General features: G+C 70.8%; 107 protein-coding genes and 1 pseudogene (2 of these 108 running past the window's edge). 69 read left to right on the top strand and 39 right to left on the bottom strand.

What is annotated here, in order from left to right; translation table 11 throughout:
* The 6 genes from eccB to AMA02S_RS44715 all read left to right on the top strand — a co-directional run.
* Positions 1-1122: the 3' portion of a type VII secretion protein EccB gene (gene eccB, locus AMA02S_RS17465; protein WP_067459560.1), read on the top strand. The gene continues 288 nt to the left of window position 1, outside the view; only the last 1122 of its 1410 coding nucleotides appear in the window; the start codon falls outside the window, past its left edge; the stop codon is at positions 1120-1122.
* 242 nt (positions 1123-1364) lie between these two features.
* Positions 1365-1685 carry a WXG100 family type VII secretion target gene (locus tag AMA02S_RS17460; RefSeq protein ID WP_084265256.1) on the top strand — a complete coding sequence of 107 codons (321 nt, stop codon included), beginning with the start codon at positions 1365-1367 and terminating at the stop codon, positions 1683-1685.
* A gap of 43 nt (positions 1686-1728) precedes the next feature.
* The gene (locus AMA02S_RS17455) at positions 1729-2016 is read left to right on the top strand and encodes a WXG100 family type VII secretion target (protein WP_067459554.1); all 288 of its coding nucleotides are present in this window, start codon (positions 1729-1731) and stop codon (positions 2014-2016) included.
* A gap of 160 nt (positions 2017-2176) precedes the next feature.
* Positions 2177-2548: a hypothetical protein gene (locus AMA02S_RS17450; protein WP_067459551.1), complete on the top strand. Its 372-nt coding sequence runs from the start codon at positions 2177-2179 to the stop codon at positions 2546-2548.
* A gap of 106 nt (positions 2549-2654) precedes the next feature.
* Complete coding sequence (locus tag AMA02S_RS41845; RefSeq protein ID WP_157430649.1) at positions 2655-3824, top strand: WXG100 family type VII secretion target; 1170 nt, start codon at positions 2655-2657, stop codon at positions 3822-3824.
* Positions 3825-3927: 103 nt separating this feature from the next.
* On the top strand, positions 3928-5316 hold the full coding sequence (locus AMA02S_RS44715) for a S8 family serine peptidase (protein ID WP_084265255.1): 1389 nt from the start codon (positions 3928-3930) through the stop codon (positions 5314-5316).
* A gap of 70 nt (positions 5317-5386) precedes the next feature.
* Here the strand turns inward: AMA02S_RS44715 and AMA02S_RS17435 are convergent, their stop codons facing one another.
* The gene (locus AMA02S_RS17435; protein WP_157430648.1) at positions 5387-6232 is read right to left on the bottom strand and encodes a hypothetical protein; all 846 of its coding nucleotides are present in this window, start codon (positions 6230-6232) and stop codon (positions 5387-5389) included.
* 212 nt (positions 6233-6444) lie between these two features.
* On the opposite strand from AMA02S_RS17435, the gene AMA02S_RS17430 reads away from it, so the two are divergent.
* The 3 genes from AMA02S_RS17430 to AMA02S_RS17420 all read left to right on the top strand — a co-directional run bounded on the left by AMA02S_RS17430 (position 6445) and on the right by AMA02S_RS17420 (position 9271).
* Positions 6445-8274, top strand: a complete 1830-nt coding sequence (locus tag AMA02S_RS17430) for a MinD/ParA family protein (protein ID WP_067459539.1) — start codon at positions 6445-6447, stop codon at positions 8272-8274.
* The gene (locus tag AMA02S_RS17425; protein ID WP_169806838.1) at positions 8271-8753 is read left to right on the top strand and encodes a hypothetical protein; all 483 of its coding nucleotides are present in this window, start codon (positions 8271-8273) and stop codon (positions 8751-8753) included. The genes AMA02S_RS17430 and AMA02S_RS17425 overlap by 4 nt, the downstream gene beginning before the upstream one ends.
* 122 nt (positions 8754-8875) lie before the next feature.
* Positions 8876-9271 carry a hypothetical protein gene (locus AMA02S_RS17420; RefSeq protein ID WP_067459536.1) on the top strand — a complete coding sequence of 132 codons (396 nt, stop codon included), beginning with the start codon at positions 8876-8878 and terminating at the stop codon, positions 9269-9271.
* 188 nt (positions 9272-9459) lie between these two features.
* Here AMA02S_RS17420 and AMA02S_RS17415 read toward each other — a convergent pair whose 3' ends face one another.
* Entirely contained in the window at positions 9460-10884 is a 1425-nt protein-coding gene (locus AMA02S_RS17415; protein WP_067459533.1) for a DUF1266 domain-containing protein, read from the bottom strand.
* An 81-nt stretch (positions 10885-10965) separates the two neighbouring features.
* On the bottom strand, positions 10966-11907 hold the full coding sequence (locus AMA02S_RS17410) for a DUF6177 family protein (protein WP_245667621.1): 942 nt from the start codon (positions 11905-11907) through the stop codon (positions 10966-10968).
* A gap of 131 nt (positions 11908-12038) precedes the next feature.
* Between AMA02S_RS17410 and AMA02S_RS17405 the strand changes: the two genes are divergently transcribed.
* Positions 12039-13478 carry an LCP family protein gene (locus AMA02S_RS17405; protein ID WP_245667620.1) on the top strand — a complete coding sequence of 480 codons (1440 nt, stop codon included), beginning with the start codon at positions 12039-12041 and terminating at the stop codon, positions 13476-13478.
* 238 nt (positions 13479-13716) lie between these two features.
* Entirely contained in the window at positions 13717-14676 is a 960-nt protein-coding gene (locus AMA02S_RS17400; RefSeq protein WP_245667619.1) for a glycosyltransferase, read from the top strand.
* Between the two features lie 6 nt (positions 14677-14682).
* On the opposite strand, the gene AMA02S_RS17395 is transcribed toward AMA02S_RS17400, so the two are convergent.
* On the bottom strand, positions 14683-18000 hold the full coding sequence (locus tag AMA02S_RS17395) for a hypothetical protein (RefSeq protein ID WP_067459524.1): 3318 nt from the start codon (positions 17998-18000) through the stop codon (positions 14683-14685).
* Positions 18001-18129: 129 nt separating this feature from the next.
* On the bottom strand, positions 18130-19674 hold the full coding sequence (locus AMA02S_RS17390; RefSeq protein ID WP_218005005.1) for a sulfatase family protein: 1545 nt from the start codon (positions 19672-19674) through the stop codon (positions 18130-18132).
* Between the two features lie 122 nt (positions 19675-19796).
* Between AMA02S_RS17390 and AMA02S_RS17385 the strand changes: the two genes are divergently transcribed.
* Positions 19797-21293, top strand: coding sequence for a family 43 glycosylhydrolase (locus AMA02S_RS17385; RefSeq protein ID WP_084265253.1), 1497 nt, complete (start codon positions 19797-19799; stop codon positions 21291-21293).
* On the opposite strand, the gene AMA02S_RS44215 is transcribed toward AMA02S_RS17385, so the two are convergent.
* From AMA02S_RS44215 to AMA02S_RS44205, 3 genes are read right to left on the bottom strand one after another with little or no spacing between them, the layout of a single operon-like run.
* Entirely contained in the window at positions 21275-22255 is a 981-nt protein-coding gene (locus AMA02S_RS44215) for a glycosyltransferase (RefSeq protein ID WP_245667618.1), read from the bottom strand. The two genes, AMA02S_RS17385 and AMA02S_RS44215, sit on opposite strands and share 19 nt — an antisense overlap.
* Positions 22252-23448, bottom strand: a complete 1197-nt coding sequence (locus tag AMA02S_RS44210; RefSeq protein ID WP_067459518.1) for a hypothetical protein — start codon at positions 23446-23448, stop codon at positions 22252-22254. Before AMA02S_RS44210 ends, AMA02S_RS44215 begins: the two co-directional genes overlap by 4 nt.
* A gap of 8 nt (positions 23449-23456) precedes the next feature.
* Complete coding sequence (locus tag AMA02S_RS44205) at positions 23457-24782, bottom strand: hypothetical protein (protein WP_067459515.1); 1326 nt, start codon at positions 24780-24782, stop codon at positions 23457-23459.
* Positions 24783-24915: 133 nt separating this feature from the next.
* Between AMA02S_RS44205 and glf the strand changes: the two genes are divergently transcribed.
* The 8 genes from glf to AMA02S_RS17330 all read left to right on the top strand — a co-directional run bounded on the left by glf (position 24916) and on the right by AMA02S_RS17330 (position 40076).
* Positions 24916-26100, top strand: coding sequence for a UDP-galactopyranose mutase (glf, locus tag AMA02S_RS17365; RefSeq protein ID WP_067459512.1), 1185 nt, complete (start codon positions 24916-24918; stop codon positions 26098-26100).
* The gene (locus AMA02S_RS17360) at positions 26097-28157 is read left to right on the top strand and encodes a glycosyltransferase (protein ID WP_245667617.1); all 2061 of its coding nucleotides are present in this window, start codon (positions 26097-26099) and stop codon (positions 28155-28157) included. Before glf ends, AMA02S_RS17360 begins: the two co-directional genes overlap by 4 nt.
* Complete coding sequence (locus AMA02S_RS17355; protein ID WP_067459509.1) at positions 28154-29023, top strand: ABC transporter permease; 870 nt, start codon at positions 28154-28156, stop codon at positions 29021-29023. The genes AMA02S_RS17360 and AMA02S_RS17355 overlap by 4 nt, the downstream gene beginning before the upstream one ends.
* 3 nt (positions 29024-29026) lie before the next feature.
* A complete protein-coding gene (locus AMA02S_RS17350; RefSeq protein ID WP_067459506.1) occupies positions 29027-29800 on the top strand; it encodes an ABC transporter ATP-binding protein in 774 nt (257 codons plus the stop codon).
* A 148-nt stretch (positions 29801-29948) separates the two neighbouring features.
* Positions 29949-32636, top strand: a complete 2688-nt coding sequence (locus tag AMA02S_RS17345) for an HAD family hydrolase (RefSeq protein ID WP_067459503.1) — start codon at positions 29949-29951, stop codon at positions 32634-32636.
* A gap of 19 nt (positions 32637-32655) precedes the next feature.
* Positions 32656-34578 carry a class I SAM-dependent methyltransferase gene (locus AMA02S_RS40355; RefSeq protein ID WP_157430647.1) on the top strand — a complete coding sequence of 641 codons (1923 nt, stop codon included), beginning with the start codon at positions 32656-32658 and terminating at the stop codon, positions 34576-34578.
* A 226-nt stretch (positions 34579-34804) separates the two neighbouring features.
* On the top strand, positions 34805-36862 hold the full coding sequence (locus AMA02S_RS17335; RefSeq protein WP_067459500.1) for a coiled-coil domain-containing protein: 2058 nt from the start codon (positions 34805-34807) through the stop codon (positions 36860-36862).
* A 94-nt stretch (positions 36863-36956) separates the two neighbouring features.
* Positions 36957-40076 carry an ATP-binding protein gene (locus tag AMA02S_RS17330; RefSeq protein WP_245667616.1) on the top strand — a complete coding sequence of 1040 codons (3120 nt, stop codon included), beginning with the start codon at positions 36957-36959 and terminating at the stop codon, positions 40074-40076.
* Positions 40077-40094: 18 nt separating this feature from the next.
* On the opposite strand, the gene AMA02S_RS17325 is transcribed toward AMA02S_RS17330, so the two are convergent.
* Entirely contained in the window at positions 40095-40694 is a 600-nt protein-coding gene (locus AMA02S_RS17325; RefSeq protein ID WP_067459497.1) for a hypothetical protein, read from the bottom strand.
* A gap of 669 nt (positions 40695-41363) precedes the next feature.
* Complete coding sequence (locus AMA02S_RS17320; protein WP_067459493.1) at positions 41364-42848, bottom strand: hypothetical protein; 1485 nt, start codon at positions 42846-42848, stop codon at positions 41364-41366.
* A 521-nt stretch (positions 42849-43369) separates the two neighbouring features.
* Between AMA02S_RS17320 and AMA02S_RS17315 the strand changes: the two genes are divergently transcribed.
* The 3 genes from AMA02S_RS17315 (at position 43370) to AMA02S_RS17305 (ending at position 45658) form a co-directional block, all read left to right on the top strand.
* Entirely contained in the window at positions 43370-44620 is a 1251-nt protein-coding gene (locus AMA02S_RS17315; RefSeq protein WP_067459490.1) for a Mur ligase family protein, read from the top strand.
* Entirely contained in the window at positions 44610-45326 is a 717-nt protein-coding gene (locus AMA02S_RS17310) for a type 1 glutamine amidotransferase (RefSeq protein WP_067459487.1), read from the top strand. Before AMA02S_RS17315 ends, AMA02S_RS17310 begins: the two co-directional genes overlap by 11 nt.
* 158 nt (positions 45327-45484) lie before the next feature.
* Positions 45485-45658 (top strand): hydrophobic protein, encoded by a 174-nt coding sequence (locus AMA02S_RS17305; RefSeq protein WP_245667615.1) that lies wholly within the window; start codon positions 45485-45487, stop codon positions 45656-45658.
* A gap of 73 nt (positions 45659-45731) precedes the next feature.
* Here AMA02S_RS17305 and AMA02S_RS17300 read toward each other — a convergent pair whose 3' ends face one another.
* Both AMA02S_RS17300 and AMA02S_RS17295 read right to left on the bottom strand, forming a co-directional pair.
* Positions 45732-46112 (bottom strand): hypothetical protein, encoded by a 381-nt coding sequence (locus AMA02S_RS17300; protein WP_067459485.1) that lies wholly within the window; start codon positions 46110-46112, stop codon positions 45732-45734.
* Positions 46109-46402, bottom strand: coding sequence for an ATP-binding protein (locus tag AMA02S_RS17295; RefSeq protein ID WP_084265252.1), 294 nt, complete (start codon positions 46400-46402; stop codon positions 46109-46111). The genes AMA02S_RS17300 and AMA02S_RS17295 overlap by 4 nt, the downstream gene beginning before the upstream one ends.
* A 258-nt stretch (positions 46403-46660) precedes the next feature.
* On the opposite strand from AMA02S_RS17295, the pseudogene AMA02S_RS45285 reads away from it, so the two are divergent.
* The 5 genes and pseudogenes from AMA02S_RS45285 to AMA02S_RS17285 all read left to right on the top strand — a co-directional run.
* A pseudogene (locus tag AMA02S_RS45285) lies at positions 46661-46843 on the top strand (helix-turn-helix domain-containing protein); the annotation flags it as partial.
* A 6-nt stretch (positions 46844-46849) separates the two neighbouring features.
* Positions 46850-47470: a DUF5753 domain-containing protein gene (locus tag AMA02S_RS17290; RefSeq protein WP_067459481.1), complete on the top strand. Its 621-nt coding sequence runs from the start codon at positions 46850-46852 to the stop codon at positions 47468-47470.
* On the top strand, positions 47461-47646 hold the full coding sequence (locus AMA02S_RS40350) for a DUF397 domain-containing protein (RefSeq protein WP_084265251.1): 186 nt from the start codon (positions 47461-47463) through the stop codon (positions 47644-47646). The genes AMA02S_RS17290 and AMA02S_RS40350 overlap by 10 nt, the downstream gene beginning before the upstream one ends.
* A 103-nt stretch (positions 47647-47749) precedes the next feature.
* Positions 47750-47854 (top strand): DUF397 domain-containing protein, encoded by a 105-nt coding sequence (locus tag AMA02S_RS44195; RefSeq protein ID WP_245667613.1) that lies wholly within the window; start codon positions 47750-47752, stop codon positions 47852-47854.
* Between the two features lie 461 nt (positions 47855-48315).
* A complete protein-coding gene (locus AMA02S_RS17285; RefSeq protein ID WP_067459476.1) occupies positions 48316-49647 on the top strand; it encodes an HNH endonuclease signature motif containing protein in 1332 nt (443 codons plus the stop codon).
* A gap of 347 nt (positions 49648-49994) precedes the next feature.
* Here the strand turns inward: AMA02S_RS17285 and AMA02S_RS17280 are convergent, their stop codons facing one another.
* The 3 genes from AMA02S_RS17280 to AMA02S_RS17270 form a co-directional block, all read right to left on the bottom strand.
* Entirely contained in the window at positions 49995-50417 is a 423-nt protein-coding gene (locus AMA02S_RS17280) for a hypothetical protein (protein WP_157430646.1), read from the bottom strand.
* A 147-nt stretch (positions 50418-50564) separates the two neighbouring features.
* Positions 50565-50936 carry a hypothetical protein gene (locus AMA02S_RS17275; protein ID WP_067459470.1) on the bottom strand — a complete coding sequence of 124 codons (372 nt, stop codon included), beginning with the start codon at positions 50934-50936 and terminating at the stop codon, positions 50565-50567.
* 422 nt (positions 50937-51358) lie between these two features.
* On the bottom strand, positions 51359-51625 hold the full coding sequence (locus AMA02S_RS17270; RefSeq protein ID WP_067459467.1) for an ATP-binding protein: 267 nt from the start codon (positions 51623-51625) through the stop codon (positions 51359-51361).
* 472 nt (positions 51626-52097) lie between these two features.
* On the opposite strand from AMA02S_RS17270, the gene AMA02S_RS17265 reads away from it, so the two are divergent.
* The 4 genes from AMA02S_RS17265 (at position 52098) to AMA02S_RS17250 (ending at position 55951) form a co-directional block, all read left to right on the top strand.
* Complete coding sequence (locus tag AMA02S_RS17265; RefSeq protein WP_067459464.1) at positions 52098-53519, top strand: serine/threonine-protein kinase; 1422 nt, start codon at positions 52098-52100, stop codon at positions 53517-53519.
* Between the two features lie 264 nt (positions 53520-53783).
* Positions 53784-54674 carry a lipase family protein gene (locus tag AMA02S_RS17260; protein WP_084265249.1) on the top strand — a complete coding sequence of 297 codons (891 nt, stop codon included), beginning with the start codon at positions 53784-53786 and terminating at the stop codon, positions 54672-54674.
* 327 nt (positions 54675-55001) lie between these two features.
* Positions 55002-55409, top strand: a complete 408-nt coding sequence (locus AMA02S_RS17255; RefSeq protein WP_067459458.1) for a VOC family protein — start codon at positions 55002-55004, stop codon at positions 55407-55409.
* Positions 55409-55951 carry a YdeI/OmpD-associated family protein gene (locus AMA02S_RS17250; protein ID WP_067459455.1) on the top strand — a complete coding sequence of 181 codons (543 nt, stop codon included), beginning with the start codon at positions 55409-55411 and terminating at the stop codon, positions 55949-55951. Before AMA02S_RS17255 ends, AMA02S_RS17250 begins: the two co-directional genes overlap by 1 nt.
* A gap of 28 nt (positions 55952-55979) precedes the next feature.
* Here AMA02S_RS17250 and AMA02S_RS17245 read toward each other — a convergent pair whose 3' ends face one another.
* A complete protein-coding gene (locus tag AMA02S_RS17245; RefSeq protein WP_067459452.1) occupies positions 55980-56999 on the bottom strand; it encodes a TerC family protein in 1020 nt (339 codons plus the stop codon).
* 82 nt (positions 57000-57081) lie between these two features.
* Complete coding sequence (locus tag AMA02S_RS17240; protein WP_067459447.1) at positions 57082-57444, bottom strand: DsrE family protein; 363 nt, start codon at positions 57442-57444, stop codon at positions 57082-57084.
* A gap of 205 nt (positions 57445-57649) precedes the next feature.
* Between AMA02S_RS17240 and AMA02S_RS17235 the strand changes: the two genes are divergently transcribed.
* The 4 genes from AMA02S_RS17235 (at position 57650) to AMA02S_RS17220 (ending at position 60638) form a co-directional block, all read left to right on the top strand.
* A complete protein-coding gene (locus tag AMA02S_RS17235) occupies positions 57650-58135 on the top strand; it encodes a heme-binding beta-barrel domain-containing protein (protein ID WP_067459444.1) in 486 nt (161 codons plus the stop codon).
* 467 nt (positions 58136-58602) lie between these two features.
* A complete protein-coding gene (locus AMA02S_RS17230) occupies positions 58603-59019 on the top strand; it encodes a Fur family transcriptional regulator (RefSeq protein ID WP_067459442.1) in 417 nt (138 codons plus the stop codon).
* A gap of 10 nt (positions 59020-59029) precedes the next feature.
* The gene (ygfZ, locus tag AMA02S_RS17225) at positions 59030-60019 is read left to right on the top strand and encodes a CAF17-like 4Fe-4S cluster assembly/insertion protein YgfZ (RefSeq protein ID WP_067459437.1); all 990 of its coding nucleotides are present in this window, start codon (positions 59030-59032) and stop codon (positions 60017-60019) included.
* 130 nt (positions 60020-60149) lie between these two features.
* Positions 60150-60638 (top strand): hypothetical protein, encoded by a 489-nt coding sequence (locus AMA02S_RS17220; protein WP_067459436.1) that lies wholly within the window; start codon positions 60150-60152, stop codon positions 60636-60638.
* Between the two features lies 1 nt (position 60639).
* On the opposite strand, the gene dtd is transcribed toward AMA02S_RS17220, so the two are convergent.
* A complete protein-coding gene (gene dtd / locus AMA02S_RS17215; RefSeq protein WP_067460801.1) occupies positions 60640-61065 on the bottom strand; it encodes a D-aminoacyl-tRNA deacylase in 426 nt (141 codons plus the stop codon).
* Positions 61066-61085: 20 nt separating this feature from the next.
* On the opposite strand from dtd, the gene AMA02S_RS17210 reads away from it, so the two are divergent.
* Both AMA02S_RS17210 and AMA02S_RS17205 read left to right on the top strand, forming a co-directional pair.
* Complete coding sequence (locus AMA02S_RS17210) at positions 61086-61913, top strand: beta-keto acid cleavage family enzyme (RefSeq protein ID WP_067459433.1); 828 nt, start codon at positions 61086-61088, stop codon at positions 61911-61913.
* Positions 61914-62003: 90 nt separating this feature from the next.
* On the top strand, positions 62004-62984 hold the full coding sequence (locus AMA02S_RS17205; RefSeq protein ID WP_067459430.1) for an asparaginase: 981 nt from the start codon (positions 62004-62006) through the stop codon (positions 62982-62984).
* A gap of 31 nt (positions 62985-63015) precedes the next feature.
* Here the strand turns inward: AMA02S_RS17205 and AMA02S_RS17200 are convergent, their stop codons facing one another.
* The 5 genes from AMA02S_RS17200 to AMA02S_RS17180 form a co-directional block, all read right to left on the bottom strand.
* Positions 63016-63297 (bottom strand): hypothetical protein, encoded by a 282-nt coding sequence (locus AMA02S_RS17200; protein WP_067459427.1) that lies wholly within the window; start codon positions 63295-63297, stop codon positions 63016-63018.
* Positions 63298-63422: 125 nt separating this feature from the next.
* The gene (locus AMA02S_RS17195; RefSeq protein ID WP_245667611.1) at positions 63423-64691 is read right to left on the bottom strand and encodes a CynX/NimT family MFS transporter; all 1269 of its coding nucleotides are present in this window, start codon (positions 64689-64691) and stop codon (positions 63423-63425) included.
* Complete coding sequence (locus tag AMA02S_RS17190) at positions 64688-65509, bottom strand: FadR/GntR family transcriptional regulator (RefSeq protein ID WP_218005003.1); 822 nt, start codon at positions 65507-65509, stop codon at positions 64688-64690. The genes AMA02S_RS17195 and AMA02S_RS17190 overlap by 4 nt, the downstream gene beginning before the upstream one ends.
* Positions 65510-65722: 213 nt before the next feature.
* Positions 65723-66103 (bottom strand): hypothetical protein, encoded by a 381-nt coding sequence (locus AMA02S_RS17185; RefSeq protein ID WP_067459421.1) that lies wholly within the window; start codon positions 66101-66103, stop codon positions 65723-65725.
* A 72-nt stretch (positions 66104-66175) separates the two neighbouring features.
* Positions 66176-67924: a DUF2207 domain-containing protein gene (locus AMA02S_RS17180; RefSeq protein ID WP_245667609.1), complete on the bottom strand. Its 1749-nt coding sequence runs from the start codon at positions 67922-67924 to the stop codon at positions 66176-66178.
* 78 nt (positions 67925-68002) lie between these two features.
* Here AMA02S_RS17180 and AMA02S_RS17175 point away from each other — a divergent pair, with 78 nt between their 5' ends.
* The 5 genes from AMA02S_RS17175 (at position 68003) to AMA02S_RS17155 (ending at position 71368) form a co-directional block, all read left to right on the top strand.
* On the top strand, positions 68003-68953 hold the full coding sequence (locus AMA02S_RS17175) for a neutral zinc metallopeptidase (protein WP_067459418.1): 951 nt from the start codon (positions 68003-68005) through the stop codon (positions 68951-68953).
* 105 nt (positions 68954-69058) lie between these two features.
* Positions 69059-69562 (top strand): helix-turn-helix domain-containing protein, encoded by a 504-nt coding sequence (locus tag AMA02S_RS17170; RefSeq protein ID WP_084265248.1) that lies wholly within the window; start codon positions 69059-69061, stop codon positions 69560-69562.
* Positions 69559-70023: a hypothetical protein gene (locus AMA02S_RS17165; RefSeq protein WP_067459415.1), complete on the top strand. Its 465-nt coding sequence runs from the start codon at positions 69559-69561 to the stop codon at positions 70021-70023. Before AMA02S_RS17170 ends, AMA02S_RS17165 begins: the two co-directional genes overlap by 4 nt.
* 257 nt (positions 70024-70280) lie before the next feature.
* Positions 70281-70646, top strand: coding sequence for a DUF2516 family protein (locus AMA02S_RS17160; protein ID WP_245667607.1), 366 nt, complete (start codon positions 70281-70283; stop codon positions 70644-70646).
* 5 nt (positions 70647-70651) lie between these two features.
* Complete coding sequence (locus AMA02S_RS17155; RefSeq protein WP_067459413.1) at positions 70652-71368, top strand: alanyl-tRNA editing protein; 717 nt, start codon at positions 70652-70654, stop codon at positions 71366-71368.
* A 101-nt stretch (positions 71369-71469) separates the two neighbouring features.
* On the opposite strand, the gene AMA02S_RS17150 is transcribed toward AMA02S_RS17155, so the two are convergent.
* Positions 71470-72390 (bottom strand): cytochrome d ubiquinol oxidase subunit II, encoded by a 921-nt coding sequence (locus AMA02S_RS17150; RefSeq protein ID WP_067459410.1) that lies wholly within the window; start codon positions 72388-72390, stop codon positions 71470-71472.
* Positions 72387-73757: a cytochrome ubiquinol oxidase subunit I gene (locus tag AMA02S_RS17145; protein WP_067459407.1), complete on the bottom strand. Its 1371-nt coding sequence runs from the start codon at positions 73755-73757 to the stop codon at positions 72387-72389. Before AMA02S_RS17145 ends, AMA02S_RS17150 begins: the two co-directional genes overlap by 4 nt.
* 92 nt (positions 73758-73849) lie before the next feature.
* Between AMA02S_RS17145 and AMA02S_RS17140 the strand changes: the two genes are divergently transcribed.
* Both AMA02S_RS17140 and AMA02S_RS17135 read left to right on the top strand, forming a co-directional pair.
* On the top strand, positions 73850-74233 hold the full coding sequence (locus AMA02S_RS17140; protein ID WP_157430644.1) for a BlaI/MecI/CopY family transcriptional regulator: 384 nt from the start codon (positions 73850-73852) through the stop codon (positions 74231-74233).
* The gene (locus AMA02S_RS17135; RefSeq protein WP_067459401.1) at positions 74230-75138 is read left to right on the top strand and encodes a M56 family metallopeptidase; all 909 of its coding nucleotides are present in this window, start codon (positions 74230-74232) and stop codon (positions 75136-75138) included. The genes AMA02S_RS17140 and AMA02S_RS17135 overlap by 4 nt, the downstream gene beginning before the upstream one ends.
* A gap of 23 nt (positions 75139-75161) precedes the next feature.
* Here the strand turns inward: AMA02S_RS17135 and AMA02S_RS17130 are convergent, their stop codons facing one another.
* From AMA02S_RS17130 to AMA02S_RS17120, 3 genes are all read right to left on the bottom strand, one after another.
* Positions 75162-75629, bottom strand: coding sequence for a TIGR03618 family F420-dependent PPOX class oxidoreductase (locus tag AMA02S_RS17130; RefSeq protein WP_067459398.1), 468 nt, complete (start codon positions 75627-75629; stop codon positions 75162-75164).
* Positions 75630-75641: 12 nt separating this feature from the next.
* Positions 75642-77030 (bottom strand): DHA2 family efflux MFS transporter permease subunit, encoded by a 1389-nt coding sequence (locus tag AMA02S_RS17125; RefSeq protein WP_281181899.1) that lies wholly within the window; start codon positions 77028-77030, stop codon positions 75642-75644.
* Positions 77031-77234: 204 nt separating this feature from the next.
* Positions 77235-77723: a MarR family winged helix-turn-helix transcriptional regulator gene (locus tag AMA02S_RS17120; RefSeq protein ID WP_067459395.1), complete on the bottom strand. Its 489-nt coding sequence runs from the start codon at positions 77721-77723 to the stop codon at positions 77235-77237.
* A 219-nt stretch (positions 77724-77942) separates the two neighbouring features.
* On the opposite strand from AMA02S_RS17120, the gene trpS reads away from it, so the two are divergent.
* Positions 77943-79091: a tryptophan--tRNA ligase gene (trpS, locus tag AMA02S_RS17115; RefSeq protein ID WP_084265245.1), complete on the top strand. Its 1149-nt coding sequence runs from the start codon at positions 77943-77945 to the stop codon at positions 79089-79091.
* Between the two features lie 4 nt (positions 79092-79095).
* On the opposite strand, the gene AMA02S_RS17110 is transcribed toward trpS, so the two are convergent.
* Entirely contained in the window at positions 79096-79620 is a 525-nt protein-coding gene (locus tag AMA02S_RS17110) for a MarR family winged helix-turn-helix transcriptional regulator (protein ID WP_245667604.1), read from the bottom strand.
* Between the two features lie 93 nt (positions 79621-79713).
* On the opposite strand from AMA02S_RS17110, the gene AMA02S_RS17105 reads away from it, so the two are divergent.
* Both AMA02S_RS17105 and AMA02S_RS17100 read left to right on the top strand, forming a co-directional pair.
* Entirely contained in the window at positions 79714-80352 is a 639-nt protein-coding gene (locus AMA02S_RS17105) for a TetR/AcrR family transcriptional regulator (RefSeq protein WP_067459392.1), read from the top strand.
* Positions 80342-81463 (top strand): winged helix DNA-binding domain-containing protein, encoded by a 1122-nt coding sequence (locus tag AMA02S_RS17100; protein ID WP_067459389.1) that lies wholly within the window; start codon positions 80342-80344, stop codon positions 81461-81463. The genes AMA02S_RS17105 and AMA02S_RS17100 overlap by 11 nt, the downstream gene beginning before the upstream one ends.
* 13 nt (positions 81464-81476) lie before the next feature.
* On the opposite strand, the gene AMA02S_RS17095 is transcribed toward AMA02S_RS17100, so the two are convergent.
* On the bottom strand, positions 81477-81965 hold the full coding sequence (locus AMA02S_RS17095; RefSeq protein ID WP_067459386.1) for a MarR family winged helix-turn-helix transcriptional regulator: 489 nt from the start codon (positions 81963-81965) through the stop codon (positions 81477-81479).
* Positions 81966-82037: 72 nt separating this feature from the next.
* Between AMA02S_RS17095 and AMA02S_RS17090 the strand changes: the two genes are divergently transcribed.
* Entirely contained in the window at positions 82038-82811 is a 774-nt protein-coding gene (locus AMA02S_RS17090; RefSeq protein WP_369688394.1) for a dioxygenase family protein, read from the top strand.
* A 29-nt stretch (positions 82812-82840) separates the two neighbouring features.
* On the opposite strand, the gene AMA02S_RS17085 is transcribed toward AMA02S_RS17090, so the two are convergent.
* Positions 82841-83674, bottom strand: a complete 834-nt coding sequence (locus tag AMA02S_RS17085; protein ID WP_067459380.1) for an NAD-dependent epimerase/dehydratase family protein — start codon at positions 83672-83674, stop codon at positions 82841-82843.
* Positions 83675-83935: 261 nt separating this feature from the next.
* On the opposite strand from AMA02S_RS17085, the gene AMA02S_RS17080 reads away from it, so the two are divergent.
* Positions 83936-84448 carry an O-acetyl-ADP-ribose deacetylase gene (locus AMA02S_RS17080; RefSeq protein ID WP_067459377.1) on the top strand — a complete coding sequence of 171 codons (513 nt, stop codon included), beginning with the start codon at positions 83936-83938 and terminating at the stop codon, positions 84446-84448.
* A 24-nt stretch (positions 84449-84472) separates the two neighbouring features.
* Here the strand turns inward: AMA02S_RS17080 and AMA02S_RS17075 are convergent, their stop codons facing one another.
* Complete coding sequence (locus AMA02S_RS17075; RefSeq protein WP_067459374.1) at positions 84473-84937, bottom strand: universal stress protein; 465 nt, start codon at positions 84935-84937, stop codon at positions 84473-84475.
* A gap of 126 nt (positions 84938-85063) precedes the next feature.
* Between AMA02S_RS17075 and AMA02S_RS17070 the strand changes: the two genes are divergently transcribed.
* Complete coding sequence (locus AMA02S_RS17070; protein ID WP_174550970.1) at positions 85064-85876, top strand: class I SAM-dependent methyltransferase; 813 nt, start codon at positions 85064-85066, stop codon at positions 85874-85876.
* 2 nt (positions 85877-85878) lie between these two features.
* On the opposite strand, the gene AMA02S_RS17065 is transcribed toward AMA02S_RS17070, so the two are convergent.
* Positions 85879-86640: an SDR family NAD(P)-dependent oxidoreductase gene (locus AMA02S_RS17065; protein WP_067459371.1), complete on the bottom strand. Its 762-nt coding sequence runs from the start codon at positions 86638-86640 to the stop codon at positions 85879-85881.
* Between the two features lie 216 nt (positions 86641-86856).
* Between AMA02S_RS17065 and mshA the strand changes: the two genes are divergently transcribed.
* From mshA to AMA02S_RS17050, 3 genes are read left to right on the top strand one after another with little or no spacing between them, the layout of a single operon-like run.
* Positions 86857-88215, top strand: coding sequence for a D-inositol-3-phosphate glycosyltransferase (gene mshA, locus AMA02S_RS17060; protein WP_067459370.1), 1359 nt, complete (start codon positions 86857-86859; stop codon positions 88213-88215).
* Positions 88212-88721 (top strand): type III secretion system chaperone family protein, encoded by a 510-nt coding sequence (locus AMA02S_RS17055; protein WP_067459367.1) that lies wholly within the window; start codon positions 88212-88214, stop codon positions 88719-88721. The genes mshA and AMA02S_RS17055 overlap by 4 nt, the downstream gene beginning before the upstream one ends.
* Before the next feature lie 11 nt (positions 88722-88732).
* Entirely contained in the window at positions 88733-89485 is a 753-nt protein-coding gene (locus AMA02S_RS17050) for a phosphoglyceromutase (RefSeq protein WP_067459365.1), read from the top strand.
* Positions 89486-89500: 15 nt separating this feature from the next.
* Here AMA02S_RS17050 and AMA02S_RS17045 read toward each other — a convergent pair whose 3' ends face one another.
* Entirely contained in the window at positions 89501-90379 is an 879-nt protein-coding gene (locus AMA02S_RS17045; RefSeq protein ID WP_067459362.1) for an alpha/beta fold hydrolase, read from the bottom strand.
* 92 nt (positions 90380-90471) lie between these two features.
* On the opposite strand from AMA02S_RS17045, the gene AMA02S_RS17040 reads away from it, so the two are divergent.
* From AMA02S_RS17040 to AMA02S_RS17030, 3 genes are all read left to right on the top strand, one after another.
* Positions 90472-92427, top strand: a complete 1956-nt coding sequence (locus tag AMA02S_RS17040; RefSeq protein ID WP_067459359.1) for an AfsR/SARP family transcriptional regulator — start codon at positions 90472-90474, stop codon at positions 92425-92427.
* Between the two features lie 141 nt (positions 92428-92568).
* Positions 92569-93429, top strand: a complete 861-nt coding sequence (locus tag AMA02S_RS17035; RefSeq protein WP_067459356.1) for a helix-turn-helix domain-containing protein — start codon at positions 92569-92571, stop codon at positions 93427-93429.
* Between the two features lie 27 nt (positions 93430-93456).
* Positions 93457-93732, top strand: coding sequence for a DUF397 domain-containing protein (locus tag AMA02S_RS17030; protein WP_067459354.1), 276 nt, complete (start codon positions 93457-93459; stop codon positions 93730-93732).
* A 100-nt stretch (positions 93733-93832) separates the two neighbouring features.
* On the opposite strand, the gene phoU is transcribed toward AMA02S_RS17030, so the two are convergent.
* Entirely contained in the window at positions 93833-94495 is a 663-nt protein-coding gene (gene phoU / locus AMA02S_RS17025; RefSeq protein WP_067459351.1) for a phosphate signaling complex protein PhoU, read from the bottom strand.
* 208 nt (positions 94496-94703) lie between these two features.
* Between phoU and AMA02S_RS17020 the strand changes: the two genes are divergently transcribed.
* Together AMA02S_RS17020 and AMA02S_RS17015 are read left to right on the top strand one after the other, a co-directional pair.
* Positions 94704-95945 (top strand): sensor histidine kinase, encoded by a 1242-nt coding sequence (locus AMA02S_RS17020; protein ID WP_067459348.1) that lies wholly within the window; start codon positions 94704-94706, stop codon positions 95943-95945.
* A 94-nt stretch (positions 95946-96039) separates the two neighbouring features.
* Positions 96040-96711, top strand: a complete 672-nt coding sequence (locus AMA02S_RS17015; protein WP_501162062.1) for a winged helix-turn-helix domain-containing protein — start codon at positions 96040-96042, stop codon at positions 96709-96711.
* 87 nt (positions 96712-96798) lie between these two features.
* Here AMA02S_RS17015 and AMA02S_RS17010 read toward each other — a convergent pair whose 3' ends face one another.
* Together AMA02S_RS17010 and AMA02S_RS17005 are read right to left on the bottom strand one after the other, a co-directional pair.
* Positions 96799-97848, bottom strand: coding sequence for a hypothetical protein (locus AMA02S_RS17010; RefSeq protein ID WP_157430642.1), 1050 nt, complete (start codon positions 97846-97848; stop codon positions 96799-96801).
* 123 nt (positions 97849-97971) lie between these two features.
* Positions 97972-98889 (bottom strand): RAD23 family protein, encoded by a 918-nt coding sequence (locus AMA02S_RS17005; protein ID WP_067459340.1) that lies wholly within the window; start codon positions 98887-98889, stop codon positions 97972-97974.
* 366 nt (positions 98890-99255) lie between these two features.
* Between AMA02S_RS17005 and AMA02S_RS17000 the strand changes: the two genes are divergently transcribed.
* Positions 99256-99738: a CarD family transcriptional regulator gene (locus AMA02S_RS17000; protein ID WP_067459337.1), complete on the top strand. Its 483-nt coding sequence runs from the start codon at positions 99256-99258 to the stop codon at positions 99736-99738.
* A 22-nt stretch (positions 99739-99760) separates the two neighbouring features.
* Positions 99761-100234, top strand: coding sequence for a 2-C-methyl-D-erythritol 2,4-cyclodiphosphate synthase (gene ispF / locus AMA02S_RS16995; RefSeq protein WP_067459334.1), 474 nt, complete (start codon positions 99761-99763; stop codon positions 100232-100234).
* A gap of 22 nt (positions 100235-100256) precedes the next feature.
* On the opposite strand, the gene AMA02S_RS16990 is transcribed toward ispF, so the two are convergent.
* Entirely contained in the window at positions 100257-101381 is a 1125-nt protein-coding gene (locus AMA02S_RS16990; protein WP_067459331.1) for a DUF2637 domain-containing protein, read from the bottom strand.
* A gap of 205 nt (positions 101382-101586) precedes the next feature.
* On the opposite strand from AMA02S_RS16990, the gene AMA02S_RS16985 reads away from it, so the two are divergent.
* The 8 genes from AMA02S_RS16985 (at position 101587) to AMA02S_RS16950 (ending at position 110729) form a co-directional block, all read left to right on the top strand.
* Positions 101587-102774, top strand: a complete 1188-nt coding sequence (locus AMA02S_RS16985) for a homogentisate 1,2-dioxygenase (RefSeq protein WP_067459328.1) — start codon at positions 101587-101589, stop codon at positions 102772-102774.
* A 227-nt stretch (positions 102775-103001) separates the two neighbouring features.
* Entirely contained in the window at positions 103002-103907 is a 906-nt protein-coding gene (locus AMA02S_RS16980) for a DUF6585 family protein (protein WP_067459325.1), read from the top strand.
* Positions 103908-103999: 92 nt separating this feature from the next.
* Positions 104000-104365: a YciI family protein gene (locus AMA02S_RS16975; protein WP_067459322.1), complete on the top strand. Its 366-nt coding sequence runs from the start codon at positions 104000-104002 to the stop codon at positions 104363-104365.
* Positions 104362-106458, top strand: coding sequence for an alpha/beta fold hydrolase (locus AMA02S_RS45015; RefSeq protein WP_084265243.1), 2097 nt, complete (start codon positions 104362-104364; stop codon positions 106456-106458). The genes AMA02S_RS16975 and AMA02S_RS45015 overlap by 4 nt, the downstream gene beginning before the upstream one ends.
* 107 nt (positions 106459-106565) lie before the next feature.
* Complete coding sequence (gene cysS, locus AMA02S_RS16965; RefSeq protein WP_067459319.1) at positions 106566-107963, top strand: cysteine--tRNA ligase; 1398 nt, start codon at positions 106566-106568, stop codon at positions 107961-107963.
* A 161-nt stretch (positions 107964-108124) separates the two neighbouring features.
* Complete coding sequence (rlmB, locus tag AMA02S_RS16960) at positions 108125-109042, top strand: 23S rRNA (guanosine(2251)-2'-O)-methyltransferase RlmB (RefSeq protein ID WP_067459316.1); 918 nt, start codon at positions 108125-108127, stop codon at positions 109040-109042.
* A 140-nt stretch (positions 109043-109182) separates the two neighbouring features.
* On the top strand, positions 109183-110067 hold the full coding sequence (locus AMA02S_RS16955; protein ID WP_067459312.1) for an EamA family transporter: 885 nt from the start codon (positions 109183-109185) through the stop codon (positions 110065-110067).
* 11 nt (positions 110068-110078) lie between these two features.
* The gene (locus tag AMA02S_RS16950; RefSeq protein WP_067459309.1) at positions 110079-110729 is read left to right on the top strand and encodes an NAD(P)-dependent oxidoreductase; all 651 of its coding nucleotides are present in this window, start codon (positions 110079-110081) and stop codon (positions 110727-110729) included.
* Here the strand turns inward: AMA02S_RS16950 and AMA02S_RS16945 are convergent.
* Positions 110698-111786, bottom strand: the 3' portion of a protein-coding gene (locus AMA02S_RS16945) for an RNA polymerase sigma factor (RefSeq protein WP_067459306.1). Its footprint extends 93 nt past the window's final position; only the last 1089 of its 1182 coding nucleotides appear in the window; the start codon falls outside the window, past its right edge; it ends in the stop codon at positions 110698-110700. The two genes, AMA02S_RS16950 and AMA02S_RS16945, sit on opposite strands and share 32 nt — an antisense overlap.

The raw sequence follows: 111786 nt of genomic DNA, 5'->3' as shown, positions 1-111786 counted from the left end.
AGCAACTACGTATCCGCGCGGCTCGTCGCCGGCGCCGACGCCAAGAGCCGCCGGACGGTGTCCAGCAATTCTCTCACCAAATACGAACGCGGCCCGACGATCGGTATTGCCGGTGCCCCGAACACCCTCCCCGACTCCAAGAAGCTGACCCGGGCGCCGTGGGCGGTGTGCGTGCGGGCGGTCGAGAGCACCTCCCTCGGACGCCGGTCGATGGTGACGCTCACCGCGGGCCGCCGGGTCGGCGGCACGGAACTGCGCTCCGACCAGGCGATGGTCGTCGCCGCGGACGGGCAGAACTGGCTGATCTGGCGCAACACCCGGATGCGGATGCCGCAGTACGCGCTGACCACGCTCGGCGCCGGCGCGACCCAGATCGCCGGCAAGTGGCTCAACTCCGTCACGCAGGGCCCCGACTTCGCCGCCCCCCAGCTCCCGGCCCTCGGCCAGCCCGCTCAGGGTCCGCTCGGCAACGGCAGGGTCGGCCAGATCTTCAGTGTGCACACGGCTTCCGGCGCGACGTCCTCGTACGTCCTGGTGAGCGACGGCCTCGCGCAGGTCACCCCGTTGCAGCGGGATCTCCTGGTCGCCGACCCGCAGATCCGGAAGGCGTACGGGAACCAGCCCGTCCGTCCCATCGAGGTCGACGCGGGCCGGGTCAATACGACGCCGCAGTCCGCGCGTCCGCTGCGCGACCGTCAGCTGGAGGGCAAGGCGCCGAGCATCGTCCCGTTCAAGGAGACGAGCCCGCTGTGCGCGGTGTACTCCGACCCGAGCGGCAACTCCGACGCCACGCTCACCCTCGGCGGCGACCTGCCGGCCCCGCCCGACACCGCCCAGCCGACCGGTGCCGACCAGCTGGTGTTCCCGCCCGGCAGCGCGGCACTGGCCGGCCGCGTCCCGAGTCCGGGAAAGGCGAATGAGGTCAACACCTATTACCTGGTGGCCGAGGGAAAACGTTTCCCCATCAAGGACAATGAGACGGCCGAGAAGCTCGGATACGCACTGCCCGGCAACGCCTCAAAGGTGCCCGCGGGTGTCCTCGACCTCATCGCCCAGGGCCCGGTCCTCGACCCGGCCGCCGTCACGGCACCAGTCGGTGCCACGACGCCGCCGGGGAACTGATTGTGAAGACTTCGGCAACGATGCGAAACCACTAGAGGGCTGATTGCGTCTAATCGTCATGTGAAACGGATGGACAGCATGAGGTACGACACCTAAAGTGTGGGTTACTCTGCGGTGCGACCCCCCGCCATCACCGGCCTCAGGGTCCTTTGCGCTGCCGAAACGGGGGCTTAAGGCGTTGACCCGGCGTCTATGCCCAGCTCACGACCGCGGGTCACGGTACAAGTCACTGGAGGTGACTGATGGGGCAGCAGTCTGCCGTCAACAGAGCATCCATGAAGCAGGCCGCGGACGACATTGACGCGTCCGCGAACATCATCAAGGGGTTGCAGACCCAGCTTGAGGGCCACAAGCAGCAGGTGCGTGGCGCCTGGGAGGGCAACGCCTCGATGGCCTTCGAGACGGTGTTCAACCGTTTCAACGAGGACTTCGGCAAGGTGCTGCGGGCCCTGGAGGGTATGCACCAGAGCCTCGTCCAGACCAAGATCACCTACGAGTCCAAGGAAGAGATGTCGGAGCAGGCCGTGAACAAGGTTCAGGCCCTGCTCAACGGCTCTACCTGAGCAACTCTCACATTTAGGTGACGACGGCTGGAGAAGGGGAAACATGAGCTACACGAGGGCCAATTTCGGTGGCCTGACCGAGGGCGAGGCACAGTTCAGCAAGGCCGCGCGCGCTCTGATGGACGAGCTGAACGACCTGGAGGGCAAGCTCCGGACGAAGCTCAACGAGTGGGAGGGCTCCGCGCAGGAGGCCTACTGGGTGTTCCAGAAGCAGTGGGACGGCGCCGCCAAGGACATGCAGAACGTCGTTGCACAGCTTGGTCTCGCCATCCGCGACGCGCACGACAACTACCAGCAGGCGGAGCGTTCCAACTCGGGCATCTGGGGCTGACCGCAGGTTCGACCCCGTCCGCTGGACGCCGGCGTGAGGTGGCCCTGGCCGTGTTTACGGCCGGGGCTCGCTTCACCCCAAACGAAGACCAGAGCTGTGCCGTCTTGTCTCCCAGACACAGCCGCTCAGGGGGCAAGAGGCTGACAGGAGGTAAGCGAAGATGGCACCCCCCCACCCGAACAGCCTGCCGTCGACGGGCGGCAAGGAGATCGGTGTCCACCACGACACCCTCAAGGACATCGCGGACAAGCTTGAGAAGGATCTGCGCGCGCTGAAGAGTCTGCGCTATGACGACAAGCTAGAGGACGACTCACCGAGCGAGGCATCGCTCGGAAACTACACCGCGGGCCGCAGCCTTTACGGCACCGTTTCCGCCGCGAAGATGCAGATCGGCAACACCTACACCCAGTTCATCACCGCGTACGAGAGCGTGATCCAGGCGATCCGCAATTCGGAGAAGACCCACCGTAACGCGGACGACAATTCCAAGCACGGTGTCCAGAACGCGGGGTCTCCCGGCAACTACACGTGACCGGCACAGACGTGATGACGAGGGGTGAGCGCTGGTGACCAAGCAGAACCAGAAGATCAGGCAGGACAACATCCAGACCGGTGGCGAGGGCACCGGCGGCTGGGGGATGCTGAAGGTCTGGGAAGACCAGTTCGACAAGGTCAAGCAGATCGTCGACAGCATGCATCCGGAGAAGCTCGACACCGGGGCGACCACGTACAACGGGCTGTCGAAGCGGATGAACGAGTCGGTCGACCTCATCTACAACCAGTCGAAGCGCATGGTCGAGGCCTGGGGCGGCGATGACGCCGAGAAGGCCATGAACCAGATGAACAAGGCCTACCGGCAGGCCCAGGAGATCGAGACCAAGGCCTCGAACACGGGCACCGCGTTGACGACGCACGCGAAGCAGCAGCGGCAGTGGAAGCAGTCCTACGGCTCCGGCAGCGCGAACGACAGCTGGGTCAAGGACGTCGCGAACTGGGGCGCGCGCGCGATGGCGATCAACCCCGTCACCGCTCCCACCGCGATCGCGGGCCTGATCGGCAACAACTGGGCCGCCGACGACGTGATGGACGCCATCAACAACGGCACCAAGAACTCGAACAACAACTTCCCGGCGGACATCCGCCAGGACATGCCCGACCCCAGCGTCATGGACAAGGATCTGCCGCAAACGCCAGAAAAGCCGGGTGGCGGTCCGAAGAATCCGAAGATGCCCGGTGGTGGTGGCCCCGGTGGCGGCGACCTGCCGAAGGGACCCGGCGGCGGACCCGACATCCCCAAGGGCCCGGACAACCCCAACGGGCCTAACGGCCCCAATGGTCCGGGTGGTCCCGGAGGCGGGCCTGACCTGCCGAACGGCCCCGGCGGTCCGGGCGGGCCCAACGGTCCCGGTGGCGGACCCAACCTGCCCGGCGGTCCCGGTAGCGGCTCTGGCGGTCCGGGCACGGACCTGGCCAGTCTGCCACCCGGCCCCGGCGGTGGCGGCGGTGGGCTCGGTCCCGGCGCGGGCGGCGGCGGACTTGGCGGCGGCCCCGGTGGCGGTCTCGGCGCAGGCGGCCTGGGCGGCGGTCCCGGCGGTGGCCTCGGCGGTGGCCTCGGTGGGCCCGGCGGCCTGATGGGCGGCGCCGCCGGCCTCGGCAAGGGCGGTGGGATGTCCGGCATGGGCATGCCCATGGGTGCCGGCGGCCACGGTGGTGGTGACGGCGAGGAGCGCGAGCGCAGCACGTGGCTGACCGAGGACGAGGATGTCTGGGGCGGTAACGACGACACCGCGCCACCCGTCATCGGCTGACGTTGAGCTGTGGTGATAGCTGGGCTGACGGCATAGGCAGGACAGGCTGGACCTGTCCTGCCTATGCTTTTGTGGAACCGAACGCTTGCGACGAGGAGTGCCGATGCGGCAGCGACGGCAAAAACTGGTTAGCGCGAGCCTTGCCTTGCTCTTTCTAGGAGGGCTTGCCGCACCTGGAGCGGCCGCGGCGTCGGCCCGTCCCCTGCCTCAGGAATGGTGGTTCACATCGTGGGGAGTAGACAATCTCCTTTGGCCTGCCACCAAAGGCAAGGGCGTTACCGTCGCGGTAATTGACACCGGCATCCAGGCGAATGTGCCTGATCTGGGTGACGTGGTGCTCTCCGGGATGGACGCGGAGAACGGTGGCGGGGACGGCCGGACCGACTCTGACACCGGCGAGTTGGAAGGCCACGGCACCGCCATGGCATCGCTGATCGCCTCACAGGGAAGCAGGACGGGCTTCCTCGGTGTCGCGCCCGACGCCAAGATCCTTCCGATCGTGGCCCAGAGTACTACCGCCTATGCAAAGGGAATTCGTTTTGCGGCGGACCGTGGAGCCAAGGTCATCAACTTGTCCCAGGCGGTACCCGGTACCTGTCCTGATGATTTGCAGCAATCTGTCGCTTACGCACTGGACAAGGACGCGATCGTGGTCGCGGGCGCAGGCAATGACGGAGCCGGCGCCAACGCCTCCAACTCTCCGGCCAACTGCAAGGGTGTCCTGGCGGTAGGGGCCATTAGTGCACAGAGCAGGGCGTGGGAGAAGACACAACGTCAACCGTATGTGATGGTATCGGCGCCCGGTGAGAGAATCGCCGTGGTCGTCAGGAACGGGCAATTGTCCAGCGGTAGCGGTACAAGCGCAGCGTCCGCGCTGACATCCGGGGCGATCGCGTTGCTGCGGGCCAGGTTTCCCGACATGTCGAACCGTGAGATGGTGCGGCAGCTCATCGCGTCCGCGCTCGACCTTGACGCCAAGGGCAAGGACAACCGGACTGGCTACGGAGTGATCCGGCCCAACCGGGTGCTCACTGGGCGGGTTCCGAAGGGGACGGCGAATCCCGTCTTCGAGGACTACGACCGGTGGGCGAAGAGGAACAAGAAGGCCAGTGCTTCACCGGTGGCGAAGCCGAAGTCGGACAGCCTGGGCACCGGCGACATCATCGGCTACGCGGCCATCGCGGCCGTCGGGATCGGGATCTGCGTCTTCGCGTTCTTCTTCACCCGGCGTAAGAGGGGCGGCCCGCCCGGACCGCCTCCGCCCGGGTCCGGGTTCGGGCCCGGTGTGCCGCCGGGGTTCGGGCAGGCTCAGCCGCCGATGCAGCCGTCCGGTGGGCGGCCCGACTTCCCGCCGCCGATGCAGCCGGGCAGACCTGGGCCGTACGGCCAGCCGGGTCAGCCTCAGGGACCGCCGCAGTACCAGCCGCAGGCACCCGCGCAGCCGTGGCAGCCGCCACGTGACGGCGGGCCTCCACAGGCGCCTCGGGGGTAGGTCCACAGAACGCGATACGGGCACGGGCGGAAGACCGCCCGTGCCCGTGGTGGTAAGCGGGCGCCGAGTGTCAGCTGCTCCAGAGGAGCGTGTTGGTGATCTCCACGCCGATCTCACCGGCGGTGGTGAACACCGATCCGGTGCGGCCGCCGGTCGGGCCGCCGCTGGACCAGTACGACTGGGCGTAGATCACGTTCGAGCCGCGGGTCCAGGTGCGCGTCCAGTAGGCCGGGTTCGCACGGGGTTGCGGGAGTCCGCTGGCGTCGGACGGGGTGAGCAGCTTCGGCCACCCCTGCTGGTTGGTGGCGTTGCCGACGCTGCTCGCCGCGGACGGGCTGGCGAACTTCGCGATCGAGATGGCCGTGATGATGGTCTTGGACGGGTTGGCGTAGACCGCCGAGTACATGCTGCCGATGCACGGGTTGGTGCTCAACTCCGACAGCATCTTGCTGTTGGCGCGGGTGATGCACGATTCGGTGCGGGTCCCCGCGCGGGTGAAGGTGTTGCCCTGCGCGGTCCGGACGGTCACCGAGAGCACGCTGGACGGGTCGGACGTCGTTCCGCCGCTGGACGTCGTCGGGCTCGGCTCGACGGACGGCGCGGTGAACAGGGGCGTGGTGGGCGAGGGGAGCGTCACGGCCGGACGGTTGTCGTCGCCGTCGTCCTTCAGCAGAACGAAGGCACCCACGCCGACCAGGGACAGCACGACGACCGCACCGATGATGAGCAGCGGCACCGCGGCACCGCCGCCGCCTCGGCGCGGCGGGGGCGGCGGGAAGCCACCGGGCATGGGAGGACCGGGCATCGGGGGGCCGGGCAGCGGCGCGCCGATGGGCGCCCGCGGGGGCGCGGGCGGCGGTGCGGCAGGGAATCCCGGCTGGCCAGGTTGCTGACCGGGCCATTCAGGGGGGTTCATGAGCGCTCCGGGCTGAATCACGTGCGGGGGGCCGATTGAGGTCCGGCAAGACTAGCGGGATGGTCATGGTGATTTCACCGGATATCCCACGTCTTTGCCGGTGGGAACGTTCGCAAGACCGGCGCACCCCCCTGCGGGACGGGCCTGACGGACCAACGGCGGTGCGTGAGGTGACGAGTGTCTCGTAGGCTTGCGAAGGAGAGGGGAGGCAGGTGTCCGACTCGAGTTGGCAGCAGGCCGTCCTGCGCGAGATCGGCGTTCCGCACCAGGGATTCCAGGTGTTCGAGACGTCGTTCGCTCCGCCCCGGGCCGCCTGGGGTGCCGAGGCGCCGCCGCGGTCCGTCCCTGACCAGCCGCCCGCCGCGTCGAACGCGGCGGCGGCCGTTTCGCAGTCCCCGGCGGAGCAGCCGACGGCACCTCCGCAGACACCGTCCTTCCCGCTGTCACAGGAGGGCGCGGAGCTCCCGCCGCCGCCCGCCCCGCCGCCGCCCGCTCCGGTCGCCTCCCTGGCCTCGCCCCCTCCGGCGGTTCAGGAAGCGGGTGAGGAGCTTCCGCCCCCACCGCAGGCGCCTTCCTTCCCGGCGGTCGAAAGCGGCGGCGACGAGATCCCGCCTCCTCCGCCGTCGCCCGCGCTGCCTCCACCGCCAGCCGCACCGCAGCTGCCCGCCCGACCGGAGCCAGAGCAGTCAGTGCCAGAGCAGTCAGTGCCAGAGCAGTCAGTGCCAGAGCAGCCGGTGTACGAGCAGTCAGTGCAGGAGCAGCCGGCGCCAGAGCAGCCGGTGTCAGATCAACGGGTCTATCAGCAGCCGGTGTATGAGCAGCCGGTGTCAGAACAACGGGTCTACGAGCAGCCCGCGCCAGAGCAGCCGGTTTATGAGCAGCCGGCGCCACAGCAATCGGTGCACGAGCCTTTGTCGGCCGCGCCGCCTGCGAACGAGCAGTCGCCCGCCGAGCCGCTCGTCCATCCCGACTTCGACTGGGCGGCGGCGGTCAGCCCGATGCCCGGTGTGGGGACGGCGGAGTCGCCCGGGGTGCAGAACGTTCCCGACGCCGCGTCTGCCCGCGCCGCGCAATCCGTCCAGCCTCAGGCACCTGGTCCCGGCCAGGGGCCGGCGGCCGGCCCGCACGATCCTCAGGCGCAGATCCCGGCCGAGCAACTCGTCCGCAAGAACCAGCACGGCGACCCGCTGGGGCGCCGGGTGCGGCAGGGCGTCTTCAAGGCGGTGGGCGGCGGGTCAGGGAACGTCCGGGGGATGGCGGCGTTCGCCGAGCTGATGCAGCATCCGGTACCGAGCGCGCGGCAGATCGCGGTCGCCAGCGTGCGCGGTGGCGCGGGCAAGACGACGATGGCCGCGCTGCTGGCGACCGAGCTGGCGCGGCACCGCGGCGACCGGGTGCTGGCCGCCGACGCCGATGCCGAACTCGGCTCGCTGCCGCTGCGTCTCGGTGTCCGGTCGGACCTGTCCTTGTTCGACCTGGCCGGGCAGAACCCGCGTTCGTTCGAGGAGGCCGCGCGGTTCCTGTCGCGGACCGCCGACGGGCTGTTCGTGCTGTCGTCGACCCGGGGTGGACGGATCGCGGGCGAGTTCACCTTGGAGACGTTCCAGCACGCGCTCAACCTGGTCACCAGGTACCTGTCCGCCACGGTGATCGACTGCGGCGCGGGCATCCTCACCGAGCTGAACCGTGGTGTGATCGCCGGTTCGCACGGCCTCGTCCTGGTGACGCCGGGAACGGTCGACGGGGCGTTGAGCGCGCGCGGCGCGCTGGAGTGGTTCGCGGGCAACGACCAGCAGGCGCTGCTGGCCCGCACCGTCATCGCGATGGTGTCGCACGCCCCGCAGGTGGGCGCCGACCTGGAGCGGGCCCACCAGATGCTCAGCGCGTGGGGGCTGCCCGTCGTGTTCATCCCCTACGACCGGCACCTTGCCACCGGCGGCTCCGTGGACATGTCGAGGATCTCCGCCGCCGCGCGCACCGCCGTGATCCGGGTCGTGCACGAGGTCTTCTCGCGTTCGCTCACCGCGGGGGTGTCCCGATGAGCAGTGACCTGGTCGCCCTGGTGCGGCGCCGCCCCGACGTGCACGCCGTCGCCGACGGCATGATCGCCATGGGGGAGCGGCTGGAACTGCGCGGCGGCGAGCCGCAGCCGACCCGGCTGTACGACGCGGGCGGCCGGCTGCTGGTCTCGATCGAGGACGCGGTGCAGGTGTCGGTGCCGGGCGAGATCGGGCGGCTGCTGGGCGCGGAGTTCGCGGCCCGGGTCGTCGCGCCCGTCTGGTGGGTGGACGTGCGAGCCGTCGCCGACGTGCCCGAGGCGATGCGGGTGGCGCGCAGGTTCGCCGACTCCCTCGTCCACTGGCTCGGCGGGACGGTCTATCCGGACGGGCCGATCGAGGCCCCGGCCCGCAGCTGGAAGGCGAGCGACCACGACGCCCCGGCGGAGGGCGCCGGACCCGGCGACGCGTCCGCGGGTGCCCCGGGCGGCGCCGCGTACCACGACGGGGTCATCGGCGGCTGACTGCCGCTTCGCGACGAATCCGGCACCGTCATGACCGGCATCCCCTAGGGTCTTTTCTCGACATGTCAAGATCACGAAGTGTGCCCACCGGCGCATGCTCCGCAGCCGGCAGGAAGGTCGTCATGATGAAGCGTTGCGCGGTTCCGGTGATCGCTGTGGCCCTGGTGCTGGGCGCCGCCGGCTGCGGGTCGGACTCCAAGGACTCCGCCGGCTCGAAGGGCTCCGGCGGTTCCGGGAACTCCACGGGGTCCGGTGAACTGCCCCCGCCTCCGACCGCACCGACCCTGAACCCGGGCGCGCCGGGCGGCATCCCGAGCGGCGCCCCGTCCCAGGGGGCCCGGAGACTGACGCCGGCGCAGCTGAAGGCGATCGAACGGACGATCGCGTGCATGGAGAGGAAGGGGTACGACATGCCCGAGCCGAACCCCAGCCTGCCGGTCCTCATCCCGAAGAACATCGAGGGCAAGGACCAGGACAAGGTGAACAAGGACTCCCAGGAGTGCGCCCTGCCGAACTAGGCCGGCCTTGAGTGGCCTCAGCCGCCGCGCGAGCGCGCTACCTGAGCGGTGGGGCGAAGCCGGAGGCAAGCCCCACCGGGAAGATCGCGAAGCGATGTCGCGCTCGCCCAAGCACGGTCAAGGGGCGAGCCGCCAGGCGAGTCCCCTTGGGCCGGGATTGTCATCAATACAGCCGGGATTGCGAATGACTACGGCCAGTCGCGGGTCAGGTCGTGGGCCCAGGGGACGAGGTTCCAGGGGCTGCGCTGGTCGGTGGACAGTTCGGCGACCAGGCGCTCGTACTCGGCCTGGGCCTCGCCTCCGCCACCGGACCACAGCAGGCGGCCCTGGAGATAGCAGGTCGCCATGTCCTGCCAGGACGTGTAGCGGCGCTGAATGTCGAGCGCGAGTGGGAGCATGCGCTCCCAGCAGTACTCTTCGGTGAGCCAGCCGACCATGTGGCCGAAGCGGTAGAGCACTAAGGCACGGCCGTAGTCCCAGATGAGGAACCGGCCGACGTTGGCGCGGACCGCCGGGTCCTCCAGGGTCTTCAGACGGTGCAGTTCTTCGGCGGCGTGCCGGCGGTCGTTGAAGAGCCGGTGCAGGAACCGGCCCAGCTCGGCGCCTTCCGCTCCGGCGTCGGCGCCGGGCTCGTCGCGCAGCAGGGGCGGGACGAGACGGGTGTACGCGGCGCCCTGCGTCCCGTAGCGGATGCGGACGAGTTCGATCAGCCGTTCCACGAACGGTGGTTCGAGGATGTCGCGGGCGATGAGTTCGTCGACCTCCTGGAGGAGCGTCGCGTACTCCTCGCGTTCGGCGGGGGTGCGGGCGGCGAGGGCGGCGTCCTGGGTGAAGTCGGCGCGGTGGCCGTCCTGGACGAGCCAGTTGACGGCGCCGAGGAGCTGTTCGAGGTCGTGGGCGCCCCACGGCTCGTAGAGCAACTCCTGGGCGGTGCGGCGGTCGGCGGCTCCGGCGGACTCGCCGGGGGCGGTGCCGAGCCGGTCGAGGCGGAACCCGTTGATCGCGCCGTACAGGGCGCCCGCACCGATGATCCAGCGTTGGACGGGTGTGAGGGCGCCGTGGGCGAGGGCGTTGCGGGTGTCCGGGGCGTGGATCAGTTCCCAGAGCTTGTCCTGAAACTCGGCGGCCTGCCTTTGCTCGCTCTCGAAGAACCCGGCGAGCTGCTTGCGGAGGGCGGGGTGACGGACGTACAGGCGCCGGAAGAAGCGGCCGTTCTTCCACACCAGGTGTTCGGGGCGCAGGTCGCTGAACGGGACGCGGGTGCGGCGGTGGACCATCGCGCGTTCGGCGAAGCGCAGTTCCAGCCGGGGCCACAGCGCGGTCAGGGGCGTGAAGCGCAGCAGCAGGACCAGGCCGAGAACGAAGGTGAGCAGCGCCGCGCCGGGGGCGAGGGCCCAGCGCGCCTCGTCCTGGAAACCGGTGAGCGACAGGACGGCGCCGAGCAGGAGCAGGACGACGCCGCCGGCGCCGAGGGAGGCGAACCAGCCGTTCGTCAGGACGAGCGATCCCTCGATTCGCAGGACGGCCCTGTCCCCGTCGAATCCGAACGACCTTTCGGCGAGGGTCCCGGCGACGGCCCGCTCGAGTGCATCGAGGCGGCGGGCCTGTTCCATGGGCAGGACCGTACCTCATCCGTTACCTGATGATCATCCCAGTGATGTCGCGGATGTGGCGAGGTGGCCGGGTTCTGCTGGCTAGGCGGACTGGAGGTGCTGCATCAGCAGGCTGTGCCGCTGCCAGCCGTCCTGGGAGCGGCCGTCCCCGAGCGGGAAGAGGGTCATCGGCGCGCGGGTGGGCCCGACCTGCTGGCCGGGGATGCCGTTCGGGCCGCCGACGGTGCCGGTGACGGCGAGCGCGACCGGGGCGGCCGCGCCCGTCCAGCGGGGTTCGGTGGTGAGGTCGGCGCGGCCGGGGGTGAGCTGGACGAACAGCGACGCCACCGGTTGGTCGGCGGCCAGCGCGCCGACCAGGGAGGACAGGTGCTGGAGGGGCGGCGGGTCGGCGGGCGCGTAGCCGACGGTGACGGTGGTGACCTCGGCGACGGCGCCGCCTTCGGTGGTGGTGAAGTCGCAGATCGCCTGGGCGGGGCGCGGGCCGTCGCCGATGACGAGCAGCCGGGAGGTGGCGCGGGCGCGGGCGTACTCGGTGAGCCGGTCGCCGCGCCACGGGTGCTCCAGCGGCTCGGCGGGACCGACCCCGGCGGGCGGCTTGCCGGTGAGGAGCGTGAGGAGACGTTCGACGGGGCCACTGAGGTCGCCCTCGGCGCCGTGCCGGATGCGGTAGACGAGGGTGAGCTGCGCGCCGATCGGGGCGGTGGGCCGGGTGGTGAATCCGGGGGCGTAGTCGCGCGCCTCGGGGACGGGGACGAACGTCGCGCCGCTCCATTTCAGCGGGCGTCCGGTGAGGCCCTCGTAGTAGCCGTCCCCGTTGCGGACGACCCACTGCACGCCGGTACCCGCGGCGGTGGTGCGCAGCGGCAGCGACAGCCGGGAGTCCAGGGGCGTGACGAGCTGGAGGGTGCGCCCGCTACCGGTGCAGTCCGCGACGGCCCTGGCCAGCCATGCGCTGAGGGGCACGACCGGCCGGTCCTGCAGCACGACCATGGCCTGGTCGGTCAGTGCGTCTACGGTGCTCATCGTCGCCCGAGTTTAGTAGCCCCCGGACCACCCGTCCGGAGCACGGGATGACCTTGCTCGGACGACTTTGCCGTGACTTGCGTGGCTGGTGTCCTATCTGTGCTCAAATGTTACGGATGCAGGGAACTGCCGTGCCGTCTCCCGTGTACCTCGCGGACAACGCCCCTCCACCGCCGGAGCCGCCGGCGCGGGGGCGTCTGTGGCGTGTGCTCGGCTGGGTGTCGATCGGAATGTCGGCGGTGCTGGTGGTGGCCAGCCTCACCGCCTACGGGTTCTGGCGGCGGCTGGACGGCCAGATCGACCGCGAGAACGTGGACGGCAAGCTCGGCGACAACCGGCCCGCCAAGCTGAACAACTCGATGAACATCCTGCTCATGGGCTCCGACAGCCGCGCGGGGGAGAACGCCCGCTACGGCGAGGAGGCCGGGCAGCGTTCCGACACGACGATCCTGTTGCACATCTCGCCCGGCGGCGAGCAGGCGATCGGCATCAGCTTCCCGCGCGACTCGATGGTGAACATCCCGCCCTGCAAGAAGCCGGGCGGCGGCTCGTCCCCGCCGCAGTTCGGAATGATCAACGCGGCGTTCTCGACCGGTGGTCCGGCCTGCACCTGGCGGACGATCGAATCGCTCACCAAAATCCACATCGACCACTTCGTCGAGGTGGACTTCTCCGGGTTCAAGCGGGTCGTGGACGCGCTCGGCGGCGTCGAGATCTGCGTCCCGCGCCGTATCGACGACCCGAAGGCCGAACTGCACCTGCGGAAGGGCCGCCAGATCGTGCACGGCGACCAGGCGCTCGGCTACGTCCGCACCCGGTACGTGCTGGGAGACGGCTCGGACCTCGACCGGATCAAGCGGCAGCAGGCGTTCATGGCGTCGGTGGTCAAGAAGGCCACGGACCGGGGCATGCTCACCGACCCGGGGCGCACCTTCGCCTTCCTGTCCGCGGCCACCAAATCGATCAAAGCCGACGACCGGCTCACCCTGTCGGTGATGCAGAAGCTCGCGGGCAGCCTGCGCGGGATGAGCGCGGGCAAGGTCCGCTTCGTGACCGTCCCGGTGCAGGCGTTCCCGCAGGACAAGAACCGGGTGCAGTTCAACCCGGCGCTGGCGGAGCCGCTGTTTCGTTCGGTCCGCGAGGACAACAAGGTGCCCGAGCCGGCGCCGCCCGCGCCCGTCCCCGCGCAGCAGAACGGCGCGCAGGTACAGCCCGTCCCGCCGGCGCAGGTCAGGGTCGCCATCTACAACGCGACGGCGTCGAGCGGCCTCGGGCAGCGGACGGCTGACCAACTCGGCGAGCGCGGGTTCCAGATCGTCAAGGTCGGTTCCCGCAAGGCGTCGTCCTCCGCGCGGACCCAGATCCTGTACGGACGGGGCGCCGAGCGGCAGGCCGCGCGGCTGGCCATCGCGCTGCCCGGCCATCCCCCGCGCGCCTGGGCGGGCGGCAGGCCGGGCCTTGTCTACCTCGTCATCGGCAAGGACGGGGCCGCCCTGCGCGGTGCGAAGACGGCGCTGCCGAAGGTGGCGGGCGAGATCCGTGCAGACAGCGACATCTGCGGACAGAAGTAAGAAAGTACGCTGCATCATCCAGGTTGCGCGGATGTGAAGAACCAGTCAAGGCAGGCGTCACGGACGTGGCACGCCGGTAGGGTGGCGGCGCGCACACCATCAACCGTGTCAAAGCGTCTTAAGTACGACTGCATACCCGACACCAGCCCCCGACCTCTGCCCTCAGGAGCCGCCCCCCGCCACGGGCTCTGCCGGGTGATCCGTGCCCCCCGACCCCCGGAACGGACCCTGCCGCCTCATGGACATGCAGCCCGAACCCTTCACCTTGCTGATGACCGTGTACCGCGGTGATCGGGAGGAGTACGTCCGGGACGCCTTCCATAGCGCCGTCCACCATCAGACGCTCCGTCCGGACCAGGTGGTGCTCGTCCAGGACGGCCCGATCCCGCCCGAGCTGGCCGCCTGCCTGCGGAGCCTCGTCGTGGACAGCCCGGTCGAGGTCACGTTCGTCCCGCTGGAGCACAACCGCGGCCTCGGGCCCGCGCTGGACGCCGGACTCCACGCCGCCCGGCACGACATCGTCGCCCGCATGGACGCCGACGACGTCGCCATGCCGCACCGCTTCGCCGAGCAGGTCCCGCTGGTGCGGGCGGGCGCCGACCTCGTCGGCGCCGGACTGCTGGAGTTCGGTGCGGACACCGCCGACATCGTGGGCCGCCGCATCCCGCCGAGCGACCCCACCGACATCGCCCGCTACTCCCGGCTGCACGACCCCTTCAACCACCCCACGGTCGTCTACCGGCGCAGCGCGGTGATCGCCGTCGGCGGCTACGGCGACCTGCCGCTGATGGAGGACTACTGGCTGTTCGCGCGGATGATCGCGCAGGGCGCGCGGGTGGTGAACCTCGCCGAGCCGCTCGTCTACTACCGGGTCGGGGACGGCGCGTACGCCCGCCGCGGAGGCCGTGACCTGCTGCGTTCGGAGTTGCGCCTGCAACGCGCGATGCGCGGCGAGGGCTTCATCTCCCGCCCGCAGTACTGGCGCAACGTCGTCGTCCGCGGCGGCTACCGCCTCGTCCCGACCGTGATCCGGCGCCCCGTCTACCGGATGCTCGTGGCGCCGTACGGCGCGCGCCGCAACCGCTCACGCGACCGGGCCGGCGCCTCGCCCGCCTTCACCCCGCTGCCCGCCAACGACCGGTACGTGCCGCGGCACGCCCGTCCAACGGAACCGTCCCCGCCCCGCCCTCCGCTTTGACGGGGATCAGGGGATCGGCCGGGTCCAGAGAACGGGCTCGTCGTTCGTGACGTCCGTGCTGCGGCCCACGCCCAGCAGGCTGTTCTTGAACGTCGCCAGCCCGGAGATCTGCTGGTCGCCGTCACCACCGAGCCCGGTGCCGCCGGGCGCCGCGCTCTTCCAGGTCGTGCCGTCCGCGGACGTCCACGACACGACGTCGGTGGCGCCCTGCCGGATGGTCGTACCGGTCGCGGCGAAACCCTTGGGCGTCGCCGCCAGCGATGTCACGGTGACGTCCGCGGCGCCGCCCGGGGCGGTCAGCGGCCGCCATGTCCTTCCCGCGTCGGACGAGACGTAGCCCAGCCACACCAGGCCCTGCGGCGTCGCGCCGATACCGGCGGCCACCAGGACGTTCCCGCGTGCGGCGACATGCGTCAGGTGACCTTCGGTCACGCCGTTGCCCGGGAGCTGAAGGGTTTGCAGCGTCCACTGCCTGCCGTTCGGCGACGTCCACACCGCGGGGCGGTTGCCGTTGGCGTCGCGGGTCCCGCCCACGGCGGTGAAGCCGGACGTGCCGGAGGTGACGTCCAGCATCCACCGGCTGGCGTCCTTGCGGCCCTCCAGCGCGTTCGCGCCACCGCTCCTGCCGCGCTCCCAGGTCTTGAGGTCGGCGGACGACCAGGCGACCGCCGAGTACCCCTCCGTGCCGACGACCACGTACCCGCCGGGGCCGGACGCGGCGGCGGCCGTGCCGGGCAGCCCGTTCCGCGTCGCCCGGAACGGCGCATCCGAATCGACGGCCTGCCAGGTCGCGCCGTCCGCCGAGGTGACCACGAGCGCGCGGCGGGGGGACGCCTGGTCGTACCCGACCGCGAGCCAGCCCGCCTTGCCCCCGGTGACGTCGAGGAGCTGCTGCGGTCCCGGCCGGGTGAACGCGGCGCCGAGCCCCTGGGCGGGCTTCCACGTGCCGCCGTCCTTGGACGTCCAGGCGGCCGCGTCGCCGGACGCGCTGCCCACGGCGACGGCCAGGTCGTCGGTCGCGCCCACGGAGTGGACCGTGTGGTCAGGACGGACGGCCCCCGGCACCTTCGCCAGGTTCACCGGGACGGCGGTCCCGGACGCGTCGAAGACGCCGAGCATCGGATCCATGTCGCCGCCGCCGGGCTCGCGGCCCACGAGGATCGTGCGGGCGCCGGTGAGCGCCGCGTCCCGGAACTCGCGTTCCGGCTTGACCTCGGCGGCGCCCGCGTCCCGCCACGCGGCGCCGTCGGCGGTGCGGGACAGCAGCACGTCACGGCCGCGGACGACGACGGCCGCGAAGCCCCGCCCGTCCCCGACGATCTGGCTGGTGCGCAGGTACCCGGCCGTCACGAGCTTGCCGGACTGCCGCCACCTGGCGCCGTCCTTGGAGGTGAACGCCTGGCCGTACCCCCGGCCGCCCACCTTGATCTCGCGCAGCGCGAGGAACCCGCCCTCGCCGCCGCCGACGATCAGGCCCCGGCTGCCCTTGGGGACCGGCACGTCCGAGGCCGACCAGGTGCGGCCGCCGTCGTCGGAGCGCCAGACCTTCCGGTAGGACGGCTTCCTCGGAGCGGGCGTGATCAGGCCCTCCAGGAGGATCACATTGCCGCTCGCCGCGGCCTCCACCAGCGAGAACCTGCCCTTGCTGACCTGGAGTCCGATCTGCCCGCCGGTGCGCGCCTCCCAGCGGCGCCCGTCGGCCGACAGCCACACCGCGGGCGTGGCGTCGCTGAAGTCGCCCCTCGCGGAGTTGTCGCCGATGGCCATGAAACCGCTGCCGGTCGCGACGATCCGGCGGACGCGGTTGCCGGCGCCGAAGACGCTCCCGACCGCGTCGGGCTCGCGGCGCCACTCCCGCCCGTTCTCGCTCGTCCAGACCACGCCGCCGCCCGTCCGGGTGCCGATGGCCACCCAGCCGCCGGACGAGCCGCCGACCGCCTGCGGCACCTCGCCGGGACGCGGCGCGCCGCCGTCCGGGCCCTGCTGACCCGCGGCCTTGAACGTGCGGCCCCCGTCCCCGGACACCAGGAACAGGCCGCGGGAGTTCTGCGCGTCGCTCTCGCCACCGACCGCGACCACGGTCGAGCCGACCGCCGCGACGCCGGTCAGTTCCTGGTCACGGCCGTCGGTGCGGGCCGCGGCCTCGACCGGGAACGCGGCGCCGGCGAGCTTGGCACCCGCGGCGCCCCCACCGTCGTCGTCCCCGCCGAGGTTCGTCACGACGAAGAAGCCGCCGGCGCCGAGCACCGCCGCCGCGGCCAGCCCGGCGACCCCGATGAGCAGCGGCTTCTTGCTGCGCTTGTGCTTGATCTTGCCCGGGCCCGGCAGGCGCCACGGCTCCTCGATCGCGGGCGGGGGAGCCGCCGGCGCGGGCTGCGCGGCCTCGTACGCGGGCTGCTGCGGACGTCCCGGGATCTCCTGCGCGTACGGGAACGGTTCCGCCGCGGGTGGTGACTGGCGGGGAGAGCCCGGGATCTCCTGGGCGTACGGGAACGGCTCGGGAGCCGGCGGCTTGGGTGTTCCGGGGATCTCCTGCGCGTACGGGAAGGGCTCCGGCGCCGCAGGCGTGGGGGCGCTCGGGATCTCCTGCGCGTAGGGGAACGGCGGGGGAGCGGCCGCCGCCGCTGCGACGACGGGCGGCTGCGCGGGAGGCGGCGGCTGCGCCGGCGGCTGGGGCGATGGCGCCGCGGGCTCTGCCTCGACCGCCGGAGGCTCTGCCTCGACCGCCGGAGGCTCTGCCTCGACCGCCGGAGGCTCTGCCTCGACCGCCGGAGGCTCTGCCTCGACCGCCGGAGGCTCTGCCTCGACCGCCGGAGGCTCTGCCTCGACCGCCGGAGGCGGGGCCGGCTGGGCGGGCATGTCGACCTGCGTCGCGTCCGCGACGTCCTGCGCGTAGGGGAACGGGGGCGGGACGGGGATGTCGGTCGAGGTGGCCGGAGGTGCCGCCGAGGCCGGGGGAGAAGGCGGCTCCGGTTCTGGCTCCGCTTCCGGTTCCGGTTCCGGCTTCTGTTCCTGCTTGAACACCTGTGTCTGCATGGCGCCGCTGAAGTCGGCGCCGCTGATCGTCATGTCCTGCGCGCCCCCGGCCTCGCCCTCGGTGCCGTCCACCGTCCTCGGGTCGAGATCGGTCACGGTCGCGGGCTCGGGCTTCGGCGTCGGCTTGGGCGCGGGCGGTGGTTCGGGCAGCAGGTCCGCGCCCGACGCCGGGCTCTCGTCCAGCCATTGGGGCGGAGGGGGCGCCGCGAACCCGTCCGAGGGCTCGGCCGGAGTACCGTCGCGACCGGTCTCGTCGTCCGGGGTGTCCGGAGTCTTGGGTGGGGTCACGCCCGTCTCCCCCAGTCGAGTCGGGTCAATCCATGACGTCCATGGACCAAAGTGTCGCCAGCGATGATAGCGATCTGCGGGGGTGCCCCCGTTCGTCCCGCGCTGACCTGCCGGACCTCCCGCAGGCCCCTATCGCGTGCGTCCGGCGGACGCGCAGCCGGCGCCCGAACAGTGGGTCAGCGCGTAGAGCAGGGCCGAGAGTTGCCGCTGGCGGTCCGGCGGCAGCCGCCCGCCCTGGTTGGCGAGCTGGTGCGGGTCGCGGACGAGGTCGTAGAACTCGCGTTCGCCGTCCTGGTACTCGACGTAGAGGGCATCACGCAGGCGCAGCGCGTTGTAGGTCGGCGGCGCGCCGGGCGCGGAGTCCTGCCGGTCGGGGTCCTCGGCCGTCGGACGCGGCTTGACGTGCTCGATCAGCGCGACGTTCCGCCAGCCCGCGGGCTCGGTGCCGCGCAGGAACGGCACGAGCGAGCGGCCGTCGGTGGCGGGCGGGACGGGCGCGCCGGCGAGGTCGAGGAACGTCGGGGCCAGGTCGGTGTTCTGGACGAGCGCGCCGGTGCGGCGCCCGGCCTGGACGCCCGGGCCGACGACCACGTACGGGACACGGATGTCGGTGTCGAACGCGGTCATCTTGCCGCCGGCGAGCCGGTGCTCACCCATGTGGAAGCCGTTGTCGGAGCCGAACACGAGGTAGGTGTCGCGGTCCAGGCCCTTCGCCGCCAGCGTCTGCCGCAGCCGGGCGATCATCTCGTCCACCGCCTGAACCATGCGCGCCCGGTCGCGGAAGCCGTTGTCGATGGCCCTCAGTCCCGGCTTGCGCAGCCGGGGATGGGAGCGCAGCCAGGACGGCTTGTCGCGGACGTCGGGCTCGTTGAACGAGGGCGAGCGCGGCGCCCGGACGCCGGGGAGCACGGCCGCGTGCCGGGGCGCCGGCACGAACGGGCCGTGCGGCGCGAACGTGGCGACCTCCATGAAGAACGGCTGGCGCGCGTCGGCCGCGCGCTGGACGAAGTCGTTCGCCTTCCCCGACAGGACGTCGGTCAGGTAGTCCTGCGGGGCCTGCCCGTACCTGACCAGGCGTCCGTTCTCGTTCAGGTTGTAGTTGTACTCGGGGTAGCCGTTGCCCGTGACGTACCACTCGCTCCACCCGGGCGGGACGTAGGGCGTTGCACCGCCCTGCGTGTCGCCTGGCTGGTAGCCGTTCAGGTACTTGCCCAGGAAGGCCGTCCGGTAGCCCGCCTTCTGGAGTCCCGCGCCGAACGCCGACTGCTCGCCGCCGTGGGCCTTGAACACCTCGTAGCCGCCGTCCGGCGGGAAGTTGGTGCGCACGCCGGTGTTGTGCGGGTACTTGCCGGTGAGGATGGTCGACCGGGACGTGCAGCACAGAGAGTCGGCCACGAAGAAGTTGTCGAACGTGAGCCCGCGCGCCTGCATGTCCCGCACCTGCGGCATGTGCGCCACCAGGTTCCAGGAGAGGTCGTCGGTGAGGACGAAGACGATGTTCGGCTTCTTCGCCGGGACGGTCTTCCTCGGCTCGGCCCGGCCGTCCTTCGCATCGGAACACCCCGCCGGCCCCAGCACCAGGACCAGGCTCATCAGGACGAGAAAAGGGACGGCCGCCGGCACGCCCCCCGGACGGCGGTCCAGGCGCCGCCGGAGCCGGCTTCGTCGGATCAAGATCCGTCTCTCCTTCGCCGTGGCGATGATCAGGGCCGTCAGCAGCGTAACGATCCGGGGGGCGTTTCGCGCGTCGCGTGGTGGTTCGCCGTCGCCTGTGGTTGTTGGCATCATGCGGGGTGATGAACAGGTGGGCCGGGGATCCGCGACTGGGCGGTCCGATGACGCCGCTGGTCGCCGGCGCCGTGCTCAGTGCCGTGATCGCGGTGATCGTCGCGGTGGCGAACGCCTGCGCCCCCGGCCCAGACCGGCCTGTCGCGCAAGCCTCGGCACCGCCTTCGGCGCGGCCCTCCGCGTCCGGCTCTGCGCCCGGTTCGCCCGCTCCGCTGCCGAGCCCCGCCGGTACCCCCGGGCCGGTCAGCCCGCCGGGGTATTCGCCGGTCAAGCCCGTCCTCGACCAGTACTTCGCGGACCCCGCCGTCATCAAGGCCGCGGGCACCTACTTCGCGTACGGCACGAACAACGCGGACGCGGCGATGCCCGTCGCGACCGCGCCGTCGCCCACCGGGCCGTGGACGCGCGCACCCGGCGACGGCCTCGCCCGGCTCCCCGCCTGGGCCACCACGGGGCGAACGTGGGCACCGGAGGTCGTGCCGCCCCAAGGCGCGTCCAAGACGTACGTGCTGTATTTCTCCGCCCGCCGCAAGGACGGTGACGCTCAGTGCATCGGGGCCGCCACGGCCACGTCGCCCGCCGGTCCCTTCGTCCCCTTGGACGGTGAACCGCTGGTGTGCCCGATGGACCTCGGCGGTGCCATCGACCCGGCGTCCTACGTCGAGGCCGACGGGACGCGGTACCTGCTCTACAAGAGCGACGCCCGGAAGTCGGCGGCGATCTATCTCGCCCGGCTGACCCCGGACGGGCTCGGCCTGTACGGCGAGCCGAAAAAGATCCTTGGACACGACTCGGAACCCGCCCTCGTGGAGGCGCCCGACCTGGTGAAGCGCGGCGACAGGTACGTGCTGCTGTACTCGGCCGGCTGGTACTTCCGGTCGAACTACCAGACCCGGTACGCGGTCGCGCCGTCGATCGAGGGCCCGTACGAGAAGGCCGCCCAGCCGCTCCAGTCCACCGGTGCGTACGGCGGGCGGGTCGAGGGACCGGGCAGCGCGGACGTCCTCAGCGACGACACCGGCGACTACCTGGTCTTCCACGGCATCCTGAAGTACCTCGGCGGAGCGAGCGTCAACCGCGGGATGTACGTCACGCCGCTCGGCTGGGACGGGGCCCGGCCCGCGATCCGGGGCACGCCGGTCCGCTACGAGGCCGAGGGCGGACGGCTGAACGGGTGCGTCTCGGCGCTCGGCCGGCCCAACGCCTCGGGCGGCACGGCGGTCGGGCCGTTCGACCGGGACGGCTGCCGGCTGGAGGTGCTGGTGTTCGCGCCCGCCGCCGGGCGGTACTCCGTCCGCGCGCAGTACGCCAACCGGTCGGGGCACGACTCCGACCTGGAGCTGTCGGTCAACGGGACCGCGGCGGCGCAGGTGCGGCTGCGCGTGACCAAGGGCGCCGACTGGACGTCCACCTCCGCGGACGTCGAGCTGAGCAGCGGATGGAACACCCTCGGGCTCCGCCGCGTCAACGGTCAGGGGCAGCTCGACTACCTGGAGGTCCGGTAGGGGGAAGGTACGTCCACGCCGACATCACGCAGGACGGTCGCGGTGGGTCTCGGCCGGGTGAACAGACCCTTCCTGACACCGCGCAGCATCGCGCGGCGCAGAACCGTCCTGTCCGAGGACGAGGCGAACGTGCGGGACCAGCGCCGCAGCGTGGACCCGGCATACAGGACGCGCTCCGGTGGCGCGAGCCCGGGACTGCCCGTGAAGAGCCAGATCTTGTTGCGGACCTCGTAGAAGAAACGGTCGCCGGGGTCGGCGTCCGCGCCGCCGAACGTCCTGGTCTTGTGGACGACGACGCTGCCGGGGCACAGGATCCCGCGCCGCCCGCGCAGCAGCCGGGTGGTGAACTCGAAGTCGTCGTTCCACAGGAAATAGTCGGCGACCGGCAACCCGCGCTCGCGCACTGCGGCCGTGTCCACGAGCACCGACACGAACGACGCCGAGCGGACGGGCACGCAGCCCGCCGCCCGTGCGATCTCCAACTCGGCGGACGGGACGCGGGGCTTGGCGCGCGGCGTGTTCATCGGATGGTCGCGGCCGTCGGTCCACACGACCCGGCTGGCCACCAGGGTCGGCGGGCCGTCACCGGCGGTGGCCCGCTCCCGCGCGTCCAGCAGCGCCTGGAGCGCGCCGGATTCGGGGACGGTGTCGTCGTCCAGCAGCCACAGGAGGTCGGCGTCCAGCGCGCGGGCCATCCCGGCGCCGAACCCGCCCGCCCCGCCCACGTTCCGCGGCAGTTCCAAGAGCTCGATGTCGGGGAAGCGGTCGCGGACCAGTGCCGCGGTGCCGTCCGCGGAGGCGTTGTCGACCACGATGATCCGGTCCGGGACGCGGGTCTGGGCGCCGAGCGCGGTGAGCGCCTCGTCCAGCAGGTCGCGCCGGTTGAAGGTGACGACCACGGCGGCCACGCACGCGCCCGCAGGTGCGTCCAGCGCGTCCGGTGCGTCCGGGGTGCCGGTCACGGTCCGCGCCGTCCGGTGGCGCGGCGCGCCGCCCGCTGGAGCGCGGGGGACGGCGCCGCGGCGGCGGCCAGCAGCTTTTCGAGGTTCTGCCGGACCTCGGCCATCTCGCCGTGCAGGTGCGCCAGCCCGATCCGCTCGTGCGCCCGGGTCAGCCCCTCCAGCAGGTGCGCGGCGACCCCGACGGACGCGGTCGCGATCAGCTCGTCCGGAACGTCGCCGGGGAGCGTCGTCTCCACGGGGTGCCGCGACGTCGTCAGCTCGTCGAGGTCGCCGGCCACGTCGTAGCCAGAGGCGCGCAGCGACGCGGCGATCTCCCGGGTTCGCTCCGCCGCCCAGCCCGCGTGACGCGCGGGCAGGCCCATCGGGGTGCGGCCCGTCTCGTCCGTCGCCTCCGCCAGCCCGTGGCCGACGAGGTGGTCGCCGACCATCCGCTCGTAGTCGCCGCCCAGCACCGGCGCGATCTTGACGTTCAACCGGCGGAGCAGTTCGGCCTCGATCGCCGACAGCGGCTCCTCGCCCTCGATGCCCTCGATGTCGCACGCCCCGGCGTCGATGCCGGTCAGCGCGCGGAAGCGCTCCCACAGCAGCGCCGGCGACCCGCCCGGCGGCGGGAGGGTGAGGACGTGCACGCGCTCCTTCGGGACGGCCGTCTCCCAGGTCCGCAGCACCCGGACGGGGTCGTGCAGCCCCCAGAACATCTCCCCGTACGGTTCGGGCGCGTCGATCCCGAGCGTGACGAGGTCGTCGACGAAGCGCTCGAAGGTGATCGAGTGCGCGTGCCGGATCTGCTCCTGCCAGTCGAAGATCAGCTGCCAGCCCAGGTCGCGGGTGGCGAACACCACGTGGACCTCGGCCGGCTCCAGGGCCGCCACGGCTCGCTTGACCTGCTCTTCGGTCGCGCCGCCGAGCAGGCCGTCGGAGAACACGACCGTGCCGCCGTCCCACTCGCGGGCGCGCCGCGCGACGCGCTCCCAGGCACCGTTCCAGGCCGGGTCGCGGCTGCCTCCCCAGCTCATCTCGCGCAGGTCCATGACCGCGGCGAAGTGCTCCTGCGGACCGGCGAGCGGGTAGCAGACGCCGGCGTCGCCGAGGCGCCGCCGGTTCTCCCACAGCACCCGCTGAAGGAACGCCGCCCCGGCGGTGGGCGCGCCGACGTGCAGGTAGACGGTCTTCGCGGAGCCCCGCGTGTCCATGTGAGCGCTCACCCCTGGTTCGTCCCGGCGTCGGATCGGCCCGTCTTGTCTTGGAGACGACGGTATGCGCCCCGGACCCGTCGCACGGCCGGATAGCGTTCGCTCGCGTGGTGCACCGCCCGGTGGACGAGGGGTGTCGCGTCGTGGGCGAGCCGTCCGGTGACCTCCAGCAGTTCTCGCGAGTCGTCCCGCAGCAGGTCGAGCCGGTCGCGCGGCGCCACCTCCGAACCGGGCGTGGACGCCCCCCGCCGTTCGGTGTCCAGAACGCGCAGCAGCAGCGCCGCGACGGCGTCGGTGCCGACATCGGCCAACTCCGCCCAGGAAGCCCCCGCGGGCGCCGTCCCGGCCGGCGCCGCGCCTACGGATCCCGCCCCGGCGGCCGGGACCAGTTCGTAGAGGTCGCCGACGACGTCGTAGCCGGTGGCGCGCAGGCCCTCGGCGGTCTCGATGGCCCGTTCGGTCGCCCAGCGGAGGTCGTCCGGCGACAGCCCGATCCTGGCGGGCGCCGGACGTCCGGTGAGCACCTGCTGGGCCAGGTAGTGCTTGACGATCTCGTTGTAGACGTCCCAGCCCACGCCGTCGTCCAGCGCGGCGTTGAGCCGGAGCAGGAACTCGCTCTCGGCGAGGCCGAGTGAGGGATTGGCGAACGAGCGCGACAGGTCGTACTCGTCCGGGACGAGACCGACCGCGGTGCAGAAGCGCTGCCAGAGCAGGTCGCGGGGCGCGCCGGGGCGCGGCAGCGTGACGAGGTGGACGCGTTCCGGCGGCAGCGCGGCGCCCCAACGGCGCAGGACCGCGACCGGGTCCTGCAACCCCCAGAACAGCCGCGCGGAATCGAAGCTGCGCCAGTCCGTGCGCCGCAGCGCCGCCGTGAACTCGGCGAACGGCGTGCTGAACCGGTTCTTGACGTCCTCCTGCCAGTGCGCCGGGATCTGCCGGGCGAGGTCGCGGGCGGTGAACACCACGTGGACGTCCGCGAAGTCGAGATCGGCCATCGCCCGGGCGACCTGGCTCGCGGTGGCGGGCGCGAACAGCTCCTGGGAGATGATCGCTTTTCCTGGCCAGTCGCGGACACGCTCGACCAGGCTCCGCCAGGCGCCCGGGACGGACGGGTCGGACGCCCCCCGGAAGAACGCCCTCCGCAGGTCGAAGGCGGCCCTGACGTGGTCGGCCAGGTCCGTGCCGGGGTAGAGGCAACCGTGCTCGCGCAGCCGGTCCCGGTTGTGCCACAGCACCTGCTGGAGATACGTCGTGCCGCTCTTGGCGGCCCCGACGTGCAGATAGACCACGGGACGCGCGCCCTGCGCCGTCCGACCGGAAAGGGGGGAGACCACCGCGATCCTTGGTTCTTGCGCCGGTACCGAACAAACGCCGGGTATCTTAGCCCCATTCCATACCAATAGACCTGCTGGTGACGTATGTTCCGCCAGGTCTTCCGCTCCCCCCGCATGGGATGGACGCCCTCCAGTGAACGTTGATCTCGTGGTGGCCGGGTCCGGGTTCTTCGGGCTCACGGTCGCCGAACGGTGCGCGGCCGAGCTCGGCCTGCGCGTCCTCGTGCTGGAGAGGCGCGGGCACATCGGAGGGAACGCCTACAGCGAGGCCGAGCCGGAGACGGGCATCGAGGTCCACCGCTACGGCGCGCACCTGTTCCACACGTCCAACCGGCGGGTCTGGGACTACGCGAACCGGTTCACCTCCTTCACCGACTACCGGCACCGCGTCTACTCGACGTTCAAGGGTCGGGTCTACTCGATGCCGATCAACCTCGGCACCATCTGCGCGTACTTCGGCCGTGCCTTCACCCCGGACGAGGCGCGCGCGCTGATCGCAGGCCAGGCCGCCGAGGTGTCCGACCCGTCCAACCTGGAGGAGAAGGCGATCTCGCTGATCGGGCGCCCCCTCTATGAGGCGTTCATCCGCGGTTACACGGCGAAGCAGTGGCGGACCGACCCACGCGACCTGCCCGCGGAGATCATCACGCGGCTCCCCGTCCGGTACACCTTCGACAACCGGTACTTCAACGACGCCTACGAGGGACTCCCGGTCGACGGCTACACCGCGTGGCTGGAACGGATGGCCGACCACCCGCGCATCGAGGTGCGGCTCGGCACCGACTTCCTCGACCTGCGCGACGACGCGGCCGGCAACGTGCCCGTCGTCTACACCGGGCCGCTGGACCGCTACTTCGACCACGCCGAGGGCGAGCTCGGCTGGCGGACGCTGGACTTCGAGACGGAGGTCAGGCCGACCGGGGACTTCCAGGGAACCGCGGTCATGAACTACGCCGACGAGGACGTCCCGTACACGCGCATCCACGAGTTCCGGCACTTCCACCCCGAACGCGAGCACTACCCGTCCGACCGGACGGTGATCATGCGGGAGTACTCGCGGGCCGCCGTCCGCGGCGACGAGCCGTACTACCCCGTCAACACCGCCGAGGACCGCGCCCGGCTGCTGGCCTACCGCGAGCTGGCCCGTGGTGAGGAGGGCGTCCTGTTCGGCGGGCGGCTCGGCACCTACAAGTACCTCGACATGCACATGGCCATCGCCGGCGCGCTCAGCATGGTCGACAACCGACTGCGTCCCCATTTCGCCACGGGTTCGCGTCTTACCAACGAACCCGGACAGCACGGAAGGGCGGACGAGTGAGCGAGCAGCAGACCGGCCAGGGACCCGCCGACCTGCGCGTCGTCCAGCGCGTGGTGATGCCCGTCGACCGCGACCTCGACGTCCTCACCCTGTACGTCGAGGGCGAGATCGGGCGCGGCGCGCAGGCCCTGGCCGCCGAGGCCGCCGCCGAGGACGGTGTCGCCGCCGCCGACGTCGTGGGACGGCGCAGCGTCGTCGTGCCCGTCGGCGGGCGGGCCTCGTTCGCGACCTACTTCAACGCGTTCCCGGCGAGCTACTGGCGGCGCTGGACGAGCGTGGACGAGGTCGTCCTGCGGGTCCGGATGCGCGGCCAGGCCAGCGTGATCGTCTACCGGTCGAGCGCGAAGGGGCACGTGCAGCGCGTCGCGTCCGTCCGGGTCGACTCGCCGACCCCGCGCGAGGAGACGTTCCGCCTGACGCTGAGCCCGTTCATCGACGGCGGCTGGTACTGGATGGACGTCCTCGCCGGAGAGGACGACGCCGTCCTGGAGCGCGCGGACTGGTGCGTCGACCTGGCCGGGACGGGGCCGGTACGGCAGGGCCGCGTCAGCCTCGGCATCACCACGTTCGACCGGCCGGGTTTCTGCGTCGACCAGCTCCGCGCGCTGGGCGACGCGCCCGAGGTGCTGGAGATCGTGGACGAGGTCTTCGTCATCGACCAGGGGAGCCGGCGCGTCCGCGACGACGCGAACTACGCCCGCGCTGCCGGCGGGCTGGGCTCCCGCCTCCGGCTGATCGAGCAGGCGAACCTCGGCGGGTCCGGTGGCTTCTCCCGCGCGATGGACGAGACGCTCAAGGCCGGGACCAGCGACTACGTCCTGCTGCTGGATGACGACGTGGTCACCGAGACCGAGGGCGTGCTCCGCGCGGTCGCGTTCGGGGACTTCGCCCGGACGCCCACGATCGTCGGCGGGCACATGTTCAACCTGTTCGTCCGGTCGCAGCTGCACGCCTACGGCGAGACCATCGGGCGATATCGCTGGTGGTGGGAGGAGGCGCCGCACACCAAGCGCGAGCACGACTTCGCCCTCCCGCCCGACACGAACCCGAGCCCCCGTTCGCGCAAGAGCCGGGGCAGCCTACGCCAGACGAAATGGCTGCACCGGCGCGTGGACGTCGACTACAACGGCTGGTGGATGTGCCTCATCCCGGTCGACGTGATGCGCAAGGTCGGGCTGTCCATGCCGATGTTCATCAAGTGGGACGACGCCGAGTACTGCGTGCGCGCCGGCGCGGCGGGCTTCCCGACCGTGTCGCTGCCCGGGATGGCCGCCTGGCACGTGCCGTGGCAGGACAAGGACGACGGCATCGACTGGCAGGCGTACTTCCACGAGCGCAACCGGCTCGTCACCGCGCTGGTGCACTCGCCGTACGAGCGCGGCGGCAACCTCGTCAAGGAGAGCTTCATCATCTCGGTGAAGCACGCCCTGGCCATGCAGTACTCCACCGCCGAGCTGATGCTGTCGGCGATCGAGGACGTCCTCGCCGGGCCGGAGCACATGCACGCCGGGATCGCCGGGAAGCTAGCGGAGATCACGGCGTTCCGGGCGGCGTTCCCGGACGCGCGGAACCGTCCGAGCCACGAGGAGTTCCCGCAGGTGCGGCAGGACAAGCCGCCGAAGCGGGGACGGGGTTTCAAACCCCCGCGCGGCAAGGTGAACGTGCTGACCAGCGCGATGCTCGGCACCCTCCGGCAGCTCCGGCCGCTGGACCCGGCCGGGCACGACAACCCGCAACTCGTCGTCCCGCACATCGACCGGCACTGGGGCCTGCTGTCGCAGGTGGACAGCGCGCTGGTCTCCTCGGCCGACGGCACGAAGGTCGCCTGGTACCAGCGCGACCCGGAGCGGTTCCGGACCCTGCTCAGGCGGACGTCATTGCTGCATGCCCGGCTGAGCCGGGAGTGGCCCGACCTGAGCCGCCGCTACCGGGACGCCCTGGACGAGATCACCTCACCGGAGGCGTGGCGCGCGACCTTCACCGCCGCCTCGCCAGACAGCTCCGCGGACAGCCCCGCCGACACCGCCGCCGACATGGCGGGGCCTGACCGGAAATGACGACGACGCCGATCCGTCCGGACGACCGGCTGCGCCCGCCGGGAGAGGACGGCGGGCTGCGCCAGACCCTCCGGAACAAGTATCTGCTGCGGCTCCTGGTGCGCCGGGAACTGCGGGCCCGCTACAAGGGGTCGCTGCTCGGTCTCGGCTGGTCCTACGTGCGGCCGGCCGTGACGTTCTCCGTGTACTTCTTCGTGGTCGGCGTCTTCCTCGGGATGGACAAGCAGGTCGAGGACTTCCCGGTCTACCTTTTCGCCGGCATGGTGCTGATCAACCTGTTCACCGAGACGCTCCATTCCACGACGCGCTCGGTGACCGGGAACGCGCCGCTCGTCCGCAAGGTGTTCCTTCCGCGCGAGCTGTTCCCGACGGCGTCGGCGCTGGTGTCGCTGGTGCATTTCCTGCCCGGAATGATGATCTTGCTGGGCGGTGCCGTGGCCGCCGGATGGCGGCCCTCGCCGACCGGCCTGGCCGCCGCCGCGCTCGGCTTCGCGATCATCGTGGTCCTCGGGCTCGGCCTCGGCCTGCTGTGCGCGGCCGTCAACGTGTTCTTCCGCGACCTCGAACAGGTCGTGGACATCTCGGTCATCGTCATCACCTGGTCGGTGCCGATGATCTATCCGTGGACGCACGTCCGGACGCACGCGCCCGGCTGGGTCCTGGACCTGTACCTCGCCAACCCGCTGGTCAGTGCCGTCTCCCTGTTCCAGCGGGCGTTCTGGTACTCCGGGACGGGCGGCGACTTCGCCTTCCCGCCGGACCTGTACGTGCGCGCCGCCCTCTCGCTCGGCCTGAGCGTGCTGGTGTTCCTGGCCGGGCACGCGGTGTTCGCCCGCATGCAGCAGCGATTCGCGCAGGAGCTGTGACCCGTGGCCCCCTCGATCGTCATCGACTCCGTCACCAAGCACTTCACGCTGCGGCACGCGCGGTCGATCAAGGAGATGAGCGTCCGGGCGCTGCGGGGGCAGAGCCTGTCCGACCGGTTCAGGGCACTGGACGAGGTGAGCCTGACCATCAGCCAGGGCGAGACGGTGGCGTTGATGGGGCTGAACGGTTCGGGCAAGAGCACGCTGCTCAAGCTCATCTCCGGGGTCATGCGGCCGGACGAGGGACGGGTGCTCGTCCGGGGCCGCGTCGCCGGGCTGATCGACGTGGGCGCCGGGCTGCACCCCGAGCTGACCGGGCGGGAGAACGTCCACCTCAACGGGGCCATCCTCGGCATGTCCCAGGCCGAGATCGCGCGCAAGTTCGACGCGATCGTGGAGTTCTCCGGTGTCGGGCGCTTCCTGGACGACCAGGTGAAGTTCTACTCCTCCGGCATGTTCATGCGGCTGGCGTTCTCGATCGCCGCGCACACCGAGCCGGACGTCTTCCTGATCGACGAGGTGCTCGCCGTCGGCGACCCGCCGTTCCGGGAGAAGTGCCTGGAGCGCATCCGGGAGCTGCGGGGCGAGGGCCGCACCATGGTCATCGTCGCGCACGACATCCAGATGCTGGTCGGGCTCTGCGACCGGGGCGTCACGATGCGGCAGGGGCGGGTCGTCTTCGACGGTCCCACGGCGGAGGCGGGGCAGCTCGTCCGGGCGGACCGGCAGGCCCGCCGCGCCGCGACCTCGCTCCCGGACAGCGGGGCTGCCCTATGAATTTCCGGCGAGAACTGTCGGCCGCGCGGCGGATTCCGAGCAGACGGATTCCGAGCAGACAGATTCCGATATGGGCTTGGATAAGGTGTCTCGTGCCGCGGCGGGCGGACCGCGGACGCAGGGCCGAGTTCGGAAAAGGGGTGCTGCGTTGACCACGCAGGATAACGGGAGCCCGCTGCTCGACAACGTCCACCGGATCATCGCCGATCGCGCGTGCGCCGTCCTTTCCCTGGACATCTTCGACACCGTGCTCTGGCGCCGCGTCCCGCGTCCCCCGGACGTGTTCGGGCTGCTCGGCGCCCGGCTGCGCGCCGCGGGGCTGTGCCCGTCCTGGGTGACCGACGCGACCTTCCGGCGCCTGCGCATCGCCGCCGAGAACACGGCGCGCCGGAGCCGCGACACCCTCGGCACGGAGGTCTCGCTGGCCGACATCTGGCGGGCCATGCCGGACGGGCTGTTCGGTTCCGCGCCGCTGGAGCAGCTCGTCGGCGCGGAGGTGGCGCTGGAACGCGAGCTCACCGTGGTCGACCTGGACATCGCCGAGGTCGTCAAGGCCGCCCGCAAGCAGGACATCACGGTCATCCTGGTCTCCGACACCTACTTCACCGAGGACCACCTGTCCCACCTGCTCGACCGCCCCGAGCTCGGCCCTCTCCAGGACGTCCGCGTCTTCCGCTCCAACCAGCACGGCACCGACAAGGCGTCCGGCCTCTGGGAGATCGTGCTCCGCGATCTGGACCGCAGCCCCGAGCAGATCGTGCACATCGGCGACCACCCCGTCGCCGACGACGAGGTACCGGCGGAACTGGGAATCCGGACCGTCCACTACCGCAGGCTCGACGACGCCTACCGTGACGTCCTGCGCCGGGAGCGCGAACCCCTCCAGTACGCCGGCGACTATGCACCCGACCTGGACGAGATCCACGGCGACTTCGGTCTGACCAGCCTGCGTGCCAAGGCCGTCCACTCCGGCGTCCCGCACACGACCTCGGCGCTGGACGTGGCGTGGCGCTACGGCGCAGGAGTGCTTGGACCGATCCTGACCGGTTTCGCCGAATGGGCGGCCCAGCGCGCACACGAAACCGGCACGCGCGTCCTGTGGTGCACGATGCGCGAGGGCGAGCTGCTCTCCCGGCTCATCAACGAGGCCGCGCGGGCGCGCGGCCTCGACGTCGAGGCGAAACCGGTCTGGCTGTCGCGGTTCGTGACGTCCTTCGCCGGGCTGGACGCGCACGACACCGACGCGGTCCACGCGTTCCTGCGCACCGGCTACCACCTGACCGTCCGGCAGGCGCTGTCGGTCCTGGAACTCCAGCCCGGCGACGTGCCCGGCCTCGCGACCGAGCTGGACACCGTCATCGACAACGGCGACATCGCCGACCGCGTCAGCCGGGCCCTGACCGAGACTCCGCACCTGTGCAACCGGCTCGCGGTCACCGTCACCGCCGCCCGCGAACGGCTGATCAAGGCACTGCGCGACGCCGGCGCCCTCGACGACCCCGGCCTCACCCTGGTCGACCTCGGCTGGGGCGGGACGATCCAGCGGCAGCTCGCCCGCGCACTGGACATCGCCCGGATCGACATCGCCCCCGCCGGTCTCTACCTCGCCACCGACCAGCGCGCCGAGCAGGTGTATCTGGCCGGGCTCCGCGCCGAGGGCTACCTCGCGCAGGCCGGGCACCCCGCGCACGTCGCCGCGACCGTCACCCGCAGCCCCGAGATCGTCGAGCAGTGCGTCAACGCGCTGTGCGGGTCGCTGATCGGCTTCACCGAGGACGCCGCACCGATCCTCGGTGACAGCGCCGACTCCCCGTCCCAGAACGCCGAGCGCCGAACCGTCCAGGACGGCATCCTCGCGTTCCAGCGCCTCTGGAACCGGTACGTGACCGCCTCGGAGGGCGCTCCCGGAGGGGCATCCGAAGGTGCATGGCCGAGCCTCGCCGGCCCGGGCCCCGCGCGGGACCGGCTGTCCAGGATCCTCGTCGGGGCGCTGGAGTCGCCGACGCCCGACGAGGCGGCCGTCTTCGGCAACTGGGCGCACGAGGACAACTTCGGCTCGACCATGGTCACCACGCTGCTGCCCGAGGACCTCAAGCCCGCCGTCCCGTACCTGTCCCCGGGCGACCTCGGCGACCTGCACATGCGGGACTCGTTCTGGCCGGGGCTGATCGCCGCGTCCGACACCGGGCTCGGCGCGATGGCGCGGGCGATCACCACCGGCGCCATCGACCCGGCGGCGCTCGACCCGGCCGGCGAACAATACGACAGCAGGCTGCGGTACCGGACGGCGGACGACCGGTGGCACGAGCCCGTCCGCCGCCGCGTCCGGATCAACCACAACGGCCTGTCGTTCGCCCGGTTCCGGTTCGAACACCACGACACGGTGGACATCTCCATCGCGATCCCGGGCCGTCCCGCGATCGTCCGCGTCGACTGGATCGAGGCCGAGGTCATCGCCGGCGGCCGCCGCCGCGCCGCGGTGCTGCGCTGGGACAAACCGGAGGATTTCGTCGGCCTGCACTATGCGGACTGCCGCTACCTCGGTGGCAACCTGATGGAGTTCGACACCCCCTACGCGGCGGTGTGGCTTCCGCTCGCCCGCCGCGCCGGGGTATCCGTCATCTCGTCCGCGCAGGTCACCGTCGCGTTCGCGATGCTGCCGCAGTCGATGACCGGGATGGCGCCGCGGATGCCGGTGGACCGCAGGGCCGAGCGGTCCGCCCGCGCCGCCCGGCTCACCGAACGGCTCCGCGAGGAGTACCGGACGATGGGCGTCAAGGGTGTGGCGGCCGGCGCCGGACGAGTGGCCAGGAGGAAGCTCGGCGATGGCTCATGACTTTCAGGGTGGAACGCGCATGACCGGGACGCGCATGACCGGGACGCGCGAGGATCCGGACGCGCAGGCCCGCGCCGCACGCGGCCTGCCGCTGCTGGTGCACTCGATGTCGGTGTTCCGGGAGCTGTTCGAGACGATCGCCCGCAACCGCGAGATCCGCACCGTCGTCGAGGTCGGCGTCGAGTCCGGGCAGGTCAGCTCGCTGTACGCCGACCTCGGGGCCACCGTGCACTGCGTCGAGCCGAGCCCGGACGAGGAGCTGCGCGCCGTCCTCGCCGCCGATCCCCGGCTGAACCTCGTCGAAGGGCTCTCGCCGGCGGTGCTCGGTGACCTGCCGGTCGCGGACCTGTACGTCCTCGACGGCGACCACAACTACCCGGTCGTCCGCGCGGAACTCGACTGGATCATGAGGAACGCACCGGACGCGGTGGTCGTCCTGCACGACGTGCTGTGGCCCTGCGGTCGCCGTGACTTCTACTACCAGCCGTCCGCCGTCCCGCCCGGCGACGCGCACCCCGACACGGCGGAGGACGGCCCCACGATCTGGCACGACGACCTCACCCCCGCCGGGTTCGTCGGCGGCGGCGCGTTCACCGTCGCCAGGCACGCCGGTGGCGAGCGCAACGGCGTCCTCACCGCGATCGAGGACGTCCTAGAAGAGACGGCACAGCAAGAGGCGGCACAGCAAGAGACGGCACAGCGGGAGGCGGCACCGGACGAGGAGGCGCAGGACGAGGAGGGCGGCGGCTGGCGGTTCGAGATCGTCCCGGCCGTCTTCGGGTTCGGCGTGCTGGCCCGGACGGGCACGCCCGGTACCGCGGAGATGTTCGAGGCGCTGGCCCCCCACACCTCCTCGGGCCTGCTCGCGACCCTGGAGAACAACCGGATCGCGCTGTACACCCGCGTCCTGCAACTCCAGTACGAGGCCCTCGCCCGCGCGGACGACGCGAACCGGCTGGTCGAGACGATCACGGCCCAGCAGCAGGAGATCGACCGTCTCCGGGCGGGACGCGCCGGCGACACCAGCGACGACCCGGCAAGGAGCCCCGCAGTGACCGGCTACATCGAGAGTGTCGCCATGCACGACGAGCGGTGGGGCACCTTCCTCGAACCCGACCCCGCCCTGCCCGGCGTCGAGAACCCGCACGACGTGCTCGGCATCCAGATCCTCGGCGGGCACCACGCCGACCTGGGCGCCTTCGCCGGGCACAACGCGGTTTTCGACCGCATCGCCGCCCGCACCGCGGGCGTGGGTCTCGCCTACGAGGACCAGTGCAGCGCGCAGCACTACTTCGACATCTTCGGCTGCGTCGAGCGCGAGCACCGGGACCTGACCCGGGTCGTGGACGTCGGCGTCTTCATGGGCGGCTCGTCCGCCGTGCTCGCCGGCTGCGTCGAGCCGATGGGGCTGGAACTCGACCTCGTCGACGCCAACCCCGCCTACCTCCAGTTCGCTCGCGAGCGGGTGCGCCGCATCTTCCCGGGAGCGATGCCGCGCGTCCGAATGTTCTTCGGTGATCTGCCGACGTACGTCGGTAGGGTCCTGCGGGCCGAGGAGGGGACGCGTGCGCTGATCCACCATGACGGCGCCCACGACTTCAACCAGGTCGTCAAGGACCTCAGCTCGCTCTACTTCGCCCGCGACCGGGTGCACGGCGTCGCGCTCCAGGACACCCACCTGCGCGGCAACATCGAGCACTACAACTTCGTGGACGCCGCCGTGCACGCCATGTTCGGCGTGGACGTGAAGTACGAGCCGCTGGGCGCCCGCTACGCCGCCGGGACGCCCGTGACGAACCCGAACCAGTGGAACGGGAACTACTTCCTCGCCGACACCCCCGAGGGCATGTACATCCCGTTCAACAGCGTGGACTGGAAGTATCCCCACCCGACGATGGAACTGGAGGCGTTCCTGCCGGTGAAAGCGCCCCCGGCGCGCTGACGAGATGGCCGGATCCGGCCACCCGCCGGAACCGCCACGCCCGATCTTTCCCGCAGGTTGACGTGGTGACCGGATTGACGACACATCTTGGTCATCATCGTCCCTGTTCGGCGAACCGGACGCGGAAACCCAGCAATCTCTTTACTCTGTGTCTGGTAAGAAACCAACCCGGCAACCAACCCCCAGGAGTTCCTCCTCATCCCGCAACACCCAGGGGTCTCTCGACGTGAAGGACAGGGCGAGCGGGTCCGCGAGGGCGAGGCTCACGCAGGCCGACCGCGTCTACGTGGGCTGGCGCTACGCGCAGGTGCACCCGGATCCCGGGCCGCCGCCCGGCCTGCCTGAGCAGGACGGGCGGCCCACGGCGGTGCCCGCGCCCGCCCGGCGGCCGGGCGAGCACATGGCCGCGCGCCCGCTGCGCATCGCCGCCGGCGGCACGATCGTCGGCGTCGTGCTGTTCCTCGTCTGCGGTCTGGTCGGCCTCCTGCCGTGGGCGTTCGCCGGGGTCGCGCTCCTGGCCTGCGCCGTCATCCTCGGCATCACCGGCGGTGCCCTGTGGCGGGACGAGCGGGGCGTCCGCGAGCGGCTGGCCGCCGAACGCGAGCGCGGCGAACGCGACCGCGCGGCCCGCGACCGCGAGCACGCGGCGGCGGCGCGAGCCTACGACGAGGCCCGCGCCGAATGGGAACGCCGCCACTCCGCCTACGAGAGCCAGCGCGAGTGGTACCCCGTCGCCGTCCCGCCCGGCGTCGACCGCGTCGACGTGGTCGGCGGCACGCTCGCCGGATGGTCCGCCGCCGTCACCACCATGGGCGCCGCCCGTCTCGCCGCGGGCGCCCGACTCACGGTCATCGACCTGTCCGAGGGCGCGGTCGCGCACGACCTGCTCCGCCTCGCCGCCGACCGGGGCGACGACCCCCTCGTGTGGGTGCTGCCCGCCGACCTGCCCCGCCTGGACGTCACCCGCGGCCTGAACCCCGAGGCCCTTGCGGACGTGCTGTCCCTGGTGGTCAGCGCGGGCGAGGAGCACGGCGGCACCCGCGACCTGTCGTTCGACAACTCGATCCTGGAGCGCCTCATCGAGGTGCTCGGCCCGGACGCGACGATCCCCCGCATCACCGCGGCGCTGCGCGTCCTCGCCCAGGTCGGCGATCCCCGCGACGACCTGCGCAAGGGGCTGCTCACCGACGAGCAGCACGAGCGCATCGCCACCCTGTTCGGCCGCGACGCCACCGACCGCATCGTGGTCCGCCGCGCCTGGGCCCTGGAGGCGCAGCTCCGCAAGCTGGAAAAGCTCGCCACCGAACAGGTGCGGCTGCCGCCGTCCCGGCTGCACGTCGTCTCCATGGACCGCCGCGCCGGCGTCCTCACCAACCGGGTCCTCGGCACCTACGTGACGACGGCGCTGACCCACCGCATCCGGGAGGCGCCGCCCGGCGGCCACTGGGACCACACCCTCTTCCTCTGCGGCGCCGAGAAGCTGCGCGGCGACGTCCTCGACCGGCTCATCGACGCCTGTGAGGCCACCGGCACCGGCCTGGTCCTGATGTACCGGTCCATTCCGCAGCACGTCCGCGAGCGGCTCGGCCGGCGCGGCCACGCCGCCGTCGGCTTCATGCGTCTCGGCAACCCCGAGGACGCCCGCGTCGCCGCCGAGCACATCGGCGCCGACCAGCGCCTGCTCGTCGCCGAGATCACCGACTCCGCCGGCGAGACGCTCTTCGACATCGCCGCGGAGACCTACGCCAGCACCGTCGCCTACGCGCGGCTGCGCGGCGACGGCCTCACCGACCCCGCCTGGTCGCCGCTGCCAGCCCCGGCCGCCGACGACACGGCGCTGGTCGAGGGCATCAGCTCCGCGACCTCCTGGGGCCGCACCGTCACCCCGCGCCGCGCCGACAAGCAGCGCTACCGCGAGTTGCTCGTCGAGCCGCCGCAGCTCCAGGAACTGCCGCCGACCGCCATGGTCTTCACCCACTCCGGCGCCACCGGCCGCCGCATCCTGCTGGTGGACGCGAACCCGGGGATCATCACCCTGCCGACCGCGCACTCGATGGAGTTCGAGGAGTACATCCGCGAGCAGCAGCGGCTCCAGGACGAGCCCGCCGCCCCGGAACCGGACGTCGCGCCCCCACCGCCGGACAACACGGATCCGCCGTCCGCGCGGCCCTTCACCGAGAACCCCCGCCCGCGCCACGCCCTGCCCCGGGGCGCGGGAACGCGCGGGCCGCGCATCGTCCCGCCGCGCAAGCCCAACGGCCGCCACAAGGCCGGCCCCTCGTAGCGGCGGCCGTCGTAAGGACGGCCGCCACGCGATGGGCCCGCCAAAAGGCAGAACGGTGGCGCGGCGGCGGCCGGCGCGTAAGGATGCTGGGGTGATGCCCCCAGGTTCGACGCCCCCAGGGATGCCGTTCGGACGGGCACCGGGGATGCCTCCCGGGTCGCCGCCCCCGGGGATGCGGTCCTCCGGCGGGCGTGTGCCGGACGTCCCGCCGAGGGCACCGTCGGACCGGCAGGCCGAAGGCGGGGAGCCGTTCGCGCTGCCCGGTCCCTGGTACCGGATCCAGGCGATCCCCGCGCCGCAGCGCGGCGCGTCCGCCGAATGGGACTTCGTCAGCGTGCTGCCCGCCGCGCTGTCGGCGGCCGGCCTCGGCCGCTCGTTCGTGGTCGGCTGGCTGTCGGCGGGCGGCGGCGCGCCACTGGAGCTGATCACCAACGCCGGTCCGATCGGCGGCCCCGGGGCCCACGGCCAGACGCCGGGCGAGGCGCACGGGCTGCTGTTCCCGAGCGGCGCCCGTGGTGTCCCGGCTGGGGACGGTTGGCTGCGGCAGGCCGAACGGATGGCCTGGACGCGCTGCCCCGGCCGCCTCGCCCCGCAGGTCGGCGCGGTGGACGCCGGGCCCGGACTGTTCGAGTCGACGCTCGTGACCCTGATGGAGCGGCCGTTCGGCTGGTTCGTCGTCGCCGACCCGTGCGACGAACGGCTGATCGACGCCGAGATGCGCGAACTCCACCACGAGCTGCGGATGCTGCGCCGGGGCGAGGACGAGCAGGCACGGCTGTCGGTCACCCGAGCCGACCAGCGGCTCGCGGAGCTGGACGCGTTCCGCGAGGCCGGGCTCTGGCAGGTGCGGGTCGTCGCGGGCGCCGCCACCCAGGAGGAGCTGGGGCAGATCGCGCCGGTGCTCGTCGGGTCGATGGAGCTCGGACACCACCCGTACCGGCTCAGGTCCGGGCACGGCAGCGGCTCGTTCGGCGAGATGCTGCGGCCCGGCGCCGAACCCGCGCCGCTGCGCCCGGCGGCCGAGTCCGAGCAGCGCTTCCCGTTCGTCGCGACCGCCGGGGCCCTCGCCGCGCTCGCGGGCCTGCCCCGCCGCGAGGTGCCGGGGCTGCGCGTCCTGGACGCCGGGTACTTCGACGTGACCTCGGAGACCGACGCCCCGCCGCCCGGCGGCCCGGCCGCGCCGGGGGACACGGCGCGGATCGAGCTCGGCGCCATCCTGGACGGCCAGGACCGGCAGGTCGGGCGGCTCACCGTCCCGCGTTCCACGATCAACCGGCACGTGTTCGTGACCGGCTCGACGGGCGCGGGCAAGTCGCAGACCGTCCGGCACCTGCTGGAGCAGCTCACCCGCGCCGGGATCCCGTGGCTGGCGATCGAACCCGCCAAGTCGGAGTACGCGGCGATGGCCGGGCGCATCGAGGATCTCGGCGGGCCGGTGACGGTCGTCAACCCGTCCGACCCGGCGTCGGTGCCGCTGTCGGTCAACCCGCTCGCGCCCGAGCCCGGCTACCCGGTGCAGGCGCACATCGACATGGTCCGGGCGCTGTTCCAGGCCGCGTTCGACGCCGAGGAGCCGTTCCCGCAGATCATGGCGCAGGCCCTCCAGCGGGTGTACGAGACGAACGGCTGGGACGTGGTGACCGGCGCGGGCGTGCCCGGCTCGCTGATCGAGCCCGCCGTCCCGACGCTGGAGCAGCTCCAGAACGCGGCGCTCCAGGTCATCTCCGACGTCGGGTACGGCCGCGAGCTGATGGCCGACGTCCAGGGTTTCGTGGACGTGCGGCTCCGCTCGCTGCGCATCGGCTCGGCCGGGCGGTTCTTCGAGGGCGGCCACCCCGCCGACATCGGCGGCATGCTGCGCGACAACATCGTCCTCGCCATCGAGGACGTCGCCAACGACGAGGACAAGGCGTTCCTCATGGGCACGCTCATCATCCGTATCGTCGAGCACCTGCGGATGCGGGAGCGGCGCCGTGACCGCGCCGAACGCGGCGGACCCGGGCTGCGGCACGTCATCGTGATCGAGGAGGCGCACCGGCTGCTGCGCAACCGCGGGCCCGAGCGCACCAGCTCGCACGCCGTGGAGCTGTTCGCCGGGATGCTCGCCGAGATCCGCGCGTACGGCGAGGGCATCATCGTCGCCGAGCAGATCCCGACCAAGCTCGTCCCCGATGTGATCAAGAACACCGCGCTGAAGGTCGTGCACCGGCTGCCCGCCCACGACGACCGGTACCAGGTCGGCGCGGCCATGAACCTGGACGAGGACCAGTCCCGCGAGGTCGTGTCGCTGCGCCCGGGCGTCGCCGCCGTGTTCGCCGACGGCATGGACCGCCCGCTGCGCGTCCGGGTTCCGCTCGGCGAGGGCCGCGAGGCGGAGCTGCCGGGCCCGCCGCCCCCGGTGGACGGCCGCCGCTCGGCCGCCTGCGGCTGCGAGTGCCGCTCCGGCCGCGCCTGCACACTGTACGAGCTGCGCGAGGCCGACCTCGTCGCGGTGAACCCCGACTGGGGCTGGCTGCGGCTCTGGGCGGACACGCTCGTCCTCGCGCACGTCGCCAACCGTCCGCTGCCCGCCGTCCCGCCCGACCTGGCCCGGGGCTGGTCGCGGCTCGCGCCGAGGCTCCGCGAGTGCGCGCTCGCGACCGTCCTGGAACGCGCCGTGTCCCGCCGTTCGCGGGCGCTGCGCACCGCCTACCCGCCGTCCGACCTCACCGGCACCGCGGCGGACGTGGCGCAGCGGCTCCTCGGCGGTGGTGCCTCCGGCGTCGCGCCCGGCCCGGCGTGGGTCATCCCGCAGGTGCGGTGGCTGCACGAGATGGATCGCCTCTTCCCGTACGGCGAGGGCGTCCCCGACAAGCACACCCCGGCGCCGCCCCTGGACTACCCGCTGCCCGGCCTGAAGCAGCCGCCGGACGCCAGGCTCGGCCACCGCCTCCACGCGCTGCGCCGCCATCCGCTGTCGATGGAGCTGGAACGCAACCGGCCCCTCGCCCTCACCGCCCTGTACGGCGACGACGACCACGCGGGCTTCTTCCGCGACCTGCCGGTCGTCGCGCTCGGCTTCGACGAGGACGAGCGGATCGAGCACGTCGCCGAGACGATGCGGGTCACCCCGTGGCTGGAACCGGTGCTGTGCTGGGCGGACCGCTTCATCGACCCCTTCGAGGACACGTCCGCCGCCCTCCCTTTCCTCAACCCCGAGCCGGAGAGCGGATGACCGCCGGCCTGGACCGGGTCAGATCTGGCCCTCACTGCGGGGGTCCAGGCCGGCCTGTTCGGCGATCGGCGTCCAGAGGCGGATGAACTCGCTCTTGGCGTCGCTGGCCTCCTGGTTGAGGCTCTGGACCTCGTCGTCGGACGGGCAGCCGGGGGAGACCGCGAGGTAGCGCCGGTTGGAGGCGACGGACGCCTCCAAGGCGCGGACCAGCGCGTCCTTGAGGGCGTCGCCGTCGTCGAAGGCGCTCACCTCCAGCGCGCGGGCCTTGCCGAGCTGCTCCTGGCGCTGGTCGCGGATGCGCTGGAGCCCGGTCGTGCCGCAGCCCGCCGTCACCACCGAGCCGAGGTCGGAGCGGGTACCCGACATCTCCTTGAGCAGTTCGTTCACCACCCCGGCCTGCTCGGTGAGGTCGCCGTCGGCGGTGGGGGAGCCGCTCGTGCTGTCGGCGGCGATGCGTGGGCTCTGCTGCGTGCCCGTGTTGCCGGCGGCCGGATTCGGCTTGGGCCCGCTCGGCCACAGCACGATCCCGAGCGCGACGCCCGCCAGCAGGAGGACGCCCGCCGCGATCAGCAGGTACGGCTGCTTGCTCTTCTTCGCGGGCGCCGGTGGCTGCCACATGGCCGGTTCCGACCAAGGCTCCGGGGAGAGCGGGATCGAGGTCTCCCCTGCCGGCGGCATCGGCGTCGTGTGGTCGGCCGGCGCGGGCGGCCACGGGATGGGCTCCTGCGGTGACGGAGCCCACGGAGGCGGCACCGGCCCCGGCGTCGGGCCCTGCGGCGGCCCCGGCATGGGGTTCTGGGGCACTCCCGGTATCGGACCGGGCTCTCGCGCGGGCGGCGGGACGGGCCCCGCGCCGAGCGTGTTGCCCTGCCCGAACGGAAGGCGACCCGTCGGCCCGGGGCCAGGCGGGGCGGAGCCCTCAGCGCCGGGACCCGGAGGGCCCGGCTTCGATGGGCTCGGCTTCGGCGGGGGGAAGCTCGACGGTTCGACGTCGCGGGTGGTCGCCTCCTCGCCGAAGGGACCGCGGACGGTCGGGTCCTGGCCGAAGGAGGCGGGCGCGCCGCTCTCCGACGGGTCTCGGGCGGTCGTATCTCCGCCGCCGGACGCGTGGTCAAGCGGAGCGTTGCATCGGGTGCATCGAGGCAACGCCGACGTGGTGTCACTACCGCAGCCCGGGCACCGCATAACGTCCCCTAACCCCTGAGATTCACCGGTGCAAAGATAACGCGCCGTCCCCGCACGCGGACTGCCCGCGCCCAGGTCGCAACGCGCTCGTGATCAGCCCGGTCAGACCCGCTGCCAGCTCCGCTGCGGCTGGCCGGTGCTCCGCGCGACGGGATTCCACAGGATGACGAACTGCCGCTTGGCGAGCGTGGCGCGCGTTTCCGCCGCCCCGCGCCCGGGCACGTGCGCCGCGTCCGGACGGGGCTTGCCCTTGCATTTGGCCTGGTTGCGCTGCGCCCACTGCAGCAACACCTGGTCGACCTGGAGCGAGGCCGCGAGGGCCTGGTTCAAGGAACCGCGCAGCCGCTCCCCGTTCGACAGCTTGTCGAGTTTGAGGTTCTTGGTGCGCCGGATCTGGTTCTGGCGCCGCTGCGCGACGGTCTGGAAACCCTGGATGGCCTGGGGCAGGTTCTTGCAGGTACGGGCCTGCCCGAGCGCTCCGGCGAGGACGCGGCGGGTGTCGACGCTCGCGTTCAGCACCGCGTTCATCGCGCCCGCCTGCTGCCGCGCCACGTTCGGGATCTTGTTCGTCTGCGCGACCTTGGTGTTGGCGCCCGCCGACGGCGAGGACTTGGCCGTGCCCTTGCCGCCGCCGCCCGAGGGCCACATCACGAACGCGACCGCCGCGATCGCGACGGTGACCAGCGCGGAGACCGCGACGAGGAGCGGCTTGCTCGTCCCGCCGCCCGAGCGCGCCGGGCCCTGGCCGGGGTACCCCGCGTACGGGGGCTCGCCCTGTCCCATGGGGTCGGGCCCCATCGGCATGCCCTGGCCCATGGAGGTGCCACCCATTGGGGTACTGCCCATGGGAGGCGCGCCCATCGGCGCGCCCATCGGACCGGGGGCGAGCTGTGGAGCGCCGTCCATGACGGTCGCGTCCATCATGGTGGCCGGCGCCTGGACGGGGGGCGGCGCGCCCCACACCTGGTCGGCCGGCGAGGGCTGCGGCGTCCACACCTGCGTCGCCTCGGCCTCCGGCGCCTGCGGCTTGCGCGGCTGCGCGTACCACGACTCCGGGACGATCGACTCCGGCTCCGGCGCGGGCTCCGGCGCCTGCTCCGGCTGGACCGGGACGGCGGGCGCGGCACTGCCCGGCCAGGAGGACGCGGGCGGCGGCAGGCTGTCGAAGCCGCCGGAGTCGCCCTGGGGGTCGTACGTCCACGCTGCGGTCGACTCGGGGTCGGAGGACGCGAGCGTCCCCGGCGCCTGGACGGCCGGAGTGGGCGTGGGCGGAGTGGACATGGGCGGAATGGACATGGGCGGGGCGAACGGTGCCGGCGCGGGTGCGGGCGGCGCGCCCAGCGGCGGCGTGCTCACGGACGCCGGCTCGGGCGACCAGGACGACCCGCCAGGAGCCCAGGACTGCGTCGGCGGCACCATCATCGTCTTGTCGCCCAGCGCGTCGGCTGACCCTTCGCGCATCGGTGCCCCCAGCGGCGCCCCCAGCGAAGCGGCCGGCCCGACCGAGTACACGTCGATCGGCGCCTCGCAGTTCGAACACTTGCCGAGCGTCCCGGGCGTGTTGGAACCGCACGTCGGACACTGCATCGCTCAGACCTCGCCTTGTCGCCGCTTCGCCCACGCCAGCGATCTCGGCCCGCCTCGGACGGGCACCGCTTCCCCGCAAACCGCAGGGCTCCCGACAAAAGTAGTGGGTGACGTCGTTCTAGGACGCGTGGTTGGGAATCTGGCTCACCGCGTCGGGGGTCGCACAGAATCACGACACCTCGGTACCGGTCAACATTGCCACGAGTGGTTTACACGATCGGCTGTGATGCTCGTCGCATTCCAGGGCATGTCAGCGCGTGTCGTTTCACGACGCGCACACGCGCAGGCGCGCCGATCAGCGGCTAGGCTGTGGTCACCGCAATCCTGGCCCAAGGGGCTCGCCTGGCGGCTCGCCTCTTGATCGTGCTTGTGCGAGTGCGCATCGCTTCGCGATCTTCCCGTGGGGGCTCGCCTCCGGCTTCGCTCCAACGGTCAGGTGACGCGCTCACGGTGACGGCGGAGGCCACTTTGAGACAGACTCTAGGCTCGTAGCCCCGGTGCATGGAGAGAAGACGGAGTCAATGAGCGATCTTCCGCTGCGTTCGCAGCTGGCCGTCGCGCTCGGTCGTACGGCCGCCAAGATGTCCCGTATCGCGGGCCGTGGGGACGGTTCGGTGATCGGCGGGCGGATCGGCCTGCGACTCGACCCCGAACTGCTGACCAGGCTCGCGAAGGACCGCAAGCTCGTCCTCGTCAGCGCCACCAACGGTAAGACGACGACGACCCGGCTGATCACCTCGGCGATGACGCCGCTGGGGGAGGTCGCCACCAACGCGTTCGGCGCGAACATGCCCACCGGGCACGTGTCCGCGCTGGCGTCCGCGCCCACGGCCCGCTACGGCGTGCTGGAGTGTGACGAGAAGTACGTCCCGATGGTGCTGGCCGAGACGGGCGCGAACGTCGTCGCGTTGATGAACCTCAGCCGCGACCAGATGGACCGTGCCGCCGAGATCTGGCTGCTGGCCGGCAAGTGGCGGCGCGCGTTGGAGAAGTCCCCGCAGAGCCACGTCATCGCCAACTGCGACGACCCACTCGTCACCTGGGGCGCGTCCACCGCCAAGAGTGTGACGTGGGTCGCTGCGGGTCAGCACTGGCGCGAGGACTCCTGGTGCTGCCCGGAGTGCGGCGGCCCCCTCGACCGCCAGGACACCGACGAGGACAGCGACTGGCGCTGCCGCCAGTGCCACTTCGCCCGTCCGCGCCCCGACTGGACGCTGAAGGGCGACCAGATCACGACCCCGGACGGCCGCGCGTTCCCCCTCTCCGGGCTGTCCCTGCCGGGCCGCGCGAACCGCTCGAACGCCCTGGTCGCGCTGGCGGTCGTCGCCCAGTTCGGCGTCCCGCCCGAGCAGGCGCTGCCGCTGCTCAGTGAGGTCAAGTCCGTCGCGGGCCGCTACACCACGGTCGAGCACGAGGGCCGCCGGATCCGGCTGCTGCTGTCGAAGAACCCCGCCGGCTGGCTGGAGGCGTTCGACGTCCTGCAACCCGCGCCCGGCCCCGTCGCCCTCTCGATCAACGCGCAGGGCCCCGACGGCCGCGACACGTCCTGGCTCTGGGACGTCGACTACCGCATCCTGCGTGGCCGTCCCGTCTGGGTCACCGGCGAGCGCCGCATCGACCTCGCCGCCCGGCTGGAGGCCGCCGAGGTCGCCTTCACCCTCGTGGACGACATCGACCAGGCGGTCATGGCCGTCCCGCCCGGCCACCTCGACGTGATCGCCAACTACACCGCCTTCCAGAACATCCGAACGAGGTACGGCCGTGTCGTCTAACCGAATCAAGATCGTCTGGGTCTACCCCGACCTGCTCAGCACCTACGGCGACCAGGGCAACACCATCGTCCTCGAACGCCGCGCCGCGCTGCGCGGCATCGCGACCGAGACGATCAACATGCGGTCGGACGAGCCGGTGCCCACCGACGGCGACATCTACCTGCTCGGCGGCGGCGAGGACCGTCCGCAGATCCTCGCGGCCCAGCGGCTGCGCGCCGACGGCGGCCTGAGCACCGCCGCCCAGCGCGGTGCCGTGATCTTCGCGGTCTGCGCCGGGTTCCAGATCCTCGGCCACGAGTTCGGCGGCGAGGAGGGCCAGCCCGTCCCGGGTCTTGGCATCCTCGACATCCGCTCCGGCCGCGGCCAGCAGCGCGCGGTGGGCGAGGTCGTCGGCGACGTGTCGGCGGAGCTGAGCGTCCCCCGCATCACCGGCTTCGAGAACCACCAGGGCGCCACCAGCATCGGCCCCGGCGCCAAGCCGTTCGCGAAGGTGGTGGCCGGAATCGGCAACGGCGACGGCAGCGGCTACGAGGGCGCCTACAGCGGCCGCGTCCTCGGCACCTACATGCACGGCCCGGCGCTCGTCCGCAACCCTGGCCTGGCCGACCTGCTGCTCAGCTGGGCGGCCGGACGCCAACTCCAGCCCATCGACGACTCCTGGGCGGGCCGACTCCGTGAGGAACGCCTGAACGCCGTCCTGAGCTGACCGGAAAACCCCTCGACACCGGCTGGGCACCACCCCGTTGCGCAGAGTGCTGTCAAGAGCACGAGCAGCGATGATTTTGATTCGTGACCTCTGTCGCGCATCAAAGGACTCTCTGCGGGGACTTCTGGCGCCGAGACGAAAAGCGAGGAGGGGACCTCATGCCCTGGTTGATGATTCTTGTTCTGGTGCTGGCGCTGCTCCTTTTTGGCATCGGCTTCGCGCTGAAGATCCTGTGGGTCGTGGCCGCCGTTGTCCTGGTGCTTTGGCTGGTGGGCTTCGTGGCCCGCAGCAACGGCCCCTCAGGCCGACGCGGCCGCTGGTACCGCTGGTAGATAGACCCTCCACCCACGGCCCCGTCCCGCCTACCGCGGGGCGGGGCCGACGGCTTTCTCAACCGATCGCGGCTCAATAGACGGCGGGAAACATCTGATATCTGAAGATGGCGTCGACCTTGTCAGCGGCGGTCTCCGGATCATCGCAGGAAGCCAGATAGCCATGGTGCTCGTAGGGATGGTGTCCGGCCTGGTAGTAGGCCCAGGTGCCGCGGCGCGCAGCGTGGACGATCACAGCGACCCTGACACCGTCCGCCCGGCTCACCGCGAAGACCCACAGCAGCAACGGCCGGGCGGGGAACTCCTCGGCCCGATACAGCTTCACACACCGGTACCCCTTGGCCGTGAGCGCACCGGCGAGCAGATCCAGGTGTCTGATGGCAGCAGCACGCCCCCACCGGGCACGCCACCACGACACGAATCGTCGGCGCCGCCGTCCAGCCAGGTCGTTCATGGCGCGTAGCGGACCCATACGACCTTCCCCTCCTCAAGCAACGGACGGACGCCCCACTCCTGGACAAGCGCGCTCACCAGCGGCAGGCCGCGCCCGCTGACGGCCTGATCGTCCGCCGGCCGCACCACGGGCAGCCCGACCCCCTGGTCCCACACCTCGATCCGGACCAGACCGCTCCGCTCCTCCCGGAAGATCCGCACAACGATGTGCCCGAACCCCACGTGCTTGTAGGAGTTGGTAACCAACTCGGTAACCACGATCCGACCGGCATAGTCGTCGGCGATCTCCATCTCCCGGAACCGCTCCCCAAGAAAGCGACGCGCACAACCAGGCGCCCGCTCAGACGACGCAAGCACAAGCACGGCTGGCTCTGGCATGAGACCTACTACTGACATCGGTACGTCCTTGGAACGTGGCCGGTTGTTGTGGCTGCCAGTAAGCCACTCAGTCACAGTCAGTTACTGTTAACCTGCGGAAAGAGAAAACATCTTGCTAATGATCTCTTGCTGGCGGTTACAACCGTCACCCCCGGTTGAGCAGAGGTGATCATGCCGACCCCACGACGACGTGCAGCTACGTCACCCGCGTTGGCGGCGTTCGGACGGCAGTTCAGGCGATACAGGGAGCGCGCCGGGTTAAGTCAGGCGCGCGTCGCGCAACGGACTGGCAAGACAGCGTCCTTTATCTCGCAAGTCGAAAGTGGCAAGAAGCGATGCAAACGCGACTTCGTTGAGGTGATGGACCCTGAGTTCAGGGCGGGCGGCGTACTCCTGAACCTCTACGACGATCTCAACGACGATGGACAGATGGGCTTCCCAAGCTGGTTCGACTGGCCAGAGGTAGAGAGCCAGGCAGACGTGCTGGTTTGGTGGGAGCACACCGTCATCCCTGGTCTGCTTCAAACCGAGAGTTATGCCAGCGCATTCCTAGGGACGGCTGAAGCCATAGCGGCGCGTCTCGCGCGTCAGATCATTCTCACCCGGGACTCGCCGCCACCGGCCACCCTGGTGGCGCTTCTGAGCGAGAGCGTACTCACGCACCTGGTGGGTTCGCGGGAGATCATGAGAGAGCAACTGGAACATTTGGGGGTCATGAGCGAACTACCGAACGTCACCGTTCAAGTCGTTGGCAACGATGATGGTGTGCCTGCGGGGACTGGCGGGGCGTTCATCCTCGCGACCATGAGAGATCGGAGTGAGGTGGCGTATCTTGAGACGACAGTGCGGGGCATTACGACCGATGACGAGAACGATCTAGCCGGGTTGGCTCGCACTCTGCGGACGCTGGGAAGTAAGACTCTCCCTGCGAACATGTCGCGGGAGGTGATAAGAAAGGTGATAGAAAGCAAATGGACTTGAACAACGCCGAGTGGCGCAAGGCGAGAAAGAGCGGCGAGAACGGTGGCGCCTGCGTTGAGTTGGCGACTATCCATGATTCCGTGGTGCTTCGCGACAGCCAGGATCCTGGCGGCCCCAAGCTCGTGGTGAGTCGTCGCGACTTTGGACGACTCACCAAGACCCTCAAGTCTCATTAGCTAGCCCGTAGGGAGAACTGGATGGGTCTGGATAACGCAGCATGGCGCAAAATCTTCAGGTAGCACAGTTCAGAACGACAACTGTGTCGAGGTCGCAGGGGCATTGAATGTCGTAGCCCTCCGTGACAGCAAAGATCCCGATGGCCCCAAGCTCGTTGTGAGCCGTCATAATTTTGGACGACTCGCTGAGGCACTCAAGAACCTCTGACATGCCATAGCACGGTGGTCGGTTCCTAGTTCTTTGTTCTGGTGTGGGTGTCTTGGTCGGCAGTGGGGGCGGCGCTGCGTACGGGGCCGCCCCTCCAAAGTCAAGGGCGCTTCGCGTCGCTACGCGATGGGACTCCGTCCCACCCTTGACTTCGGAGCCTCTGCGGCCCCTGGGTGCAGCTTTTGTCGGGCAGGCTCCGCCTGCCCCCGCCCGACGCGCCGCCCCCACTTTTCTACCCAGAAACGGCAAATCCTCCGGGAAGTAGCGATCAGGAAGTAGAGACCGGGAGCAGGGACCGGGAGCAGGGAGCGGTGGCGAGATGCACAATTACCAAAATTCACCCGATTTCGATTCGTCCGGAGTGTAGGTCCGTCGAGGTGTCTCGATGGTAACAATAGTCGAACTCATTATCGACCTATGAAATGGTGATGGTATTTAACGTGTTCGACTATGATTAGGGTATGCGTTCGATGACGATCGACCTTGACGAGGTGGCCAGCGGGGAATTGGTGGACGCCTTGGCTGCGATCGCCGCCGAACTCGCCCATCGCCCCCCGCCCGAATCGGCGGCCGGGTGCATGGAACTCACCGAAACGCTCGCCGCCGCCCTCGATGTCCAGGAAGCAGCATTGGCCGGGTTGATCGGTGTGGTCGACGGCGGCCGGGAAGTACAGCGGTGGGGCCTGCCCTCCACTCGGGCATGGCTGCGGTCCCGGCTGGGCATGCGCGACTCCCGCGCCAAGGAACGTCTCACCCTGGCCCGCCAGCACCACCGACTCACCCAAGTGACGGAGCGGTTGGCGGGCGGAACCCTGTCCTACGGGTACGCCGCTACGATCGCGGCCGCGGTCGCCCGGTTGGATGAGGATGACTGCGCCGCTGCCGAGGACATCCTGCTGCCGATGGCCGATCAGGGCTGCTCCGCGGGGAAACTCGCCTCCTTCGGATCCCGGATCCGGGAGGTGATCGCCGAACGCGACGGAACCGAGGAACCTGATCTCGAATCGCGGCGCGGGTATGAGCGGTCCTGGGTCGAGTCCAGCCGGTCCCTGGACGGTGGCCGCTACCTCAAGGGGTGGCTCAACGCCGAGGACGCCGCCATCTGGGACGGCGCACTGGGGCCGCTGGCCAGGCCCGCCGGGGCCGGTGATCGCCGTGACCTGTCCGAGCGGACGGCGGCCGCGCTGAGCGGTGTGCTGTCGGGCGGGCACAAAGCCACCAAGGTCACCCTCATCGTCGACCTGGACACCCTCACCGGCGGCACCGCCCCCGCCCGCCTGACCGACGGCACCCCCATCCCGGCCGAACAGGCCCGCCGCATCGCCCTGTCAGCCGGGGTGTCACCCCTCATCCTCGGGTCCGGCAACCGCCCGCTGTATCTCGGGCATCGGACCCGATTCGCCAGCCCAGGGCAACGCCAGGCCCTCGAAGCGCTCTACCCCACCTGTGCGGTCGTGGCCTGCGAGGTTCCCGGCGCGCTGTGCGAAGTCGACCACGTGGACGGATGGGCGTTGGGCCACAGCCCCACCGACATTGACAAACTCACCCTCACCTGCGGGTGGCACAACCGCTACAAACACACCAACCCGAAACAAGTGGACATCGACCGAACCACTGATGGCCTTTACCGCTACCGACTCCAGCCGCCTGGGGACGGCTGGTCCCGTCCACTTGAGGCTGTCGGCATCGCAGCGAAGCGGGGGTCGTTCTCCGGTCCCTGCGTTCAGCGCCACCGTGTTGGGCGCCCCTTTCGTACCCCCGCCCGCACCGCTCGTCGAACAGGTGGACCGTAGCGTGCCCACGGGTGTCCGGGCTATCGGCCTTCCGCGGTGAGCAGGGCGTAGGCATCGCGAATGGCCGGACGCCGAGCGCCCGGGGAAGACGCCATGAATAGCGCGGTATCGCCTCCCTCCGGATCATGGCGTCATATCGATGTGTGCTGGGCGGATCGTCCAAGATTTGCATGGTGTGCCTGGCACCGCAGTCCGGAGCCCGGATTTGATCAGGCGACCGGCTCGGTGCATGTCGACCTGGCGGGACCCAGGACGCTCTTCGTCGGATACGCCTTCAGGCCCACCTCTCGCGACTTGCCAGGAAGACCGAGGCCCGGTGCGGGCGTGGACGAAGCTGGCGGTGTGGTTCAGATGTCGGTCGTGCGGCTGAACTGGGTTCCGCGGTCACCCAACCAGGTCAGGGCCTTGGGGGCGTAGTGGTGGACGCGGCGCAAGCAGTCCACGGTGTGGTCGGTGACAGGGTCGTGGGTGAGGCGTTCACGGTAGAAGTGCAAGCGGTCTTCGCAGTCGTCGATGATCTCGCCCCACGTGCGTGCCCAGATCCGCACGCCGCCCTCCCATTCGGCAATGCAGCCCGGTGGACGGTTGGGGGCGGTGGCATCGCGGCCCACCACGTTGTCCAACGCCGTCGAAATGACCCAGAACTCCCAATCCCACTTCACCCCAGCGTCGGCGCACTGGTGGTCGCTGACGACGGCCTCGGCGTAACTCTTGATCTGCCCTACCTCGGTCTGGCCGACCTTCACACTTGGCGCCTTCAGCACCACCACCAAGTGCTCTCTACCGGAGCTGCCGCGAACTGCACGGCCAAGAAGCAGATCGACGATGGCCTTCCTACCGTCCTCCCTGTGGACCGGGACACCTGCCCGGGCGCCGGGTCCCGTCCGAGCGCCTGGAGATGACGCTGGAGGACGGTATCAAAACTCCGGTCGCTGACCATGAGCGCGTAAGCGTCGCCGAACACCCACGTCTCTCGGTTCGAGTATTTTGTGTAGTTCGCTGCGCTCTTTGACAGTTTTACTGGTCTTCGGATCGAAGACCATCTGCTTGAGCGCCGCGATGAAGTCCAGGCGCGCGGAGACCTCGGTCGTCGCCCGGATGATGTCGGACAGGCTGGTGCGTTGGAGTAGTCGCCACAACTCGTCCAGAACCTGGTAGAGGCCACCGGGATCATGTGCGACGATCTCGCGTAGCAGCCGCAGTGTGGTCCGGCGGTTCTGGACGGCCTTGGGCAGCCGCCGTGCCATCGTCGTGGCGACCTCGTCGAAGAGTTGCCTTTCGACTGCCACGGCCGGTTCGGACGGCTCATGCCGGTAAGGGTAGACGTCCTCTCGCTGAAACCGTCCCACAGCAGATAAGCGGTGGAGTGGTAGCCGTGGCTTGAACGCCGGCTGGCAGCTCGGTCAGCACCACCCCGGTGAGAGTCACACAGGGCTAGCGCTCGCCCCACGTCCTGCGGTCACTCGATGATTCGCAGCACCAGACCAGGTGTGCCCTCGGCGCTTTCGTTCGGACCCGCTACCTGGTACTCGGCCGTGTGCAGCCAGACGGTCGACGGGGCAAGGGCCTGGCCCATTTAGGTGATGGGCACGTCGGGAACACTGTCGGCGACACTCTCGGAATCGGACACGGTGAAGTCCGCGGGCGAGTCGATGGTCCCGCTGATCGTTGTGCGCTCGCGTCGTCCGACTGCGTTGAGTGCCGTCGTCACCTAGCGGATCTGCTCGCCCGGCGCGAAAGCCTGTAGTCGGCCTTGTCCGCTGCGTCCATGCAGGCCACGCCGAAGCTCGGGGGAGACCTTAACAATGCTCTTCCACGATCCGCCCAGCCGACCGAAGTAGTCATCACACGAGGCGTGCGGCATCCCGTGGTCGTCGTCGACGCTCACGTACTCGACCCCGCCGAGCTCGTTGACATCGACGTCCACCACGATGTTGCAAGCCTCGGCGGCAAGGGCGTTCCAGATCATCTCCGCCACGGCCCCAGCGGGTCCTTCAGCCTGCAAGTCGCAGCAGGTGATCAGGTCGAGCCTCGATGGGCACCGTGCGCATCACGTCACTATCGCAGATCGGCCGCAGACTCCTTGGCCTTCGGGAGGTTTCCCAGCGCACGACGGCTAACTGGCGCTTTGTGACAGCAAGGATTCATGGTGTTGCTCTTGTCGTAGGTCGTGATGACTTCGGGCGGCTCGTCTGGGCCCTCCGTGGGCGCTGACCGGCGTAGCACACTCAAGGGTCCGGTTGGAAGCCTTCCTGACGGGTGTCAGTTGCCGGGGTTATCTGGCAGTGCGGAGACTCCTGCGTAACCGTAAGCTCATCGTCGTCTTCACTGGTTCCCCGGGCCGGGTAGAACCGGTCGGGTCTTCTTGCCCCTGGGGCGTCCCGGGGTCGATACCTTCAGGGCGTTGGTGGCGGACGCGCCGCAGGTGGGCGACAGCGTGATCGGTGGGTATGAGCGTGGTCGATGCGTTCATGGTGCGGCAGGGCCGAGAGCTCGGCGGGCGCTACCGGATGGAGCGCTCGCTCGGCCGTGGCGGGATGGGCGAGGTGTGGCGGGCCCTCGATCTGCGACTGGAGCGGCCCGTCGCCGTGAAGCTCCTCCCGCTGAGCGACGACACCGACCCCGCGCTGGTGGCGAGGTTTCGCCGCGAAGCTCAGCTGGCCGCCGGGCTCCAGCACCCCGGCATCACCGTCGTGCACGACATCGACCAGGACGGACCCCTGCTCTTCCTGGTCATGGAGCTGCTTACAGGACGGGACCTGCGGCGGGTGCTCGCGGAGCACCCGGGCGGGCTGCCGTTCGCGCGTGCCGTGCACATCGTCGCGCAGGTCGCCTCCGCGCTCGGCGCGGCACACACGCGCGGCGTCGTGCACCGCGACGTCAAGCCGTCCAACCTCATCGAGGCGGACGGCGGATGGACCAAGATCTGTGATTTCGGCATCGCGCGGTTCGCTGAGTCCTCGACCAACCTCACCGGCAACAGCTCACTCGGCACACCCGTGTACATGGCGCCCGAGCAGTTCGAGGGGCACGCCGTGGACGGGCGGACGGATCTGTACTCGCTGGGCTGCGTCCTCTTCGAGCTGCTGACCGGGCGTCCCCCTTTCCCCAGCGGCAAGGGGCTGAGCGTCCTGCTCTACCACCACCTGCACATTTCGCCCGACGATCCACGCATGATCAGGCCGGATCTGCCCGCGGAGCTCTGCGAACTCGTCCTGGACCTGCTGGCCAAGCGGCCGGACGACCGTCCCGCCGACGCCGAGACGGTCCTGCGGCGCCTCCGGCCGTCCAGCAGGGGCCGGCCTCGGAGCACCTCCGAGGTCCCGGTCGAGGAATGGCACCGCAAGGGGCTCGAACTCTTCGACGCGCAGGATTACGCGGCGGCGCTGCCGCTCTTCCAGAGCGTCCTCACCGAGCGGACGCGGCGTCTCGGGTCGGACCACGAGGAGACGCTGACGAGCTGCTATCTGGTCGCGGCGACCCTCTACTACCTGGACCGCGAAGCCGAGGCGCTGCCGCTGGCCGAGCAGGTCCTCGCCGCGCGGATCGGCCTGCTCGGCCCCGAGCATCCGACCACGCTGAACGTCCATCATTTGATCGCCGTCGTCCGGGTCGGGCTCGGGCGCCCGGCGGAGGCGTTGCCCGGCCTGCTGTACGTGACGGACGGCCGCTCGCGCGTCCTCGGGCCCTACCACGAGGACGCCGTCGACAGCCGGTGCCTGGCGGCCACCTGCCTTCACCTGGTCGGGCGGCGCGATCACGCGCGCCAGCTCCTGCTGGAGATCGTCGGGCCGTTGCTGCGCCTCTTCGGGCCCGACGATCCGCGCACCAGGCAGTGTCAGGAGACGCTGGACGGGGTCATGGCCGGCTGACGGCTCTCCGCGCTCGCCATCGGCACCCCCTGAGCATTTGTACTTCGTCAGGTCGCCCACCTGCATAGATACGGTACACGGAAAGCAAAAACGTGTGAACCCATTAGTAGCGCTGAATTGGAGTGGGTAGCTTGCAAGCAGCCGCCCTCAGTCATGCTGCGTAGATTCGCAAGCTTCGGATAGAGAATCCATTCGGGTGATCGGAGGGACTTCCGAACCGCCGAGAAGAGATGTGGTGGTGGTTCGATCTACGAAGGAGCCCTGATGTCCGACGGAGATGGAACACCGCTGCAAATTCCTCCGGGATATGATCTGGACATCGCCCGAACCTGTTCCTTCGTCGTCAATGTAGCCTGCGACATGTGTGAACAATGGAAGGCCGACGGCAAGCCCAGTGCAGGCAGGTTCTCGTGGACCCCCTCGGACAGTTGCCCCATCACGAGCCCGGTGTTTCCGCTCGACGACTGGACGTTTCGAGGCCCCTTCTGGAGCAGTTTCATCCTCGATGACAGGCTGATCAGCGAACCCTTCGCGATATTCGCCTACGGGCCGGACAGTACGACTGTGTTTCTGGCCTTCCGTGGGTCCCAGACGGACGACGACTTCATCATGGACGGCAAGACGAAGCTGGTGCCCTACAGCCCGCCGACGAAATCACCTATCACCGACATCCAGGTGGAGCACGGCTTTCGCGACGTCTTCAATGGTCTCGACCACGGCACCTTCATGGGTGAATTGTCAATTATTGCTAACAGTGGAAAAAGGCTCATTGTCACCGGGCACAGCCTCGGTTCGGCCCTGGCGACCCTGACCGTACCGCTGGCACGTGCCGCCGCGATACCCAGTACGAAGATCTTGCATTGCAACCAGGCCAGCCCCAAGGTTGGAGCTTCGAAGTTCAAGGACTATTACGGCGACTTGGATGTCCAGACATTCCGGCTGGTGAACACTTACGACGAAGTGCCGAAGCTGCCGCCGTTCCCGTATGAGGCGGTCGGTGTCGAGGCCCCGTTCGGTGCCAAATACTCGTCCGAGGGGGAACGGCACAACCCCTGCTGTTCGTACTCCTACGCCTTGTTCAACCCCACCGCGCCCTACAACCCGGGAATCGATACCTGTATGGACCGGTCGAAGCCTGAGATGCGCATCCCGTAGCGACTTCGCTTCCTGGGTTCCACGTCAGGTGCCCGGCACTGCTTGACACGACGCATGACGGCCTCGGGACGGCCGGAAAGCCAATCCGAGCGGGACCGAGTATCCCGGCCGTCGTCGACGTCCTCGAAGCGCAGGCCGGCGCCCCGGGACTTGCAGTTCCTGGATCGCCATGGTGCGACCATCCCGTGGTAGAGCGCCGGAGGCATGCGCCTCCTCACGCTGATCGCAGAGTGTGGGCTATTCGAAGATCAGTGTCCTAGTAGGACGTTCGATGACCTATTGGCCTCCTAACGTTGTGGGTGTCAGGACGACGAGAGGGAGAACGCGATGTTGCGAGGACCTGCCACCACCAACTTCTGGGCGGACGACCTGGAGGCGGCCAAGCGCTGGTACACCGAGTTCCTGGGCATCGAGCCCTACTTCAACCGCGCCGGGCCGGACGGGCGGACCGCCTACTACGAGTTCCGCATCGGCGACGAGGAGCACGAACTCGGCCTGATCGACGGACGGTTCAGGGCGCCCGGCGCGGCGTCCGGCCCGGGCGGGGCCGTCATGCACTGGCATGTGGACGACCTCCAGGGAACCCTGGACAAGCTGTTGTCCATGGGCGCCGAGCAGTACCAGCCGCTCACCGAGCACGGAGAGGGGTTCGTCACCGCGTCCGTGGTCGATCCGTTCGGCAACGTCCTCGGCATCATGCACAACCGGCACTACCTGGAGGTGCGGGCCAAGTGATGCGCTTCGCGGACGCCGCCGAGTGGGAGTCGTGGCTGGCGGGACACCACGACGACGAGGGCGGAGTGTGGCTGAGGATCGCCAAGAAGGGCGCGGGCATCGGCTCGATCACGATCGGCCAGGCCCTGGACGTTGCGCTCTGCTATGGCTGGATCGACAGCCAGCGCAAGTCCTTGGACGAGCACAGCTACCTCCAGCGGTACTCGCGCCGGCGCAAGGGCAGCCCATGGTCGCGGGTGAACGTGGCGAAGGTGGAGGCGCTGACCGCCGCCGGGAGGATGCGGCCACCCGGCCTGGCCGAGGTGGCCGCGGCCCAGATGGACGGGCGGTGGGCCGCGGCCTACGCCGCCCAGCGCGATGCGACCGTCCCGTCCGACCTGGCCTCGGCCCTCGCGGCCGCCCCGGAGGCGGCCGCCCGCTTCGACGCGCTCGACAAGACCGGCCGGTACCTGCTGATCCTGCCGCTGCTCAAGGCCCGGACACCGGCCGGACGCGAGGCTCGCCTTCAGAAGGCGATCCGCGCGCTACGCGAAGACGACTGATCCGGGCCGACTCTCCTGATGTCTCCGCTCAGGAGGTCGTGGCCTCCTCCTCGGAACGGGATTCCTTACGGCGTTTGCGGAGGGAGCCGGCGTGCGCCCGCTCGTCCGGATGGGTGCGGACGCGGAGGAGGCTGGCGATCGTGGTGACCACCAGAATCAGCAGGATCACGCCCAGGGAGACGGGTGTCGGGATCTCAGGAATGGAGTTGCTGACGTCCTCGTGCAGGAACAGCAGGATGAGCTTTACGCCGATGAAGGCGAGGATCACCGAAAGGCCGATCGAAAGGTAGACGAGCCTTTCCAGTAGCCCCTCGATGAGGAAGAAGAGGGCGCGCAGCCCGAGCAGCGCGAACGCGTTGGCGGTGAACACGATGAACGCCTCCTCCGTCACCCCGAACACCGCCGGAATGGAGTCCAGGGCGAACAGCAGGTCGGTGCTCCCGATCGCGATGAACACCAGGAGAAGCGGCGTCATCACACGCTGGCCGTCCTCGTGGGCGAGCATCCGGCCGCCGTGGAAGTCCGAGCTGACCGGCAGGATCTTACGAGCCCGCCGGACGAGCCAGGTGTCCTCGACCTCGGGTTCCTCCTTGCGGTGCCGGATGAGCTGCACGGCCGTCCAGATCAGCACGAGCCCGAAGAACAGGAACGTGAAGGAGAACAGACTGATCGCCGCGGCGCCCACCACGATGAGGATCGTCCGCAACGCCAGCGCCGCCGCGATGCCGAACAGCAGCGCCTTCTGCTGGTACTGCTCCGGGACCCCGAAGCGCGAGAAGACGATGACGAACACGAACAGATTGTCGATGGACAGGCTCTTCTCGACGATCCATCCCGCGAAGTACTCCGTCCCCGCCGTCGACCCGCCGAGCCCCCACAACACCAACCCGAAAACGACCGCCACCGCGATGTAGAAGACCGACCAGAAGGTCGCCTCACCCAGCTTGACCGCGTGCGGCCGCCGCACGGCCACCAGCAGGTCGAAGACGAAGAGGACGACGATCAGCCCCACCGTCGCGACCCAGGCCCAGGCGGGTATGTCGACCATGCCGGCAGCTCCCCAGAGAACGGGACATCGGCCGACTCATTTCCGTTCTAGACCAGATCAACCCGAAACCGCTCGACGGGCCTCAGTACACGATGGCCTGAACGTCCTCGGTGGAGATCTCCTCCACGAAGGTCGGCGCACCGGCGATCCGGACCCCGGGCAGCACATCGTCCGGTCCGATCTCGCGCCGGGCCGCGCATTGCGTGCACAGGGTCACCTGTCCAGCTGAGAGGATCACCGAGAGTAGATCCTCCAGCGGTGTCGCGTGCGGGAGGGAGAAGTCCCCGGCGCGGCCGGGCAGGGAGAACCAGGCCGACTCACCGGTCAGCCACAGGGAGACGGGTACTCCGCTCGCCGCCGCGGCGGCGGCCACCGTGAAGGCTTGGTTGCACCGTTCCGGGGCGTCCGCCCCCGCGGTCACCTTGATCACCAGAGGTCTCGCCATACAGGGAACTCTAGCTGGGGCGGTACCATCCCGTGGCGTGAGCGGAATGGTGAACGCGGGTGTCCTGGTCCTCGTTCTCGGGTTGGTGGCGGTTTCCGCCGTCCTGCTCGTCATCCGGCTCGGACGGCTGAAGTAGCGGACCTGCCCCGAGCGCATCATTTTCTCTTCGCGCGGGACGGGCCCCACGCCGCTACGCTCGGTGCCCATGGAGCCTGAGCTGCACCCGGACCTTGAGCCTCTGAAGTTCCTGTTGGGCACGTGGGAGGGCGCCGGCGTCGGCGGCTATCCCACGATCGAGGACTTCAACTTCGGGCAGGAGATGTCCTTCACCCATATCGGAAAGCCCTTCCTGATCTACGCGAGCCGCACCTGGATGATCGAGAAGGACGGCACGCTCGGACGCCCCCTCGCCACCGAGACGGGCTACTGGAGGCCGCGTCCGGACCATCAGGTCGAGGTGACGCTGGCCCACCCGACCGGCATCGTCGAGATCTACCTCGGCAACGTCGCGTTCAACCGGGTCGAGTTGCAGACCGATGTCGTGGCCCGGACGGAGTCCGCCAAGGAGGTCACCGCCGGGACGCGCCTCTACGGCCTCATCGGCGAGGACCTGGGCTGGGCCTACGACATGGCGGCGGTGGGCCAGAAACTCCAGTCCCACCTATCAGCCCAACTCAAGCGCGTCGCCTGACCTGCGCGGTGTGAGGACGGGGTGAAGCTCGCACGTGGCGGAGCAAGCAGCGAGTACGGCGTGGAGTGAGCCGCGCGTGTAGCGAGTACGGCGTAAAGTGAGCCGCGCGTGTGGTGAGCCCGGCGTGGACCGAGGACGGCCTGGAGCGTCCGTCTCGCGGCGGGCCCGTTCCTGGAAAAGAGCGATCCCCGGACCTTCCCGCATGGGGCGGGGGATGGACAGGACGGGTCCATCGGTCCGGGGACCGGGTAACTGCCTGGGATTCGCCGGTCACCGTCGCGACCGGTTGCCGCCGCCGGGGGCGGCGGCGCCGAGGCGGAACGGCGACTAGCGGACAGCCACCTCGCGAGCCCTCGAATCAATCATTTCTTGGACCACCTCCTTTCGCGCGTATCCGCACGGTATGTGAGCTCCGCGGGACGAGGCAAGCGAGTTTTTGGCGATCTCATCCGGCATACACTCGGTGCATGGTCGAGTCGTGGCAGGAGGAGCTCCGGGCGAAGGGGTACCGGGTCACGCCGCAGCGTCAACTGGTGCTGGAGGCCGTCACCAACCTCGAACACGGGACTCCCGAAGAGATCTGTACCGAGGTGCAGCGCACAGCCCGCGGGGTGAACATCTCCACCGTCTACCGGACGCTGGAGTTGTTGGAGGAGTTGGGGCTGGTCAAGCATGCCCATCTCGGACATGGTCCACCCAACTACCATCTGGCCGCCGACGCCGAGCACATCCACCTCGTCTGCCGGGGCTGCCATACGGTCGAGGACGTGGATCCGCGTGCGGCGGCGGGGCTGGCCGGGGTGCTGGAGCGTGATTTCGGGTTCGAGACCGACGTGCACCACCTCACCGTCTACGGGCGGTGCGAGGACTGCCGCGGCGCATAGTCTGGGTTCTATGGAGAGCCCGCTGTTGCAGTCGCCCGGAGCCGTCCGTGCCGATGCGCCCGACCAGGAGGTCGCCGCGCACTATGGGGAACCTTCGCAAGAGCAGCGCGCGCTCGAAGCAGGTACCGCGTTCGTCGACCGCAGCAATCGCGGTGTCGTACGTGTCTCCGGGCCTGACCGGCTGAGCTGGCTGCACAGCCTGCTGAGCCAGCAGTTGGACGGATTGGCGCCGTTCGAGCCGACCGAGGCTCTCCTGCTCAGCCCGAACGGGCACATCGAGCATCACCTGTACTTGGTCGATGATGGTGAGGCCGTCTGGGCGCACGTGGAGCCGGGTACCTCCGCGTCGCTCGTGCAGTTCCTGGACCGGATGCGGTTCATGCTGCGGGTCGAGGTCGCCGACGTTTCCGCTGATTACGCCGTCATCACTGGGCCGCCCCAAGGCGAAGGTCTGGCGTGGCCTGACGTTTCCGGTACCGAGACCCGCATCGTTCCCCGCGCGGACGGTTTTCCGGAGGATCTTCGTCCCGCCGGTATCTGGGCCTACGAGGCTCTGCGTATCGCGGCGTACCGTCCCCGAGCTGGGCTCGATACTGACCATCGGACGATTCCCCACGAAGTCGGCGTGGTCGAGACCGCCGTGCACCTGAACAAGGGCTGTTATCGGGGGCAGGAAACCGTGGCGCGCGTCCACAACCTGGGCAGACCGCCGCGCCGGCTCGTCTTCCTGCACCTGGACGGCAGCGTGGACCGGCTGCCCGGCCAGGGCGACCAGGTCGAGATCCGCGGGGGCCGGACGGTCGGCGTCGTCGGCTCGTCCGCCAGGCATCACGAGCTGGGGCCGATCGCCCTGGCGCTCGTCAAGCGGAACGTGCCGGTGGACGCTGAGCTACTCGCGTCCGGCATAGCGGCCGCCCAGGAGATCGTGGTGTCGCCGGACACGGGCGCGAACGCCCAGATCACCCTGCGTCGACGTCCGGCAGGTCACGCCCGGCCGTAGGGTGCCGCTGGGATGGCTGCTTCGGGTGGAGACGGGGCAAACCAGGGGTAAAAGCGCGACCAGGGGGGCAATATCGTCAGGTATAGACGAATTCTGCCCGGCCACCGTCCGGGGAAGGTGGTTTCCTACGATGGTCGCGAATCTGGGCAAGGCGGAGCCACCGGCCGCCAGGCGGGGGACCCGGCGCCGCCGACGGCGGGAGTCGGCGCTGGTGTGGTGGGCGGTCTTCGCGGCCTTCGGCGTGGCCGCCTGGATGCTGAATTCGTGGCGGATCGCCCTGCTCGGCCTGGTGGCGTGGTGCCTGTACCAGTTTCTTCTTGTTCCCACGTTCTGTCGGGTCATGACGCGTCAGGGGTATTCGTGCACGGAACGTGCCAGGGGCAGGCTGTTCGCCTGCAAGCCGAGCCACCAGCACGTGAAGGTCGACGCGATATGGCGGCTCGTCGGTCTCCGTAACCCGCTCCGGGCGAAGGCCAAGGAAGCGCACCGCGACACCGGCGTCGTGGTCTTCTCGCCGGCCGTCCGGGGGCGGCTCGCGCTCGCCGACCGCGTCCTCATCCTGCTGGCCGCCGCCGGGACTGTCGTCGCCGTGATCGGGACGGTCTACGGCTTTGCGTGACTCACATGTCCACGACGAGGGTGATCGGACCGTCGTTGATCAGTGAGACCTTCATGTCGGCCCCGAACATCCCGGTCTCGACCTTGGCACCCAGCGCCCGCAGCTCGGCCACGACCGCGTCCACCAGGGGCTCGGCGACCGGGCCCGGAGCGGCGGCCGTCCACGTCGGTCTGCGGCCCTTTCGCGTGTCTCCATAGAGTGTGAACTGGCTCACCACAAGCAGGGGCGCGTTCACGTCCGAGCAGGACTTCTCGCCGTCCAGGATGCGCAACCCCCATAGCTTCGCGGCCATCCTGCGGGCCTTTCCCGGATCGTCGTCGTGTGTCACGCCGACCAGGACCATCAGGCCCGGTCCGTCTATCTCCCCAACGACACGTTCCTCGACGGACACGCTCGCCTGACTCACGCGCTGGACTACGGCCCTCATGACCATGCATTCTGCCCCCTATGGGAGCAACGACGCTCATCACGGTGGCGCCCACGGGTGCGGAGTCCGCCAAGGCGGATGTCCCGGCCCTGCCCGTCACCTTGGATGAACTGGTCCAGACGGCCAAGGAGTGCGAGGCGGCCGGGGCAGCCGTCATTCACGTGCACATCCGCGACGACGACGCGCAGCCGACGCTCGATCTGTCCCTGCTGGGGGACACGGTGCAGGCGCTGCGGGAGGCCACGGGGCTGATCGTCCAACTGTCCACGGGGGGTGCGGTCACCGACCCTTACGCGGACCGTCTCCGCGTTCTGGACGCCGAACCCGACATGTGCTCGCTGACCTGCGGGACGGTCAACTTCGGCGACGACGTGTTCATGAATCCCTGGCCGTTCATGGTGGAGCTGTACAAACGCACCCAGGACATGCAGGTCGTCCCAGAGTTCGAGCTCTTCGACCTGGGACAGGTGGCGGCGCTGCACCGTCTCTTGGACAAGCACGGCCCGCCCTATGGCGACCACGTCCACTGCGACCTGGTGATGGGCGTCCCGGGGGGGATGCCGGGAGACGCCCGCACGCTGGTCGCCGCCGTCGAGGCACTGCCGGACGGCGCGACCTGGTCCGCCACAGGTGTGGGGCGGACCAGCCTGCCCGTCATGTTCGCCGCGCTGTCGGCGGGTGGGCACCTGCGGGTCGGCATGGAGGACACACTCACGTTCGCGAAGGGCCGTCCGGTGACCGCGAACGTCCAACTCGTCGAACGTGCCGCCATGGCGTCCCACCTGGTGCAACGCCCGCCCATGACCCCCGCGGCGGCGAGGGCCCTGCTGGGCGTCAAGGGTCGCTGAGAGGCGGCTTGTCCACAGAACGTCGTTCGGGTTCACTTCTGTGGGCGGGTACCTGACCATGGACGGAGGGAACGAACCGAGGGGGCGACGATGGACGGAAATCCGGTACTGGTCGAGGTAGAGCGCTCGGGATTCGTGGAGTCCCGGCATCGCGGGGCCGCGATCGGGCTCGCGGCCGACGGCTCGGTGGCCGTCCGTGCCGGGACCCCGGAGGCGCCGATCTTTCCGAGATCGGCGAACAAGCCGATGCAGGCCGTCGCCATGCTCCGCTCGGGTCTCGACCTGGGCGGCGAGCTCCTCGCACTCGCGGCCGGCAGCCACTCGGGTGAGGACTTCCACGTCGAAGGGGTGGAGAAGATTCTCGCCGGTGCCGGGCTCGGTGCCGCCGATCTGCGGTGCCCCGAGCAGTGGCCGCTCGACCTCGAAGTCGCGCGGACCGGCGGCGGCAAGTCCCGGCTGCGCATGAACTGCTCCGGCAAGCACGCCGCCATGCTCGCCACCTGCGTGGCGTCCGGCTGGCCCACCGAGACCTACCTCGACCCGAACCACCCTCTGCAACTTGCCGTCCGCAAGACCGTGGAGGACTTCTGTGGCGAGCGCCCCGTCGCGGTCGGTGTCGACGGCTGCGGCGCACCCCTGTTCGCGGTGTCCATCGCTGGAGTCGCACGCGCGTTCCGGGCTCTCGTCCTGGCCGCGCCCGGCACTCACGAACGCCGCATCTCCGACGCCATGCGCGCTCACCCGCAGTGGACGTCCGGCACCCGCCGTGAGGAACGCCGCCTGATGGACGCCGTCCCCGGCCTCCTCGTCAAGTGCGGCGCCGAGGGCGTGGACGCCTTCGCCTACAGCGACGGCCGCGCGGGTGCGGTCAAGATCGACGATGGTGCCATGCGGGCCCGCACCCCGGTCACGGTGGCTTTGCTGCGCTCTCTGGCCCTCCACGAGGCCGAGGGGGTCGACACCACGGCCCTGGACGAGCTCTCCACGATCCCCCTCCATGGCGGCGATGCGACGGTGGGAACCGTCCGTCCGGCCCGCGGCGCATTCGGCTCACTCAGCCCACCCGTGTGATGAGAGCCGCCCGCTCGTCCGGACCGGCGGACTAGGGGACGTTGTCGTTGTACTTCGTCTCGCCCGGCGGGTAGCTGTGGGAGTAGATCCCCGGTGTGTAGACGTAGTAGCCGCCCTGCTCGCCACCCCGGTGGTTGTCCTGGTCGTTGCGGCGGTCGGGGTTCACCTTCCTGGACGAGGCTTCGACGGTCAGAGCCAGCCAGCTCAGCAGTGCCACGGTGGCCAGCACCGGGATGAGCCACGCCCAGACCAGCGCGCCCCGAGGGGCGGTATTGGCCAGGTCCGACGAGCCGGCCAGGACGGTCGCGAGCATACGGTCCACCTCCTCACCCGATACGTGCCCATTTCCTGGGGTGATATGGGGAGGTGAGGTGCTATTCGTCCGGCATCATCTCGATGCGTAGGGTTCCGAGGGGGTGGCTTGGACGTTCCTTGACCTCAGTTGAGTGCGGGCGAGACGTCCGCGGTTGCGGGGGGCGGGCGCGAGCCGATGGAGCGGTTCCGTCCGGCGGCGGCACCGGGCACGGTCATGAACGCGGCGACCGCGAGGACGCCCGCCATCGGAACGCTCCACCCTCCGGTGGCGTCGTGCAACGCACCTATCGCCAGGGGGCCGAGCGCCGCGATGACATAGCCGATGCCCTGCGCCATCCCGGACAGTTGCGCCGCGACCTGCGCATCGTGCGCCCGCAGGCCGATGAACGAGAGGGCGGTGGCGAACCCGAGGCCCTGACCGAGGCCGAGAACGACCGTCCAGCCCCAGACGGTGCCGATCGGCGCCCACGTGATCCCGGCGAAGCCCACCATGCTCAGCGCCGCCGTCGCGACCACGAGGGGGCGCTGGTCGCGGGTCCGCCGTCCGATCACCGGGACGGCCAGCGATCCGAGCGCCTGCGTCGCGGCGGACAGCGCCAGGGCGTAACCGGCGGGCGCCTCGCCCATGCCGCGGTCCTGGCAGATGGTCGGGAGCCAGCCGAGCACCACGTACGCCAGCAGCGATTGGAGGCCCATGAAGAGCGTGACCTGCCAGGCGAGGCCCGAGCGCCACACCAAGGCGGCGACGCCACGCGCCGCGGGGACGGACGGGGTGGAGCGCGCGTCGCGGGCGGCCCGCAGTGCCCGCGGCAGCCAGATGGCGCCCGCGATCGTCGCGGGGATCGCCAGCAACCCGAGCGGCAGCCGCCACGACGCGTCGAAGGCGTCCTCGACGGGGACGGCCAGCCCGGACGCGAGGCACGCGCCGACCGTGACGGCCACCGTGTAAACGGCGGTGACCGTGGTGATCGAGCCAGGATGATCCCGCTTGATGATCGCCGGCATCGCGATGTTGCCGATGCTGATCGCGATCCCGGCGACCAGCGATCCGGCGAACAGCGGGAACGGCGCGTCCACCAGCCGCAGGAGCAGACCTGCCACGAGCAGCGCCATCGCGGTCACCAGCAGCGTCTCGCTGCGTGGCGCGCGGCGTAGGAAGGGGGCGAGCAATCCGTAGGAGCCGAAGAAGACCAGGGGGAGTGTGGTGAGCGCGCCCGCCGTCGTCCCGGACAGCTGAAAGCCCTCGCGGATCTCTGTCAGCACCGGCCCCACCGCGGCCAGGGCCGGCCGTAGGTTGACCGCGACGACGACGATCAGCGTGATCTGTCCGAGTGCCGCGCGCCGCGCCGTCCGTGACGTGTCATGACCCTCTTCCGGACGGACCCGCGTCACCGCTCTTCCTCTTCACCGTCGCGCGCCGCATCGGGATCGTCGGCCACCCTGATCGGCCGTTCGGTCCTGGCCGGGCGCGTGGATGCTCCGGTGGCAGCTCGCTGGCGCTGACCGTCGTGAACGGGACGGTCGGTGGGGTCGTGGGCTACGAGGGTCTCCAGGATTGCCAGGGTGGGTTCGACCACGGCGGCGGCCGCCTCACCTGCGGCGATGGGGTCGCTCGCTGCGATGGCGTCCAGGACGGCTCGGTGCGCCGCCGGTCCGGCCTCGGGGACCTCATGGTCGAGGCGGATCGTCCTCATCGACTCGTGCAGCCTGTGGATGAAGAAGCGCATCGCCTCGATGAGGACGGGGTTCCGCGTGGCCTCGGCGACACCGAGATGAAAGCGCGCGTCGGCGGCGCCGAACTCGTCCGCCTCGGTCGCCTCGTCACGGGCGCGCAGCAGTTCCTCCAGGCGTGCCAGGTCGGCGTCGGTCCGGCGGCGGGCGGCCAGGCGCGCCGCCTGGACGTCGTAGGCGAGCTGGACCTCGAAGACGTCCCGAGCGGTCGCGCGGGCGACGCGGCCGAGCAGGGGGCGCGGGTTGGCGCTGCTGCGCACGTAAGTGCCGTCGCCGCGCCGCACCTCCAGGACGCCGACATGCGACAGCGCCCGGATGGCCTCCCGGACGGCCGGACGGCTCACACCGAGCTGCGCGGCCAGTTCCAGTTCGGCGGGGATGCGTTCGCCGACCGGCCATGAACCGCCGCTGACCTCGGCCTGGAGCTGCTCCAGGACGGCATCCACGGTCGATCCGCCGGGAACGGGACGAAGAACCACCGCAAACCTCCCAGTAAGACGTCAGACATCTTACTGGAAGGGATCAAGAGTCTGTGCACCCGAGGGATGCAAGAGCCTGTGCCCATCCGGAGACGGCGGACCCGCGGTGGTCGACCGGGAGGGGTCTCGGCCGGCCACCGCGGGCTCGAACAACGCCTGCCAGGCCGGCGGGTGCGGGGATGCGGGGTGCAGCCGAACCGGCAAGCGTCGTGTTCAGGCGCCGCTGTGGCGACGTAGCAGGTGGTGACGTTTTGAGGAGCGGGACGGGGTCTGGCGAGGCGGCTTCTCACGGCGCGCGGTGCCCAGGGCGGTGCCCAGCGCGGCGGCCTCGCGCCGTTCGGCCTCCCGCGCCGCCTCTCGTTCCGCCGCGGTAGGGGCGGCGTCGCGGCGATTGCGCTGGGACGGGCTGCCCTCGATGATCCCGCCGGTCACCGCGCCGCGGTGAGGGAGCCCTGCGTCCGTCCCGTGGGGGCGCCGGAACTTGCGCGACGCGGTCAGGGTGAGGGCCAGACAGAGAGTGAGTGCCAGGAACACGACGATCGGCCCGATGATCCACAGGTACGGGTCCCCGACCATGTTCGTGTCGGCGAGCATGTGACGACACCTCCTCGCCACGAGGCCCTACCCGAGGTCAGGATTTCAATCCTGGCCTCGGGCGGCGAACCGTCACATACCGCGCGACTGGGAGATGGAACCGGACGTGGTCAGCGTGAACGTCCGCATGGATTCGGCGAACTTCGACAGATCCCATTCGGCGGGGCCCTCGTACCAGTACAGGTTGTCGGCACCCTGCTGCCCCGCGTCCTTCACGGTCTCGGACCATTTCGCGACGACGTCGAAGACGACCGCGTACGGGAGGAAACGGGAGTAGAGGGCGATGCGCTGACGGGTAGCGTCCCCCTCGGGGAGGGCGCCGCGTTCCAGGAAGGCGCGGAAGCCGATGGTGTGCGCGAGGACGGTGGCGCCGCGGGCGGTCTTCGCGGGCATGTACTGGCCACCGTAGGCGAGGGCGGCGCCCGCGATGATCACGGCGAGACCGGCGAGGGCCCATTCGGTGGTCAGCGCGAGGGCGACGGTACCGGCGATGCCGAGGACGGTCAGCGCGATCCCGGCGATCGTCCACCGGGACCGGACGGTGTCGGGACGCCGCGCGAACCAGCCCTGCTTCACCACGTCGTCGTACATCGCCGACCGCACCTGGGCGAGCCGCGTGGCGAACGTGCCGCCGAGCGCGGACAGTTTGACGGCGTCGCGAGCGCTGCCATCGGGGTTGCTCAGCAGCGCGTCCAGCAGGATCCGCTCGTAGGGGAGGAGATCGACCACGGGACGGTCGAGGCGGCGCAGCGTCCAGTCGAGGCGTCCGGTGACGGCACGGTCCTCCTCCTCGATCAGCAGGTAGCCGCGTACGGCGAGGTCGACGATCGTGGCGGTCACGTCGATCACGTCGGCCTGCTCGTCGATCAGCGTCCCGATCTGGCCGGGGCGGACGCCGTCCGGCGGCTCGAACTCGCTGCCCGACACTGGCGCGTGGTCACCCTCGGCGGCCTTCTTGCCGACGACGCGGGCGTCGCGTCCGCGCAGCAGGTAGAGGGCGGCGAGCCCGCCGCCGAGCAGGACCAGGAGGCCGAGCAGGGCCGTGCTCGTGACGGCGTTCACCGAGAAGGCGGTCGCGACGTTGCGCCGCCGTTCGTAGAGGGCCTTGCCGCCGGTCGTCCCGGGCGGGAAGCCGGCGACGACGGTGAGGTACTCGCCGGACAGCATCTGCTGCTGGCTGTAGATGCCTTGGGTGTGCGTGTGGTTCGTGTAGAACTGCGTGCATCCGATGGTGCTCTGCAACGGTCCCGCGAAGCAGTTGACGTTGCGGATCGCCGCGCCTCCGCTGACGGTCGCGCGCGCCTCGGTCACCGGCACGCTCCAGCCGCCGACCGCGGGCCAGCGCAGTTCCTCCAGCGCCCCGAACCGTGCGACGGCGCCGCGCACTTCGTACTCCAGGACGATCGTCCTGGTGCCGGTGAGGTTCTGGCCGCCGGTGACCCGGACGATGGTCTTGGTGCCCTCGCCGGACGAGGTGACCTTCGTCGGCCCGCCGTCGGGGCTGCTCGCCCGCAGGTGATCGAGCTTGTAGACGCGGTCCTCGGTGACGCTGTCGTGTGTCCGCGTGACGAACGCCCGCTTGAACCCCTTGTTCCCGGCGAACTGGTAGACGATCGTCTCTTTTACGCGCGTCACGCCGCCCTGGCCTGTGGTGAGGGTCACGTCGTCCTTGAGGACCCGCTCCGTCGCGGCCATGCTCTGCGCTGCCGGGTCCTCCGCTGCCGGTGCCGCGCGCCCGCCGGGCGCGGTCGGGGCCCCGTCCGCCGCCGCGGTGCTCGCCGTCAGGGGGAGGAAGGCGGCGGTGGCGAAGGCCAAGGCCACCGGTCGCAAGCGACACAACGCCGCAAGAGCAGACATGGGCGCAAATGGTATCGGGAATGCGTGCGATGATTCATCGCTATGGCAGGTCACCACCCCCCGCCGCCGTACGGCACGCCTGCTCACGGTCCGCCGCAGTACCGGTACGTGTCGCCGCGCCGGCCGCCGCGCCGCAGCGCCGGCGGGACGATCGCGGGCATCGTCGGCGGGCTCACGTCCCTCATCGTCCTCGCGATCGTCGGGCTGTCGGTGTTCGGGGGCAATGGCGGTATCGGCGGCCTCGGGGCCAGGACGGGCTCGGGGTCCCGCGGCGCCGCCGCGCGCACGGCGGCGACCGACAACAAGCTGTACGGCACGGGCGCGCTGACGCCGGTGCGGTGCACGCTGCCCCAGATCACGTCGACCGCGTCGATGCGCCAGTTCATGGATGTCCTGAGCGACTGCCTGGACGCGTCCTGGACGAGGCAGTTCGCCAAGGCCGACGTCCCGTTCGACCCGCCGAAGAGGGTCTTCTGGGAGCAGGCGGGTCGCAGCCCATGCGGGACGTATCCGAGCCCGGGCGCGTCGGCGTTCTACTGCCCGGCGAACAACACGATGTACGTGGGGTTGCGGCACATCGTCGAGACGTCGGGCGGGGAGCCGTTGTCGCATTTCGCGGTGTTCGCCCGGGTGATCGCCCATGAGTACGGCCACCATGTCCAGGACCGCGCCGGCATCCTGATCTACGGGCACCAGGAGATGGAGAGGGCCGACGCCGCGATCCGGACCGAGGCCAGCCGCCGCATCGAACTCCAGGCGCAGTGCTTCGCGGGCGCGTTCCTCGGCGCGGAGCGCGCCACGCTGCCGATGACCCGCGAGCAGTATGTCGCGATGATCCTGGACGTCCGCGGGCGCGGTGACGAGCGGTTGCCGCCCGACCAGCGCGACCACGGGTCGGGACGCAACTACTCCGGCTGGGTGATCATCGGTTTCAAGGGGCGTGGCCTGGACGTCTGCAACACCTGGACGGCCCCCGCCGCCAAGGTCGGCTGACCCTCTCGGTTCCCGTTTCGGCTCCTCGCGTCGTGTGAGGGGGATCACCGGGAAGTGCTAGCTGGAGCGCTTGCAATTGCAAGCACCGTCGCGCAGTGTGGAGGTATGGCAAGTTCCAAGGTCGGCTCCATCGGGGAGTACATCCGCGAGCAGCGCACGCGGGCGAAGATCTCGCTGCGGCAGCTCGCCGACGTCTCGGGCATCTCCAATCCGTACCTGAGCCAGATCGAGCGCGGGCTGCGCAAGCCGAGCGTCGAGATCCTGCAGCAGATCGCCAAAGGGCTGCGAATCTCCGCTGAGGCGCTGTACGTGCAGGCCGGGATCCTTGAGGACCGCGAGGCCGACACCGACGTGATGGCCGCCGTCCGGGCGGACCTCGTCCTGACGGAGCGGCAGAAGCAGGTGCTTCTCGACATCTACGCGTCGTTCCTCAAGGAGAACGAAGCCATCGGCGTGCTCCCCGAGGAGGACGCCGCACCCGAGCGAACCGCATCCGAGCGAACCGGATCCGGACGGGATGGATCCGGACGGGATGGATCCGGACGGGATGGATTCGGGCCAGATGGGTCCGAACGAGACAGACAGGATGGAAAGGAAGAGGTCGAATGACGCTGGCCAGTACCCTCCGAGAGAACAAGGCGTTCCACACCGTGGCCGGCGCCGGCGATCTCGCGGTGGAGAAGCTCCGCGAGGTCCCCGAGCAGGTGACCAGGGCGCGCGAGGCCGCGACGAAGTACCAGGGTCGTGCGCGCGAGGCGGCGACCAGGTATCAGGGTGACGTCCGGGGGACGGTCGACCGGGCCCGCGAGCAGGTCCGCGGTGCCGTGGGCCACTACCGCGACGAGATCACCAAGGTTCAGGAGCGGGTCGACGCCAAGGATCTGCCCGGCGCTGCCGTCGCCTACGTGACCCACGTCGGCGCCCGGACGGTCGAGTTCATCGACGAGCTCGCCGAGCGCGGCAAGAAGGTCGTGCACGGGGAGGCCGCCGAGGTCGCCGAGATCACCGAGGGCAAGCCCGCGCCGAAGCCGGCGCAGGGACGCACCTCCACCAAGAAGAGCGGCACCTGAGCCTTCACGGCCAGGCTGGGGTGTTCCCGGTCGCGCCCTTCGCGGCCGGGAACACCTGGTTCGCCCTTCTACGGGATGGTCCGGCACCCGGTCCTACCTTGCAGAGCCCGGTCGGGAACACCCGGCCGGGCCCTGTCGTCTTCCTGGTGACGGCGCTTCCCCGGGCCGGGGCTGGACAAGCCGCATAGGGTTGGACGGTGATCCCGTGTGAGCGACGTGGAGTCGCCGTCCGAGACAGGCAGGAGCGCTGATCGCCGGTGGCGGACTTCAATGTGCTGGACTACTTCTTCTGGCTTCTCCTCATCATCGCTTTCGTGATGGAGGCGTGGGCGCTGATCGACGCGCTGACAGTGCCGGAGGGGGCGTTCTCCGCGGCCGGCAAGCTCAGCAAGAAGCTGTGGCTGATCATCCTGATCGTGGCGACGGTGCTCGGTGTCGCGCACGCGATAGCGCCGGGCGCGCTCGGGATCCGGCCGATCGGGCTGCTGCTCGGCATCCTGCCGGTCGCCGCGTTCATCGCGGCCGCCGTGTACCTGGCGGACGTCCGTCCGGCGGTCGCGCCGTACAAGAAGAAGAACGGCGGGCGCGGCGGGTCCAACATGGGGCCGTACGGTCCCTGGTGAGCGCCATGCGGACCGCGCGGCTCGAACTGGACGACCAGGCCCTGCGCGAATGGGATGCCGTCGTGCTGGAGGCCGGTCCGGACGGGATCGTCCTCGACCGGTCGGCGTTCTACCCCGGTGGCGGCGGCCAGCCGCCTGACCATGGCGTCCTCCTCTGGCAGTCCGTGCAGACGCGGATCACCGGCGTCCGCAAGGGCGATGACCTGGTCCTGATCCCCGCCGAGGATGATCCGGTCCCGCCGGTGGGCACCGTCGTCCGGGGCGCCGTCGAGGATGATCGGCGTACGGCGCTGATGCGCACCCACTCGGGGCTGCATCTGCTGTGCGGCGTGGTCTTCCGCGACTACGGCTGCCTGGTCACCGGCGGCAACATGGAGCCGCTCTCCGCGCGCATGGATTTCGACCTGCGCGAGGTTCCGCCCGGTTTCAAGCAGGACGTCGAGGACGCGTGCAACGCCGAGGTCGGCGCCGACCGTCGGATCGACATCCGGACGCTGCCGCGCGCCGAGGCGTTCGCGATCCCCGATATCCTCCGCACCGCCACGAACCTTGTCCCGCCCGAGGTCCAGGATGTTCGGATCGTCGACATCGTGGGCCTCGACACGCAGGCGGACGGTGGCACCCATGTCGGCTCCACCAAGCAGATCGGCCGGATCACCGTGGCCAAGGTCGAGAACAAGGGACGCGGTTTCCGGCGCCTCCGCATCAAGATCGCCGACTAGTTCCTCCGGCAGGAGTACCTGGTTCTGACGGGGCCGTGTGCGGAGGGAGTGGTATGCCGGGGCCCTGGTTGCCGACCGTGGGGCCCCGGCACACCGCCTGCTCAGCGGGGTTGTCGCTGGAACAGGACGTACAGCCAGGTCATGGACGGGACGAGGATCAGCGCGCCCACGCCCAGCGCGACGAAGACCGCCTGGAGTACGGCGTCCTGGGCGGCGGCCCCGTCCAGGTCGAGGCCCGACATCTCCGCCGCGCCCCACAGGACGGTCACCACGGCCAGCCCGCCTGTCACGCGGACGGACAGGTACGCGCGGCGCAGCAGGAGGACGAGGGACGCCGCGCCCGCCGCGGCCGACAGCAGGATCAGCGGGGAGCGGACGCCCAGGACGGCGGCGCCGGGGAGGGCGAGGAGGCCGACGGCGGTGCCGGACAGGAAGGCATAGCCGCGGAAGCGCAGCGAGGCGTCGTCGTCGGCGAGGCGTCGTGCGTCCCAGATCAGGTAGACGGCGGCGAGGTAGGCGCACAGGGCGGTGGTGAGGATGCCGCCGTACAGGCCCGGCAGGCTCAGCCAGGACGATCCGCCCGTGGCGACGACCGTCGCGACCGCGCCGAGGCAGTACGGGGTGAGGACGGACGAGGCGCCGAACACCCAGCGGTACCAGCGCTGCACAGCGTCGTTCCGGGGGGTGTGTGGGGCTGTCTCTCCAGGGGAGTCAGTGTCGGCCTTGCTGAACACGAAGGTGCTGCCGCGGGCGACGATGCCGAGGGCGGCCAGGGACAGCGGGATCCAGTGCGTGGACATCACGTCCGCGAAGATCGGCGGGAACGCCGTCCAGGTCATCACCATCACGAAGATCAGCCAGACGTGGTTGGCCTCCCAGAGCGGGCCCATGGCGTGCTCGATGACGGCCTTGTCGGTCGGGCGGGAGATCAGGTGCCAGAGGCCGGCGCCGAAGTCCGCGCCGCCGAACAGCAGGTAGGCCGAGAGTCCCGCGAGGATGAGGGCCAGGGCGGCAGAGGTCATCGGACGGTCTCCAGTTCGGGTTCGGTGACCGGGGCGGGCGGGGTGTGGCGCATCCGGCGCAGGACGCTGATCGTCGCGGCGGCGAGGACGGTGTAGACGGCGAGGACGATGTAGAGGCCGTAGCGCAGGCCCGGGTTCGGGTTGATGGCCTCCTCGGTGCGCATCACCCCGTAGACGATCCAGGGTTGGCGTCCGACCTCGGTGGTCGTCCAGCCGGCCTCCATGGCGATGGCGGCCATCACGCCGGTGAGGGCGGCGATGCGGAGGAACCACGGCTTCCAGGGCAGGTCGCCTCGCCTGGTGGCGGTGCCGCGGCGGCGCAGCCACCAGGCGAGGGCCCACCAGGCGGCGAGGGCCAGCAGGATCATGCCGAACACGATCATGATCTCGAAGGACGTCTTGACGACCTCGGCGGGCGGTCGGTCGTCCACCGGGATGGAGTCCATGCCGCGCAGGGTCGCGTGCGCGTCGAACTTCAGCATCAGGGACAGGGCGTTCGGGATCTCGAAGACCGCGAAGCGGAACGGCTGCCCGGCCTGGGTGTGCTCGGCGCCTTCCATGGCGGCGAACTTGGCGGGCTGGTTGTCGGCCACGAACCGCACGGCCCAGTCGCCCACGATCACCTGGAGCGGAGCGCAGATCGCGCCGAGCGAGAAGGGGATCGCGAAGCCGATCCGGTTGTAGCGGTCGTCGCGTCCGGCCTTGCGGTCGCGCAGGAGGCCCACCGCGTACACCGACGCGACGATGAAGCCGCACACCATGAGCGAGGCCAGGATCAGGTGGACGGCCTGGACCGGTGTGGCGGGGTTGAACATCGCGGCCAGCGGGTCGACGTCGGTCACCTGGCCGTTGACCAGCTTGAAGCCGCGCGGCTGGTTCATCCACGAGTTCACGGTGAGGACGAAGGACGCCGACAGCAGTCCCGCGACCACGACCGGGACGCCGGTGAGGAAGTGGGCACGGGGGGAGAGGCGGTCCCAGCCGTACAGGTAGATGCCCATGAAGATCGCCTCGATGAAGAAGGCGATGCCCTCCAGCGCGAACGCGGTCCCGAAGACCTGTCCGTACTTGTCCATGAAGCCGGGCCAGAGCGTGCCCATCTCGAACGACAGGACGGTGCCGGACACGGCGCCCACGGCGAAAAGGACGCCGGCGGCCTTCATCCAGCGCCGGGCGAGCTCGGCGTAGACGGCGTCACCGGTGCGCAGCGAGCGCCATTCGGCGAGCAGGGTGAGGGCGGGGAGGCCGACGCCGATCGAGGCCAGCACGATATGGAAGCCCAGGGTGAAGGCCATCTGCTGGCGCGCGGCCATGAAATCGGCCGGGGACGCGGCGCCCTGCCCGGTGAGGAGCGCGACGGTGCTCATACGACCCAATGTAGTACTACGCTTTGTAGTACTAAAGCTCGTAGTACTACCTGACGTGGTGACCTGCCTCTCAATCGGATAACCTGGCTGATGTGAAGGGTCTGGGAGAGCTTGAACGCACGGTGATGGAGATTTTGTGGGCGCGGGAGGACGCCGGGATCGAGGCCGCCACGGCCCGCGACGTGAGCCGCGCGCTCGCCGGTGACCGCGACCTTGCGCACACCACGGTCATGACCGTCCTGGACAGGCTCGCCAAGAAGGGTTTCCTCGAACGCGAGCGTGATGGGCGGGCTTGGCGCTACCAGCCGGTGGCCAGCCGTGAAGGCTATGTCACCGAGCTGATGCTCGGCGCCCTCAACGAGACCGGTGACCGCGATGCGGCCCTGGCCCATTTCGTCCGCTCGGTCTCCCGCGACGAAGTCGATGTGATCCGCCAGGCCCTGGCCAGCCTCACGGGTAAGGAACCTCCGGCATGACCGGCACCGCCCTGCTCGCATTGATCTCTTTGGCAACCGTCGGCGGGGCGCACCTGCTGTCCCGGGCCCGGTGGACGTGGCGGACGCCGCGAACCGGGATCGCGCTCTGGCAGGCCCTCGGGCTGTGCTGGGGCGTCGCAACGATCGGCGCGCTTCTCGGGCTCGCGCTGCTGCCGTACGGCAAGGGCGTCGCGGGCGGGGTCCCCGGTCTATTCGACGACCAGGCGGCCCGGCTCGACGCGCTGCACCTGGCCGCGCTGCTCGCGGCCGTCAGCCTCACCGGTGTGCTGCTGGTGATGCTGATGTACGCGGTCGTGCGGGTCGTGCGGGCGCGCGCGCGGCACCGGGCCTTGCTGGCACTGGTGTCGCGGCGGGATTCTGCCGTTCCCGGGACGCTCGTCCTGGACCACCCCGGAGCCGCCGCGTACTGCGTTCCGGGCGTGCGGTCGTCCAAGGTCGTGGTCAGTGCCGGGACGATGGAGCTGCTCGACCGGGCGGAGCTGGCCGCCGTGCTCGCACACGAGCGCGCCCACGCCCGCGAGCGCCATGACCTCGTACTGCTGCCGTTCGCGTCGCTGCGCCAGGTGTTCCCGCAGTTCCGGCTGGTCGGGCGGTGTCTGGACGCGGTGGAGCTGCTGATCGAGATGGCCGCCGACGACCGCGCCCGCTCGGGGCGGCCGCCGCGTGAGCTGGCGACCGCGCTGCTGCGGTTCGCGGCGGCCCGTCCCGCGGCCGCGCCGTCCGGGACGCTGGGGGTCGCGTCCGCCGACGACATCCCGGTGATGGCGCGCGTCAACCGGCTGCTGGAGCCGCAGGCGCTGCCGAGGACGACCCGCGTCGCCGCCACGGTCGCCGTGCCGGTCATCGCGGGCCTGCCTCTGCTGCTGATCGTTCTGCCCCACTGATCCGGGTCGGCCCGGATCAGTGGTCAGTCCGCAAGGACGGTGCCGTAGAAGCGGGTCGCGTAGAGGCGGATGACCAGGCGCTGGTCCGTCACCATCTGCTCCAGGAACAGCCGTTCGTCGGCCGGGTCGGCGAAGCCCGGGGTCATGGCCAGGAGTTCTCGTCCGGTCGCGTCGCCTGGAGTCTCCGTGACGTCCGACAGTTCGGTCGTGCCTTCGGCAACGGCGAACGACAGGTGGTCTGGGGCGGACGCGTGGAGCGCGGCCCGGGGGTCGTTGCGCAGTTGCCTGACTTTCGCGCGGTCGGCGGTCGTGGAGATCCGGGCGACGCGCTCGGTGGCGTCCCAGTGGTAGATCACGGTCGAGACGTGCGGGTAGCCGTTCTTCTTGTTCGTGGCCAGGACGGCGAACGTCTGCTCGCCGAGGATGCGGACGAGGTCGTCCTCGCTGATGGGCTTGGGGCCGGGACCCTGGCCGGGGCCGTACTCGGTCATGGCTCTTCTCCTTCAGATGGTGGTGGGAGTGTCGTGCTCTGCGGGCTTCGGCTGCCGCAGGACGAGGAGGGCGACGGCCAGCGCGGCTACCAGCAGGCCTGCTGAGACGGCGAAGGCCAGGTGGTAACCGGAGGTGAGAGCGGTGGCCTCGTCGTGGCCGTCCGTGCGGAGGGCCTCGGTGCGGGCGGCGGCGAGCGTGGTCAGTACCGCGACGCCGAGGGCCATGCCGACCTGCTGGACGGTGTTGAACAGCCCCGACGCGACGCCCGCGTCCTCGGGCCTTGCGCTGGACATGCCGAGCCCGGTCAGCGACGGCAGGACGAGCCCGGCCCCGGCGACCAGGACGAACACCGGGAGCAGGTCGGGGACGTACGCGGCGTCCGCCGGGACGGTGGTGAGCCAACCCATCGCGCCGATGAGGAGGGCCAGCCCGGCCGTCAGGACCAGGCGCTCGCCGAACCGGTGGGACAGGCGCGCGGAGACGAACAGCGAGACCGCGCCGATCGCGACGGCCGCCGGGAGCATCGCCAGGCCGGTGTCGAGCGCGCCGTAGCCGAGGACCTTCTGCAGGTAGAGCGCGACGATCACCTGGAACGAGAACATCGCCGACAGGGTCAGCAACTGGGCGAGGTAGGCGCCGGACACGTTGCGCGAGCGCAGGATCCGCAGCGGCATCAGTGGCGTCGCGGCCGTCGCCTGGCGGACGGTGAAGGCCGTGAGGAGGACGAGCGACACGGCGCCGAGACCGAGGGTGTGCGCGGAGAGCCAGCCGTACCGCTCGACCTTGACCACGGTGTAGATGCCCAGCATCAGGCCGGCGGTGACGAGCGCGGCGCCGATCACGTCGGCGCCGGCGGCGAGGCCGATGCCGCGGTCGTCCGGCAGCGCGGGCAGGGCGAGCAGGATCGTGGCGATCCCGATCGGCAGGTTGATGAGGAAGATCCAGTGCCAGCTCAGGGCGTCGGTGAGCACTCCGCCGAGCACCTGCCCGATGGAGGCTCCGGCGGCCCCGGTGAAGCTGAAGATCCCGATGGCGCGGGCGCGTTCCCGGGCGCCGGTGAACAGCGTCACGAGGATGCCGAGGACGACGGCGGAGGCCAGGGCGCTGCCGACGCCCTGGAGGAACCGGGCGGTGATCAGCAGGCCGGGTCCGGTGGCGGCGCCCGCCAGCAGGGACGCGGCGGTGAACAGCGCGTTGCCGGCCAGGAACAGCGTCTTGCGGCCGACGAGGTCGCCGAGCCGCCCGGCCAGGAGCAGCAGGCCGCCCAGGGGGATCAGGTAGGCGTTGACGATCCAGCTCAGTCCTGCGGGGGAGAAGCCCAGGTCCTGCTGGATGGCGGGCATCGCGACGGTGACGATGCTGCCGTCCAGGATCGTCATGAGCATCGTCGCGGACAGCACGCCCAGCGCGGCCCAGCGGGATCGTAGAAGCGAGGCGGGCTTCGGTGGGGAAGGCTCCGAGCGCGTCGCCGAGGGGGGTGTCGCGGATGGGGGTGTCGCGGATGGGGGTGGGGGCGTCGGTGAGGACGGCATGGTCGGCTCCTGTCGCGGGGACACAGGAGAGACCGTAGCAGATAGTTCCGTAACAGACGATCCCTTGTGGACCTACCTTGTGCGGTGCCGTGCGCGCCGTACCGGTTGGGGGTTATCGGCCGGAGTCCTCAGGTGGCCCTTGGCCAGGATTCGCAGGGCGCTCAGAAAGGCCGCGCGCTCTTCGTCCGGCAGCGCGGCGAGGGCCGCGCGGTGCACGTGATCGACGATCTCCTGGCCCCGGGCCGCGGCCCGCTCGCCCGCCTCGGTGACCGCGATGATGCGGGCACGGCGGTCGGTCGAGGACGGCCGGCGCTCGGCGAGCCCGTCCTTCTCCAGCGCGTCCACGGTCACGACCATCGTGGTCTTGTCCATGTCGCCGATCTCGGCGAGCTGGATCTGGGTGCGCTCCGCTTCGAGGGCGTGCACCAGGACGCAGTGCATGCGCGGGGTCAGGCCCACCTCGGCCAGGGCCGCCGTCATCTGGGTCTTCAGGACGTGCGAGGTGTGGTCGAGGTAGAACGACAGATCCGGTTCGGCGTTCGCGGGGGCGAGAGCGGTCATGTCCCCAGGGTACCTATTTGGTTCCGTTCTAGATTATCTGTCTCCAGCCGTATCCGATCGGCTATCCTGAGCGCGTGAACCGCACCCTGTGTCTGGGCTGGTGGCCGTCCTAGGACGGCCGACGCTCACACGCCCCGGGCCGTCCGCTGGACGGCCCTCTCTCTTCTCCGCGACGCGGGGGCCGTCCCGCCGGACGGGCCGCGAACAGAGGAGAGACCCGTGCAGACCATCACCCCCGAAGACGTCGAACGTCAGCGCCTTCAGCTGGAAGAGCGCATCGCCGCCGAGCCTGCCGCATTCCGGATCCTGACCGGCGACCGGCCCACCGGCCCGCTCCACCTCGGCCACTACTTCGGCACGCTCGCCAACCGCGTCCGCCTCCAGCGGGCGGGTGTCGAGCTGTTCGTCCTGGTCGCCGACTACCAGGTGCTCACTGACCGGGACGTCGCCGACCATCTCGCCGAGCACGTGGAGGGCCTGGTCGCCGACTACCTGGCGGTCGGCGTCGACCCGTCCACCGCGACGATCTTCCGGCACAGCGCCGTGCCCGCGCTCAACCAGCTCATGCTGCCGTTCCTGTCCCTGGTGTCGATCGCCGAGCTGCGCCGCAACCCCACCGTGAAGGAGGAGATCACCGCGTCCCGGCAGGCGTCGGTCAGCGGGCTCATGTTCACCTACCCCGTCCACCAGGCCGCCGACATCCTGTTCTGCAAGGCCACCCTCGTGCCGGTGGGACGCGACCAGCTCCCGCACCAGGAGATCACCCGGACGATCGCGCGCCGTTTCAACGAGCGGTACGGGCCCGTCTTCCCGGTGCCGGACGCCCTGCTGTCGGACGCGCCGCTCGTGCTCGGCACGGACGGGCAGAAGATGAGCAAGAGCCGGGGCAACGCCATCGCGCTGTCGGCCACCGCGGACGAGACCGCCCGGCTGATCAAGCGTGCGGTGACCGACGACGAACGGCACATCGCCTACGCGCCCGAGACCCGTCCCGGGGTGTCCAACCTCGTGCTGATCGCCGCGCTCTGCCAGGGCCGCGACCCGCACGAGGTCGCCGCCGAGATCGGCGCCGGCGGCGCCGCCGCGCTCAAGCGTGTCGTGACCGAGTCGGTGAACGAGTTCCTGCGCCCGATCCGTGCGCGCCGTGCCGAGCTGGCCGCCGACCGCGGCTACCTGCGCGGCGTCCTCGCCGAGGGCGACGCCCGCGCGAACGCCGTCGCGGACCGCACTCTGGTCGAGGTCAGGGCCGCCATGGCTGGAGGCGGCGCGGCTGGAGGCGGCGCAACAGGCGGCGTGGCAGGGGACGGCGCGGCAGGAGGCGGCGTGGCTGGAGGCGGCGTGGCAGGAGGCGGCGCGGTCTCGCGGTGATCGGTCAGCCCGTGTCGTCGGGCTGCCCGGGGCCGGCGGTGGGGAGACGGGAACCGTCCGCGAGCGTGCCCAGCGAGCGCGTGAGGCCGGCGCGCTCGTCCGGGGTGAGCGCCGCCGCGAGTTCCTCGTCCACGGACCTGGCGGCGGCGGCGCACTCGGCGAGGAGCCGGCGTCCCTCGCCGGTGAGGGTCAGGATCTGCCGCCGCCGGTCGCGGGGGTCGCGGACGCGTTCGATCGCTCCGAGCCGTACCAGGTGATCGGCCAGGGACACCACCAGGCTCGGCACGACCCCCATCGCCTCGGCCACATCGAGCTGGGACGCCGCGACGCCCCGGCTGACGACGGTCATCAGTCCCGCGTGTTTCGGCTTGAGGCCGAGCGGCGCGAGCGCCTCGGCGAACCGGTCCGTGGCGAGCGCCCCCAGCGTCACCAGCTGGAACGTCAGCGTCCGGGGAAGCGACCCGGGGAACGGGCCGGGTGTGCCGGGCGGCTCGGGCGGCGGCCCGGGAGGCGGCTCGGCATCGGTCATGGGCGCGATGCTATTCGAGGCGGGGCCGGTCCCCGGTCGCGTGTTTCCCGCCGACAGTAGAACGGAATTCTTCGTTCCCATACTATGGAAGGCATGGAGACCACCACACGGGCGCCCATGAGCGGGCGCAAGGCGCAGGCGGCGCGCAACGACGAGTTGATCCGCGAGGCGGCACGGGCGGTGTTCACCGCCGATCCGGGTGCGCCGATCTCCGCCGTCGCCGAACACGCCGGGGTGGGCATCAGCGCCCTGTACCGCCGCTACAAGAGCAAGGAGGACCTGCTCCAGCGGCTCGCCGACGACGGGATGGACCGCTACCTCACCGAGGTGGAGACCGCCCTCGCCGACGAGGGCGACCCGTGGGCGGCCTTCGCCGGCTTCATGCGCCGCTGCCTCGACATCGGCGCGGGCTCCCTCACGATGCGGCTCGCCGGCAGCTTCGAGGTCACCGAGGCGATGAGCAACAAGGGCCGGGAGATCCACCTCGCCACCCAGCGGCTGCTCGACCGGTCGAAGGAGGCGGGTGTGCTGCGTCCGGAGATCGAGGTCGGCGACATCTCCGTCCTGCTGGAGCACCTGCACACCATCCGGATCGGCGACGATGACCGGATGAACCGCCTCCAGCACCGCTACCTCGCCCTGATGCTGGACGCGCTGCACCTGACGGACGGCGGGGAGCTGCCGGGCCCTCCTCCGAGCTGGCAGGAGCTTCGGGGGCGGTATGACGACTGACTCCGCGCCCGTCCTCGGGCGGCGGCACCTGAACCGTGCCCTCCTGGCGCGCCAGTTGCTGCTCGCCCGCCACGAGATGTCCGCGCTCGACGCCATCGAGCACCTGGTCGGGATGCAGTCGCAGGCTCCGAACCCGCCGTACGTCGGGTTGTGGAGCCGGCTGGAGGGTTTCGCGTTCGACGAGGTGGCCGCGCTGATGCGCGACCGGCGCGCGCTTCGGATCGTGCTGATGCGCGGCACGCTGCACCTGGTCAGCGCACGTGACGCCCGTGCGTTGCGTCCGCTCACCCAGGTGCTGCTGGACAACGCCTTGCGGAGCCCGCGCGGCGGGCCGCTGAAGGACGTCGACCTCGCCGCCGTCGCGGGCTGGGCCCGGACGCTGCTGGAACAGGAGCCGCGTTCGGACAAGGAACTGCGGACCCTACTGGCCGAACGGTGGCCGGAGGAGGACGCCGAGCTTCTGGGGTGGGCCGTACGGTGCGTCCTGCCGCTGGTGCAGGTCCCGCCGCGCGGTATCTGGGGCGCCTCCGGCCTCGCCCGGCACACGACGCTGGGGAACTGGCTGGGCGAGGCGGATCCCGCGGGCACCGATCCCGAGCCGTCGGTGGACGAGATGGTGCTGCGCTACCTGGGCGCGTTCGGGCCCGCGTCCGTCCTGGACGTGCAGCAGTGGTCAGGCCTGACCCGGCTGGGCGAGGTCGTCGAGCGCCTGCTGCCGAAGCTCCGCCTCTTCCAGGACGAGAACGGCCGGACGCTCTACGACCTGCCGGAGGCGCCGCGTCCGGATCCGGACACCCCGGCGCCGGTGCGGCTCGTCCCCGACTTCGACAACCTGCTGCTCTCGCACGCCGACCGTGCGCGGATCATCACCGAGGAGCACCGCAAGCGGGTCTTCACCATCAACGGGATCATCCGGGCCACGTTCCTGGTGGACGGATTCGTCCACGGCATGTGGAGGATCGAGAGGAAACGCGGTGCGGCGACCTTGCGCATCGACCCCTTCAGCCCCGTTCCGGAGCCGGCCCGGACGGCCCTGGCCGAGGAGGCTGCCCGCCTCCTCGCCGCTGCCCACCCGGACGCGAGTGCCCACTCCGTCGTCTTCTCCAGCTGACATCCGGCCGGGTTCAGGGGGACGGGGTGGCGCAGGGGGCCTCGTGGTCCGGGTCCAGCGACTCCAGGAGGGTGTGGAGGGTCTCGCGGAAGCAGAGCATCTGCTCGCGGCTCATGGGTGCGAACAGGTGCCGCCTGACCTCGGCCACATGCCCGGGGGCGGCCTCGGCGAGAACGGCGAAGCCCTCGTCGGTCAGCTCGGCGGTCGTGGTGCGGCGGTCGGTCTCGTGCTTGACCCGCCGCACCCAGCCGGACTCCTCCAGCCGGTTGACGGCGTGGGAGAGCCGGCTCGGGGACGAATGGACGATCGCGGCGAGGTCGGTCATGGTGAGGGCGCGCCCGGGCGCCTCCGACAGCATCGCGAGGATCATGTAGTAGGTGTGCGGCATCCCCGAGTCGCGTTGCAGTTGCCGGTCGAGGGCCTCGTTCAGCAGCCGCGAGGTCCACAGGAAGGCGCGCCAGGTGTCCTGTTCGTCGGCATCGAGCCACCGCGTTCCTGTCATGCACACCAGACTACCCGGTTACTTGAAGATTCAAGCATCAACGAGTTATTGTTGAACTCTCAAATAGTTGAGTTGGGGGACGACATGACCCGGATGCCGGTGCTTTACCTCAGCCACGGCGCCCCGCCGCTGGCCGACGACGCCGTCTGGACCGCCGAACTCGCCCGCTGGGCCGCGGAACTGCCCCGTCCCGAGGCCATCCTGATGGTGTCGGCGCACTGGGAGGAGGCGCCGCTCACGGTGAGCGCCACCCGTACGGTGCCGCTCGTCTACGACTTCTGGGGTTTCCCTGAGCACTACTACCGCGTCCGGTACGAGGCGCCCGGCGCCCCCGGCTTGGCCGAGGACGTGCGGCGACTCGTCCCCGGCGTCCACCAGGACGAGGAACGCGGGCTCGACCACGGCGCGTATGTGCCACTGGTGGAGATGTACCCCGACGCCGACGTTCCGGTACTCCAGATGTCCATGCCGTCGTTGGAACCCGAGCGGCTCTTCGAGGTCGGCCGGAGCCTGGCGCCGCTGCGCGACCAGGGCGTCCTCATCGTGGGGAGCGGCTTCACCACGCACAATCTGCGTGAGCTGACCCCCGGTGCGGACGCGGCACCGCCCGCGTGGTCGGCCGAGTTCGACGACTGGACGGACCGCGCCGTCCGGACCGGCGACATCGACGCCCTGCTGGACTTCCGCGCCAAAGCCCCCGCCGCGCGCATCGCCCACCCCCGCATCGAGCACTTCGCGCCGCTGTTCGTGTCGCTCGGCGCCGACGCGGACGCGCCGTCCGGGCGCCGGTCCGCCGTCGACGGGTACTGGTTCGGGTTGGCCAAGCGGTCGTTCCAGTTCGGGTGATGCTTGTCACGTTCCCGTCAGGAAGTTTGTCAGCCCATTTCGGTGAAGCCCGTGCGCCAGGACGGCACCTGCGGCTTCCAGCCCAGGCTCAGCGCCTTGGCGTTGGAGACCGGGCGCCCCGTGGTGGCGGCGTGCCGGGCGGTTCCCGGCGACGGCGCGCCCAGGGTCGCGCTGTAAACCGGCAGCCAGTCGGCCGCCGCCGCGGGCTCGTCGTCGACGATGTTGACCACTCCGGCGGGCCAGTCGAGGGCGGCCGCCGCGGCGGTGGCCGCATCGTCGGCGTGCACGAACGACGTCCACGCGGGCGTCAGGCTCAGGTTCCCGGCCCGCACCCGCTTGGCGATGGCACCGCCCGGCGCGTACCAGGTGCCGGGTCCGTAGAGCGCGCCGTACCGCAGGACGACGCCGCGCGGCATCTCGCCGACGGCCTCCTCCAGCGCGGCGACGCCCGCGTACGGCGGCAGCGTGGGGTCGAGCGGGTCGGTCTCGACCGCCAGCGCGTCGCCCGCCACGTACAGCCAGGCGATGCTCTGCGCGATCATGGTCTCCACACCCACGGCACGCGCGGCGTCCACCAGGTTGCGGGTGCCCTCGATCCGCAGGTGGGAGTTGGCCTCGAAGTCCTCCCCGCTGAGGTCGGTGAGCTGGTGGATGATCGCGTCCGGCCGCTCGGCCTCGACGGCCTTGCGGATGCCGGCGGCGTCCAGGACGTCGACGACGACGGGCGTCGCCCCGTGCTCGCGGATGGACGCGGCGCGCGACTCCTGGCGCGTCGTCCCGGCGACTTCGTGGCCGGCCTGGACGAGCAGCGGTATCAGCCGGCGGCCGACGACTCCGGTCGCACCGGCGAGAAGGATCTTCAAGGGGGTAACCTCCACGACTTTCACGCCTTTGTGGTCGTCTCGAACGGCAGGATAGGCAGTGACTTCTCTCCAGGTCACGCCCGACCCCGGGGTTGGACGTCCCACGGCGGTGGCCGGACGGGGGGCGGACGGCGCGCACCGCCCCCGGAGCGCCGCCCGTCACGAGGGTACAGCCGGTAGACGACACCATGCGTTTCGTGCCTTCCTCCGGGGATAATTCTCCCCGCCGGCAAGTGTCGGGCAGACCGAGGGGCGGCGGAGATGAAGATCAGCCTGATCCGGGGTGACATCACCGAACAGCAGGTCGGCGCGGTGGTCAACGCCGCCAACTCCTCCCTGCTGGGCGGGGGAGGGGTGGACGGCGCCATTCACCGCAGGGGCGGCTCGGCCATTCTCGATGAATGCCGCAAACTACGCGCTTCGCACTATGGCGGGGGCCTGCCGACCGGTCAGGCGGTCGCGACGACGGGCGGCGACCTGCCCGCCGCGTGGGTGATCCACACCGTCGGCCCTGTCTATTCTTCCGGAGAAGACCGCTCTGACCAGCTTGTTTCCTGCTACCGCGAGTCCCTGCGGGTGGCCGACGAGCTGGGCGTCGACTCGATCGCGTTTCCCGCCGTGTCCGCCGGGATCTACGGCTGGCCGGTGGACGACGTCGCCCGGATCGCGGTCGACACAGTACGGTCGACCCCGACCCAGGTTTCGGACGCCCGTTTCGTGTTGTTCTCTCAGGATGCCTACAACGCCTTCGAGCGCGCTGTCGAGCTCCCCTAGACGTTCAAGCCTCTTTCCGTCCTGCTAGTCCTCGGTCTTGGGCGGCGGGACGACCAGGGTCGGGCGCTGGACGTGATGCAGCACGCGCGTCGACACGCTGCCCAGCAGGACGGAGCGGGCGCCCGCGAGCCCGCGCGATCCCGTGACGATCAGGGAGGCGTCCAGTTCGTCCGCGACGTCCACGATCGTGGCCCAGACCGGCCCGGTCCCGCGCTCGGCTCGCGGCGTGACCTCGGTCAGCCCGGCGGCGAGGGCGAGGTCGGCGCCCTGCCGCGCGAGGGCCTCGGCCTGCTTCTCCTCTTCGTACTGATCGTCCTGGAGGTCGGTGGTCACCGGGGCGGCGGCGGCCAGCGGTGCCCACGAGAGCTGCATCAGCAACGGCTCCCAGACCGTCAGGATGACGGTGGGCTCCGGACGGACGTGGCGCGCCGCGTACTCGACGGCGGTCCGGGCGTCATCAGAACCGTCGAAGGCAATGAGAACTGTCATACTGGATGACCTTTCCTCAAAACGGCCTGGTTGAACGCCGTACGGCCGGGCAGTGGCCAACCTCTCACGCCGCCGCGGGGTTCCTGGCCGGGGCCGGGCTGGACGGCGGCGCGGGACAATCGGCGGGTGGTCCGGACACAGAAGCCGCAGGGTGAGGTGACGCGCGGCACGACGGCGCCCAACCGTCTGCGCCGCGTGGACCGCTGGATCGCCGCCACGCAGACCGCGGTCCTCCGCTCCGGCGGGTTCCCGCTGGCGGTCGATCTGGGATACGGCGCCTCTCCGGTCACGACGTTCGAGCTGTACACCCGGCTCCGCGCCGTCTCGCCCCGGCTGGAGGTCGTCGGTGTCGAGATCGAGCCGGACCGGGTCGCCGCCGGAACCGCCTTCCTGGAGGCGACGGGCCCCCACGCGGGGCTGTCGTTTCGGCGGGGCGGCTTCGAGCTGCCCGTCCCGCGCCCGCCCGTGCTGGTCAGGGCGTTCAACGTGCTCCGGCAGTACGACGAGGCCGCCGCCTGGCGCGCCTGGGACGGTCTGCGGTCGCGGCTCGCGCCCGGCGGCGTGCTCGTCGAGGGGACGTGCGACGAGCCTGGCCGCCGCGCGGTCTGGGTCGCGCTCGACCCGGACGGCCCACAGACGATCACCTTCGCCGCGCACCTGCCCACGCTCGACCGCCCCTCGGGCCTGGCGGAGCGGCTGCCGAAGACGCTGATCCACCGGAACGTCCCGGGTGAGCCCGTCCACGACCTGCTCACCGTGTTCGACCGGTGCTGGGCGACGGCGGCACCGCACTCGGCGTTCGGCCCGCGGGCCCGCTGGATCGAGGCCGTGAAGCTGCTGGCCCGTACCCATCCCGTCTTGACGACCCCGCCCTATGGCGGGCGCCGGAGGTGGCGCCTGGGTGAGGTGACCCTCCCTTGGAGGACGGTCGCCCCCTGAGGTCAGATCTCGCGGTGGAGCCTGTGCGGGGCCGCCTGCACGCGGGGCTGGACGTCGATGCGGTCGATGTTGACGTGCGGCGGACGGGTGACGGCCCACGCCACGCAGTCGGCGACATCGTCGGCGACCAAGGGTTCGGGGACGCCCTCGTACGGCTTGGCGGCCCGCTCCTCGTCGCCGTGGAACCGTACGAGCGAGAACTCCTCCGTCTTCACCAGGCCGGGCGCGACTTCGGTGACGCGGACGGGCTGCGCCACCAGCTCCAGGCGCAGCACCTCGTTGACCGCGTACGCGGCGTGCTTGGCCGCGTTGTAGCCGCCCCCGCCCTCGTACGGGACGTGCCCCGCGAGGGAGGTGATGTTCACCACATGCCCGTTGCCGCTCTCGATCAGCGCCGGGAGCAGCGCCTTGGTGACGCGCACCAGGCCGAGGACATTGGTGTCGTACATCGCCCGCCACTCATCCAAAACGGCGGTGGCCACGCTCTCGAGGCCGAGGGCGCCGCCGGCGTTGTTGACCAGCACGTGGCAGCCGCCGACCGCGGCCGCCAGCGCGTCGACCGACGCCTGCGACGTCACGTCCAGTTCGACCGGGACGATCCTGCCCGCGCCCGGCACGCTCTCGCCGATCTCCTTGGCGAGCGCGTCCAGGCGATCCCGGCGCCGTGCCGCCAGGACGACGTGGAAGCCCTCGGCCGCCAGGCGCCTGGCCGTCGCCGCCCCGATCCCGCTGCTCGCTCCGGTCACCACCGCGGTCTTGCGCATGCGTCCAGCTTTCCAGAACGCCAGATCTTCCAGAACCGCGGGCTCCCTGGAGTGGCCGAGCTCGCATGGCGCCCGACCGGCGATTCAGCTGGGCCGGCGAACCGGTCCGCACGATCATGGTGAGATCGATCACCGTGGACCGGCAGGACGGTTGCGACCCGCGCGATGGGAACAGCTAACGCGGTCGATAGGTTGCACTACCGGAGGTGGTGTCCGGTGTCGCGTCGTATCAACCGAGTTGCGACGGTCAGTGTCCATACTTCCCCTCTCGACCAGCCAGGTACCGGCGACGCGGGTGGTATGAACGTCTACATCGTCGAGGTCGCCCGGCGGCTCGCCGCCCGCGGAATCGAGGTCGACATCTTCACCCGCGCCACCTCGCGGGCCCTTCCGCCGGTCGCCGAGCTGGCGCCCGGCGTCCTCGTCCGGCACGTCGTCTCCGGCCCGTTCGAGGAACTGGACAAGACCGAGCTGCCCCGGCACCTGTGCGGCTTCACCTCCGGTGTGCTGCGGGCCGAGGCGGTCCACGAACCCGGCCACTACGACGTCCTCCACACCCACTACTGGCTGTCCGGGCAGGCGGGCTGGGCGGCCAAGCGGCGCTGGGGCGTCCCGCTCGTCCACTCCATGCACACGATGGCGAAGGTGAAGAACGCCGCGCTCGCGGACGGGGACAAGCCCGAGCCGGACGAGCGCGTGCTCGGCGAGGAACAGGTCGTGGAGTCCGCGGACCAGCTCGTCGCCAACACCGCCGAGGAGGCCCGCGAGCTGATCGAGCTCTACGGGGCCGACCCGGCGCGCGTCGCGACCGCCAGCCCCGGCGTCGACCTGTCCCGGTTCCGGCCTGAATCGCCGCTGCTCGCCCGCAGCACCGGCCTCCTCCCGCACCGCACCGGCCCCGCCCGCCGCCGTCTCGGCCTGCCGCGCGAGGCGTACGTGCTCCTGTTCGTCGGACGGATCCAGCCGCTCAAGGCCCCCGACGTCCTGCTGCGCGCCGCCGCCCGGATGCTCGCCGACGACCCGTCCCTGCGTTCCCGGCTGGTCGTCGCCGTGGTCGGCGGCCCGAGCGGCAGCGGGCGGTGCCGTCCCGAGGGGCTCCAGGCACTGGCGGCCGAGCTGGGCATCGCCGACGTCGTCCGGTTCGAGCCGCCCAGCCCGCAGTCCGTGCTCGCCGACTGGTACCGGGCGGCGGACGTCACCGTCGTCCCGTCCCACAACGAGTCGTTCGGTCTCGTCGCCGTCGAGTCGCAGGCATGCGGCACCCCGGTCGTCGCCGCCCGCGTCGGCGGCCTGCGGACGGCCATCGCCGACGGCGAGTCCGGCGTGCTGGTCACCGGCCACGACCCCGCCGCCTACGCCGCGGCCCTGCGCCGCCTGCACGCCGAGCCCGGCCTGCACGCCCGCCTGGCCCGCGGCGCGGTCCGCCACGCGCAGGGCTTCGGATGGGACGCCACCGTCGACCGCCTCGTCGAGGTGTATACCGGTGCCATGTCCTTGCCGGCCGCCAGCCTCGCCCAGCCCACGCTCACCTCGCCGCTCACGTCGCCGCCGCTCACCGCGGAGGTCACGGCGTGAACCCCGTCGAGACGATCCGGCAGACCCTCGACGCCGCCGAACTGGAGTACGACGAGCCGCGCGAGAACGCCTTCTTCGTCAAGCTCCCCGGCCAGCACAAGCTGGCCACCATGACCTGGCTGATCGTCGGCGACCACAGCCTGCACGTGGAGGCGTTCTTCTGCCGCCGCCCGGACGAGAACCATGCCGACTTCTACCGGTTCCTGCTGGAGAAGAACGGCCGCATGTACGGGGTGGCCTTCGCTCTTGACGACGTCGGCGACGTCCACCTCGCCGGCCGGGTCTCCCTCGGTTCCGTCACCCCCGACGAGATCGACCGGCTCCTCGGCTGCGTCCTCACCTACTCCGACGAGAACTTCGACAAGGCCCTCGAACGCGGCTTCAAGTCGTCCATCCAGCGGGAGTGGGACTGGCGGGTCAAGCGTGGCGAGAGCCTGGCCAACCTGCGGGCGTTCGCGTCCTTCGCCGACCCGGCCAATCGCGAGGAGCCCCCGGCGGGCCGCTAGGCTTTGCTGCCATGGCGACGTTGGTATTGCTCCGGCATGGCGAAAGCGTGTGGAACGCCGAAGGGCTGTTCACCGGCTGGGTGGACGTGGACCTGTCCGCGAAGGGCGAGAGCGAGGCGACCAAGGGCGGTGACCTGCTGCTCGACGCCGACATCACCCCCGATGTGGTGCATACCTCCCTGCTGAAGCGGGCCATCCGCACCGCCAACATCGCGCTGGACGTGGCGGACCTCCTCTGGATCCCCGTCCGCCGCTCCTGGCGGCTGAACGAGCGGCACTACGGGGCCCTCCAGGGCAAGAACAAGGCGCAGACGCGGGAGGAGTACGGCGAGCAGCAGTTCATGATCTGGCGCCGCTCCTACGACACCCCGCCGCCCCAGATCAAGGACGACGACCCGCTCTCGCAGGTCAACGACCTGCGCTACGCCGAACTCCCGTCCGAGCTGATCCCGCGCACCGAGTGCCTCGCCGACGTCGTCGACCGCCTCCTGCCCTACTGGTACGACGCGATCGTCCCCGACCTGGCCGCGGGGAAGACCGTCCTGGTCGCCGCGCACGGCAACTCTCTCCGCGCCCTCGTCAAGCACCTGGACGACGTCACCGACGAGCAGATCGTGGGCCTGAACATCCCGACCGGCATTCCCCTGGTGTACGAGCTGGACGACGACTTCGCCCCCCTCAAGCGCGGCGGGGAGTACCTCGACCCGGCCGCCGCCAAGGCCGCGATCGAGGCCGTCAAGAACCAGGGCGCCAAGAAGAAGTAGCCGGGGCCGGGCCGCTCAGCGGTCGAGCAGGTCCCGCAGCGCCTTCACGACCACCTCCGGGGCCTCCTCGGCCATGAAGTGCCCGCAGGTCACGGTCATGTGCCGGAGGTCCGGCGCCCACGGGCGCCAGAGGGCCGCCGCGTCGAACCCGAGGGCCGAGCCCCAGTCCTGCTGGAGCACCGTCACCGGCATCGGCAGCCTGCTGCCCGCGTCCCGGTCGGCCCGGTCGTGCTCGATGTCGATCCCGGCGGACGCGCGGTAGTCGGCCACGATCGAGGGCACCGCGACCTGACAGGCGTCCAGGTAGGCGTCGCGCACATCGGCCGGGATCGCGGCGGGGTCGCCGGCCCAGACGTCGAGGAAGTGGGCGAAGAAGGCGTCCGAGCTCGCCTCGATCATCCGCTCGGGCAGGCCGGGCGGCTGGGCCATCAGGAACAGGTGAAAGCCGACCGCGGCGGACACGCCCTGCATCGCGTCCCACATCTCCAAGGTCGGCAGGATGTCGAGACACGCCAGGTGCGTGATGGTCCCCGGATGGTCGAGCCCCGCGCGGAAGGCGACCAGAGCACCGCGGTCATGCCCTGCCAGCGCGAACCGCTCGTAGCCCAGCGCGCGTGCCAGGGCGATGATGTCGGCGGCCATGGTCCGCTTGGAGTACACGTCCGGACCCGTCGCGTCGGGCTTGTCGCTGGCGCCGTAGCCACGCAGGTCCGGACAGATCACGGTGTGGTCGGCCGCGAGGTCGGCGGCCACGTGCCGCCACATCAGATGGGTCTCCGGGAAGCCGTGCAGCAGCACGACGGGGCTGCCCGATCCGCCGACGGCCGCGTTCAATGACACGCCCTCCGCGACCGGGACGCGCAGCTGGTCGAAACCGATGATGGCAGGCGCCATGATCTCGTTTCCTCTCGTCGCTTGTCTCGTCGATCACCCCCAGCGTCGCCGCCGCGGATGAGCATCCGATGAGCGCTGGATAGCGTGGAGGAGTGTTCGGTGTGCTGGGACCCGTGACGGCCTGGGACGACGCCGGGAACGTGATCGACCTGAAGGGCCCGCGGCACCGCGCCGTCCTGGCCCGCCTGATCATCGCCCGCGGCCGTGTCGTCCCGGTCGGCCGCCTCGTCGACGATCTGTGGACGGCCCCGCCCGCGGGCGCCGTCGGCGCCGTCCGCACCTTCGTCGCGGCCCTGCGCCGTGCCCTCGAACCCGAACGTCCGCCCCGCGCCCGCCCCCGCCTGCTGGTGACCGAAGGACCCGGATACGCGCTGCACACCGGCGACGTGGACGCCTGGTGGTTCGAGAACGCCGCGAACGCGACATCACCGGCAGGTCTGGAGGAGGCGCTCGCCCAGTGGCGCGGGCCCGCCTACGCCGACTTCGCGGACGAGCCCTGGACGCAGGCCGAGCGTTCACGGCTGGCCGAACTCCGCCTGCACACCGTCGAACGCCTGGCCGAGGCCCGCCTGTCCCGGGGACTGGCGGCGGAGGCGGTCCCGGACCTGGACGCGCACGTGTCCGCCCACCCGTGGCGCGAGAACGCCTGGCGCCTGCTGGCGCTGGCCCTCTACCGCTCCGGCCGCCAGGGTGATGCGCTCGCGGTCCTGCGCCGTGCCCGGACCCTCCTCGTCGAGCAACTGGGCGTGGACCCCGGCCCGTCCCTCCAGCGCCTCGAATCGGACATCCTTCGGCAGGCCGACCACCTCACCGGGGACACGGCGGCCCGCGTGTGGAGCCGGACGGCCGCCGCCTACGACCGCACCGTCGCCTCCGGCGCCCGCTCCCGGCTGGAGTCGACGGCCGGGATGCTGCGCGACCTCGCCCTGACCGGGGGCGGCGGCCTGGAGGCGGCCCGCGAGCACCGGATGGCGGCCATCACCGCGTCCGAGGAACTGGGCGACCCCGAACTGACCGCCCGCGTGATCGGCGCCTACGACGTCCCGGCGATCTGGACCCGTTCGGACGACCCGTACCAGGCCGCCGAGATCGCGGCTGCCGCCGAGCGGGCGCTGATCGCGCTCCCGCATGCCCCGGGCTCCGAGGGCCGTGAAATCGGGACGCGCGAGGCAGGGGGACATGACGCGGCCCGCGCGCGCTTGCTGGCCACCATCGCCCTGGAGTCGCGCGGCGCCCGCTCGACGCGCGGCCCCGAGGCCGCGTGCCAGGCCGAGGCCATCGCCCGCAGCCTGGACGACCCCGCCCTGCTGGCCTTCGCGCTCAACGCCGTGTTCATGCAGACCTTCACCCGGACGGGCTTGGCCCCGGAACGCGACAAGATCGGCACCGAGCTGATCACCCTCTCCGCGCGGCACGGCCTGGGCGCGTTCGAGATCCTGGGCCATCTCGTCCGGCTCCAGGCATTGAGCGCCGTGGCGAACTTCCCGGCCGCGGACCGCCATGCGTCCGCCGCCGAGCACCTGGCCGAGCGTCACGAACGGCCCCTCGTCAACGTCTTCACCGGGTGGTACCGGGTACTGCGCCAGGCCGCGACCGGACGAGCGTCCGATACCGACTACCGGGAGGCCGCGACCCTCCTGGACGGCTCAGGCATGCCGGGTCTGGAAAGGGGGCTTCTTCCGCTTGCCCTGCTCTCTTTGCGCGTGCAGGACGATCAGCCCGCCCTCACCGAGCCCATGGACTGGGGACCGTACGAGCCCTGGGCCCGCCCTCTGATCCTCCTGGCGCAGAACCGTCCCGCCGATGCGGCGGCAGCCATCCGCCGTGTTCCGGACCCACCCCGGGACCTTCTGCAAGAGGCCCTCTGGTGTCTATTCGGCCGCGCCGCCATCGCGGTAGACGATCGGGCCGCAATACGACGCGCTCACACTGCGCTGGCACCAGCGGCGGCGGAACTGGCCGGCGCCGCCAGTGGACTTCTCACTGTGGGCCCCGTCCGAACTCACCTGGCCGCCCTGACGAAGGCCCTCCGATCGGGCCGACGCTAAGTGTCACGTCGCGTTGCTGATGATCTTTCATGATTACGCTGCGCAGTCGCCTGATGACAGTTAGCATCGAACTCGTCAGAGGCCCTGTGCAAGGGCTTACTCGACCCCCCCTCAGAATTCGATGACCGATGGAGCCGGACCATGGCCAAAGGCAGGCACATCCCCACCGTCGCGAGCACCCGGCTGGCGCGGGAACTGCGCGCCCGGCGAGAGAAGGCCGGGTTCAACCAGGAGACGGTGGCCGAGGAGATGGGATGGGCCGAGAGCAAGCTGTACCGGATCGAGAACGACAAGAGCCGCGTCCTGCAGCGGGACGTGAAGCGACTGCTCGGCATGTACGGAGTCGACGGTGAGGAGGCCGACTCGCTCGTGGAATTGGCGCGCCTCGCCCGCGAGCCGGACTGGTGGCACCAGTACTCGGGGGCCATTCCGAAGTGGTTCCAGGTCTATGTCGTCCTGGAGGCGTCGGCGTCCCACATCCTCGGCTACGAATCGGAATTGGTGCCCGGCATCATGCAGACCAAGAGGTACGCACGGGCGATCCTTTCCACCACCCCGCTGCCGGAGACCGAGGAGAAGGTCGAAGAAAGGATCACCGTCCGGACGACACGGCAGGCACGGCTGACCCAGGCCGAGCCCCTCGATGTGCGGCTCATCCTGAACGAGGCCGTCGTCCGGCGCACGGTGGGCGGCCGGGAGATCATGCGGGAGCAGATCGAGCACCTGATCAAGCTGGCGGACCTCCCCAACGTGAATCTGCAGATCCTGCCTTTCGCGGCGGGCGAGCACGGCGCGATGCACGGCGCGTTCAAGCTGCTGCGGTTTTCTGGGCCGGACGATTCCGACAAGGTGTATTTGGAGCAGCATATCGGCGGTCTTTATACGCAGAAGCCCCACGAGGTTGACCGGTATACGCTGATGTTCGACCACTTGCGCGCACAAGCACTCGGCCCCGAACAGACGATCGCGATGTTGCGCAATGTGGCCGCGGAATTGGCGTAGCCGAGGGCTGGACGAGGAGTATCCAGGATGGACCTGATCGCCGCGCAATGGCGCAAGAGCGTCCGGAGCGGCAACACCGGCGGTGATTGTGTCGAGGTGGCCGTGGTGCACGGTCGTGACTGTGGCGTCGTGACCAAGGTGGACGAGGAGTTCGTGGTGCTCGTGCGGGACAGCAGGAACCCCGGCCGTGAGCCGCAGGCGTTCACGGTCGCGGAATGGGACGCGTTCCTCGACGGCGTCCGCGGGCGGGAGTTCGACTCGGCGCGCCTGATCGAGGAGTTCCTGACCTCCGTGCCGGCCTAGTCACCTCCCGGGCGCCCGACGCGAAGGAACCCGTCGCGGCCTCCGAGCGGCCACGACGGGTTTCTCATGTGAGCGGTCGGACGGCTCAGGACCGGACGGCTCAGGAGAGGTCGGTGATCTCCTCGGGACGCTGACCCGTCACCAGGTAGACGACGTTCTCCGCGACATGGACGGCGTGGTCGGCGAATCGCTCGAAGTAGCGGCCGGCAAGGGTGATGTCGACGGCGGGCTCGACGCCGTGCTTCCATTTCGGGGACAGCAGCATGTCGAACAGGCGCCGGTGCAGTCGGTCCATCTGGTCGTCGTCGGCGTCCAGTTCCAGGCCCATCTCGACGTCCTGGGACGCGATCACGCTGCCGGTTTTGGCGATCATGCGCTCGGCGATCTGGCCCATCTCCAGGACGGTCGCCTGGAGCTCGGGCGGGACGGCCGACTCGGGGTGGCGGCGGCGGGCCGTCCGGGCGATGTGCACCGCGAGGTCGCCCATCCGCTCCAGATCCCCGCTCATGCGCAGCGCGGTGATCAGCGTGCGCAGGTCGCCCGCGACCGGCTGCTGCCGCGCCATGAGGTCGAAGACGGTCTCCTCGATCTCGGAGTCGATCTTGTTGACCAGTTCGTCCCCGCTGATGACCTCCTCGGACAGGCGGAGGTCGGCGTCCAGCAGCGCGGTCACCGCGCGGGCCATCGCGGACCGGACGAGCCGGGTCATCTCCACCAGCTTGTCGGAGAGGGAGTCGAGCTCCTCATGATAGGCGTCGCGCAATTCAGCATCCCTAGGTGCGGAGGATCTTCTGGGGTGAATGGGACGAAAGGGGGCGCCGCGCCTGGCCGGCGGGCGGACTCGCCCACGCCACAGCCTGCCTGACCAGCGTGAACCAACCCATATAAGAAGGTGAACTTTCGGCGAACGAGGGCGTTGGTCCTGGCCTGGTGGGGCAGTCCACGGCGGATCGCCGCTTACGATCCGTGGTGTGGAGGTCGAGATTGTCGCGAGCCTGACCGGGCTTGCCGGGCTCGCGATAGGGCTCGCTACTGGATTGGCGGTGCGCGTGAGCGAGCGAGCCCAGCGTGCGGTGGCTCCGGCGGCGCCGGTCGGCGCGCTGCCCCCGGGAGTCGCCTCGGTGCTCAGTGTCCTGAGGTCGTCGGCCGTCGTGGTCGACGGCGAGGACCGGGTGCTGCGCGCCAGTTCGGCCGCGCGCGCGTTCGGCATGGTCAGCGGCGACCGGCTCGTCCTGGACGAGCTGCTCGCCATGGCGCGCCTGGTCCGCCGGGACGGCGAGATCCGCGAGACCGAGATCCAGGTCAACCCGGGACGCGGGCGTGGGCGGGCCGACGGCCGTTGGTTCGCCGTCCGCGTCGCTCCGCTCGGATCTCATGGGCTCGTCCTCGTTCTCGCCGAGGATCTCACCGAACTGCGGCGGACGGAGGCGATCCGGCGGGATTTCGTGGCCAATGTGAGCCACGAGCTCAAGACCCCGGTCGGTGCGCTGTCCCTGTTGGCCGAGACGGTCGAGGGGGCGGCCGACGACCCCGAGGCGGTCCGGCGTTTCGCCGGGCGAATGCAGCACGAGTCGGTGCGCCTCACCAACCTCGTCCAGGATCTGATGACGCTGTCGCGGATCCAGGGCGACGAGCCGCTGCCCGAACTGCACCCGGTCGGGCTGGACGAGATCACCGTGGAGGCCCTCGACCGCTGCCAGATCAAGGCGTCCGCCAAGGACATCGAGCTCACCACCGGCGGCCAGGACGGGCTCAAGGTGCGCGGGGACGAGGAACTGCTGATCACCGCGCTCCGCAACCTGATCGACAACGCCGTCGCCTACAGCCCCGAGCACACCCGCGTCGTCGTCTCGACCCGCCGGTGCGACGAGGGGCATGTCGAGATCAACGTGACCGACCAGGGCATCGGCATCCCCGACGGCGAGGTGGAACGTATCTTCGAGCGCTTCTACCGGGTCGATCCGGCCCGCTCCCGCCAGACCGGCGGCACGGGCCTCGGCCTGGCCATCGTCAAGCATGTCACCACCAAGCACGGCGGCGAGGTGACAGTGTGGAGCAAGGAGGGGTCCGGATCGACGTTCACCATCAGGCTGCCGCTGCTCAGGTCGTCCGCCCTCGGTGTGTCCCCCGCGGCCGGCGCCACCGAGCCGGCCGCCCCGTCCCGCCCCGAAGGCGGTGCGTCCATCGCCCGCCCAGCCCCGCACAACCCCTGAGGAACGGCGTGATGAACACTGTTCAGAGGGGCCCGCGCCGCCCCGCCGAAGGGGCCGCATTGGAATCCGCCCGGGAGGCAACACCGTGACCCGCGTGCTCGTCGTGGAAGACGAGGAGTCGTTCAGCGACGCATTGTCGTACAACCTGCGCAAAGAGGGCTTCGAGGTGGCGGTCGCGGCCACCGGTCCCGACGCGCTGGACATCTTCGAGCGCAACGGTGCCGACCTCGTGCTGCTCGACCTGATGCTCCCCGGGCTGCCCGGTACCGAGGTATGCCGGGAGCTGCGTGCCAAGTCCAGCGTCCCCGTGATCATGCTGACCGCCAAGGACAGCGAGGTGGACAAGGTCGTCGGACTGGAGCTCGGCGCCGACGACTACGTCACCAAGCCGTTCTCGACCCGGGAGCTGATCGCCCGCATGCGGGCCGTCCTGCGCCGCCAGGGCGAGGTCGAGGAGCTGACCCCGGCGACGCTGGAGGCTGGACCGGTCCGCATGGACGTGGAGCGGCACGTGGTCAGCGTCGGCGGCGACGCCGTCCAACTGCCCCTCAAGGAGTTCGAGCTGCTGGAGGTGCTGCTGCGCAACGCGGGCCGCGTCCTGACCCGCATGCAGCTGATCGACCGGGTCTGGGGCGCCGACTACGTGGGCGACACCAAGACCCTGGACGTCCACATCAAGCGGCTCCGCGCCAAGATCGAGTCGACCCCCTCCACGCCGCGCTACATCGTCACCGTCCGTGGGCTGGGCTACAAGTTCGAGCCCTGATGAGCGAGTTCGAGCTCTGGTGAAACGGAGAACGGCCCGTATGGTCCTGACCGTACGGGCCGTTCTTCGCGCTCAGCGCTTCATGCTTCAGTGGCCGGTGCCGCCCTCGGGCGAAGCCGGCGCCCCCGACTCGCCGCCCTGGCCAGGCGTCGTGCCCTCGCCGGGCGCGCCGCTCTCGGACCCACCGGGCGTCGTGCCCTCGGGCGTACCCGGAGACGTACCCGGGCTCGCGCCCCCGGACGGCTCGGCCGGGGCGGTCACCCCGGGCGCCGGGGTGCCGGCGGAGACCGCGGTGTAGGAGGCGTACTCGTCCTGCTGCGGGATCACCGGCACCGACACATCGACGGTCCCGGCCTGCTCGAACCGCAGGCGCAGCGTGACCCGCTCACCACCGAGCAGCTGCCGGTTCAAGCCCGTCAGCACCACGAGCGGGGCCTTGCCCCCGGGCGGGATCGGCAGGGTCGGCTCGGCCGCCGGCGCGGACGGCGTGTTGCTGGACGTGGCCGACGTCCCCGGGTTCGGCGTCTCGCCGGCGCCGGTCGGCGCGGGCGTCTGCGGCGTCCCACCGGACGGCTGGGCCGAGGCTCCGGGTTCCGCCGGCGCGCCGGACGCCGGTTCCGAGGACGCACCGGGCGTCGGCTCCCCGGAGGCACCGCCCGGCTGCTTGGTCTTCTTCGTCCCCTTGTCCGGCTTCGGCGTCTTCGTGGGGCTGGGGCTTGCGGGCGTCGCGGCGGCCTGCCCCACGAGCGAGACGGCGCTGCCCTGGCCGGACGGCTGCGCGGGCGGCAGCGCGACGGAACCGCCCGTGATCCGCGCCTGGGTGAAGTTCGGCGAGGTGATGGAGACGAGCTTGTCGGGCCGTCCCTTCACCTGGTTGATGATCGTGGCGTACAGGGGCAGCGAGCTGCCCTGGCCGAACGCCATGTCGGTCTTCGGGCCCAGCAGGAACATGTTGCGGATGTCGATCTGCGCGGACTCCGGCTTGTCCTTGGGCACCGTGACGTTGACGCCCTCGGTCAGCTGCGTGGGAGCGGCGGTCTGAGGTTCGCTGCCGGCGCCGCAGCCGGAGATCACCGGCGCGATGGCGACGGCGCCCGCAACGGCGAGCGCAGCCACTCGACGGCTGTTTCGGATCACGGCGTCGATCTCCTCGCGAGAATGGCGTTGGAAGTGATGGGAATGGCGTGAGACACGCCAGAGGAAGCGTAGCGGCGCCTGGGCACGGACCCCTCCCCGGGGTCGCGTCCGGCCGGAAAATTGTCAGCCGGACCGCAGCGCCTTGACCTTCTCCGTGAGTTCACTTCCCACCTGAGGTGCGTGGACCACGTCGTTGACGACTCCGTCCGGCTGGACGAACACGGCGGTGAGCCCGGCGAGGCGCGGGCCGGGTGGGGGAGACGTGAGGGGGGACACCGGCGGCGAGGCCGTGGGAGGCACCGCGGAAGACATCGTGGGAGACGCTGGGGGAGTCGCCGACGGAGAAGCGGAGGGGGACCTCGTGGGAGCGGTCGCCCCGGACGAGGGAGGAAGAGGCGAGGCGTTGGCGGCCGGCGCGTAGGCGTTCGCCAGAATCGCCTTGCGATCCTCAACGATCAGGGGAGTCCCGTTGTGGGCCGTCCCCGCGCACGCCCTCAGTTCCTTGAGCGAGAGCCCCTGGCGCCCGCCGGCCGGCCGCGGATCGGCGACGAGCCAGAAGTTGAGGTCGTACGCCTCTGTCCTGCCGGCCAGTTCCGCCACGACCGGCTCGCACCGGTACCCGGGCGGAACGATCCCGATCACGCCCGGGCGCATGTCCTTCAGCGGTTGCGGAGCGTGCTCGCGGGCCACGAGGTCGACCTGCCCCGCGGGCAGCAGCCCGCCGATCCGCCCGGGGCCGGCCGACGGCCGGGGGGCCAGCTGCGCGGCGGTCGGACGCGGCGCGGGACGCGGCCCGAACGCCGTCATCAGCGCGCCGCTGAGCAGCGCGATCAGCAGCGCGCCCGCGATGATCGGGATGGCCACGCCGAACCGGGTGAGCGGGCGGACGAGCCGCCGGCGTCGCTCCCGGCGCCGCCTGCGGCGCTCCTCGCGGCGGTAGGCGACCATGTCCCGTTCGAGCTCACGAGCGTCATCGGGCACCACGACGTCCACCCGCGGGAGCCCGTAGTCATCGGGATCCGGGTCGCCGTCTGGCCTCACGCCGCACCTCACCGTCCTTCGATGCCCGCCGCGCCCCTTTCGGACCCTTCCGGGCGCTTCGTACCCGCGCAGCCCGCCCTACTCACTTCGCGGCTCACCTCACGGCTCACCTCCAGTATGGGACGCTTCCGCGCGTTCGGCAGCGGGACGCTTGTAACCGGGGACCCCTTGCCGGTAAAGGCGGTTCGCCGGGAGGCAGGTGGCCTCTTGGTCACGCTGTGTACAGGGAACAGGGGTGAGATGCACCAATAAAGGGCTTTGTCAATACCCCAATAACGGGGTTGACCTGCGCATATGCACCTAAGGCCGGTTCAGCCACGCTCGTTTCCGTGCTACTCTGGTCTTAGCGGAAGGGGTACTTGTCACATGACTTTCCAGGTCGGCGACACCGTCGTCTACCCCCACCATGGGGCTGCTCGGATCGAGGCCATCGAGACTCGCACCATCAAAGGTGAGGAAAAGACCTATCTGGTCTTGAAGGTCGACAAGGGCGACCTGACAGTGCAGGTCCCGGTCGAGAACGTCGAGGACGTAGGTGTCCGGGACGTCGTCGGCCAGGAGGGTCTGGAGAAGGTGTTCGAGGTGCTGCGCGCACCCTACACCGAAGAGCCCACCAACTGGTCGCGCCGGTACAAGGCGAACCTGGAGAAGCTCGCCTCCGGTGACGTCAACAAGGTCGCCGAGGTCGTTCGCGACCTGTGGCGCCGCGACAAGGAACGCGGCCTGTCGGCGGGCGAGAAGCGCATGCTCGCCAAGGCCCGGCAGATCCTCGTCAGCGAGCTCGCGCTCGCTGAGAAGACCAACGAGGACAAGGCCGAGGCCCTGCTCGACGAGGTCCTGGCCAGCTGAGTTGAGCGCACGGCTTCCACGGGTGGGCGTCGGAACCGACGTCCACCCGTTCTCGTCGGAGCCGCGCCCGCTCTGGGTGGCCGGGCTCGAATGGCCCGGTGAGGGTCCCGGGCTGTCCGGTCACTCCGATGGGGACGTGGCGGCCCATGCGGCCTGCGACGCGCTCCTGTCGGCCTGTGCTCTGGGCGATCTGGGCGCCGTCTTCGGTACCGCCGACCCGCGCTGGTCCGGCGCGTCCGGTACCGCCCTCCTACGGGAGGTCGCCCGCCTCGTCCACGAGGCCGGCTACACCATCGGCAACGTCTCCATCCAGGTCATCGGCAATCGCCCGAAGATCGGTAGACGCCGCGCCGAGGCCGAGAAGACCCTGACCGAGGCCCTGAACGGCGCCTCCGTCACCCTCTCGGCCACCACCACCGACGGCCTTGGCCTCACCGGCCGCTCCGAGGGCCTGGCGGCCATCGCCACCGCCCTCGTAGCGGACCGTCCCTCCTAGCCGGCCGCTCCCGCCGGCCCGATCACTCGGCGGGCGGGAGGGGGGAACTGCGAAAGCTGCTGGACGGCGGCGGATTCCAGTCCCAGATCGGAAGTCCCTCTGAGTCTTCGCCGTCCGCGTCCGCGTCCCGGTCGGCATCCGAGCCCGCGCGTGGGTCCGCGGCAGGCTCCGGGGCCTGACCAGGGACGTTGACCGGGGCCGGCTCGGGTGCGCGGCGGTGACGGCCCCGGCTCTCCTCCTCGGCGTCCGGGTCCTCGGGACGGTCGGCGGGCGGTCCGTCGTGCTCATCGCCTTCCGCACCAGGAGCGCCGGAAGCGCCGGGAGAGGCCGGCATCACCAGGTCCGGACGCGTCGTACCGGCGGGCATGTGCTCCTTCTCCGGGACGCCTTCCTCGCGGCTGCTGACCAGTTCCACGTCCGTCGGCAACCGCAGGGGCGGGGCGATGGCCAGGGGCTCGGGAAGGGAGTCGAGTTCGGGGCGGGAGTCGAGTTCGGGAGGGGCCGCGGACTCGTCGCGGCGGGACCCGGCTTCGGCCTCGGAACGCGGCGCCCCGATCTCCGGACGCGGGGCCCCGATCTCGGGGCGCGGGGCCCCGATCTCGGGGCGCGGGGCCTCGATCTCGGGCTGCGGGGCCTCGATCACCTTGACGTGGCCGCGCTGCGTTTCCGGGGGTTCCGGGGCCTCGGTGGCCGGGCGGGCCGTGCGGATCTGCTTGACCATGGTCAGCCACAGCCAGACCGCGATCACCAGCATCACGTGCGGGGCCACCGCGACGCCCACCCGCAGCGGGTCGTCGGGCATCGCCGGAAAACCCCGCAACGAGTGCTGGACCGAGATCGCGGCGACCCCGGCGACCAGGAGGATCAGGAGGGCCCAGCGCAGCAGCCGGGTCCACCAGTGGGCGTTGCGCGTGATGACCAGGGACAGGATCGTCATCGCGGTCAGCGCGTCCGCCATCGCCGGGTAGACCGGTGCCCAGCGCCGGCTCGCCCGTCCGGCCACGGCGAGGTCGCGCAGCAGGTCGTAGGTCAGCACATAGGCGCCGCCCGCCAGCGCGACGACGACGAGACCGGCGGTCGCGGTGAGCAGTCGGCGCTGGACCGGGGAGTAGCGGGGGCCGCCGGGACGCGTGGGATCAGATGGCATGGCTCTCGTTCCGGGAGGGACGCGGGGGGACCGTTCGGACGTTCCCAGAGCGACATTAGCCAGCACCAAGGGCCCTTAACCCAACTTCAATGCGATCACTGCCCGCGTGTGTGCGTTAAGGGGGGAGACGTACGGTATGGACGAGGGTGAGTGACCGCGGTGCGAGCCGCGTTCCCGAGGCGACGGGGTCCCGAGGGAGGCAGAGATGCCGTACTACCGGGTCGTGGGGGAGATCCCCCGGAAGCGCCATGTGCAGTTCCGCCGTCCGGACGGCGGCCTGTACGCGGAGGAACTGATGGGCGAGGAGGGATTCTCGTCCGATTCCAGCCTCCTGTACCACCGGCACGCCCCAACGGCGATCACGAAGAGCGAGAGCGTCGAGGACGCGTCGTCGGACGGCGCGGACCTGGCCCCGAACCATCCGCTCCAGCCGCGCGCCTACCGGACCCAGGACCTGCCCGAGAGCGGGGACCTGGTGCTGGGACGCCAGGCCCTGTTCGGCAACGGCGACGTGCGGGTGTCGTTCGTCGCGGCCGGCGGTGGCCCGAGCGAGCTCTACCGCAACTCGGTGGGCGCGGAGGTCGTGTACGTCCAGACGGGGCGGGCCCGGGTGGAGACGACCTACGGCGTGCTGGACGCGGGCGTGGGTGACTATGTGGTCATCCCCACGGGTGCGATCCACCGCTGGGTTCCGGACGGCCCGGTGAAGGCGCTGGTGATCGAGGCCAGGGGGCACATCCGGCCGCCGAAGCGGTACCTGTCGCAGTTCGGGCAGTTCTTGGAGCACGCCCCCTACAGCGAGCGCGACCTGCGGGGACCGGTGGAACCGCTGCTGGTGGACGGCGGCGAGGTGCCGGTGCTCGTCCGCACCCGCGGCGGGCTCTCACGGCTGACCTACCTGCGCCATCCGTTCGACGTGGTCGGCTGGGACGGGTATCTGTACCCGTACGTTCTCAACATCGACGACTTCGAGCCCATCGTGAAGCGGACGCATGCGCCACCGCCCGTCCACCAGACGTTCGAGGGCCCGGGATTCGTGATCTGCTCGTTCTGCCCGCGGCCCCTGGATTTCCATGAGGAGGCCGTGCCGATTCCCTACAACCATCACAATGTCGACAGTGACGAGATGATGTTCTACGTGGACGGTGACTACTCGGCGCGCAAGGGATCGGGTATTGGTATCGGGTCGATATCGCTGCATCCGTCCGGCTTCACCCATGGGCCGCAGCCGGGCGCGGTAGAGGCGGCGATCGAGGCCGCGCAGCAGGGCCGCGACACCTCGACCGAGAAGGCTGTCATGATCGATACCTTCCGTCCGCTGCGGTTGGGCGCGGCGGCGCGGCGCTGCGAGGACCCCGAGTACGCCTGGACGTGGGCCCGCGCGACCGGATGACCCGAGACGACGGGGAGCCACCAGGGGTGCGACGAGACGATGCAGGGCCGGACGGAGCAGGGCCGGACGATGCGGAGCCGGACGACAACGCGACGGTGGAGCGGGACGACGCAGACGCCCGCGTGACAGAGCCCGGCGCGACAGAACCGGGTGTGACGGATTCCAGCGCGGCAGAGCGCAGCGCGACTGAGCCCGGTGCGACTGAGCCCAGTGCGGCAGAACTCGACGTGACGGGCTCCGACGTGACGGGCTCCGACGTGACGGACGCCGGCGCGCTGGACACCGGCGATGACGGTGAGTCCCAGCTCGCCGAGACGGCGGCGGACGCGGTGGCCCTGGCAGAGGTCGGGACCGGCTTCGCGGGGTGGCTGGGGGAGCCGGGCCGGATCTTCGATGGGAGGACGGCTCGCCGTCGCGTCGTCGGGTGGCTGGCCTTGCTGGGCGTGGCCGCGGTGATGCTCGTCCCGGCGGCGGTCGTGTACCTGGGCGAGGGCGAGTGGTGGCTGGGCGTCCCGGCGGCGCTGCTGGCCGCCGGCTACGCGAGCGGCACCGCCTGGATCATCGGCAGCGGTGGCCTGCGGGGGCGCGACAGGGTGGTGCGCCTGTTCAAGGGCGGCCTGGTGGTGCGGGAGCCGGACGGAGGCGTGCGGGACGACGGGGACCTGAACGATGTACGGGACCGCCGGAACGCGGGCTTCGCGTGGGACGATCTCGTCTCGGTGACCGTGTCCGGGGTCCGGCGGCGGCGCCGGACGCGCTGGAGCTGCACCGTCGTCGCGGACGACGGCCGCGTCCTGCGGTTCGGGCACGAGCTGCCGGATGTCGAGATCCTCGCCGAGGCGGTCGCCGGCGAGGTGACGGCACGCCTGGTCCCGCGGTACCTGGCGGCGATCAAGGCGGGGGAGGTGGCTCGGCTCGGCCCGTTCACCGTGGACCTGGACGGTGTGGAGAAGGAGGGCGAGCGGGTCCCGTGGCCCACCGTCCGCGATGTCGTGATCGACGCCGGGGTGGTGGAGGTGCGGGCGGCCGGGGGACGGACGGTCCTCGCCGCGATCGCCGGCCACATGCCGGACGCGCTGGTGTTCGCCGCGTTGTGCCCGCAGGTCAAGGCGCTGGACGAGGGGCCCCGCTAACTTTCGTGGCGGAGGATGTCGAGAACGCTCCGGCGGCTCCGATCCTTTCGTGAGGCGCGGCCGTCAGGGTCGCCCGGAGACAGGGAGACACCATGAAGTACATGTTGCTGATCTTCAACCGGCCCGGCTTCGTCGAGGAGCTGACCGAGCAGGAGCGCGACCGGCTGTTCGGCGACGTCGACTCGATCATGAAGGAGCTGACCGAGCGGGGCGAGATGGTCGGCGGGGAGGCGCTGGTCGACCCGTCCCAGACGAAGGTCGTCCGGCAGAAGGACGGGCTGCCCGCCGTGACGGACGGCCCGTTCCTGGAGGCCAAGGAGCACCTCGCCGGCTACATCACCGTGGACTGCGAGAGCATCGAGCGGGCCGTCGAGATCGCTTCCCGCTGGCCGGACGTGCGGTTCGGCGGACGCATGGAGGTACGGGCCGTCCTGGACCCGGCCGGGACGGAGATGTGACCACCGCGGCGGCCGTCGAGGATCTGCTGCGCACGTTCGCGCCGCAGGTCCTCGGCACGCTCGTCCGGCGGCACGGGGCGTTCGACGCCTGCGAGGACGCCGTCCAGGAGGCGCTGCTCGCCGCGGCCGTCCAGTGGCCGGATGACGGCGTTCCGGACAATCCGCGTGCCTGGCTGCTGACCGTCGCGAGCCGGCGGCTCACCGACCAGTGGCGCAGCGAGAGCGCGCGCCGCGACCGGGAGGCGGCCGTCGCCGCGTGGGACCCGTCAACCGGGCCGGGGGCGTCGATGCCCGCACCGGACGAGGACCAGCCGGGCGACCGGGACGACACGCTGACGCTGCTGTTCCTGTGCTGCCACCCGGCGCTGTCGCCGTCCTCGCAGGTCGCGCTGACGCTGCGGGCGGTCGGTGGCCTCACCACCGGGCAGATCGCCCGCGCGTTCCTGGTGCCCGAGGCCACCATGGGGCAGCGGATCAGCCGGGCCAAGCAGCGGATCAAGGCCACCGGCGCGCGCTTCGACCTGCCGCCCGGGGACGAGCGGGCCGAACGGCTGCGGGCCGTCCTGCACGTCCTCTACCTGATCTTCAATGAGGGGTACACGGCGTCCAGCGGGCCCGACCTCCAGCGAGCCGACCTCACCGCCGAGGCGATCCGGCTGGCGCGCGCGCTGCACGGACTGTTGCCCGCCGACGGTGAGGTCACGGGTCTGCTCGCGTTGATGCTGCTGACGGACGCGCGCCGCCCGGCGCGGACGGGCCGCGGCGGCCTGCTGATCCCGCTGACCGAGCAGGACCGGACGCTGTGGGACCGGGACGCCCTCGACGAGGGCACCGCGCTGATCACCGACGCCCTCACCTGGTCGCCGCCCGGCCCGTACCAGCTCCAGGCCGCCATCGCCGCGGTGCACGCCGAGGCCGCGCGCACCGAGGACACCGACTGGACGCAGATCCTCTCGCTCTACCGGCTGCTCGCCCACCTCGCGCCGAACCCCATGGTCACGCTGAACGAGGCGGTGGCGCTCGCGATGGTGGACGGCCCGCGCGCCGGGCTCGACCTGCTGGCCACCCTGGACGCCGACGAGCGGATGTCCGGCCACCACCGGCTCGCCGCCGTCCGCGCCCACCTGCTGGAGCGGGCCGGCGACATCGAGGCGGCGCGGGGGGCCTACCGGACGGCCGCGCGCAGCACCACGAGCCTTCCCGAGAAGCGCTACCTGGAGGCCCGCGCCGCGGGCCTGAACGGAGGAACCATGGAGACGAGGACACTGAAGGTCCCCGGGGCGACCTTGCATTACGAGGTCCGCGGCTCCGGGCCCGTCCTGCTGCTGATCTGCGGCGGGGTCTACGACGCGGCGGGCTACGCCGGGCTCGCGGGGCTGCTCGCCGACCGGTACACGGTCGTGACCTACGACCGTCGCGGGAACTCGCGCAGCCCGCTGGACGGGCCGCCGGAACCGCAGAGCATCGACGTGCACGCGGACGACGCGTCCCGCATCCTCGCAGAGGTCGGGAACGGGCCGGCGCACGTCTTCGGCAACAGTTCCGGCGCGATCATCGGGCTCGAACTGGCGGCGAGACACCCCGAGCAGGTCCGGACGGTCGTCGCCCACGAGCCGCCGTTCCTCAACCTGCTCCCGGACGCCGGGCACTGGGAGGAGGTCATCGGGCGGGTCGAGGCCGCCTACGCCGAGGGCGGCGCGGGCCCCGCCATGGCCACGTTCGGCGCCGAGATGGGTTTCGGAGACGGGGACCGCGACGACGGACCCCGGGAGGAGGCCGAGCAGGAGGCACCCGATCAGGAGACGCTGGAGATGTTCCAGCGTTTCCAGCGCAACACCGACTTCTTCATCGGGTACGAGGTTCCGCCGTTCGGCCGGCACCGGCTCGACGTCGACGGGCTGCGCTCGTCCACGGCGCGGATCATCCTGGTGGCGGGGGAGGGATCGGCCGGGCAGCCACCCCACGACGCCGCCCGCGCCGCCGCCGAGCTGCTCGGGACCACGGCCGAGACGTGGCCCGGCGACCACGGCGGTTTCGGCGCCGAGGCCGGCGCCTTCGCGGCCCGGCTGGACGTCCTGTTCACGAAATCCTGAAGGTGATCGGTGCGTCACGTCCGAAAATGGCAGCGGGCCACTGCCCGAATACGACCGGACACCACAGAGCGCCCCGCGATTGCACGCGGATCCAATAACCTGGTTTCGTGAGTCTGCGCCTTTACGACACCGGTACCCGTAGCATCCGCGCGTTCGAGCCCTTGGAAGAGGGCCGCGTGGGGATGTACGTGTGTGGTGCGACTCCGCAGGCATCGCCGCATATTGGTCATCTGCGGTCGGGCGTGATCTACGACGTCCTGCTGCGCTGGCTCCGCGCGTCCGGCTACGAGGTGACGTTCGCCCGCAACGTCACCGATATCGACGACAAGATCATCGCGGTGGCGGCGGAGCGGGGTGTGCCGTGGTTCGCGGTCGCCGAGGGTAACCAGCGGGTCTTCACCCAGGGCTACGATGTGCTCGGCTGCCTGCCCCCGACGATCGAGCCCCGCGCGACCGGACACGTTCCGGAGATGATCGTCCTGATGCGGCGGCTGATCGACAAGGGGCACGCCTACGCCGCCGGCGGCGATGTGTACTTCGACGTGAAGTCCTGGGCGGACGAGTACGGCGCGCTGTCCAACCAGCGGCTGGAGAACATGCGCTCGACCGGTGACACCCCCGACGGCGACTGCAAGCGCGACTTCCGCGACTTCGCGCTCTGGAAGGGCGCCAAGCCCGGCGAGCCGTCCTGGGAGACGCCGTGGGGCGAGGGACGTCCCGGCTGGCACCTCGAATGCTCGGCGATGGCGACCAAGTACCTCGGGTCCGCGTTCGACATCCACGGCGGCGGCGTCGACCTGATCTTCCCGCACCACGAGAACGAGATCGCGCAGTCCCGTGCCGCCGGCGACGACTTCGCCCGCTACTGGCTGCACAACGGCCTGCTGACGGTGGACGGCGAGAAGATGAGCAAGTCCGTCGGCAACGTCGTCCTGCTGCCCGATCTGCTCGGCAGGGCCCGTCCGGTCGAGGTGCGCTACTACCTGGCCTCGGCGCACTACCGGTCGCTGATGGACTACACCGACACGGCCCTCGCCGAAGCCGTCTCGGCCTACCAGCGCATCGAGGGCTTCGCGACGCGGGCCGCCGAGGTGGTCGGCGCGGGCTGCCCCGCCCTGGACCTGCCGGCCGCGTTCATCGCCGCGCTGGACGACGACCTCGGGGTCCCGCAGGCCCTCGCGGTGTTGCACGAGACCGTCCGGGAGGGAAACAGCGCTCTCGCGTCCGGTGACGACACCGCGGTCCGCGAGCGGCTGGCGGCCGTCCGGGCGATGGCCGGCGTGCTGGGGCTCGATCCCCTCTCCGACCAGTGGAACCAGACCGGCGGCGACGAGCTGCGCCCCGTCGTGGACGCCCTCGTGGCCGTGGCGCTGGAGCAGCGGCAGGCCGCGCGCGCCCGCAAGGACTACGACGCCGCCGACGTCATCCGCGACAGGCTGTCCGAGGCCGGAATCCTCGTGGAGGACACGCCCCACGGTGCCCGCTGGGAGCTGAAACGCGACTGACGGCGGACCGCGCGCGTGCTTCGTGCATCCGCCACCTCGTCCTGCGGATAAAATTGGACGTTCACGGGCGTTCGTCGATGTGCCGGCCCCGGGAAGATCTGAGCCGCCCCACAGCCACGAGGGCGAGCGAGCCGCAATCGTCGCGAGGGGCATACCAGACAATGGCCAAGCGCAAGGGCAAGGGACCCACTCCCAAGGCCGAGGACAGGCACTGGCACGGCAAGCGCCAGAAGGCCCGCGCCTTCAAGAGCGCCAAGCGGACGGGGACCCCGACGGTCGGCCCCGCCGGCCGCGGCAGGTCCGCCGAGACCCGCCAGCCCGCCGCGAGCCGCCCGGCCGGGGCGCGCCGCGCGAACGGCGAGGTCCCCGAGCTGGTCACCGGGCGCAACCCGGTGGTCGAGGCGCTGCGTGCGGGCGTCCCGGGCAGTGCGCTATACGTGATGTCCAGCACGGACGAGCGCGTCCGGGAGTCGATCCAGCTCGCCGCCGACCGCCGCATCCCCCTGCTGGAGACGGGCAAGAACGAGCTCGACCGGCTCACCGACGGCGCCGTCCACCAGGGCATCGCGCTCCAGGTCAGGCCGTACCGCTACGCGCACCCCGACGACCTGCTCACCGGCGCCGCGCCGCTGATCGTCGCGGTGGACGGGATCACCGACCCGCGCAACCTCGGCGCGATCGTCCGGTCCGCGGCCGCGTTCGGCGCCACCGGCGTCGTCGTGCCCGAGCGCCGCGCGGCCGGGGTGAACGCGGGCGCCTGGAAGTCCTCCGCCGGGACGCTCGCCACCGTCAAGGTCGCGCAGGCCACCAACCTCGCCCGACAGCTCAAGGCGTACCAGAAGGCGGGCTGCTTCGTCGCCGGCCTCGACGCCCGCGGCGGCATCGCCGTCGCCGACCTGGAGGTCGCGTCCGGCCCGTTCGTGCTGGTCGTCGGCTCGGAGGGCAAGGGTCTCGGACGGCTCGTCGCCGACACCTGCGACCTGCTCGTGACGATCCCGATGCCCGGCAAGGCCGAGTCCCTCAACGCCGGGGTCGCGGCCGGCATCGCCCTCTACGAGATCAGCCGCCTCCGCGCCTGACCCCTACCGCCCTGACGCCCGACGTCCGCGACGTCGGGCGTTTTCGGTGTCTGAAATAATCTCAACGCTCACAGAGTTGACGTTCACACAGTCACCATTTATCTTAATGTTGATATAGTCAATCGTGAGGAGTGAGCCGGATGACCGCTGTCGCCGCACCGCCGGTGATACGCACCCGTCACCTGGGCGACCTCGCGCTCGCGGCCCTCGCGCCCGCGAGCTGGGGCACCACCTATGTCGTCACCACCACGCTCCTGCCCGCCGACCGCCCCATGCTCGCCGCGACGATGCGGGCCCTGCCCGCCGGCCTCGTCCTGCTCGCGGTGAACCGCCGCCTCCCGAAGGGGGAGTGGTGGTGGAAGTCGGCGGTGCTCGGCCTGCTCAACTTCGGAGCCTTCTTCCCGCTGATCTTCTTCGCCGCCTACCGGCTGCCCGGCGGCGTCGCGGCCACCATCGGCTCCATCCAGCCGCTGGTCGTGGCGCTGCTGTCACTGCTCGTGCTGCGGCTCCGCCCGGCCCGCGCCGTCCTGTACGCCGCGCTCGCCGGAACGGGCGGCGTCGCACTGCTGACCCAGTCCGCCGAAGCCCGGCTGGACCCGCTCGGCATCCTCGCCATGCTCACCGCGACGTCCCTGATGGCCGTGGCGATCGTGCTGGCCAAAAAGTGGGCCCCTCCCCACTCGCCGCTCGTGATGACGGGCTGGCAACTCGCGGTCGGCGGCCTCGTCCTGGCCCCCTTCACCCTCGCCTTCGAGGGCGTCCCCACGTCCGTGACCGGCGAGAACATCATGGGCTTCGGCTACCTCGGCATCATCGGAACAGCCGTCGCGTACGCGCTGTGGTTCCGCGGCATCGACCGGCTGGCCCCCACCTCGGTCTCCCTGCTCGGCCTCACCAACCCCATGGTCGCCACCATCGCGGGCCTCGCGATCCTCGGCCAGACCCTCGCCCCCGGGCAGATCCTCGGCTTCACCATCGCGCTCGGCGCGCTCGTCGCCGGACAGGCCCTGAGTCGCAGAACGTAAGGAGAAGACCCATGCGCATCACCGTCTTCGGAGCCACCGGAAACGTCGGAACCCGCGTCGTGACCGAGGCGCTCCGCCGCGGCCACGACATCACCGCCGCCACCCGGGCCCCGGGGCGCCCGGCCTCCCTGCCACCCGGCACCCGCCACCGCACCGGTGACGCCGGCGACATCGCCGACGTCATCGAGTTGAGCACCGGCCAGGATCTCATCATCAGCGCCACCCGCCCACCCGCCGGCAGCGAAACCGACCTGGTGAAGACCACACGCACGCTGCTGGCCGGTGTCTCCAGAACGGGCGTCCGCCTGATCCTGGTCGGCGGCGCGGCGTCTCTCACCGTCCCCGGAACAAGCACCCCGGCGATCGATTCGCCCTACGTCTCCCCGTCCTACCGCGACATCGCCGCGGCCTGCGCCGACCAACTCGCCGCCTGCCGCGCCGACCCCTCCGCGGACTGGACGTACCTCAGCCCCGCCGCGCTCCTCGAACCCGGCGAGCGCACCGGCCGCTACCGCCTCGGCACCGACGAACTCCTCGTGGACGCCACAGGCGTCTCCCGTGTCTCCATGGAGGACCTCGCCGTGGCCCTGCTGGACGAGGCGGAACGCCCGCGACACCGCCGCACCCGGTTCACGGTCGCAGACCAGCACGCCGCCGCGTGAGGAACGCCCGCTCCGCATCGTTCCCGGTCCGCCCGATGGCCTCACCATAGGCGTCCGCCGCGTCCTCGATCCGCCCCACCCGGCGCAGCAGATCGGCCCGGATCGCATGGAACAAATAGAAACGATCGAGATCCAGGGCATCGACCACGGCCAGCGCCGCGTCCGGCCCCTCCACCTCGGCCACCGCGACCGCCCTGTTGAGCTCCACCACCGGACTCGGCGCCACCACCATCAGCTGGTCGTACAGCCGCAACACCTGCCGCCAGTCGGTCGGGGCGTCACTGTGCACCGCGTGGATCGCCGCCTGGATCTGGTACGGCCCCGGCCGGTTCCACCGCAGGCACCTCCGGACGATCCCCTGCCCCTCCTCGACCAACGCCCGATCCCACAGATCCCGGTCCTGATCGGGCAGGAGCACCATGTCACCGCCCCGCGTCCGCGCCTCCCGGCGGGACTCGACCAGCAGCATCAAGGCCAGCAGCCCCCACACCTCCGGCTCGTCCGGCATCAGCTCCGCCAGCACCCGCCCGAGCCGGATCGCCTCCGCGCACAACTCGCCCCTGGCCAGCTCCCCTGAACTCGCCACATACCCCTCGTTGAAGACAAGGTAGATAACCGCCAGGACCGCCCGGAGACGCCCCGGAAGGTCCGCCTCCCGCGGAACCCGATAGGGGATCCGCGCGTCCCGGATCTTGCCCTTGGCCCGGACGAGCCGCTGCGCCATCGTCGCCTCCGGCACCAGGAAGGCCCGCGCGATCTCCACGGTCGACAGCCCGCCCAGCAACCGCAACGTCAACGCGACCCGCGCCGCCGGCGCCAGCGCGGGGTGGCAGCACGTGAAGATGAGCCGAAGCCGCTCGTCCTTCACCGCCCCCTCCTCCACCGGATCGGCCACGCCCAGCAAGGAAGCCTGCGCCTGCTTCCCCTCCCGCGCCGCCTCCCGCCGCAACCGGTCGATCGCCCGGTTCCGCGCCGTCGTGATGATCCACCCCGCCGGGCTCGGCGGCGCCCCGTCCACCGGCCACCGCCGAACCGCCTCGACGAACGCGTCCTGCAC

It is taken from the genome of Actinomadura macra NBRC 14102 (genome assembly GCF_001552215.1).
Taxonomy (GTDB): domain Bacteria; phylum Actinomycetota; class Actinomycetes; order Streptosporangiales; family Streptosporangiaceae; genus Spirillospora; species Spirillospora macra.
The sequence above is the reverse complement of the archived record's forward strand: the minus strand, read 5'-3'. Positions and strand labels throughout refer to the sequence as shown.

What these genes read in the sequence shown, in the direction of transcription:
- AMA02S_RS17460 (WP_084265256.1), top strand. Translation starts at nt 1,365, where the DNA reads ATGGGGCAGCAGTCTGCCGTCAACAGAGCATCCATGAAGCAGGCCGCG.
- AMA02S_RS17455 (WP_067459554.1), top strand. Translation starts at nt 1,729, where the DNA reads ATGAGCTACACGAGGGCCAATTTCGGTGGCCTGACCGAGGGCGAGGCA.
- AMA02S_RS17450 (WP_067459551.1), top strand. Translation starts at nt 2,177, where the DNA reads ATGGCACCCCCCCACCCGAACAGCCTGCCGTCGACGGGCGGCAAGGAG.
- AMA02S_RS41845 (WP_157430649.1), top strand. Translation starts at nt 2,655, where the DNA reads ATGCTGAAGGTCTGGGAAGACCAGTTCGACAAGGTCAAGCAGATCGTC.
- AMA02S_RS44715 (WP_084265255.1), top strand. Translation starts at nt 3,928, where the DNA reads ATGCGGCAGCGACGGCAAAAACTGGTTAGCGCGAGCCTTGCCTTGCTC.
- AMA02S_RS17435 (WP_157430648.1), bottom strand. Translation starts at nt 6,232, where the DNA reads ATGAACCCCCCTGAATGGCCCGGTCAGCAACCTGGCCAGCCGGGATTC.
- AMA02S_RS17425 (WP_169806838.1), top strand. Translation starts at nt 8,271, where the DNA reads ATGAGCAGTGACCTGGTCGCCCTGGTGCGGCGCCGCCCCGACGTGCAC.
- AMA02S_RS17420 (WP_067459536.1), top strand. Translation starts at nt 8,876, where the DNA reads ATGATGAAGCGTTGCGCGGTTCCGGTGATCGCTGTGGCCCTGGTGCTG.
- AMA02S_RS17415 (WP_067459533.1), bottom strand. Translation starts at nt 10,884, where the DNA reads ATGGAACAGGCCCGCCGCCTCGATGCACTCGAGCGGGCCGTCGCCGGG.
- AMA02S_RS17410 (WP_245667621.1), bottom strand. Translation starts at nt 11,907, where the DNA reads ATGAGCACCGTAGACGCACTGACCGACCAGGCCATGGTCGTGCTGCAG.
- AMA02S_RS17400 (WP_245667619.1), top strand. Translation starts at nt 13,717, where the DNA reads ATGGACATGCAGCCCGAACCCTTCACCTTGCTGATGACCGTGTACCGC.
- AMA02S_RS17385 (WP_084265253.1), top strand. Translation starts at nt 19,797, where the DNA reads ATGAACAGGTGGGCCGGGGATCCGCGACTGGGCGGTCCGATGACGCCG.
- AMA02S_RS44210 (WP_067459518.1), bottom strand. Translation starts at nt 23,448, where the DNA reads ATGGACACGCGGGGCTCCGCGAAGACCGTCTACCTGCACGTCGGCGCG.
- AMA02S_RS17355 (WP_067459509.1), top strand. Translation starts at nt 28,154, where the DNA reads ATGACGACGACGCCGATCCGTCCGGACGACCGGCTGCGCCCGCCGGGA.
- AMA02S_RS40355 (WP_157430647.1), top strand. Translation starts at nt 32,656, where the DNA reads ATGACCGGGACGCGCATGACCGGGACGCGCGAGGATCCGGACGCGCAG.
- AMA02S_RS17330 (WP_245667616.1), top strand. Translation starts at nt 36,957, where the DNA reads ATGCCCCCAGGTTCGACGCCCCCAGGGATGCCGTTCGGACGGGCACCG.
- AMA02S_RS17325 (WP_067459497.1), bottom strand. Translation starts at nt 40,694, where the DNA reads ATGTGGCAGCCACCGGCGCCCGCGAAGAAGAGCAAGCAGCCGTACCTG.
- AMA02S_RS17320 (WP_067459493.1), bottom strand. Translation starts at nt 42,848, where the DNA reads ATGCAGTGTCCGACGTGCGGTTCCAACACGCCCGGGACGCTCGGCAAG.
- AMA02S_RS17315 (WP_067459490.1), top strand. Translation starts at nt 43,370, where the DNA reads ATGAGCGATCTTCCGCTGCGTTCGCAGCTGGCCGTCGCGCTCGGTCGT.
- AMA02S_RS17305 (WP_245667615.1), top strand. Translation starts at nt 45,485, where the DNA reads ATGCCCTGGTTGATGATTCTTGTTCTGGTGCTGGCGCTGCTCCTTTTT.
- AMA02S_RS17300 (WP_067459485.1), bottom strand. Translation starts at nt 46,112, where the DNA reads ATGAACGACCTGGCTGGACGGCGGCGCCGACGATTCGTGTCGTGGTGG.
- AMA02S_RS17295 (WP_084265252.1), bottom strand. Translation starts at nt 46,402, where the DNA reads ATGGAGATCGCCGACGACTATGCCGGTCGGATCGTGGTTACCGAGTTG.
- AMA02S_RS17290 (WP_067459481.1), top strand. Translation starts at nt 46,850, where the DNA reads ATGGACCCTGAGTTCAGGGCGGGCGGCGTACTCCTGAACCTCTACGAC.
- AMA02S_RS40350 (WP_084265251.1), top strand. Translation starts at nt 47,461, where the DNA reads ATGGACTTGAACAACGCCGAGTGGCGCAAGGCGAGAAAGAGCGGCGAG.
- AMA02S_RS17285 (WP_067459476.1), top strand. Translation starts at nt 48,316, where the DNA reads ATGCGTTCGATGACGATCGACCTTGACGAGGTGGCCAGCGGGGAATTG.
- AMA02S_RS17265 (WP_067459464.1), top strand. Translation starts at nt 52,098, where the DNA reads ATGAGCGTGGTCGATGCGTTCATGGTGCGGCAGGGCCGAGAGCTCGGC.
- AMA02S_RS17260 (WP_084265249.1), top strand. Translation starts at nt 53,784, where the DNA reads ATGTCCGACGGAGATGGAACACCGCTGCAAATTCCTCCGGGATATGAT.
- AMA02S_RS17255 (WP_067459458.1), top strand. Translation starts at nt 55,002, where the DNA reads ATGTTGCGAGGACCTGCCACCACCAACTTCTGGGCGGACGACCTGGAG.
- AMA02S_RS17250 (WP_067459455.1), top strand. Translation starts at nt 55,409, where the DNA reads ATGCGCTTCGCGGACGCCGCCGAGTGGGAGTCGTGGCTGGCGGGACAC.
- AMA02S_RS17245 (WP_067459452.1), bottom strand. Translation starts at nt 56,999, where the DNA reads ATGGTCGACATACCCGCCTGGGCCTGGGTCGCGACGGTGGGGCTGATC.
- AMA02S_RS17240 (WP_067459447.1), bottom strand. Translation starts at nt 57,444, where the DNA reads ATGGCGAGACCTCTGGTGATCAAGGTGACCGCGGGGGCGGACGCCCCG.
- AMA02S_RS17235 (WP_067459444.1), top strand. Translation starts at nt 57,650, where the DNA reads ATGGAGCCTGAGCTGCACCCGGACCTTGAGCCTCTGAAGTTCCTGTTG.
- AMA02S_RS17230 (WP_067459442.1), top strand. Translation starts at nt 58,603, where the DNA reads ATGGTCGAGTCGTGGCAGGAGGAGCTCCGGGCGAAGGGGTACCGGGTC.
- ygfZ (WP_067459437.1), top strand. Translation starts at nt 59,030, where the DNA reads ATGGAGAGCCCGCTGTTGCAGTCGCCCGGAGCCGTCCGTGCCGATGCG.
- AMA02S_RS17220 (WP_067459436.1), top strand. Translation starts at nt 60,150, where the DNA reads ATGGTCGCGAATCTGGGCAAGGCGGAGCCACCGGCCGCCAGGCGGGGG.
- dtd (WP_067460801.1), bottom strand. Translation starts at nt 61,065, where the DNA reads ATGAGGGCCGTAGTCCAGCGCGTGAGTCAGGCGAGCGTGTCCGTCGAG.
- AMA02S_RS17210 (WP_067459433.1), top strand. Translation starts at nt 61,086, where the DNA reads ATGGGAGCAACGACGCTCATCACGGTGGCGCCCACGGGTGCGGAGTCC.
- AMA02S_RS17205 (WP_067459430.1), top strand. Translation starts at nt 62,004, where the DNA reads ATGGACGGAAATCCGGTACTGGTCGAGGTAGAGCGCTCGGGATTCGTG.
- AMA02S_RS17200 (WP_067459427.1), bottom strand. Translation starts at nt 63,297, where the DNA reads ATGCTCGCGACCGTCCTGGCCGGCTCGTCGGACCTGGCCAATACCGCC.
- AMA02S_RS17185 (WP_067459421.1), bottom strand. Translation starts at nt 66,103, where the DNA reads ATGCTCGCCGACACGAACATGGTCGGGGACCCGTACCTGTGGATCATC.
- AMA02S_RS17175 (WP_067459418.1), top strand. Translation starts at nt 68,003, where the DNA reads ATGGCAGGTCACCACCCCCCGCCGCCGTACGGCACGCCTGCTCACGGT.
- AMA02S_RS17170 (WP_084265248.1), top strand. Translation starts at nt 69,059, where the DNA reads ATGGCAAGTTCCAAGGTCGGCTCCATCGGGGAGTACATCCGCGAGCAG.
- AMA02S_RS17165 (WP_067459415.1), top strand. Translation starts at nt 69,559, where the DNA reads ATGACGCTGGCCAGTACCCTCCGAGAGAACAAGGCGTTCCACACCGTG.
- AMA02S_RS17155 (WP_067459413.1), top strand. Translation starts at nt 70,652, where the DNA reads ATGCGGACCGCGCGGCTCGAACTGGACGACCAGGCCCTGCGCGAATGG.
- AMA02S_RS17150 (WP_067459410.1), bottom strand. Translation starts at nt 72,390, where the DNA reads ATGACCTCTGCCGCCCTGGCCCTCATCCTCGCGGGACTCTCGGCCTAC.
- AMA02S_RS17145 (WP_067459407.1), bottom strand. Translation starts at nt 73,757, where the DNA reads ATGAGCACCGTCGCGCTCCTCACCGGGCAGGGCGCCGCGTCCCCGGCC.
- AMA02S_RS17135 (WP_067459401.1), top strand. Translation starts at nt 74,230, where the DNA reads ATGACCGGCACCGCCCTGCTCGCATTGATCTCTTTGGCAACCGTCGGC.
- AMA02S_RS17130 (WP_067459398.1), bottom strand. Translation starts at nt 75,629, where the DNA reads ATGACCGAGTACGGCCCCGGCCAGGGTCCCGGCCCCAAGCCCATCAGC.
- AMA02S_RS17120 (WP_067459395.1), bottom strand. Translation starts at nt 77,723, where the DNA reads ATGACCGCTCTCGCCCCCGCGAACGCCGAACCGGATCTGTCGTTCTAC.
- AMA02S_RS17110 (WP_245667604.1), bottom strand. Translation starts at nt 79,620, where the DNA reads ATGACCGATGCCGAGCCGCCTCCCGGGCCGCCGCCCGAGCCGCCCGGC.
- AMA02S_RS17105 (WP_067459392.1), top strand. Translation starts at nt 79,714, where the DNA reads ATGGAGACCACCACACGGGCGCCCATGAGCGGGCGCAAGGCGCAGGCG.
- AMA02S_RS17100 (WP_067459389.1), top strand. Translation starts at nt 80,342, where the DNA reads ATGACGACTGACTCCGCGCCCGTCCTCGGGCGGCGGCACCTGAACCGT.
- AMA02S_RS17095 (WP_067459386.1), bottom strand. Translation starts at nt 81,965, where the DNA reads ATGACAGGAACGCGGTGGCTCGATGCCGACGAACAGGACACCTGGCGC.
- AMA02S_RS17080 (WP_067459377.1), top strand. Translation starts at nt 83,936, where the DNA reads ATGAAGATCAGCCTGATCCGGGGTGACATCACCGAACAGCAGGTCGGC.
- AMA02S_RS17075 (WP_067459374.1), bottom strand. Translation starts at nt 84,937, where the DNA reads ATGACAGTTCTCATTGCCTTCGACGGTTCTGATGACGCCCGGACCGCC.
- AMA02S_RS17065 (WP_067459371.1), bottom strand. Translation starts at nt 86,640, where the DNA reads ATGCGCAAGACCGCGGTGGTGACCGGAGCGAGCAGCGGGATCGGGGCG.
- AMA02S_RS17050 (WP_067459365.1), top strand. Translation starts at nt 88,733, where the DNA reads ATGGCGACGTTGGTATTGCTCCGGCATGGCGAAAGCGTGTGGAACGCC.
- AMA02S_RS17045 (WP_067459362.1), bottom strand. Translation starts at nt 90,379, where the DNA reads ATGGCGCCTGCCATCATCGGTTTCGACCAGCTGCGCGTCCCGGTCGCG.
- AMA02S_RS17035 (WP_067459356.1), top strand. Translation starts at nt 92,569, where the DNA reads ATGGCCAAAGGCAGGCACATCCCCACCGTCGCGAGCACCCGGCTGGCG.
- AMA02S_RS17030 (WP_067459354.1), top strand. Translation starts at nt 93,457, where the DNA reads ATGGACCTGATCGCCGCGCAATGGCGCAAGAGCGTCCGGAGCGGCAAC.
- AMA02S_RS17000 (WP_067459337.1), top strand. Translation starts at nt 99,256, where the DNA reads ATGACTTTCCAGGTCGGCGACACCGTCGTCTACCCCCACCATGGGGCT.
- AMA02S_RS16990 (WP_067459331.1), bottom strand. Translation starts at nt 101,381, where the DNA reads ATGCCATCTGATCCCACGCGTCCCGGCGGCCCCCGCTACTCCCCGGTC.
- AMA02S_RS16985 (WP_067459328.1), top strand. Translation starts at nt 101,587, where the DNA reads ATGCCGTACTACCGGGTCGTGGGGGAGATCCCCCGGAAGCGCCATGTG.
- AMA02S_RS16975 (WP_067459322.1), top strand. Translation starts at nt 104,000, where the DNA reads ATGAAGTACATGTTGCTGATCTTCAACCGGCCCGGCTTCGTCGAGGAG.
- rlmB (WP_067459316.1), top strand. Translation starts at nt 108,125, where the DNA reads ATGGCCAAGCGCAAGGGCAAGGGACCCACTCCCAAGGCCGAGGACAGG.
- AMA02S_RS16955 (WP_067459312.1), top strand. Translation starts at nt 109,183, where the DNA reads ATGACCGCTGTCGCCGCACCGCCGGTGATACGCACCCGTCACCTGGGC.
- AMA02S_RS16950 (WP_067459309.1), top strand. Translation starts at nt 110,079, where the DNA reads ATGCGCATCACCGTCTTCGGAGCCACCGGAAACGTCGGAACCCGCGTC.